Origin of the sequence: Weissella thailandensis (genome assembly GCF_001932615.1) — a bacterium.
Taxonomy (GTDB): Bacteria; Bacillota; Bacilli; order Lactobacillales; family Lactobacillaceae; genus Weissella; species Weissella thailandensis.
The window spans coordinates 1,611,435-1,726,777 of sequence record NZ_CP014332.1; the positions used below are offsets into that span (position 1 = coordinate 1,611,435).

Annotated in this window: 103 protein-coding genes, 2 tRNA genes, 1 pseudogene and 2 other annotated features (2 of these 108 cut by a window edge); of the genes and pseudogenes, 21 read left to right on the forward strand and 85 right to left on the reverse strand. The window is 38.7% G+C overall.

Translation table 11 applies throughout. The features are described 5' to 3' along the window. From FOL01_RS08045 to FOL01_RS08070, 7 genes are all read right to left on the reverse strand, one after another. Positions 1-61, reverse strand: the start of a protein-coding gene (locus tag FOL01_RS08045; protein WP_075269323.1) for an ISL3 family transposase. Its footprint begins 1,280 nt before the window's first position; only the first 61 of its 1,341 coding nucleotides appear in the window; its start codon is at positions 59-61; the stop codon falls past the left edge of the window. Between the two features lie 111 nt (positions 62-172). Then, on the reverse strand, positions 173-967 hold the full coding sequence (locus FOL01_RS08050) for an IS3 family transposase (protein WP_083603472.1): 795 nt from the start codon (positions 965-967) through the stop codon (positions 173-175). A 35-nt stretch (positions 968-1,002) separates the two neighbouring features. Continuing rightward, positions 1,003-1,488 carry a helix-turn-helix domain-containing protein gene (locus FOL01_RS08055; protein ID WP_075269074.1) on the reverse strand — a complete coding sequence of 162 codons (486 nt, stop codon included), beginning with the start codon at positions 1,486-1,488 and terminating at the stop codon, positions 1,003-1,005. Positions 1,489-1,571: 83 nt separating this feature from the next. Beyond that, positions 1,572-2,231 (reverse strand): ABC transporter ATP-binding protein, encoded by a 660-nt coding sequence (locus FOL01_RS08060; RefSeq protein WP_075270140.1) that lies wholly within the window; start codon positions 2,229-2,231, stop codon positions 1,572-1,574. Positions 2,232-2,253: 22 nt separating this feature from the next. Beyond that, positions 2,254-2,844, reverse strand: a complete 591-nt coding sequence (locus tag FOL01_RS11385) for an FtsX-like permease family protein (protein ID WP_237342623.1) — start codon at positions 2,842-2,844, stop codon at positions 2,254-2,256. A gap of 3 nt (positions 2,845-2,847) precedes the next feature. Continuing rightward, the gene (locus FOL01_RS11390; RefSeq protein WP_237342624.1) at positions 2,848-3,705 is read right to left on the reverse strand and encodes an ABC transporter permease family protein; all 858 of its coding nucleotides are present in this window, start codon (positions 3,703-3,705) and stop codon (positions 2,848-2,850) included. Between the two features lie 211 nt (positions 3,706-3,916). Further along, positions 3,917-5,251 (reverse strand): FAD-dependent oxidoreductase, encoded by a 1,335-nt coding sequence (locus FOL01_RS08070; protein WP_075270141.1) that lies wholly within the window; start codon positions 5,249-5,251, stop codon positions 3,917-3,919. Positions 5,252-5,357: 106 nt separating this feature from the next. Between FOL01_RS08070 and FOL01_RS08075 the strand changes: the two genes are divergently transcribed. Continuing rightward, entirely contained in the window at positions 5,358-5,711 is a 354-nt protein-coding gene (locus FOL01_RS08075; RefSeq protein WP_075270142.1) for a winged helix-turn-helix transcriptional regulator, read from the forward strand. Between the two features lie 572 nt (positions 5,712-6,283). Here FOL01_RS08075 and FOL01_RS08080 read toward each other — a convergent pair. Next, positions 6,284-8,884, reverse strand: coding sequence for an efflux RND transporter permease subunit (locus tag FOL01_RS08080; protein ID WP_075270143.1), 2,601 nt, complete (start codon positions 8,882-8,884; stop codon positions 6,284-6,286). Between the two features lie 113 nt (positions 8,885-8,997). Here FOL01_RS08080 and FOL01_RS08085 point away from each other — a divergent pair, with 113 nt between their 5' ends. Further along, the gene (locus FOL01_RS08085; RefSeq protein ID WP_075270144.1) at positions 8,998-9,525 is read left to right on the forward strand and encodes a TetR/AcrR family transcriptional regulator; all 528 of its coding nucleotides are present in this window, start codon (positions 8,998-9,000) and stop codon (positions 9,523-9,525) included. A gap of 132 nt (positions 9,526-9,657) precedes the next feature. Here FOL01_RS08085 and FOL01_RS08090 read toward each other — a convergent pair whose 3' ends face one another. The 3 genes from FOL01_RS08090 to FOL01_RS08100 all read right to left on the reverse strand — a co-directional run bounded on the left by FOL01_RS08090 (position 9,658) and on the right by FOL01_RS08100 (position 12,937). Then, positions 9,658-10,779, reverse strand: coding sequence for a tyrosine-type recombinase/integrase (locus tag FOL01_RS08090; protein WP_075270145.1), 1,122 nt, complete (start codon positions 10,777-10,779; stop codon positions 9,658-9,660). A gap of 14 nt (positions 10,780-10,793) precedes the next feature. After that, positions 10,794-10,994 (reverse strand): helix-turn-helix domain-containing protein, encoded by a 201-nt coding sequence (locus FOL01_RS08095; RefSeq protein ID WP_075270146.1) that lies wholly within the window; start codon positions 10,992-10,994, stop codon positions 10,794-10,796. Between the two features lie 164 nt (positions 10,995-11,158). Continuing rightward, positions 11,159-12,937 carry an oleate hydratase gene (locus FOL01_RS08100; protein WP_075270147.1) on the reverse strand — a complete coding sequence of 593 codons (1,779 nt, stop codon included), beginning with the start codon at positions 12,935-12,937 and terminating at the stop codon, positions 11,159-11,161. A 270-nt stretch (positions 12,938-13,207) separates the two neighbouring features. On the opposite strand from FOL01_RS08100, the gene adhP reads away from it, so the two are divergent. Beyond that, on the forward strand, positions 13,208-14,224 hold the full coding sequence (gene adhP, locus FOL01_RS08105) for an alcohol dehydrogenase AdhP (RefSeq protein ID WP_075270148.1): 1,017 nt from the start codon (positions 13,208-13,210) through the stop codon (positions 14,222-14,224). A gap of 228 nt (positions 14,225-14,452) precedes the next feature. Here the strand turns inward: adhP and FOL01_RS08110 are convergent, their stop codons facing one another. The 5 genes from FOL01_RS08110 to FOL01_RS08130 are packed head-to-tail and all read right to left on the reverse strand — an operon-like array spanning position 14,453 to position 18,979. Beyond that, positions 14,453-15,583, reverse strand: a complete 1,131-nt coding sequence (locus FOL01_RS08110; RefSeq protein WP_075270149.1) for a tyrosine-type recombinase/integrase — start codon at positions 15,581-15,583, stop codon at positions 14,453-14,455. Between the two features lie 13 nt (positions 15,584-15,596). Beyond that, positions 15,597-15,827 carry a helix-turn-helix domain-containing protein gene (locus tag FOL01_RS08115; RefSeq protein ID WP_075270150.1) on the reverse strand — a complete coding sequence of 77 codons (231 nt, stop codon included), beginning with the start codon at positions 15,825-15,827 and terminating at the stop codon, positions 15,597-15,599. 18 nt (positions 15,828-15,845) lie between these two features. Beyond that, positions 15,846-17,561, reverse strand: coding sequence for a hypothetical protein (locus FOL01_RS08120; protein ID WP_075270151.1), 1,716 nt, complete (start codon positions 17,559-17,561; stop codon positions 15,846-15,848). Beyond that, positions 17,554-18,006, reverse strand: a complete 453-nt coding sequence (locus tag FOL01_RS08125; RefSeq protein ID WP_075270152.1) for a hypothetical protein — start codon at positions 18,004-18,006, stop codon at positions 17,554-17,556. Before FOL01_RS08125 ends, FOL01_RS08120 begins: the two co-directional genes overlap by 8 nt. A gap of 1 nt (position 18,007) precedes the next feature. Then, positions 18,008-18,979 (reverse strand): hypothetical protein, encoded by a 972-nt coding sequence (locus FOL01_RS08130; RefSeq protein ID WP_075270153.1) that lies wholly within the window; start codon positions 18,977-18,979, stop codon positions 18,008-18,010. 181 nt (positions 18,980-19,160) lie between these two features. Between FOL01_RS08130 and FOL01_RS08135 the strand changes: the two genes are divergently transcribed. Further along, positions 19,161-20,672: a hypothetical protein gene (locus FOL01_RS08135; RefSeq protein WP_075270154.1), complete on the forward strand. Its 1,512-nt coding sequence runs from the start codon at positions 19,161-19,163 to the stop codon at positions 20,670-20,672. A 6-nt stretch (positions 20,673-20,678) separates the two neighbouring features. Here the strand turns inward: FOL01_RS08135 and FOL01_RS08140 are convergent, their stop codons facing one another. From FOL01_RS08140 to FOL01_RS08160, 5 genes are all read right to left on the reverse strand, one after another. Continuing rightward, a complete protein-coding gene (locus FOL01_RS08140) occupies positions 20,679-21,830 on the reverse strand; it encodes a tyrosine-type recombinase/integrase (RefSeq protein ID WP_075270155.1) in 1,152 nt (383 codons plus the stop codon). 188 nt (positions 21,831-22,018) lie between these two features. Further along, positions 22,019-22,351 carry a hypothetical protein gene (locus FOL01_RS08145; RefSeq protein ID WP_075270156.1) on the reverse strand — a complete coding sequence of 111 codons (333 nt, stop codon included), beginning with the start codon at positions 22,349-22,351 and terminating at the stop codon, positions 22,019-22,021. A 115-nt stretch (positions 22,352-22,466) separates the two neighbouring features. Beyond that, on the reverse strand, positions 22,467-22,847 hold the full coding sequence (locus FOL01_RS08150; RefSeq protein WP_075270157.1) for a hypothetical protein: 381 nt from the start codon (positions 22,845-22,847) through the stop codon (positions 22,467-22,469). Positions 22,848-23,319: 472 nt separating this feature from the next. Further along, a complete protein-coding gene (locus tag FOL01_RS08155; RefSeq protein ID WP_075270158.1) occupies positions 23,320-26,484 on the reverse strand; it encodes a type I restriction endonuclease subunit R in 3,165 nt (1,054 codons plus the stop codon). A gap of 131 nt (positions 26,485-26,615) precedes the next feature. Beyond that, positions 26,616-27,092 (reverse strand): restriction endonuclease subunit S, encoded by a 477-nt coding sequence (locus FOL01_RS08160; RefSeq protein WP_237342625.1) that lies wholly within the window; start codon positions 27,090-27,092, stop codon positions 26,616-26,618. A 150-nt stretch (positions 27,093-27,242) separates the two neighbouring features. Here FOL01_RS08160 and xerA point away from each other — a divergent pair, with 150 nt between their 5' ends. Together xerA and FOL01_RS11210 are read left to right on the forward strand one after the other, a co-directional pair. Next, positions 27,243-28,202, forward strand: a complete 960-nt coding sequence (xerA, locus tag FOL01_RS08165; protein ID WP_075270160.1) for a site-specific tyrosine recombinase/integron integrase — start codon at positions 27,243-27,245, stop codon at positions 28,200-28,202. Continuing rightward, positions 28,199-29,323, forward strand: a complete 1,125-nt coding sequence (locus FOL01_RS11210; protein ID WP_075270161.1) for a restriction endonuclease subunit S — start codon at positions 28,199-28,201, stop codon at positions 29,321-29,323. Before xerA ends, FOL01_RS11210 begins: the two co-directional genes overlap by 4 nt. 1 nt (position 29,324) lies before the next feature. Here FOL01_RS11210 and FOL01_RS08175 read toward each other — a convergent pair whose 3' ends face one another. The 12 genes from FOL01_RS08175 to FOL01_RS08230 all read right to left on the reverse strand — a co-directional run bounded on the left by FOL01_RS08175 (position 29,325) and on the right by FOL01_RS08230 (position 38,749). After that, complete coding sequence (locus FOL01_RS08175) at positions 29,325-29,858, reverse strand: restriction endonuclease subunit S (RefSeq protein WP_075270162.1); 534 nt, start codon at positions 29,856-29,858, stop codon at positions 29,325-29,327. Continuing rightward, positions 29,848-31,380 carry a class I SAM-dependent DNA methyltransferase gene (locus FOL01_RS08180; protein ID WP_075270163.1) on the reverse strand — a complete coding sequence of 511 codons (1,533 nt, stop codon included), beginning with the start codon at positions 31,378-31,380 and terminating at the stop codon, positions 29,848-29,850. The genes FOL01_RS08175 and FOL01_RS08180 overlap by 11 nt, the downstream gene beginning before the upstream one ends. 419 nt (positions 31,381-31,799) lie before the next feature. Beyond that, complete coding sequence (gene rpmA / locus FOL01_RS08185) at positions 31,800-32,111, reverse strand: 50S ribosomal protein L27 (protein ID WP_075270164.1); 312 nt, start codon at positions 32,109-32,111, stop codon at positions 31,800-31,802. Positions 32,112-32,136: 25 nt separating this feature from the next. After that, positions 32,137-32,439: a 50S ribosomal protein L21 gene (rplU, locus tag FOL01_RS08190; protein ID WP_075270165.1), complete on the reverse strand. Its 303-nt coding sequence runs from the start codon at positions 32,437-32,439 to the stop codon at positions 32,137-32,139. A gap of 29 nt (positions 32,440-32,468) precedes the next feature. After that, positions 32,469-32,544 (reverse strand) — a sequence feature (ribosomal protein L21 leader region). A gap of 145 nt (positions 32,545-32,689) precedes the next feature. Continuing rightward, positions 32,690-32,763: transfer RNA gene (locus FOL01_RS08195), tRNA-Arg, on the reverse strand. 64 nt (positions 32,764-32,827) lie between these two features. After that, entirely contained in the window at positions 32,828-33,343 is a 516-nt protein-coding gene (locus tag FOL01_RS08200) for a dUTPase (RefSeq protein ID WP_075270166.1), read from the reverse strand. Between the two features lie 4 nt (positions 33,344-33,347). Then, positions 33,348-34,370 (reverse strand): hypothetical protein, encoded by a 1,023-nt coding sequence (locus tag FOL01_RS08205; RefSeq protein ID WP_075270167.1) that lies wholly within the window; start codon positions 34,368-34,370, stop codon positions 33,348-33,350. Between the two features lies 1 nt (position 34,371). Next, complete coding sequence (locus FOL01_RS08210) at positions 34,372-35,250, reverse strand: hypothetical protein (protein ID WP_075270168.1); 879 nt, start codon at positions 35,248-35,250, stop codon at positions 34,372-34,374. 147 nt (positions 35,251-35,397) lie between these two features. After that, positions 35,398-36,744, reverse strand: coding sequence for a type I glutamate--ammonia ligase (gene glnA / locus FOL01_RS08215; RefSeq protein WP_075270169.1), 1,347 nt, complete (start codon positions 36,742-36,744; stop codon positions 35,398-35,400). Positions 36,745-36,777: 33 nt separating this feature from the next. After that, positions 36,778-37,122: a MerR family transcriptional regulator gene (locus FOL01_RS08220; protein ID WP_075270170.1), complete on the reverse strand. Its 345-nt coding sequence runs from the start codon at positions 37,120-37,122 to the stop codon at positions 36,778-36,780. A 65-nt stretch (positions 37,123-37,187) separates the two neighbouring features. After that, positions 37,188-38,111 carry a tRNA (adenosine(37)-N6)-dimethylallyltransferase MiaA gene (gene miaA / locus FOL01_RS08225; RefSeq protein ID WP_075270171.1) on the reverse strand — a complete coding sequence of 308 codons (924 nt, stop codon included), beginning with the start codon at positions 38,109-38,111 and terminating at the stop codon, positions 37,188-37,190. A gap of 8 nt (positions 38,112-38,119) precedes the next feature. Then, positions 38,120-38,749, reverse strand: a complete 630-nt coding sequence (locus FOL01_RS08230) for a glycerophosphodiester phosphodiesterase (protein ID WP_075270172.1) — start codon at positions 38,747-38,749, stop codon at positions 38,120-38,122. Positions 38,750-38,822: 73 nt separating this feature from the next. Here FOL01_RS08230 and FOL01_RS08235 point away from each other — a divergent pair, with 73 nt between their 5' ends. After that, a complete protein-coding gene (locus FOL01_RS08235; RefSeq protein WP_075270173.1) occupies positions 38,823-39,005 on the forward strand; it encodes a DUF3042 family protein in 183 nt (60 codons plus the stop codon). A gap of 85 nt (positions 39,006-39,090) precedes the next feature. Here FOL01_RS08235 and FOL01_RS08240 read toward each other — a convergent pair whose 3' ends face one another. From FOL01_RS08240 to FOL01_RS08270, 7 genes are all read right to left on the reverse strand, one after another. Continuing rightward, the gene (locus tag FOL01_RS08240) at positions 39,091-39,480 is read right to left on the reverse strand and encodes a rhodanese-like domain-containing protein (protein ID WP_075270174.1); all 390 of its coding nucleotides are present in this window, start codon (positions 39,478-39,480) and stop codon (positions 39,091-39,093) included. A 174-nt stretch (positions 39,481-39,654) separates the two neighbouring features. Continuing rightward, positions 39,655-40,527: a COG3942 and LysM peptidoglycan-binding domain-containing protein gene (locus FOL01_RS08245; RefSeq protein ID WP_237342626.1), complete on the reverse strand. Its 873-nt coding sequence runs from the start codon at positions 40,525-40,527 to the stop codon at positions 39,655-39,657. Positions 40,528-40,792: 265 nt separating this feature from the next. Then, on the reverse strand, positions 40,793-41,767 hold the full coding sequence (locus FOL01_RS08250; protein WP_075270176.1) for an ROK family glucokinase: 975 nt from the start codon (positions 41,765-41,767) through the stop codon (positions 40,793-40,795). Positions 41,768-41,876: 109 nt separating this feature from the next. Further along, on the reverse strand, positions 41,877-42,095 hold the full coding sequence (locus FOL01_RS08255) for a YqgQ family protein (RefSeq protein WP_075270177.1): 219 nt from the start codon (positions 42,093-42,095) through the stop codon (positions 41,877-41,879). Positions 42,096-42,112: 17 nt separating this feature from the next. After that, positions 42,113-42,790: a rhomboid family intramembrane serine protease gene (locus FOL01_RS08260; RefSeq protein ID WP_075270178.1), complete on the reverse strand. Its 678-nt coding sequence runs from the start codon at positions 42,788-42,790 to the stop codon at positions 42,113-42,115. Then, positions 42,787-43,344 (reverse strand): 5-formyltetrahydrofolate cyclo-ligase, encoded by a 558-nt coding sequence (locus tag FOL01_RS08265; RefSeq protein ID WP_075270179.1) that lies wholly within the window; start codon positions 43,342-43,344, stop codon positions 42,787-42,789. Before FOL01_RS08265 ends, FOL01_RS08260 begins: the two co-directional genes overlap by 4 nt. 77 nt (positions 43,345-43,421) lie before the next feature. Next, the gene (locus FOL01_RS08270) at positions 43,422-45,476 is read right to left on the reverse strand and encodes a peptidoglycan D,D-transpeptidase FtsI family protein (RefSeq protein WP_075270180.1); all 2,055 of its coding nucleotides are present in this window, start codon (positions 45,474-45,476) and stop codon (positions 43,422-43,424) included. A 180-nt stretch (positions 45,477-45,656) separates the two neighbouring features. Between FOL01_RS08270 and FOL01_RS08275 the strand changes: the two genes are divergently transcribed. Together FOL01_RS08275 and greA are read left to right on the forward strand one after the other, a co-directional pair. Further along, positions 45,657-48,299 (forward strand): YfhO family protein, encoded by a 2,643-nt coding sequence (locus tag FOL01_RS08275; RefSeq protein ID WP_075270181.1) that lies wholly within the window; start codon positions 45,657-45,659, stop codon positions 48,297-48,299. Positions 48,300-48,408: 109 nt separating this feature from the next. Beyond that, positions 48,409-48,894, forward strand: coding sequence for a transcription elongation factor GreA (greA, locus tag FOL01_RS08280; protein WP_075270182.1), 486 nt, complete (start codon positions 48,409-48,411; stop codon positions 48,892-48,894). A gap of 62 nt (positions 48,895-48,956) precedes the next feature. Here greA and recQ read toward each other — a convergent pair whose 3' ends face one another. The 5 genes from recQ to FOL01_RS08305 all read right to left on the reverse strand — a co-directional run bounded on the left by recQ (position 48,957) and on the right by FOL01_RS08305 (position 56,298). After that, the gene (gene recQ, locus FOL01_RS08285; protein WP_075270183.1) at positions 48,957-50,786 is read right to left on the reverse strand and encodes a DNA helicase RecQ; all 1,830 of its coding nucleotides are present in this window, start codon (positions 50,784-50,786) and stop codon (positions 48,957-48,959) included. A gap of 121 nt (positions 50,787-50,907) precedes the next feature. Continuing rightward, on the reverse strand, positions 50,908-52,059 hold the full coding sequence (gene mltG / locus FOL01_RS08290; RefSeq protein ID WP_075270184.1) for an endolytic transglycosylase MltG: 1,152 nt from the start codon (positions 52,057-52,059) through the stop codon (positions 50,908-50,910). A gap of 101 nt (positions 52,060-52,160) precedes the next feature. Further along, positions 52,161-54,584, reverse strand: coding sequence for a phenylalanine--tRNA ligase subunit beta (gene pheT / locus FOL01_RS08295; protein WP_075270185.1), 2,424 nt, complete (start codon positions 54,582-54,584; stop codon positions 52,161-52,163). A gap of 6 nt (positions 54,585-54,590) precedes the next feature. After that, entirely contained in the window at positions 54,591-55,631 is a 1,041-nt protein-coding gene (gene pheS, locus FOL01_RS08300; RefSeq protein ID WP_075270186.1) for a phenylalanine--tRNA ligase subunit alpha, read from the reverse strand. Between the two features lie 62 nt (positions 55,632-55,693). Continuing rightward, positions 55,694-55,902, reverse strand: a binding site (T-box leader). A 36-nt stretch (positions 55,903-55,938) separates the two neighbouring features. After that, a complete protein-coding gene (locus tag FOL01_RS08305; RefSeq protein WP_075270187.1) occupies positions 55,939-56,298 on the reverse strand; it encodes a winged helix-turn-helix transcriptional regulator in 360 nt (119 codons plus the stop codon). A 250-nt stretch (positions 56,299-56,548) separates the two neighbouring features. On the opposite strand from FOL01_RS08305, the gene FOL01_RS08310 reads away from it, so the two are divergent. Further along, complete coding sequence (locus FOL01_RS08310) at positions 56,549-57,670, forward strand: MFS transporter (RefSeq protein WP_257787102.1); 1,122 nt, start codon at positions 56,549-56,551, stop codon at positions 57,668-57,670. A gap of 128 nt (positions 57,671-57,798) precedes the next feature. Here FOL01_RS08310 and FOL01_RS08315 read toward each other — a convergent pair whose 3' ends face one another. Both FOL01_RS08315 and FOL01_RS08320 read right to left on the reverse strand, forming a co-directional pair. Next, positions 57,799-58,278: an HD domain-containing protein gene (locus tag FOL01_RS08315; protein WP_075270189.1), complete on the reverse strand. Its 480-nt coding sequence runs from the start codon at positions 58,276-58,278 to the stop codon at positions 57,799-57,801. A gap of 42 nt (positions 58,279-58,320) precedes the next feature. Further along, complete coding sequence (locus FOL01_RS08320) at positions 58,321-59,091, reverse strand: TrmH family RNA methyltransferase (RefSeq protein WP_075270190.1); 771 nt, start codon at positions 59,089-59,091, stop codon at positions 58,321-58,323. 93 nt (positions 59,092-59,184) lie between these two features. Here FOL01_RS08320 and femX point away from each other — a divergent pair, with 93 nt between their 5' ends. Further along, the gene (gene femX / locus FOL01_RS08325; protein ID WP_075270191.1) at positions 59,185-60,201 is read left to right on the forward strand and encodes a UDP-N-acetylmuramoylpentapeptide-lysine N(6)-alanyltransferase; all 1,017 of its coding nucleotides are present in this window, start codon (positions 59,185-59,187) and stop codon (positions 60,199-60,201) included. A gap of 114 nt (positions 60,202-60,315) precedes the next feature. Here the strand turns inward: femX and prfB are convergent, their stop codons facing one another. From prfB to FOL01_RS08415, 16 genes are all read right to left on the reverse strand, one after another. Next, positions 60,316-61,431 (reverse strand): peptide chain release factor 2, encoded by a 1,116-nt coding sequence (gene prfB, locus FOL01_RS08330; RefSeq protein WP_075270192.1) that lies wholly within the window; start codon positions 61,429-61,431, stop codon positions 60,316-60,318. A 180-nt stretch (positions 61,432-61,611) separates the two neighbouring features. Continuing rightward, positions 61,612-63,978: a preprotein translocase subunit SecA gene (secA, locus tag FOL01_RS08335; RefSeq protein WP_075270193.1), complete on the reverse strand. Its 2,367-nt coding sequence runs from the start codon at positions 63,976-63,978 to the stop codon at positions 61,612-61,614. 165 nt (positions 63,979-64,143) lie between these two features. Then, positions 64,144-65,640 carry a glutamate--tRNA ligase gene (gene gltX / locus FOL01_RS08340; RefSeq protein ID WP_075270194.1) on the reverse strand — a complete coding sequence of 499 codons (1,497 nt, stop codon included), beginning with the start codon at positions 65,638-65,640 and terminating at the stop codon, positions 64,144-64,146. Between the two features lie 122 nt (positions 65,641-65,762). Continuing rightward, the gene (locus tag FOL01_RS08345; RefSeq protein ID WP_075270195.1) at positions 65,763-66,869 is read right to left on the reverse strand and encodes a PIN/TRAM domain-containing protein; all 1,107 of its coding nucleotides are present in this window, start codon (positions 66,867-66,869) and stop codon (positions 65,763-65,765) included. An 18-nt stretch (positions 66,870-66,887) separates the two neighbouring features. Beyond that, entirely contained in the window at positions 66,888-68,261 is a 1,374-nt protein-coding gene (gene radA / locus FOL01_RS08350; protein WP_075270196.1) for a DNA repair protein RadA, read from the reverse strand. Positions 68,262-68,273: 12 nt separating this feature from the next. Beyond that, positions 68,274-68,816: a dCTP deaminase/dUTPase family protein gene (locus FOL01_RS08355; RefSeq protein ID WP_075270197.1), complete on the reverse strand. Its 543-nt coding sequence runs from the start codon at positions 68,814-68,816 to the stop codon at positions 68,274-68,276. 98 nt (positions 68,817-68,914) lie between these two features. Beyond that, a complete protein-coding gene (locus FOL01_RS08360) occupies positions 68,915-69,193 on the reverse strand; it encodes a GNAT family N-acetyltransferase (protein WP_075270198.1) in 279 nt (92 codons plus the stop codon). A gap of 54 nt (positions 69,194-69,247) precedes the next feature. Beyond that, entirely contained in the window at positions 69,248-69,790 is a 543-nt protein-coding gene (locus FOL01_RS08365) for an NlpC/P60 family protein (protein WP_075270199.1), read from the reverse strand. Positions 69,791-69,855: 65 nt separating this feature from the next. Continuing rightward, positions 69,856-71,517 (reverse strand): LysM peptidoglycan-binding domain-containing protein, encoded by a 1,662-nt coding sequence (locus tag FOL01_RS10905; protein WP_169823045.1) that lies wholly within the window; start codon positions 71,515-71,517, stop codon positions 69,856-69,858. Positions 71,518-71,802: 285 nt separating this feature from the next. Continuing rightward, positions 71,803-73,881 carry an ATP-dependent Clp protease ATP-binding subunit gene (locus FOL01_RS08385; protein WP_075270200.1) on the reverse strand — a complete coding sequence of 693 codons (2,079 nt, stop codon included), beginning with the start codon at positions 73,879-73,881 and terminating at the stop codon, positions 71,803-71,805. Positions 73,882-74,092: 211 nt separating this feature from the next. Beyond that, positions 74,093-75,100: a zinc-binding alcohol dehydrogenase family protein gene (locus FOL01_RS08390; protein WP_083603474.1), complete on the reverse strand. Its 1,008-nt coding sequence runs from the start codon at positions 75,098-75,100 to the stop codon at positions 74,093-74,095. 111 nt (positions 75,101-75,211) lie between these two features. Continuing rightward, positions 75,212-75,928: an acetolactate decarboxylase gene (budA, locus tag FOL01_RS08395; protein WP_075270201.1), complete on the reverse strand. Its 717-nt coding sequence runs from the start codon at positions 75,926-75,928 to the stop codon at positions 75,212-75,214. Between the two features lie 140 nt (positions 75,929-76,068). Beyond that, positions 76,069-77,757: an acetolactate synthase AlsS gene (gene alsS / locus FOL01_RS08400; RefSeq protein ID WP_075270202.1), complete on the reverse strand. Its 1,689-nt coding sequence runs from the start codon at positions 77,755-77,757 to the stop codon at positions 76,069-76,071. A gap of 253 nt (positions 77,758-78,010) precedes the next feature. Then, a tRNA-Gln gene (locus FOL01_RS08405) sits at positions 78,011-78,082 on the reverse strand. A gap of 134 nt (positions 78,083-78,216) precedes the next feature. Continuing rightward, complete coding sequence (locus FOL01_RS08410) at positions 78,217-78,645, reverse strand: MarR family winged helix-turn-helix transcriptional regulator (protein WP_075270203.1); 429 nt, start codon at positions 78,643-78,645, stop codon at positions 78,217-78,219. A gap of 129 nt (positions 78,646-78,774) precedes the next feature. Beyond that, entirely contained in the window at positions 78,775-79,212 is a 438-nt protein-coding gene (locus FOL01_RS08415; protein ID WP_075270204.1) for a universal stress protein, read from the reverse strand. 397 nt (positions 79,213-79,609) lie between these two features. On the opposite strand from FOL01_RS08415, the gene rpmF reads away from it, so the two are divergent. Beyond that, the gene (rpmF, locus tag FOL01_RS08420) at positions 79,610-79,783 is read left to right on the forward strand and encodes a 50S ribosomal protein L32 (protein WP_002827844.1); all 174 of its coding nucleotides are present in this window, start codon (positions 79,610-79,612) and stop codon (positions 79,781-79,783) included. A 308-nt stretch (positions 79,784-80,091) separates the two neighbouring features. Here rpmF and FOL01_RS08425 read toward each other — a convergent pair whose 3' ends face one another. The 9 genes from FOL01_RS08425 to uvrA form a co-directional block, all read right to left on the reverse strand. Continuing rightward, positions 80,092-81,240 carry a PTS sugar transporter subunit IIC gene (locus FOL01_RS08425; protein ID WP_075270205.1) on the reverse strand — a complete coding sequence of 383 codons (1,149 nt, stop codon included), beginning with the start codon at positions 81,238-81,240 and terminating at the stop codon, positions 80,092-80,094. Between the two features lie 94 nt (positions 81,241-81,334). Continuing rightward, positions 81,335-82,330 (reverse strand): D-2-hydroxyacid dehydrogenase, encoded by a 996-nt coding sequence (locus FOL01_RS08430; protein ID WP_075270206.1) that lies wholly within the window; start codon positions 82,328-82,330, stop codon positions 81,335-81,337. 410 nt (positions 82,331-82,740) lie between these two features. Then, on the reverse strand, positions 82,741-83,985 hold the full coding sequence (locus tag FOL01_RS08435; RefSeq protein WP_075270207.1) for an MFS transporter: 1,245 nt from the start codon (positions 83,983-83,985) through the stop codon (positions 82,741-82,743). A 254-nt stretch (positions 83,986-84,239) separates the two neighbouring features. Continuing rightward, complete coding sequence (locus FOL01_RS08440) at positions 84,240-84,833, reverse strand: ATP-dependent Clp protease proteolytic subunit (protein WP_075270208.1); 594 nt, start codon at positions 84,831-84,833, stop codon at positions 84,240-84,242. Positions 84,834-84,914: 81 nt separating this feature from the next. Continuing rightward, positions 84,915-85,886 carry a DNA-binding protein WhiA gene (whiA, locus tag FOL01_RS08445; RefSeq protein ID WP_075270209.1) on the reverse strand — a complete coding sequence of 324 codons (972 nt, stop codon included), beginning with the start codon at positions 85,884-85,886 and terminating at the stop codon, positions 84,915-84,917. A gap of 30 nt (positions 85,887-85,916) precedes the next feature. Then, a complete protein-coding gene (locus FOL01_RS08450; protein WP_075270210.1) occupies positions 85,917-86,912 on the reverse strand; it encodes a gluconeogenesis factor YvcK family protein in 996 nt (331 codons plus the stop codon). Next, positions 86,909-87,802 (reverse strand): RNase adapter RapZ, encoded by an 894-nt coding sequence (gene rapZ / locus FOL01_RS08455; RefSeq protein ID WP_075270211.1) that lies wholly within the window; start codon positions 87,800-87,802, stop codon positions 86,909-86,911. The genes FOL01_RS08450 and rapZ overlap by 4 nt, the downstream gene beginning before the upstream one ends. 172 nt (positions 87,803-87,974) lie before the next feature. Next, entirely contained in the window at positions 87,975-88,094 is a 120-nt protein-coding gene (locus FOL01_RS11215) for a putative metal homeostasis protein (protein ID WP_169823052.1), read from the reverse strand. Positions 88,095-88,173: 79 nt separating this feature from the next. Continuing rightward, a complete protein-coding gene (gene uvrA / locus FOL01_RS08460) occupies positions 88,174-91,029 on the reverse strand; it encodes an excinuclease ABC subunit UvrA (RefSeq protein WP_075270212.1) in 2,856 nt (951 codons plus the stop codon). A 208-nt stretch (positions 91,030-91,237) separates the two neighbouring features. Here uvrA and FOL01_RS08465 point away from each other — a divergent pair, with 208 nt between their 5' ends. Beyond that, the gene (locus FOL01_RS08465; protein WP_075270213.1) at positions 91,238-91,528 is read left to right on the forward strand and encodes a hypothetical protein; all 291 of its coding nucleotides are present in this window, start codon (positions 91,238-91,240) and stop codon (positions 91,526-91,528) included. A 56-nt stretch (positions 91,529-91,584) separates the two neighbouring features. Here the strand turns inward: FOL01_RS08465 and FOL01_RS08470 are convergent, their stop codons facing one another. Next, positions 91,585-92,763, reverse strand: a complete 1,179-nt coding sequence (locus FOL01_RS08470) for an ATP-binding protein (protein ID WP_075270214.1) — start codon at positions 92,761-92,763, stop codon at positions 91,585-91,587. 23 nt (positions 92,764-92,786) lie between these two features. Beyond that, complete coding sequence (locus FOL01_RS08475; protein WP_075270215.1) at positions 92,787-93,029, reverse strand: hypothetical protein; 243 nt, start codon at positions 93,027-93,029, stop codon at positions 92,787-92,789. A 128-nt stretch (positions 93,030-93,157) separates the two neighbouring features. Here FOL01_RS08475 and FOL01_RS08480 point away from each other — a divergent pair, with 128 nt between their 5' ends. Next, entirely contained in the window at positions 93,158-93,997 is an 840-nt protein-coding gene (locus FOL01_RS08480) for an aldo/keto reductase (RefSeq protein WP_075270216.1), read from the forward strand. A gap of 475 nt (positions 93,998-94,472) precedes the next feature. Here the strand turns inward: FOL01_RS08480 and FOL01_RS08485 are convergent, their stop codons facing one another. Together FOL01_RS08485 and FOL01_RS08490 are read right to left on the reverse strand one after the other, a co-directional pair. Further along, complete coding sequence (locus FOL01_RS08485) at positions 94,473-95,060, reverse strand: uracil-DNA glycosylase family protein (RefSeq protein ID WP_075270217.1); 588 nt, start codon at positions 95,058-95,060, stop codon at positions 94,473-94,475. A 4-nt stretch (positions 95,061-95,064) separates the two neighbouring features. Beyond that, entirely contained in the window at positions 95,065-96,756 is a 1,692-nt protein-coding gene (locus tag FOL01_RS08490; protein ID WP_075270218.1) for an alpha-glucosidase, read from the reverse strand. A 229-nt stretch (positions 96,757-96,985) separates the two neighbouring features. Between FOL01_RS08490 and FOL01_RS08495 the strand changes: the two genes are divergently transcribed. Beyond that, positions 96,986-97,483, forward strand: a complete 498-nt coding sequence (locus FOL01_RS08495) for a cupin domain-containing protein (protein WP_075270219.1) — start codon at positions 96,986-96,988, stop codon at positions 97,481-97,483. 52 nt (positions 97,484-97,535) lie between these two features. Here the strand turns inward: FOL01_RS08495 and FOL01_RS08500 are convergent, their stop codons facing one another. Genes FOL01_RS08500 through FOL01_RS08510 form a run of 3 tightly spaced genes read right to left on the reverse strand, consistent with a single transcriptional unit; the run spans position 97,536 to position 99,707 of the window. Then, positions 97,536-97,823, reverse strand: a complete 288-nt coding sequence (locus tag FOL01_RS08500; protein WP_075270220.1) for a PTS sugar transporter subunit IIB — start codon at positions 97,821-97,823, stop codon at positions 97,536-97,538. Between the two features lie 30 nt (positions 97,824-97,853). Continuing rightward, entirely contained in the window at positions 97,854-99,191 is a 1,338-nt protein-coding gene (locus FOL01_RS08505; RefSeq protein ID WP_075270221.1) for a PTS galactitol transporter subunit IIC, read from the reverse strand. A gap of 12 nt (positions 99,192-99,203) precedes the next feature. Beyond that, positions 99,204-99,707: a PTS sugar transporter subunit IIA gene (locus FOL01_RS08510; protein WP_237342628.1), complete on the reverse strand. Its 504-nt coding sequence runs from the start codon at positions 99,705-99,707 to the stop codon at positions 99,204-99,206. Between the two features lie 607 nt (positions 99,708-100,314). On the opposite strand from FOL01_RS08510, the gene trpD reads away from it, so the two are divergent. The 5 genes and pseudogenes from trpD to trpA all read left to right on the forward strand — a co-directional run bounded on the left by trpD (position 100,315) and on the right by trpA (position 104,711). Beyond that, the gene (gene trpD / locus FOL01_RS08515; RefSeq protein WP_075270223.1) at positions 100,315-101,340 is read left to right on the forward strand and encodes an anthranilate phosphoribosyltransferase; all 1,026 of its coding nucleotides are present in this window, start codon (positions 100,315-100,317) and stop codon (positions 101,338-101,340) included. Further along, positions 101,337-102,122, forward strand: a complete 786-nt coding sequence (trpC, locus tag FOL01_RS08520) for an indole-3-glycerol phosphate synthase TrpC (RefSeq protein ID WP_075270224.1) — start codon at positions 101,337-101,339, stop codon at positions 102,120-102,122. The genes trpD and trpC overlap by 4 nt, the downstream gene beginning before the upstream one ends. Further along, positions 102,119-102,721 carry a phosphoribosylanthranilate isomerase gene (locus FOL01_RS08525; protein ID WP_075270225.1) on the forward strand — a complete coding sequence of 201 codons (603 nt, stop codon included), beginning with the start codon at positions 102,119-102,121 and terminating at the stop codon, positions 102,719-102,721. The genes trpC and FOL01_RS08525 overlap by 4 nt, the downstream gene beginning before the upstream one ends. Beyond that, a complete protein-coding gene (gene trpB, locus FOL01_RS08530; protein ID WP_075270226.1) occupies positions 102,702-103,925 on the forward strand; it encodes a tryptophan synthase subunit beta in 1,224 nt (407 codons plus the stop codon). The genes FOL01_RS08525 and trpB overlap by 20 nt, the downstream gene beginning before the upstream one ends. Continuing rightward, a pseudogene (trpA, locus tag FOL01_RS08535) lies at positions 103,918-104,711 on the forward strand (tryptophan synthase subunit alpha). Before trpB ends, trpA begins: the two are co-directional and overlap by 8 nt. Positions 104,712-104,760: 49 nt before the next feature. Here the strand turns inward: trpA and xylB are convergent. From xylB to FOL01_RS08560, 5 genes are all read right to left on the reverse strand, one after another. Next, entirely contained in the window at positions 104,761-106,257 is a 1,497-nt protein-coding gene (xylB, locus tag FOL01_RS08540; protein WP_075270227.1) for a xylulokinase, read from the reverse strand. An 84-nt stretch (positions 106,258-106,341) separates the two neighbouring features. Further along, positions 106,342-107,724, reverse strand: a complete 1,383-nt coding sequence (xylA, locus tag FOL01_RS08545; protein WP_075270228.1) for a xylose isomerase — start codon at positions 107,722-107,724, stop codon at positions 106,342-106,344. Positions 107,725-107,924: 200 nt separating this feature from the next. After that, complete coding sequence (locus FOL01_RS08550) at positions 107,925-109,103, reverse strand: ROK family protein (RefSeq protein ID WP_075270229.1); 1,179 nt, start codon at positions 109,101-109,103, stop codon at positions 107,925-107,927. 110 nt (positions 109,104-109,213) lie between these two features. After that, the gene (locus FOL01_RS08555; protein ID WP_075270230.1) at positions 109,214-110,593 is read right to left on the reverse strand and encodes a sugar porter family MFS transporter; all 1,380 of its coding nucleotides are present in this window, start codon (positions 110,591-110,593) and stop codon (positions 109,214-109,216) included. Between the two features lie 253 nt (positions 110,594-110,846). Further along, a complete protein-coding gene (locus FOL01_RS08560) occupies positions 110,847-112,034 on the reverse strand; it encodes an iron-containing alcohol dehydrogenase (protein WP_075270231.1) in 1,188 nt (395 codons plus the stop codon). 241 nt (positions 112,035-112,275) lie between these two features. Between FOL01_RS08560 and FOL01_RS08565 the strand changes: the two genes are divergently transcribed. Beyond that, positions 112,276-112,767 carry a PASTA domain-containing protein gene (locus tag FOL01_RS08565; RefSeq protein ID WP_075270232.1) on the forward strand — a complete coding sequence of 164 codons (492 nt, stop codon included), beginning with the start codon at positions 112,276-112,278 and terminating at the stop codon, positions 112,765-112,767. Positions 112,768-113,095: 328 nt separating this feature from the next. Here FOL01_RS08565 and FOL01_RS08570 read toward each other — a convergent pair whose 3' ends face one another. Next, positions 113,096-115,343, reverse strand: the 3' portion of a protein-coding gene (locus FOL01_RS08570) for a beta-L-arabinofuranosidase domain-containing protein (RefSeq protein ID WP_075270233.1). 161 nt of this gene lie beyond the right edge of the window; 2,248 of the gene's 2,409 nt are visible here — the last part of the coding sequence; its start codon lies off the right edge, out of view; its stop codon occupies positions 113,096-113,098.

Genomic DNA, 115,343 nt, shown 5'->3' on the forward strand with positions numbered 1-115,343 from the left:
TAAATTTAATATTTTTGTCTGTTAAACCAACTGAATTTAGGATAGAATCATTAATGGACATCAATAAATACCTCGTATCTGTTTTTTTCGTCGATTACATTTTACGCCGGTATCTTATTGGTGTCTTTTTGTTTGTGAAAAAGGCGAAATAAAAAGCGTGAAATTTTTAGTTTCACGCTAGAAAGTATAGAGCCGTTTTAATCCGCTTATTGTTGTAGTAATAGATATAATTATTGACGGCAGACTTCAGCTCGTCATAGTTTTGATAATGGTTATTATGGACAGTTCCTACCTTCAAGATATGAAAGAAGCTCTCTGCCATAGCATTATCTAGACAGGTCGCTTTGCGACTCATACTTTGAAACACATGGTTGTTCTGCAAACGTGAGACATATTCATAATTTTGATACTGGAATCCCTGGTCAGAGTGAATCGTCAAACGGTAATTTAATTTGGGCCTAGTATTTAATAGTTCATCCAGTGGTTTCGTAACGAAATCAACGGTTGGATGAAGATCAATATTCCAAGTGAGAATCTCACCACTATAAACATCAATATAGGCCGTAAAATATGCTCGTTCAGATACTGTTCCAGAACCCCAACGCATTTCAGTAACATCTGTGAGCACTTTCTGATAAGGTCGGTCTGTTATAAATCGACGTTTAACACGATTTGGTGCAATACGACCAACTGTTCCGACATATGAATTGTACTTACGAGTTATTCGGTTAAATGCAGTACAAAGAATACCGTTCATTTTCATGATTTTCAATACAACCTTATGGTTGGTATTAAACCCTTGGTTATGCAATTCCTGAGTGACACGACGGTAACCATAATCGGGATTTTCATTACGAACTGCAGTAATGGCATTAATCAAATCACGAGGATATTCTTTATATGCTCGCTTGCAAGCATCATAGTAGCTACTACTAGACATTTCTGCTACTTGAAGAATTAATTTCAATTTACATTTCAATTCCTGCCTTAACACAGTAATTACTACCGCTTTGTCTTGGTTTGTAATTTCTTTTTCTCTTGTGCTAAGGCCTCGAGTTTTTCCAGATAGGCTACCTTAATACGCAGTAATTCATTCTCTTCTTCAAGTTTCTTAATTTTATTATCTTCTTGCTTAGTCATAATCTTTTTCCGCCTTTTCTTATTAGATTTCAGGCGCCCAGATTCCAGTGCTCTTTCCCATTGCCAAATGGTAGCTGGGGTACGAATATGAAATTTCTTAGCAGTTACCGGAAGCGAAGCTTTGTGCTCAAGGCGCCATTTAATTACCTTGATTTTAAAGGAATATTGATAATTTGTCTTACTTTGACTAGCGTTGTTTAACCCATAGATACCAAGCTCCTTGATGTTAGTAACCCAGTTACGAATGGTGTCTGTTCCTTTAATACCAAACTTTTTCCGTATTTTATAAGGCGGAATACCTTGTAGGTACATCGTGACTGCTTCAATTTGTACTTCTTTTGAAAACATAGTAAAACCCCGTAAGTTTTGGAAATTACTCCAACTTACGGGGTTCAGTTCATTTCAACCTTTTTGTGCTAAAGATGTATTCACTACAAGACTGTAAATTGACGATCTTTCAATTCTATTTGAACATCTGCTTCTTTGGCAATCTCGCGATCATGCGTAATTAAAATGACCGTTTTACCGTAATCATGGGCTAGCTCTTTAAACAAGTTAACAATGACTCTTGAATTCTCATGGTCTAAGTTTCCTGTCGCTTCATCAGCCGCAACAATTGGTGCATCAACAAGTAACGCCCGCACGATGGCAATACGTTGCTGTTCACCACCAGAAAGTTTATGAACATTTTTAAAGGCTTGCGCTTGGTTAATACCGACTCGAGCTAACTGCTCTAAAATATACTGGCGATCACCTTTATGTGACGAACGCGTTATTGCCAAAGCAGTTTCAATATTTTGGTAGGCTGTCATTGACGTTAATAAATTATACGATTGAAAAATCGTTGCCACATAACGTTGCCGGTATTTGGTTAAGCCAATTTTGTTAATTGATACCCCATCAATCGCTATTTCACCTGCGCGTGGGACATCTAAACCAGCTAAAAATGATAAAATCGTCGTCTTTCCTGAGCCAGACTCACCAATGATCGCATAAAACTTATTAGATCCAAATGTTAAATTGACATCACTGTAGAGCTTGCTGGACTCATCAGTATACCAATGCGCTAAATTTTTAGTGGTTAATATCATTTCATCTTCCTTCACTCTCTAGTTAATCAGCTTGTAAAATTTTCTTCGGTTTCAGTCGTAAAATGGTTATACCTGCACCACTAACTGATAACAAAGCAATCAAGATTGCGATACCACCTAACTCAGCGACTGCCATTGGCGTTAAGACAGTATTAATAGTCGTTGGTTTTGTCGTTGATTGGTCCATTGCACCATCAGTTATTTTGCCAGTAGCGGGCGCACCATTACCTTGGTGATCTGATTTATTTGTATTTCCACCGGGGGCACCTTGTTTCATCGCAGACTGTTGTGAATTTTGCTGTTGTGACACCAGACGATCGGAAATCGACCCAGAGACGGCAGTACCAGCAGCTGTCGCAATACCTAACGCCACAACCAAAACAATTAACAATTCAGTAAACAACTGAGCAACTACCTTAACCTTAGTCTCCCCCAACGCAACCAAAATACCAATTTCATGTCGACGTTCACGCGTCATTAAGAGAATAATCAAACCAAGTATCAACGCACCAGCAATCGCAACTACCCAAACAATCTTTGAAGCAAAGTTTGCAACATCTTTCATTTGCTTAGCTGCTGTCTTGTATGTCGCCGCATCACTTGTTAGCGTCATGTTTTAATCATTCAAAATCTGCTTAGCTACTTTGATGAAGGCTTTTGTCTTTGATGAATCGGCCATCGTGTAGGTCACATTTGAAACCTTTCCTTCAGTACCAGCCAATTCATTCGATAAAGTATACGAGGCATAAATCGTATTTAAGGGATCTTGGTGTGAAAAACCATTCGTAGTAGTTTTCGCGTTGTAAATACCGACAACCTTTACTGATGTTTTCTTTGATGCATCTGAAGTATTGGCAAACTTAATGCGATCGCCTACCTTTAAATTATTAGCACTGGCTAATTCCGATTCGATGACGACATTATTTTTATTTTCATCGCTTGCCTTGATACCTCGTCCGCTTATCATCTTAGCCGTACCAGCCGCAAAATTTGCTGAACCAGCTGTTGTACTAACACCATTAATTTGGATGCTCCCATTACTTGATGAGTTACCAAAGGGGCCGCCCATACCAGTTTGACTTGATGCAGACGAAGTCGAAACTGCATTGAAACCACTGGCGTTAACCGAGGCACTGGTTGATATATTGTATGATGCCACATTTGATAGTGCAGCAATCTTTTTAACTTTTGCAATTGTTGTTGTCGGCTGAGTGAAGGTTGGCTGCTGATCAGTTGTTGCCGAAGACGATGACATTTTTTTCTGCATCTTTTGCATCATCTTTTCTCGATTTTGTGACAAGGTAACGGTTGAACCAATTGAATTAGTAGCTGTTTTTGCCGACATTAAGGCGGCATTTTGAATAATTAATCCTGCCATCACAAACATCAAAACAACACTAGCAGTAATTACCAGCAAAACGGTCCGTCCTTTACGGGACCACAGGGTAATCCCTGCTCGTTTAATAAAATTCATGTCTATAACTCCACTTCCGAATAATTTATGAGGTTTGAATAATTTTATTCTATGTGGACGAACTTTCATAAATGTTAAACTAGGCTCAACTGAAACTTAAGTTGTGCGTTGTTATTTAATTTTAAAAATACCAAAAAAAGAACCCGACTAACTGAAATTAGTCAGGTTCTTTTTTATTATCAAATATTTTTATTCGCCAAATTTTGACAGATTACAGTTCAGCAAAAAGGTCATTCAACGCTTCAGTCATAGTGGGGTGCGTATAAATTTGATCTCGCAATGCTTCAGCTGGTAAATTGTTTTGCATAGCAAGACTGATAACATTGATTGTCTCATATGCTTCTTCCGCATAAATTGTTGCGCCAAGTACCTGGTGTGTTTTTTCATCTACAAGAACTTTATAACTACCACGTGGATTTCCAATGACTTGTGATTTGGGAACACCAGCAGTGAGCATCTTGAAAACTTGGTACGGACGCTCTTTCTTTTGCAACTGGGCTTCAGTTTGACCAACACTGCTAATTGCTGGATTTAAGAAAATCGTATTAGCAAAAACGGGGCGATTAGCACGTGTTCGCGTTTGGTCACCGAAAAATTGACTATTTAAAATACGCCAATCATCTAATGAGATATAAGTAAATTGTGGGCCACCTTTAACATCACCCATTGCAAAAATATTAGTGACATTGGTTTCTAATACGTCATTAACAAGAATTTCACCATGACTACCTGTTTGGATGTTAGTACGTTCAAGATGAAGGTCATCCGTGTTAGCACGCCGTCCTGTGGCAACCAACAAGGCATCGACATGTAAAGTTTGCCCGCCATTTGGCGTATTGACATCTAAGATAATGCCATTAGCCATATCAGTTACTTTTGTGAGTTGGCTGTTTAATAAAAATTGAACGCCATCTGTCGTCATATCTTCCTTGGCTGCATTGGCTATTTCTGGTTCAAGTTGATTTAGAATCATTTTATTTTGCCCAATTACCGTAACTTGGCTACCAAATCGGGCATACATTGCGGCAAATTCTAATCCAATTGGGCCATCACCTAAGATAGCAATATTTTTAGTTTGCTCTGTCTGGTCTAAAAGTGTCTTAGATGTAAAAACATGCTGACTATTTTTTAACCCTTGAACATCTGGCAAAACAGGAGTTGACCCTGTATTGATAAAAATTTTGTCGCCAATCACCGTCTCTTGTCCTGAATCATCACTAACTTCAATAGTGTAATCATCAATAAACGACACATCAGCCCTTAAAACTGTGGCATTTTCTTGATCAGCAACCTTATGATAGTTTTTATTTCTTAATTTATCAACCAGTCTATTTTTAGTGGCGATTGCTTCATCATAGTCCGTACCATGCTGTGCATTGATTATCATATTCTTAGAAGGTAGACAAGCAACATTAATACAAGTACCACCATACATTGCAGAATCTTTTTCAATCAGTAGAACTTCTTGCCCATTTTTTGTTAATGATCCCGCAAGTGTCTTACCGGCTTTACCGAAACCGATAATAATATTCTCAAAATGTTTCATAATCAATGACCCCTTGTCTTTTAGTAATTTTATCTATAGTATAATTACAGAGAGGAAAGTAAACAATTAGGAACTTTAAAGTAACTAGAGAAATAAGGTATTCTTCATGGTAAAAACATACTTAGCAAATCAACAATTATTTAGTTGTCCCGTCGAAACAACTACCAATTTGATTGGTAAAAAGTGGGTGCCAACTATCATGTTGACACTTGCTGATCATCCGTATCGTTTTGAAGAATTACACAAGACGATGTTAGCCAGCCGAAAAGTACTCAAGCAACAACTAGATAGATTAATTAGTAACGGTCTAGTATTTAATAATAAATATAGCAGTGATAACCAAGTGACCTCTTCATATTCCCTGACTGAAGAAGGTCGATCGCTCATGCCAATTATTTTTGCAATGAAAAAATGGGGAAATCAATATTTAGTCTGTGATTCTGACAGTAAATTAAATTGAGTGACACTTTAAATATAAAAACTAGTTTAAAAGCAGGTTATAGTAAGCTCACAAATTAAGAATAAGTTCTCTATAAAAACAAAATCCAGTTAAACATAAGCGTCAGAACGAAGAATCTTGCCTTCATTCTGATGCTTTTTAATTATAAAATGCTTGTGTTAACCTTTCTAAATCAACTTAAAAATATTGGTTCATACTCCAACACTTAGCATACAACTAATAATCATCCCCTCTATCAAACCAACAAAAAAGAACCCTACTAACCGAAATTAGTAAGGTTCTTTTAATTGCTAATTACTTAGCAATGATTTCTTTGTATTCTTCACGAGTTCTTTATCGGTGCTTATTAATTCAATGAAAACGTTGATAGCAAGCGACATACGAGCGACAAGTAGACTATTTCAAGTGCCATTTGTCGTCATTTTTGAAGTCAATTTTGAACAGTTTCCTACATATAATAGACCTATATTTTCAAAACCATAAAGTTGATCTATCATGAAACGTCACCCTAACAATCCTAACACCCCTTTTAATACAAATTTATAATTTTATCATTAACATTATTTCAGAATTCACATTAGTCCATGTCGTTTCATATGTTTGTCTTCTTTACCTTGAGTAATCACAGTCATTGCGGGTAACAATGTTAATGCTGCAATGAGAGCATATGCTGTATCCAAAACTGTAATTAGTCCAAACGAACTCAAAACTGGGAAACTAACAAAGATAATCGCAAAGAATCCACCAACAACGGTCAATCCAGAAACGGTAATCGCCGAACCAACAGACTTCACAGCGGTAATCATTGATTCCCTTACTGATAGACCATTAACAAGTTCCTCTCGATAACGTTCTAATATCAAAATTGTAAATTCGGTTCCAATACCCAAAACTAAGGCACTCAATCCTAGTGTTAGAGGATTATATGATTTTCCTAGTAAGAATAATGTCAACGGTGACATTCCCAACACAATGACGATAGGGAATGCTGGTAATAACGCATGACTTAAGCGATGGTAAATTAAGAATAATACAATAACTATTATTAGCACACCCGCAACCATCATCAATGTTCGATTAGAAGAAATATTATCCAATCCCACTAACATCATAACCTGTGCACCAGCTGGCGAAATCTTATAACTCTTACCTTTTGTTGCTTGTTTGATATCATGATTAATCTTTTTCATTAACTTGTTTTGATCAGCTGATGAAAGTTTATCATCAATTTTAAATTGAATGGTACTGTAATGATGATTCTTGCTTACCAGTTGTGCTCGCATAACATTTGGAATATTCTTTAAATCTGCATTAATTTTTGACTGTGATTTATCAGTAGATGCGCCACTCAACTGAGCAGATGATGATTCTAACGTTGTTACCGACAATACATCATCATACTTTTTATTAATTTGCTTAGCTAATTTATTAGTATCTACCAAAACCTGTTTATTTGTCACATCATCATCTTCAACCATATAATTTAGGTATGTTGTAGATCCCACTTGATCTTGAAGATAATTCGTGTTTTTTAGGCCCTGCATACTTTGTGGAATCATATGAGTCATATCTGTTTCGACTGGTACTTTACTTTCTACAGCAAAACCAGCAACACCTAACAGAATCCCAATAATGACAACGGGCCAAGCATGCTTTGTCACAAAGGTTGCATACCGACCTAAGAAACGGCCAATCATACTTTCTTTTTTAGCTGACTTTTTTAATTCAGGATTATGCCTATCAGCTATTGAAAGAGACGTAAACATCAACAATAGTTCAACAATATAGACCGCAAACACTCCGATTGCCAAAGTCAATCCAAATTGTTGCATCATTGGCGCCTTAGATAGGTACATTGTTAAGAATGCAAAGATCATGACAACTAACGCACTACCAACTGCTGGCCCCATTGCCATCAATGCATTGTGCACGGACAATTGATAATCTCTACTTTGTCGATATTCTTCTTCGTACCTATTTTGGAATTGGACTCCGAAATCTGTACCTAATCCAATGAGAATTGGCAAAGTTGCCATAGTTGCCAACGTTAATGAAATGTTCAACCATCCCATAATACCAAATGTCCAAACTAAACCAACCAAGACAAACAATAGTGAAAGTAGACGACGTCGAGCGGAAAAAACAATCGATAGGATAATAACCATCATTACGACAGCTAATCCAAGCATGATGGCCATGGTAGTCATAACCTCACCTGAAATTTCTCCCATAATTGCCGGTTGGCCGGCTAATCGCATTTTCACACCATCTATTTTATGATTTGATATCACTTTCTTCAAATCCTTTGAAACTGCGACATCGGTATCCATATCAGATTTATCAATCGTTAGATTAAGCATTAAATGACGCCCATTTTTAGGTAACAATGCTGAGAGTTGGCCAGTAACCTTACCATCTTTGAGTAACAAATCTTGCAATAGTGGGGTTGTCATTTTTTCAACACTTGGCAAAGCATTTAACATACTCTTAGCTAAATTTTGCTTTTGAGTTGTATCCAGTATTGTTTGCACATAACCCATAACTTGTTTTTGTTGATTTGCATTTAACAAACTATTCAAATTAGCCTGTGATCCTTGCGTGGCAAGTTGGCTCCTTTGTTCTGTTGTTAAAATAGCTTGTGTAAATTTTGAAACTTTACCCTTTTGCTCTGCTGACAAAGATGCCATTAATTGCTCTTGAATTTTCTGACTATCCTTCTTTGAAAGATTAGCCATTAAATCTTTTTGCAATTTTTCCTGTTTTTTCGCATCGGTATTGCTACTTTGATTCATTAATTGTTCAGCGCCTGAACTTTGTAATTCTTCATTTAGAAGTGATACAACGCTCGTTGTGCGAACGATATGATCCTTAGATTGCGCATCTTTTTCAATGGCAGCGACTTTAGCAAAGGTTTTATGATTAACTAACGAATCATTCTTATTATCCGCCGTTAATAAAAGGAAAGCATTATCACCACCGAATTGTTTTTGATAGGTTTCTGTATCTTTATAAATTGCTGAATTTGTATTAACAAAAACATCATTTCCCATTTTAATTTGAATATTGGGTAATCCAATAGCCAGGAATGCTGTTATAACTAGTACTAAAGCAATAATCCTTTTAGGTGCATGAATTACCTTATCTGATAACCAATTAAATGTTTTTCGAACCATACCTCTTCCTCTTCTCTACAATATGTTAGATATTCTAACAGGATTAACAACGCAAGAAAAGAAACAAAATGAGATGAATGTCTCATTTTTAAAAACTATGTTAAACTTTTAGTATGAAAAAATCGAAAATTACCCATCAAAAAATATTAACTGTCGCTGAAGAACTTTTTACCACTCATCAACTAAATAAAGTAACTGTCGAACAAATTTCGAAGTTATCTCACATCAATCGTAGTACCTTTTATCGCCATTTTCCGTCTTTTGAAGACTTAATTATTGAACTTGTGGAAGAAAAGATAACAACTATTAATAGGCCATTAAATATTAACCCTTATAATGAATTTCTTGTTTTGTTGCAAGTAATTGAAGACAATTTCTTACTTTTTCAACATATTATTACGCAATTAGATCAATTTCACTATCGTTTTCAACAATTGCTTAATGTACGATTACATGAAATTAAATTAACTGAATTTGCAAACATTGACATAAACAATCCGGCTAATGTAGAACTTTTTTATAATGTTGTTATTGCTATCTTTAGTAGTTGGCTTTTATCACCGAAAAAAATTAATAAACAGGACGTCAATAGCTTTGTAGTCAAGCATTTTTTTAATGTCTTTGAAAATAATAAAGACTAAAAACTTATTTTCTATAGATTATCAAAACTCTTTATTGATATTCATTAATTCAATGAAACGTCATCCTAACAACTCCTATATACAAAAAAACATGAAGCTTATCACTTCATGCTTTTTCATCATATTATATGACTACGCAATACCGTCTAATTGTTGAATCATGTTAGTAACTTCAGTATTAATAGTTTCTGGTATGACCTTGCGATAGAATTCATTGACCACTGCAATAGTGTCTCCCAAGATTTGGCTAACCACCTCCACACTCATGTTACCGAAATCTTTGGAAAGCATCACAGATGCAAATGTCCTTCGCAAACCGTGTGGGGCAATACAATCACTAGGATCCATTCCCAAAACGTCTTGTTGTATCTGTCGAAAATGGTAATTCAATGATGCCGAATCAGGTACACAACCATTGTCATTTCTAATGAGTAAGTGGTTATCATCATGAGTCTGATTATGGATATTATCCCAAGTCACTAACTTATTAAGTAGTGATTGTGGTATCTTGATTGTCCGATATGAATGCCTTGTTTTGGGCTCTTTTATCGAATGACTTGCCCGGGACCAGGCTTGTTTAACAGTTAGTGTCTGATTATCTAGGTCTAAGCAATCTGCAGTTAGAGCTTGTGCTTCCTGCGTACGTAGCCCCGTAGACAACATGACTAAAATCAGCATTTGCCAACAATCAAGTTTTGATACCTCTTTTTGATTAAGATAACTCACTAAACGCCTATATTGCGTAATTGATAGCACACTCATCTCTTTTGGCGGCCTATTTTTAGCAGCGCTTCGACAATCAACTAAGGCGACATAGTTTTTCAATAAGACACCATGTTGGACAAGCATGCTCAAAGCTGCGCTGATATTGCTCTTATGTTTCCGCAAACTACGATTTGATAGTCCAGATTTTCCTAATCTATTGAATAATTTTTGCATCATATCATGATTCAAATTACCCAACTTCAGATCCGGTACTTGTCTGGATAGCATTCGCAATGTACTCTCATACGACTTATACGTCGCTGCTGACAACCCAGGTCGCTTATACTTTAAGATAAATACTTCAAACGCTGAACAAAATGACACATTAGCATAGTTTATTGTGCGCGTTGTACTACGTAATAGCTGCATCTTACCTTCCCATGCTAACGCCTCCCTTTTAGTTGCAAAAGTCCGACTCTTTCTGACACGATTAGTACCACTACCTGAAGAAATGACAACCTTGTATTTGCCACTACTAATTTTTTGCATATCATCTATCCTTCTTATAATAGATCATCAAGTGGTAAAAACTCTTGATAGTTGGTTGCAACATAGTCTACCTTATCCAACAACCCCCGTTTTGGAAATTTAATAGCTCGACCTACCTTAATTCGTGGGAACTCATATAAGTCAGATAACTGTTTAAATGTTGCCCGTGATACTCCCAACATTTTGGCGGCTTGCGAGGCACTAATCAATGTCATACCGTCATCTTCCCTGATGATTTTTTTGACCCATAATCTCCTCCTTATCTTCTTGTTGCTTATTATAGCGCTTTCACATTATTCTATAAACCAAGCTTAAAATAAAAAGTTGGCACCTATTCGTTGGTCCCAACTTCATTTTCTAACGTTCTTTCAATATTCGATTAAAGCAACCCAGCTTCTTTCAACAACTCCGCTACCCAAGTATCATCAATTTTATGCAATGCTGTTTTTTGAACTAACTTTGGTATATGCAAGTCAATATCAGCTAGCTTCTTTTTATCATTCATATAGTAAATTGCACGCAGTAATGTTCGAATATCATATACTGAATTAAACACCTCCGGCACTGCCCGTTCAACATTTAGTAACGTATATACAGACTCCATTGCTGTTCGAATTGAGTACTCTGTTGTAAAGACCGTGTCACGTGTTGGTGATTCGGCAAAATTACCAATAAATGCCAAGTTCACTGATCCATCTGGTACAACTGCTGGTCGATCACCGGCAACTCTTGGCATAAAGTATGACGTAATAAATGGCATATAAACAGGAACTGTATTAATATTATCCTGTTTTGCCAGTGCTTTAATTTTTGTTTCCGGTACACCCAAATGATATAACCACTCCTGTGTAATTTCTTCACCTGTACTTTCAACAACTGTCTTATCAACAAAGTTTCCCTGTGTGTCGGAATACAAAGCATATAGCCAAACCACAATTTCATTTTCAGACTGTTGTTTAAAATGTGGTTGACGGTGGACTGCAAAGCTCATCAGCCAATTAGAGTCTGTAATCGTTACAATACCACCCGTATTGACTTTATGATCATGTAAATCACGATTCGTTAAACGCTCAATGTAAGGTTCCAGCTCACTATTCTTAATCGTTACTGTTGCTGCCACATGCCAGCTTTTTTCTGGTAAATTGTCATAAAATACTGCTGGATGACCAAATTCATTTGATTGTTCGGCAAGATTATTCCAAAGTGTCCAACTACCACCTAATTCATTGGTAACTGGTGCTGCTTCATAATGAGAACCATATGTGGTGCTCTCAGTAATCGAGCCATTTGTCACAAATATTAAATCATTCGGTGTTAATTGCTGCTCCTGTTGTTCACCATCTACATGCATGAATAACTTACGTGCCGTTTTCGTGCGATCATCATCATTAATATCAACATCAATATTGTCTACTGTCGTATTATATTGGAAGTCGACTCCAAATCCCTCAAGATACTTTATGATTGGTAAAACCATTGAATCATATTGATTGTATCGATTGAATTTCAATGCTTTAAAATCAGGTAACCCATCGATATGATGAATAAAACGCATTGTATAACGGCGCATTTCAATGGCTGAATGCCATTTTTCGAAAGCAAACATCGTTGCCCAATACATCCAGAAATTACTCTCAAAAAATTCAGGTGAGAAAAATTCTTCAATTGTTGTGCGCCCAAGTTTTGATTCCGGTGTCATGATTAACTTGATGAGCTCAACTGACTTCTCATCTAAGGTGTACTGACCATCAGTTGGCACGCGTTGTCCTCGTTTATAAATTAAACGCGTATTTGAAGAATTTGGATCATCTTTATCTAACCAATAAAATTCATCTAAATATGATGCCCCGGGAATCTCTAAAGATGGGATTGAACGATACATGTCCCACATCGTTTCAAAATGATTCTCCATTTCACGGCCACCCCGAGTGACCAACCCAATATTTGGTCGTTCAGTACCATCTAACGAACCACCAGGTACAGACAATTCTTCTAAAATATGAACTTGCTTACCTGGCATTTGACCATCACGAACCAAGAATACTGCTGCGGCCAAGCCTGCTAGACCACCACCGACAATATAAGCCGACTTTTGATCAACACCGACTGGCTTTCGTGGGTGTGCAAATGCTTCAAAATTACCACTACTGTAATTCATAAATTATTCCCCCCTCTTCAATGCAATAAACCATGGTCTTTCAAATCAAAATCTTTAAGAAATACTGCTTAATCCGTATTCCTTACCCCTAGAATACACATATTTAATTAAAATTACACTATACAGAAATGATGATTTTGTTTAACATATTGTTAAATAAAATAAGTAGTATTTTTGTGATTATTTGTATTGTTTTCACTTTACCTTTTTTGTCTTTTTTGATATGCTTTAAATGTTTAAATGTCAATAAATAATTTGGGGGAAATTACTATGAAAGCAGCCGTTGTCAGAGATAATTGTGATGGATATGTTGATATTAAAGATGTTCAACTACGGGATTTGAAATATGGTGAAGCACTTGTAAAAATGGAATATTGTGGTCTATGTCACACAGATTTACATGTCGCTGCTGGTGATTTTGGTAAAGTACCAGGTCGCATTATTGGTCACGAAGGCGTTGGTAAAGTAACTAAGATTGCTGACGGTGTAACCAGCTTAAAAATTGGTGATCGGGTATCAATTGCCTGGTTCTACAAAGGATGTGGTCATTGTGAGTATTGTACAACTGGCCGTGAAACCCTTTGTCGAAATGTAGAAAATTCAGGATTTAATGTTGATGGTGCCATGGCTGAAGAATGCATCGTCCCAGCGGACTATGCAGTTAAGGTTCCTGAGGGTCTTGATCCAATCGAAGCAACGTCATTGACCTGTGCTGGTGTGACCGTTTATAAAGGTCTGAAGACTGGTGATCTAAAGCCTGGCCAATGGGTTGAAGTTGTCGGTACTGGCGGTTTAGGTAATTTAGCGGTACAGTATGCTCATAATGTTTTTGGCGCTCACGTTGCTGCGGTAGATATTGATGATGCAAAACTAGCCGCTACTAAGGAATTAGGTGCTGATTTAACTATCAATTCTCGCAACGAAGATGCCTCACAACTGTTGCAAGATAAAGTTGGTGGTGTTCACAGTGCCATCATCACAGCAGTTAGTCCAGATTCATTTACAACAGCCGTTGACGCATTACGCCCTGATGGTACGTTGGTCGCTATCGCCTTACCTAAGGGAAATATGGGATTGAACATTTCAAAGACAGTGCTAGATGGTATTAAAGTTGCTGGATCACTAGTTGGTACTCGTCAAGATTTAGCAGAAACATTCCAATTTGGTGCTGAACATCGTGTGAAGCCAATGGTCCACACCCGTAAGCTATCTGAGATTAATGATATCATTGATGAAATGAAGAACAATCAAATTGTTGGTCGTATGGTCATTGATTTCACACACTAATTAACTAATTTATTTCTATCTATAACAGCAGAAGGCCGAGACGAAAATGTCCCGGCCTTCTGCTATCTATATCAATATATACCTTTCCTATTAATAGACAACAAACAATTTTTCTGATGCTAACACCCCTCGACCTAATCAAAAAGCTATGCCCAATGTACCCAATAACCCCAAATACAAAAAAATAAGCCGACCAGCAACATCACCATTTGCTGATCGACTTATTTGTTATTTGATTAGTTGGCTGAACTTACTCAATACTTGTTTAGTTTCGCGAATATTTGTCTCAGGCATTATCTCATGGTAAAAAGTTTCTACAACAGCTGGTGTATCACCAACAATTTTAGCAATACCATCAAGAGTCAATCCGCCAAAATCAGGTGAGAGCATCACACTAACGTAGGTTCTTCTGGCACCATGCGGTGAAATACATTCTCCCAGTGGAATGCCTAACACATCATGCAAAACTGCCTTGAAATGATAGTTATAAGTGGCCGAATCTGGCACCCTTTTTGCGTCATTCAAAATAACGTATGCCTCATTATCTGTGCCATTACTAATCTTGTGATAACGATGCCATTCCATCAGCTTAATAATAACCTTATGTGGGATTGGAACTACTCGATTTGAACGTTCCGTCTTAGTGACCTTCGTTGCATGCGATATACGGCAGTAAGCCTTGTTAACACGCACACAATTCTTTTCGAAGTCAATGTCACTAATTCTTATTTCTTGGGCCTCTTGCGTTCTAAGACCTGTTGTGAACATTAGCAACATCAAAGCGTGCCACCACCTCATCTCTGGTATTTTCAAATTACTTAGATACTCGATTAACTCTTGATATTGTTTGATGGAAAGTACTCGTGCCTTAGTATTCAGAGTGATTTTTCTGGGAATACGACAATCAACTAAATCAACATAATTATGTGCCAACATTTCTTCTTGCACAAGCATCGCAAAACATGCATGCAAATTGCTACGATGCTTCAACAGTGTTGGTTTTGATAAACCTTGCCGTTTCAGTTGATCAAATATCTTTTGTATTGTGCTATATGATACCTCACTCAACGTCAGATTAGGAATTGTTCTTTTCAGGAGTTTGCTTGTCGCTAAATATCCTTGATATGTCGCCGCTTCAACAGATTGAAATTTGTATTTCTCAATGTAAGCATCAAAGGCCACATGTACTAAAATATGATTAGCCTGCAATATCCTTGAATCACCCTTAATAAGTTTCATCTTTGATTCCCAATTTTGAGCATCAGTCAAAGTATCAAAGGTTTTACTTTTACGGCGTCTGAACTCACCACTTCCCACTGAAATCGTGGCCTTATACCGTCCATTAGCTAATTTCTGCATACCGCGCTCCTGATTATGCTAACAAATCTTCTAACGATAAATACTCTTGAAAATGAGTAGCGATGTGATTAATGCGCTCCAATAAAGCTTTTTTGGGATACTTAATTGCTTTATTTACTCGCAGTCTTGGCAAATCATATTGGTGGACCATATCCTTAAAAGTAGCTCTTGAGACTCCCAATAGCATCGCAGCCTCTGAAGCACTCAATAAAATTTCCATTTCATTATCGATCGTTTTAGTCATTTTTTAACCCCTATCATTTTATTCATTAACACTTGCATTTAATTCTTCAGTCGTTAAGACTGATAGCCCATCATATATACGAATACTATTGGACTTACGCGAAACGGGATTGTAACCCTTCTCACGCATTACCCGCTTAAATTCTTTCCAAAATAGTTGGTCAGAATGAAATTTACCCTTTTCAAGATTATTGACTTGAATATACTCATCAAAACAAGCCTTAATCTGCCTTGAATTAGCAAGCTTTCCAGCATCAATCGTGACCCGCTCATCAATAAATTCTGACACAATAGACATTGGACTATTACCATACTTATTAAAGAAGTCATTTTTCCAGGTCAACATACTTGCGGATTCAATTGGTTGAAAGCTCTTACGATCCCTCATCTTTCGAAGAATATGCAATAGCAATCCAGCCATATCATCCATTTCACCAATCATACGCTGTTCTATCGTGCTATCCTGTTCACTAGGTAAAATTCGCTTCGGAAAATATACCAATGCGAGTTTTCGAAAGGTACCGTAATTTGATTCACCGCCAATTCTCAAATCTAGAGAGTTAGTAGCAAAAGTCATTTTGATGGCTAGCGAACAGGTTATTGATTGACGATTTTTTATGTCAATTGTTAAATATGACGACGGATCAGCAACCTTTTTCAAGAAACTCATATCAAAGTCGTTAGGTGATTCATCAACCAAATTGGCGAGTTTCATGGTGTAGTCAGAACGCAGAAGCATGCTAGGACCAAAATTATGGCGAAATTTATCTGCAGTTACTGTCGCAACATTTTCCGGACCCAAAAGGCCATTCCTAACAACATTCATCCAAACTGTCTTACCACCCGAGCCATCATTATAAAATAGAACAAATTGACCTACCGATTGCGGTAGTATCTGCACAGCCGTCCATTCTAATAAGAAAATTTGTGTTTCAGCATCATCACCCCATTGTGTATTCAACCACTGCTGCCAAGCAGGTGTGATATTTATGTTCTTCTGATTAGGACTAACTGGCAAGCGATAAGTAATAAAATGTGAGGCTGAGCTAGCCACAATTTCAAATGAATCCAAGTCCAGATCCCCATTACCGACCCCAACAAAATTGCGATTAAACCGGCGAAAATCAAAACGTTCAGCAATTCTAACAAGCGAGGTTAAAATTTCATTTTCAATATTCTGATTAATATGAATGCCCAATATTCTTGTCATTAATACTGTCCAAAATGACCCAAAATGCTGTTCTAAAGGCTCATACAGCCCAGTATTTTCACAATAAATACGTGCATTATCAGTTGAAACAGTTTGGTTCGTATCAACGACAACTTGAACAATTGACCTGATGCCAAATGCAATTTTACTACCATCAGCAATGCTTCTTCGATTATTTTTTTGGATTGGTATACAGAGTTGGGCATACACAACCTTCTGTAAAAACAATCTGAGTTGTGCAACTAATTCATTTGAAACAACTTGTTCATTAGCGTCCACTAGCTCTACGTTTAACCCTTGCGAAAGGTATCTTTTTAGTAACAGCACCAGCTTAGGTCCATATGTTTCGGATAACTGCACTAAGCCATTGGATAGTTCTTGCGCGGCTAAATTAGTTATGAAACCAAGTTGTTGCTCTGACAAATGTAAATTCTCGAACTTTTGAATAGCTAGTATCTTATCTTGTGATAGGACTGGCGATACAAAATGTTCTATATCACTTTGCAGTGTCTGAGTTTTAATCATTGCCCGCCCCCATGAAACCAATACCATTAGTCCCGTTACTTTTATTTAATGCTGGAATTTCATTAATCTTGACCAACTCGAAGGAAGGTCGCAAATTTCGATCGTAGTTCACCTTCACAGTAAACTCTGCGTTAACCAAATACTTTGAATCATACCTATCTACACCATATTTCTTTAAAGCGAAGTTATTACACCTGTCAATAAATTGACGAAAATGCGGATTAATAGTTTGAAATGAATCATCCAAATTGTCAGTCAAATATTCCCTCACAGTAAAGGGTAAGATCATACCGTCCTTTGGTTTAAAGTCAAGTAAGTAGGCACGCCATCGGACCTCCCCATTGAACTCATTAAACTCCGTATGAGTATTAATACCTGTTAAAATTACATCTACCAGATCACCATTATTTGGTAGTCTCTTTGTAACACTTGTTCCAAGTTCCATTCTATGCACCTATCCCTTTCAAGGTTATTACCTTATCATCAAACGGAAAGCCTTCAAATTGGCAATCCGTAAGAGCCATCTTCAAACTTTTCCTTGCTATTACTAAAATATCTTCGTTTCTTTGCTGCTTTGGAACAGAAAGCCACAATGCATCCCGCGGAATTTCGTGAACCCACCAATCTGAGTGCATTTCGCTTAATCTGACTGCCCATCTTTTTACCAATGCGGCGACAATACTAGACGCGGCATACGATCTACGTTGGTTGCGGCGCTTATCAGACACATCAATATCTGTATACTGCCCCTGTAAGTATGCAAAATTTTTCAAGCTTACTGTCTGTAAAAACGTTGCCGACTTTGGAAATAACCCCTGAAGTTCTTGAAAAATTTGACGAGCACATCCAGCATCCAGCGAAATTTCTGCTAAAGTAGTAATAACCCCACCTAGGGACTGCCCGAAGAGGTATCCCATAAACAACCGCTTGACCATTTTACGAGGTAATTCAATGTCTGTATTTTTCAATAATGACATGCCAATGGACTCGTACAGGCCTTCAGAGATTGCGCTTCGCAATTTTTCATCATCAGCAACACCAGCTAACGCACGAGGCTCAGCAGAGCCAATGTCCAATGCAACAAATCGTCTTCCCGTAGGTGCAACTAAATAATCTCGGCACCATTTGGGGATAGCTTGCGTGTTTGGCGCACTACAATTTATCTGCATGGGAATATTCGCATATGCCTCGTGCCTACCAACAACATGTACAACTCCAGCAGTCTCGTCAATTACTCGACCCTGCATATTTAATAATCCAGTAGACCATCTTCGAAATTCAAATGTATCATCTATTATTAACTTGTCACTGAGATAATCCTGAATGATTTGATAATAATTAATGGTAAAACCTCTTGAATTAAGTTGAGGTAGTATAAGCTCATTAAACGATTCGTCCACTAAAAAATTTTTAACCATATTATCCTCCTGAATTTTTTTGTAAAATAAACATAACCCAGTGCTGATCAACAACTGTTCAATTTCTTGTACCTGGTACACTATTCAATATACAATCAGGTTGTGAAAGAATAAACGTTACGTATCTCCAGTAAAATCCTCAATACTTACAAATACTATAAATATATAAAAGGTAGCGAAAATGAATTTTATAACGTTTGAAAAGAAGCAAGTATTATTTTTAAGTCTTTATGTTGGTATGAAGGTAGATAGTCTTAACAATAAAAGTGGCTTAAAATCGGGCGACACTGAAAGCTTTGATAAGTACCAGCCTATAGTTAATATCTGTAATAATTCCAAAAAACATATGCCTCACGATATTAATCCCCACCTTTTTGCAAGTAACAGTGAAATACGCAATTATGTTCATGATGAACTAGATATTGGACATGATGATGATGATTCGTTTGAACTAAGTAGTATCTACAAGCGTGACTGGCATACCGCAATGAAAACACAAAAAAATTTTTACACTTTTTATGAACTAGATAAGAACAGTCCTGTCGATGCGCTATTAATTCCCTTATTCATATTTCACTCATTGCCTTCCCAATACGTTGAAGATATATTAGACAAGCGATTTTCTGAATGGAGGAAACTTTTGCCATCAAATCGTGAATCCATTCAAAGATTTAGGCGTGACTTTAATTATCATAACTTCAAGGAAACTACTTGGGATGATTTAAATGACTTGCATGCTCAAAAACAATTTGCAATCATAAACAATCAGCCGTTCTCTGAAGAAATTACGGATTTGCAGACCAAATTGAAAGAACCACTGTCATTATTAAACTCGATGGTTAAAATTTACAGCATGTTCTTATTGGCCTTGCCCTTGGACGTTTGCTTTAGCAGAGAGGATGCTGATAATGAGTTACATTTATCACAAATTTCAGTAACACAATCTAATCAATTTTTTATTACAAAAGCATTATTAGCTTTCTTGGACCTGTACCACCTGGACGTAACTGACCTACCAGAGCTAGCCTCTTTCAGTAACGATAAGCCAAATATCAATTCAATCAGTAAATTCAAATTTGCAGCAGCCACTATGTACCTGAATCATCAAATTAAAGCGGCCTCGATCCGTGATATTGAACAATTTTCTGCTATTTTAGATCAGTTGAATGACTTTATCCCTGGTGATTTGTCTGCGCTATTAGACCCATATAACTTTACTGATAATCACATAATTCAAGATTTCAACACTAAAATGCAGAATATTCGTTTGGGCATTAGAAAATTTAACTATACTTTTGACCTATTGCGTAATCAACCAGTACTTCTTAATTTGGCAAATGCTGATAGGTCAATTACCCGCGCCCCAATTGATACTTGGCTGCTTTACGCAACAACTAAAGAATGGTCATCCAAGCTGTTCATGTTCTTGCATGAATACAAGAACGTAAACTTTGGCATGCTTGCGAACTCTCGCGACCCGCTACTAACTGACCAAGATGGTATATTCCTTGAGCGTATGATGAATAGTCTTTTGAATACTGATGTTGTTATTACCGCCCAGGATATTTTAGATTTGATTGCACAAAAAAAAGAAAGCAATATGCTTTCTACTACTATTTCTTCAACTGAAGGCAATCCAAAGAAGCTGTCGGTTAAAAAAATTTACACAAAAGGTGATATGCACGACAATTAACCCATATTAAATAACTTCCAAAGCATCACGAACCACATTGGCTTGTGATGCTTTTTCTTCTGGCATCAAATGCGCATACACTTCTTGTACCATTGCTTGGGTATCACCTAATACATTAGCGACATACTGTAATGACTGATTACCACCCTCACGTGATAATAAATAACTTGCGTAAGTATGTCGAAGTGAATGCGTTGAGGTTGTTTGCCCCACTGGTATCTGGCAGATTGTATGTTCTAGCTTTTGCACATAGTAATTCACACTGCTTGCATCTGGCACATTACCAAACTTGGTGATGAATAAATGTTGCTCGTGATTTCGATGACCATTTAGCATTAACAAGCGATTCTGTTCAAACCGCCATTCTCTTAAGCGCTGCAATAAAAATTTGGGTATGGGTATGGTTCGATATGAATTTTTGGTCTTAGGTGCTTTACTATCGTGCACCGTTCGTGAATAACTTGAGTCAACGCGTAACGTCAGTTTGATTTCGTCAAGATCATCCTGTCGTAAGTCAATGGCCTCACTTACTCGCATACCGGTACACAAAATAACCAGTATAACCATCGTGTAAGGTGTCATCTGTGATATTGGTCGTTGTTTTAGTGTTTGCAACAATTGCTTGTACTGACCGATACTAATAAATTTTTGATTGGCATCCTTACCTAAGCGTGCGCCTCGAATGTCTATTTCTTGCATGGGATTTCGCTTGATAACCCCTTCTGTAACCAAACTACGACAATACTTTCCGACATGTACCTTGATTTTCTTAATTGTATTTTTGGTATAGTTATCAGCGATTAATTGATTGAACAACTTTTGGCAGTGCCGCCTATCTAACGTTTTCACTAACCAACCTTCACAATACTTGGCAAGGATCTTTCCTGTAAAATAATAGCCTTTTTCAGTTGCTGGACTGACCTTACTAGTCACAAAAGTAGCCACCCATTCATTATAAGCATCCGTAATTTTGGCATCATCGCCAACATAGGTTGTCCCTGAATGCATATCGGCATTCATTTCTTGCATCCATATTTTTGCTTCACTCACTGTTGTAAAACTTTTCGATTTACGCTTACGTGTGTTACCTGACCCAATACTAGCCGTCGCCTTATATTTGCCACTGGGCATTAAATCAATTCCCTTAGGTAATTTCATTCTTATGACCTCCTTCTATAAATGATAAAAAAATAAAGCATCCCCATTTTTAGGATGCTTTATCTAACCAATTTTTGCGTCATTGCATGAAAAGTATAACCAATTCACTTAACGTAAACTGGCACTTACTTCAATTAATGCTTTGCCAACTGCAATCATCATTTCTTTCACAATAATTGAGATAATATCTACTGCCATGTGTTTTCAACCACTTTCTTTTCAAAGGCAACGTCTCCATGATACAAAGCTGCTTTACCAATATAATTACCATCCAAATCACAATAAACGACTACCAACAACTCTTCTTTTTGATTGATCGTACCAGCTAACATAAAACAATTGACTGTCTGCTGAGATAATAAAAAAGATGGCACCATAGTTGGTTCCATCTCATCAATATCCAGTCTGACATTATCCAATCCTGAAAAATCTATTCGTTGCACATTTTGCATGTCTAGCAAACTCACGGCCAAATATACGATATCTAATTCTATTTCTGGCACTATACGTGTAACATCCATATCTTCCTCCTATGCAAAAAAGAACCAACCTCATCTGGCTAGTTCTCATTACTTATACATCATTGTTATACAATGTCAAAATATGTGTCTATAAAATTTAGTATCCGCATAATAATCACAGATTTGTCGACCATTTTGTAATAATTAGCTTTTTTTGTACTTCTTGTGCTTGTTCAGCTGTTAGTCCGCTTGTATGCCCCACATCATCTGTACCTAACACAACTAACCCTGTTCCTACCTGTGGTAGCAAAGCCATCCCAAAATATTCTTGACCAAATTGCACGCGATAGGCACTTGCAATACCGGTCGCTAAGGCATCATCACGAACCCAAGCGTCATATCCTATTTTGTCATCTGTCGTTGGACGTAACGCGATGACATCAACTGCCCCTTCAAATGTTTTATACAGTTGGTCATTGGTTCCATCACCTGCCCATTTTGTAATTGTTGGCACAACATACTGCCCAACCATATCATATACCACTGCATATTCCATTGTCTGTTTCTCCAATACAAATTTTTTAACAGGTTATCCTGTCATAAATAAAATATGTATTTGATGCTTCAAAACAGTTCGGTTTTTGAAACGATTTTATTGCTTTCTATTATGCAACTCTGGATGATTAGGTTACCTCAGTATAAATAGTCAGGTAATACATTCAGGAGGTGACCTTATGTCACAAAATACGTTAGATTAGGTACATTGTAAATAAATCATGCAAAAAAGTACCACAGTTGTTATTTGTAGCACTTCTTTACCAGATTCAATGTCTATTATCTAATTTGCTTACTTATATGAACCTCTTCCCATCTCTATCATCTACAAACTCTCTATAAAAAGATTTTCATAGATCACAATTCTTCCAATTGGCGTTAATTGTATAATCCCGGTTTTTAATTCTTCAATTCTAGTGTCCATAACATTAATTACTCACATATAAATTTTTTATTAATAATTTCCACAATAGTTATATTTCATTCATTGCCATCTTTTCAGCCTGGGTAACAACCGTCTCAATTGCTTCTGCAGCAAAATCAGGTGGATATCCAAATTGACGTAGCAACCTTTTAACTGCTACGCGCATTTGTGCACGTGCCGATTCACGTCTAATCCAATCAGTCCCTGTATTCTTACGAACCTCTTCAACTAATTTGGCTGCTAATTGATGTAACTTTTCTTCTCCCATCTCCTCACGAGCTTTATCATGATCAGATAATGCATCATAAAATGCAACTTCCTCTGGTGATAGTCCAAGATCTTCACCTTCTTTTTGAGCCTTATTAATATCTTTCGCCATTTCAATTAATTGTCTAATCACAATTTCAGTAGTTAGACCACGAGCATTATATAATTCAATGGAATCAGCTAGCATTTCATCAAACTTTCTAGCCTTAACTAAATTAGTACGCGTTAATGCTTTTACCTGACCCTTTAGTAATCGTTCTAGCAAATCTAACGCTACATTCTTCTGAGGCATACTTTGTACTTCAGCTAAAAATTCATCAGATAACAAATCCAGTTCTGGACGCTCTAAGCCAAGCTGCTTATACAAGTCAACAACCTCACCAGGAATAATAGACTTATCCAACAGTTGACGCATTCGATAATCTATAGATTGCTCACCGCCACCTTCACCAGTTACTTGCATTTTAATCATGGCATTTTTTAATGCAACAAAGAATGCTAATTCTTCGGAAATTGCTTGTGCTTCAGTTGTTGTAGCCACTAGCGCAAATGCACGTTGTAATTGGGTGACAGTATCTCTAAATCCCTTTTGACGGTTATTTAACTTCTCTGGATCAATTGGTTCAGCAGGATCATATTGGTTTGCATTAGTAGCAAATTCTTCATCTGAGAGTAGATCATCTAATACATTTCTAAACGTTTCTAGCTTCAAAGATCGGTCAGAAGAATTAAAGTCAGTATAATCAACTCCATATAAATAATCACGTGTAATGATATTATACTTTTCTTGCATCACACTAATAGCTTTCTCAATATTAATGCCAGCTTGTTCCTGATCGGATGGCGAATACTGTTGTAAAGCTGCTCTCAAATTATCGGCAATACCAATATAATCAACAACTAGGCCAGAATCCTTATCCTTAAACACCCGATTGACACGAGCAATAGCCTGCATTAAATTATGCCCCTTCATCGGCTTATCAATATACATCGTATTTGTAGACGGAGCGTCGAATCCTGTTAGCCACATATCAACAACGATCACAATTTTTAATTCATCATCGTTATCCTTCATACGACGCTGTAATTGCTCTCGTTCTTTCTTGTTTGTATGATGTTTAGTTAGATACTCATCATCTGAAGCATTAGCCGTAAAAATAATTTTGATTTTTCCTTTATTCAAATCATCTGAATGCCAATCAGGTCTAAGATTAACAATCGCATCATAAATAGCAACCGCATTTCGACGTGACATAGCGACAATCATGCTTTTACCATTTTCTGCTTTTTGTCGTGTTTCAAAATGCTGGACAAAATGTTCAGCAAGTTTTCTTACTCGAGAAGCTGATCCAGCTACTGCTTCCAAACGAGCGTACTTTGCTGCAGCTGGATTCTCTTCTAAATCATTGTCTAAGAAATCCACGACTTCTTCTGTTAGTTCACTCTTATCTAGCTCCAAAGAAATAACATGGCCTTCATAGTAAATTTTTACTGTTGCATGATCTTCTACTGCTCGAGTCATATCGTAAACATCAATATAGTCCCCAAATACTGCTTTAGTTGATTTATCTGACTGATCAATTGGTGTACCCGTAAAGCCAATATACGATGCATTCGGTAATGCATCACGTAAATATTTTGCATAACCATATTTTGTCTCACCATCTTTTGAATACTTAGCACCTAATCCATACTGCGTTCGGTGAGCTTCATCAGCCATGACAATAACATTCTCACGATTGGTCAACACAGGCATTTCTGTCTCACCATTATCAAATTCCGGTGAAAATTTTTGCATCGTAGTAAAAACAATACCACCAGAGTTAACACTTAATAAACGTCGCATTTCCTCACGTGACTCTGCTTGCTTAGGTTCCTGTCCCAGAAATTCACTTGCCGCAGCAAATGTACCCGAAAGTTGGTTATCAAGATCATTGCGATCGTTAATAACTACGATTGTAGGATTTCCCAAGTCACGACTAACAATTCCTGAGAAAAATACCATCGATAACGATTTACCTGATCCCTGTGTATGCCATACTACCCCTATTTGATTATCACCAGGTGTTGTAACTGCATGTTTTGCTGATGCTACCGCCTTATTAACCATATAATATTGATGATATGCTGCTAAAATTTTAATCGTTTTATCACCATCAGTTTCGAAAATAATAAAATTTTTAATTATATTCAGCAACGTTACTGGGTTCATCATTCCTCTGATAAGACTCTCAAGCTGAAATAATGGTTTAACACTCCCGTTAATTTCTTCAGGCAAACGCCACTGCATAAACCGCGATTCATTTGCCGTTAAAGATCCAGCACGTGCCTGCACCATATCAGCAGTCACCAAAATTTCGTTATATTGCATAAAATTAGAAATATCACGCTTATAAGTTTGAAATTGATTGTATGCATTTGAAATACCAGCATCAACATTTGATAAATTTTTTAGTTCAAATGTTACTAAAGGCAAGCCATTGATATACAGTACAATATCAGGTCGCCGTTCACGAGTGCCCTGTATAACAGTCACTTGATTAGTTACAATAAAGTCATTATTGCCAACATTCCCAAAATCAAGTGGTCGCAAAGTTAATGTTCTATTTTCACCATTTACAGAACGTGAAATTTTTACACCTTCAATTAAAAACTTATGCATTTGATGATTATTAATCATCATATCCGGACTATCAGCTAATCGCTGCATTTGTCGCACCGCTTCATTATAATCCTCTGCCAAACATCCCGGATTCAATCGCTCAAAGGAAGTACGTAGCCGATCCGTCAACAGCACGTTGTGTTCATCATTTTCACGTTCCAATAATATTCCTTCATTGTGGCTCCCATTGCTAGTTGCACGCATATCCTGATAGCCTTGTTCAACTAACCAATCAATCGCTTGTTGCTCAATATCATCTTCCAAAGTAAATGAACTTTTGCCCATGACCTCACCTTCCCCATGCTCTATGTATCATATTGCATATCAATATGAAAAACTATAACTCTTATATGTATTATACCTTTTAAGCGTCCCCATTTGGGGAAATTCCTAAGCATAAATGATAATTTGGCTATTTAACTTAGCATCTTTTTTAACAAAACATCTCTTATTGTTGATAAAGTTGAAATTTCTTCTAAATTATTGGCAATTGTATTAAAAAAAGGCGTAATTAAATGATTAAATTCCAAAATATCTTTTGTACTAATTTCACGAATAGGCATTATTCCAATGTGTTTTGGATAGATATGTGGTTGAGCCGATCCCGTTTGCATGTCGAAAATTTCTTGCTGCCGACTTTTTAATAATACATACCAGAAATATACATTTTCGATAATTGTTGAATCAATAAACGAAGAATCTGATGACCAAACTGGTTCCAACCAGATATTAATATAACCTGCATTTGCTCCAGATGCCGAAATTGTAACCACAGGTGCCTTGGTATTAGCTATATCATGTTTAGTTGCAGGAGAAAGACCACCTGCAATTACTGGTATATTTCCAGGGCGAGCGTCTTTTGCTAATAATCCTTTGCCTCGCTTAGGTAACAAATAATCCTTAACACTTTTTTGCCCTTTTTCTATATTTGGAAACTTTTGCTTAAATATTGCTTCTGCTATATAAAGTAAATTATCATTTATACCTTTATGTCTAAATAAATATGCTAATCTAGCTTCAAATACAAAAAAGCAGGAAAAATTATGAACACAGAATTAACTAATCAACTTACCGAACTTGTTGGTGATCATTTTAGTGATCAAATTTCAGAAATCTTAAAAAAATATGACATAACACGCAAACTATTACCATCTGTCAACAGCAACAGTAAACTTCTAGATTCATTCCTTTCTGCCAAAAAAGTAGAAGGAAAATCAGTAAAGACCCTTAAATACTACAAAAGCACTCTTTCTAAACTACTGACCACTATTAAAAAGACTCTGAAAAAAATAACTACAGATGATCTTCGAAACTACTTATCAGATTTTCAAAGCCAAAAAAATTCTAGTAACGTAACTATTGACAATATACGTCGAATATTTTCAAGTTTTTTTTCATGGCTTGAAGACGAAGATTTTATCGTAAAATCTCCAGTTAGAAGAATACATAAGGTAAAGACCACGAAAGTTGTCAAAGAAACTCTAACTGACGAGGAGCTTGAACGATTGCGTGAATCTGCTTTGTCATATAGAGATAGAGCTATTGTAGAATTTTTGACGTCAACAGGAGTTCGTGTCGGCGAAATAGTCAACCTAAATATAGATGATATAAAACTTTATGATCGATCTGCTATAGTTCTTGGGAAAGGAAGTGCTGAACGCGAGGTATATTTTGACGCAAGAACTAAGATTCACTTACAGCGATATTTATCTACAAGATCAGATAAAAATTGTGCACTATTTGTCGCAAATAAATTACCATATAATCGTCTGACTATTGGTACAATAGAATCAATCATTAAAAAACTCGGCAAAAAATCTTCTGTGCATCATGTACATCCTCATAAATTTAGACGAACGTTAGCAACTCGGGCAATTGACAAAGGAATGCCTGTTGAACAAGTTCAAAAACTTCTAGGACATGTACGAATTGATACAACGATGCACTATGCCATGGTAAATCAAGCTAATGTTAAAATTTCACATAGGAAGTACATAGGATGACACTTGTTAAGTTCAGTGACGTGGTCACTATAAACCCAAAAGAAAAGCTACCTAAAGGCTCTCTTGCCCATAAGGTAGCTATGGAAGGTATCCAACCTTATACAAAATTTATACCAAATTATATAATCTGTAAGTATACAGGTGGCACTAAATTTCGGAATGATGACACTTTATTTGCTCGCATTACACCTTCATTAGAAAATGGGAAAACATCATTTGTAACAAAAATCCCCAAAGATTCAATTGGCTTTGGATCTACAGAGTTCTTAGTTTTTCGCCCAACAGATAAAATACTTCCAGATTATCTTTATTACCTAGCAACAACAAACACTTTTAGAGAAATGGCTATTAAATCAATGACTGGTACGAGTGGACGTCAACGTGTTCAAACAGATGTTGTAGCTAATTATGTCTTTGACCTGCCATCAATTGAAAAACAACAAACTATAGTATCAAAACTTAACCCTTTAGATCATAAAATCAATCTAAATGGCAAGATAAATGATAATTTATTCGAATTATCAAAGATTTTATTCGAAGCAGTTCTTGAGGATGATCGTAGTGAATTGACCAACTTGGCAAATTTAACTGACATTCAGAACGGATTTGCGTTCAAGAGTAGGGAATATATTGGATTTAGTGATACACCTATTGTTAGAACCTTGAATATCGGTGCCGACAATCTGTTTGATATGCAAAATTTGAAATATATTTCTGATGAATCCCGCACTAAATATCAAAAATTTGAATTTAAAACATTCGATACGGCATTAGTAATGGTTGGGGCTTCTATTGGTAAAACAGGATTTGTAACATCTCGCACCAATGGTGGTCTCCAAAATCAAAACATGTGGCGATTCAGGCCGTTGAACAGCGAGATGCCTGGGTTATATATCTATAACTTAGTGACATACGCCAATTCACAAATGCAGGGGTATAAAACTGGCAGCGCCCGTGAGTTTTATACAAAAGATGCTTTTAAGAACTTTGAGGTTCCTGTTGGGAATGCAGATATATACAAAGCGTTTTTTGCAATTCAAGATTTGCTTGATAACAATGCCTCTCAAACAACGACTTTAACCGCAATGCGAGATGAAATTCTTACACAGGTGATGGCTTAAGTTAGGCAGCTAAATTATCATTTATCTGATTATTAACGAGCATCTTACCGTCCAAGGATTGAAAAATATTAACAATCCGACGCTGCGTCTCTAAGTCAGGAACTTCTACTTCAAGATTAAGAATATCTCCCGGCCTAATACTTGGGTAGGCTGACGTAGATCCGCTGCCTACACTTTGGAGCGTCTCAGTCACCCATTCTTGATTCATGATTAAATAAAAGTAGTAAGGCAAGACTTTTTCTGGGTTAGGATGTAGTACAGCAAAGCCCGTGCTATAAATACGATTCGCCAACTTATTGGTAATAAATCCAAAATGTCGCTGATTTGGGCGAACAGTTGAATACACCGTATCTCCTGCCATCGCTACTCTTCTCGCACGACTAGGCGCTTGACGAAGCGATTCAAAATATTCGGCCGGTCCGAAAATTCCAGCGGTAACGCTGCCGGTATCTGCATATTCGACATCGAACACATCGTCCTTTGCTTTCAGCGTCTCCATGTTAACGGCCACTAAATCGGAAATTTTAAATCTCATAACCAATCTCCTTCAGAGCGACACGAATTTGTTCTTCAAGTTCTGCGCTCTTTTTGAATTGGTCTGATAATTCTGAGGTTAGCCGAGACATTTTCTCCTCGTATGATTCACCATCATCTTCTTGCTCCGCAAGTCCAACATAACGTCCTGGCGTTAATACATAGTCATTTTCACGAATTTCAGCAATGGTAGCTGACTTACTAAAGCCTGCTACATCGAGATAGTTTTGGTCATTAGTTCCCCGATAAGCATGATAAGTGTCAGCAATTTTATCGATGTCCTCACGAGTGAATTCCTTATGGGTTCGGTCAGCCATGTGTCCAAGTTCACGAGCATCAATAAATAATGTCTCTCCATTATGCTTGCGTTCGCCACTTGAAGCTTTATTCATATCAACAAACCACAATGATACCGGAATACCTATTGAGTAGAACATCTGTCCAGGAAGAGCAACAATTGCATCTATTTTGTCATCTTCAAGAATGGCTTTTCGGATAGCATACTCTTCCTTTGCACTCGTTGATAAAGCACCATTTGCTAAAACAAAACCAGCTTTACCATCCGGTGCTAATTTACTAATCATATGCTCGATCCATGCATAATTAGCGTTTCCCTTTGGTGGAACACCGTATGACCAACGTGAGTCCTCTTGAAGCTTATCAGCCCCCCATTCTTTCAAGTTAAATGGTGGGTTTGCCAAGACATAATCAAAGCGCTTTCCTTTGTGCAAGTCATTGGTGAAGGTATCGCCTTGGTGTGGACCAAAATCATTATCAATACCACGGATTGCAAGATTCATCTTTGCCAATTTCCAAGTTGTTGGATTAGCTTCCTGACCATAAACTGATAAGTCCGAAATAACACCTTGATGTTCCCGAACAAACTCTTCTGATTGTACAAACATACCACCAGATCCTGCAGCTGGGTCATAAATGCGTCCTTTATACGGCTCAAGCATTTCAACTAGCGTACGAACAATGGAACGTGGCGTATAGAATTCACCACCATTTTTACCTTCCTGTGCAGCAAAGTTACTCAAAAAATACTCATATACTCTTCCAAGAACATCATTCTTACGAGATTCTTCATCACCTACCTGAATGTTTGAAATAAGATCAATTACGCCACCTAATCTAACCTTATCTAAGTCAGGGGATGCATAATTTTTAGGAAGAACACCTTTGATTTGATTATTTTCACGCTCAATTGCTGTCATCGCCTTATCAATCGTTTCACCAATTTCAGGTGTCTTAGCTGAAGCAGCAATCACATCCCAACGTGCTTCCTTTGGCAACCAAAATATATTTTCGGCTGTATACATATCGCGATCCTCAGCATCCTCAGGATAATCTGATTGAATCAGTGACTCATATTTTTCATTAAAGGAATCCGAAACATATTTCAAAAAAATTAATCCTAATACAACATTCCGATACTGTGAGGCGTCCATACTCCCACGTAACTGATCTGCTGCAGACCACAATGCATCCTCTATCTTCAATTCTGCTGTTTTCTTAGCCATTCCGTCTATTCTCCATTTACTTATGAAATAAACTCGCATAGTATATTCCATGCGAACAATCTACAATACTTATTATACCAAACAATTAATTTACCCCCTGGCTCTTTCTGCTAAAGAGCCGATCCTTTATACCAAAAGTGCATACTTTAACTTGGGGGTCATTGGGATGATTGGGGTGGTATATTTTATTGGCCAAGAAAATATTGGGACCAACAATCTTCCTTGAACAAAAGCGGTGACAAACAAGTGACATTTGGTGACATTTTTGGAGTCAATTAAGGTCAATTTTGAACAAATTCATCTTATCCGTAATCACCCCTACTCAATAACAATATTACATGTCAATGACCACAAACCCTATCATAACAACAAAAAATGACCCTACTAACCGAAATTAGTAAGGCCATTTTATTAGCTAATTACTTAGCGATGATTTCTTTGTATTCTTCACGAGATACAACTGATACTTGGCGCTTGTCACGGCCCATACGAGCGAACTTTACAACACCATCAGTCAGTGCAAACAATGTATCATCGTTACCGCGACCAACGTTAACACCTGGGTAGATGTGAGTACCACGTTGGCGGTAAATGATTGATCCAGCTTTGATTTCTTGTCCGTCGGCACGCTTTGTACCTAGACGACGACCAGCTGAGTCACGACCGTTGGCTGATGAACCACCACCTTTGTGGTGAGCAAGCATCGTCAAGTTATTCAAATTTAATTGCATGATTTAAATCCTCCTATCCGATGGCTTAGGCAATTGAGTCAATGACAACCTTAGAATAAGGTTGACGGTGACCTTGCTTAGCATGTGAGTGCTTCTTTGGCTTGTACTTGAAAGTAACAACCTTCTTTTCCTTACCTTGCTTCTCAACAGTTCCTGAAACAGTAACACCTTCAACGTAAGGTGCACCTACTTTGCCATCAGCGAAGACAACTTTGTCAAAGACAACCTTGTCACCTTCTGCGGCATCCAACTTTTCGACGTAAATTACGTCGCCGGCAGAAACTTTGTATTGCTTTCCACCGTTCTCAATGATTGCATATGCTGCCATGAGTCTGTAGACCTCCATAAAAAATTTTTGTAAAAACTTAGACTCACCAATGCCCGCGAACTCAAAGAATTGCTTAATACAGGCCATGAGTGGTTGCAGTTTGTGAGATTCCACAAACACAACGTAAACTATTATAACCTAGTCAACACACAAATTCAATGGTAATGCGTTAGTTCAAGTAAATAAGTATTACAAATACAAAAATGACCTTAGGAGCGTCGATTTATCAACATTCCTAAGGTCATATTGATGCAACTGGTGGGACTCGAACCCACAACCGCTCGGGTAGAAACCGAGTGCACTATCCAGTTGTGCTACAGTTGCATATCAAATAGATGGAACGAATATGCATCCGCCTCATCTATTGTACGTTTATTTGCATAATGAATCAAGCATAGTTGTCATTAAAATTATTCTGGATTGCTTTATGGAGATCAGCTTGCGAAATACCTAACTCCACTAAACCTAATTTCAAGAATGACCGCCAAGCATGCGAAAAATCTGCTTGACGTTTTTGATGATAACTGTTTAACAACATCGTCTTAATGCCCATAAATTGATGGGCTAAATGCCGTTGTGGAAAACGACCAAATTGTGCAATATCTTCATCAGTCATAACCATTAAATGCGTCCACTGTTGTCGCAAACTAATCGTCAAAAACTGAACAAATGCTTGACTATACAAAGCTAACACTTCTTGTTCATCTTGCCGTGGCTGCTTACCAGGGACATTTAATAATACCGATTGTGTTTTGAATGTCAACTCACTTAAACTGACATCTAAGTTAAGATAGTCATTCAATAAAATTTGTTTCGGACCAATCGGTGTTTCCCATTGTACACTGACTTCATGCATCATGTCCCTAGTTTGTCGCAAATATTTTGCAATATCCAACTCCGTCATATGACTACGACTCCTCTGCAGATGCTACTGAGTGTGGTGACAAAACTTCTGGCTGCACAGCCGCTTCTTTAGCTTCAGCCTCACGGGCTTCAACTTCTTGTAAGTTCTGATCAAAAACCAATGGTTCACTTTCAACCTCGATGAATTGTCGTTCAACAAGATACCAAGCACCAATAAAATCATAATCCAACAATACATCTAACCACGATACGCTATCATTGCCATCAATGACTTGGAAATGCCACCGTTGCGCATCCGTTGCCGTTGCATCATTAACATAAAAGACACGTACTTCAACATTATTTTCCAAAACTAATCCGGCACCATTAGGAATTGCTTGTAAGAAATAATCTGAATCAGCAGATAAGACGAATAGCCGATCCAATATACCTGCGGGCATTTCCTTTTGGCGTAACGGATATAGGAAGTCATCTGTCGTTTCCAAAATATTGTAGTCAACTTGATAACCAAACGTGGCTTCCATATAACGGCCAAACTTAGTTAACAACGTAACCAATGGTCGAATACGGGCAACGGTAGTCTTCTTTCGAAAATTCTCAACTAACAAATCTGTAATTGATTCTGCATTAAAAAAGATTTGCTTACGAGTTAGTGACCAATAGAATAACCGCTTATTAGTTCCTAATTCTTTAAAGTATGCCCCACCATTTTGATCATGGTTTACCTCAAATTGGAAAGTTGCTGGTATATCTAACTCTGGAAATACCAATGTTAATTCTTCCCGTTCTGCTGGCGTCAAAATATCATAATCAGTAACGGCAGCAAAACTCAAGAAACGATCAAGCGCTAGCATATACCAGTCTGCCTGTGAGTATTGGCGTGGCACAACGACCCAATCTGTATCTAGAGTTGCTGTGGTTAATTGTTGCGCTAGCAAATGAACTTTTTTTGGATCCGTCGCATTCGCTAGTTCATTAACTTGCGCCAACAATTGTTGAATTCGTCCGATATCATCTGCCAAAATTTTGACATATGAATCAACACGCTTTTGTAGGTGCTCAGTCATCTTAAACACCCCCTTCTTCAGCTGCTGCAGCTAAACTACCAACATAATTTTCGTATAAACTACCAACTGCTTGTTGGAATTCATCAAATGTACCAAATGTATCGGTAATGGCTCGTTGCTCATAAATTAAAATCGTATCTTCTTTAGAATAATTCAAAATCTGCGTATTATTTTCGGCAATCAAAGCTGGCACTTTTTGCGACTTAGCATCAGCTGAATCGAGCTGCTTTAAGCGTTCCTTCAAGACTTCACGTTGTTCAGATTGACCACGATTACCAAATAACCCACCACGTTCTTCAGATGACGACAATTGCGCCAAAAGTTGTGTACGTTCAGCATCACGTTGATTTTGTTCATCAACGACTTTTTGCAAGGTTTCATTTGCACGCGTTGTATCTTCAATTACTTGTGAATTATACCGTTGACCATGTGCTGATAGTTCAACTGCTTTTTCTAATTTTTCATACTCATCATCATTAAAAATAAATTTAACTGCCAAGGGATCTAGAATACCAAAATGGCGGCGATCCCACCAGTTTCCAAAGTACAGCTGAAAAACGCCCAATTGGGTTTCTTCATAATAAAAGAAAGGAAATGTTTCAGACAAATAGTTGATTAACTTTTGTCCTAGATGATGACTTAATTCATCTTTCATATCGTCCACCAAAACTGCCAATGGGCGATTTGTTTCTGTTTCAGACTTTTGACGTACTTTTAAATCATACTTTTGGCTATCTAATAACTCATATATCTGTCGGTCGTCCCCCGCAACAACCGCCGATTGAATACTAGTTAAATAATCTAGTTTCGTCTGCAACTTTTGTTGTAACACGGATTGATTCGACGGTAAATCTGTCTGAATGTATGGCGTACTTTCCATCTCAACCCCTCCTATTTTTATAATAATTGATAAATTGATTCAATTTAGCTATTAAAATAATAGCCTACTACTATCATACAACCTAAACTTAAAAAACAGCGTAACTTGTGTACAAGTTAGCGCTGTTTTTATAAGTTTTTAACAATTTTAGTACTGTTCTAGATAAGTATCAATCTCCCACTGTGAAACTTCACGACGGTAGGCTTGATACTCAAGACGTTTAGCATCAATGAATGTACGTCCCATATGCTTACCAAGAGCTGCCATAACAACTTCATCTTCTTCTAGCTTATTAACTGCTTCGAATAGCGTATCAGGTAGGTCGGTAATACCAGCCCGACGGCGTTCCGCTTCATCCATCAAATAGATGTTACGGTCCACTGCATGCTTTGGTTCTAACTTATGCTCAATACCATCTAACCCTGCTCCCAAGATAGCAGCGAAGGTCAAATATGGATTTGCTGTTGGATCAACAGAACGTAATTCTAGACGGGTAGAATTACCACGTGATGATGGCACGCGAACCATAGGCGAACGATTTGAACCTGACCAAGCAATATAAACAGGTGCTTCATAACCAGGCGTTAGACGCTTATATGAATTAACCGTTGGATTAGTGATAGCCGTATAGTTAGCCGCATGTGCCAAGATACCACCCAAGAAGTGGTATGCCGTATCAGATAATTGCAACTCACCGTTTTCATCATAGAAAACATTACCATCATCAGTGAACAAAGACATGTTAACGTGCATACCATTACCATTGATACCTGAAATTGGCTTTGGCAAGAAGGTTGCATATAACCCATGCTTACGTGCAATGGTCTTAACAATCATCTTAAATGTTTGAATATTATCAGCAGCATCTAATGCATCAGCATATTTGAAGTCAACCTCATGCTGGCCTGGTGCAACTTCGTGGTGTGCAGCTTCTACTTCAAAGCCCATCTTTTCCATTTCAAGCACGATTTCACGACGAGTGTTTTCTCCCATGTCTAATGGTGCCAAATCAAAATAGCCACCCTTATCATTTAGGTTCATCGTTGGCTTACCGTTTTGATCCATCTTCAACAAGAAAAACTCAGGCTCAGTACCCAGGTTAAACTTTGTATAACCATCAGCTTCCATTTGCTTCAAAACACGCTTTAAGTTATTACGTGGATCTCCTGCAAATGGCTCACGATCTGCTGTATAAATATCGGCAATTAGACGAGCAACTTTACCACCATGTTCGTCAGTTGCCCATGGGAAAATCATAAATGTGTCTAAGTCAGGATAAAGGTACATATCTGATTCTTCAATACGCACAAACCCTTCGATGGATGAGCCATCAAACATTAGTTTGTTAGCTAAAACCTTCTCTAATTGAGACACTGGCACCTCAACGTTCTTGATGTTGCCAAATACGTCTGAAAATTGTAAACGCAAAAACTCAACTTTTTCATCAGCAATTTTCTGTCGAATATCATCTTTTGTGTATGCTCTACGTACCATCGTTCAATTCTCCTTTATACTATAAAAACACTCTTAAAACTTTTGTTTTCCGTTAAGCCGTCCGATATTTAACAACTCATCAGCTAACATATGACGTAAACTTTCTTCCGAAGGTTCTTTCGTATGCTTTCTTTGTTGCTTTTGGTCAACTTCATGAATCTCAGCAACGGTATACCCAGCATCCAAATACTCAGCAATTTGGAGCAAACGATCGACATCGTCCAATGAAAAACGACGCTGTTTACCTGCACCTCTTTGAGGCTCAATCAACCCTTGCTGGTCATAATAACGTACTTGACGATCTGACAAACCTGTTAATTCTCGCACAACGCTCATTGGTAAGACAGCTAAATCACGTCGTAATTCTCGTTCACTCATATCACTGACCTCCCTATGACTAGCATATTACCACGCTCGTGCGCGTTGGTGATCATCAATGTCACCTATTCTAACATGAAGTCAGTTAATTGGTCTATGATTTGGTCTAACTGCGCTGGTTGTTGTACTAAGTCATACCAGTGGATATCATGAAATTGGTTGTTAAACCAAGTCATTTGACGTTTCGCATAACGACGCGAGGCCCGTTTTAATTTTACCACTGCCTCGTCATAAGTGGCAGTCTCATTAAGATATCCAAATAATTCTTTATAACCAATGGCACGTTTAGCCGTACTCTCATCAGGTAGTTGGTAAACTAATTTCGCTTCATCCAAAATACCTGACACCATCATGTCATCGACCCGTTGATTGATGCGTTCATACAACAATGGACGATCTGTTGTTAAGCCGACAATCAAAGCGTCATATTGACGTTTGGGTTCTGGTTGTAATGATGAAAAGGGCTGTCCAGTATGGGTACTAACTAATAACGTTCGTACTAAACGCCGAATTTGTCCTGGTAAAATGCGCGCTTCACTTACTGAATCAACTTTTTTTAGAGCATCTCGGAGAACCTGTTCCCCCTCCGTATGGGCAATCGTTGTCCAATGTTGCACAAAATCTGGATCATCAATATCTGGCGTCTGTGCTAAAGGCCGGTCTCCCAGTAAAGCTTGTACGTAAAACCCGGTTCCCCCAACTAATATTGGTAGTTTTCCGCGAGCACTAATAGCCGCAATTGCATCTTGCGCTGCAGTCACAAACTTTGCTGCCGAATAGTTTTCATCGGAATCAGCAATGTCGATTAAGTGATGTGGGGCTGCTGCTTGCTCAACAGGTGTTGCCTTAGCTGTCCCAATATTTAAGTCACGATAAATTTGCATTGAATCACCGGATACAATTTCGCCATCAAACTTTTGAGCTAATTTAATGGACAATGCTGTCTTACCAACAGCAGTCGGACCGACAATAACAACAATTTTTTGCATAATTAATTTTATTTCCTTTTTCGATACTTCAGTGCTTGTTTGATATCATCAGTAATAACGGCCGCAACATTGAGGTGCATTAATAATCCCGTCACACTTGGACGATTAATCGTCCACCAATAGGTTGGCAACCACCATGGTGATAATAGCCGTAAAGGAGCATAACGATAATCTAAGTTGACTTGCTGAATAATTTTATCTTTTGCCAATCGCCAGCAAAGTCGGTTGGGATAATGTCGCAAATAGCCAATTGGTATGCGCTTGTCTAACGCCCGCCATTCACGCAATGGTTGTTCCCAAAATGATTGCAGCATCAGCTGATTCGATAATCCAGCAGCTTGCAATTGCTTGTATAGCTCTTTTGCCCCGTCACGACCTTTTAATTCAATCAACAAAAAGCCGTCGTAATGTGATGCTTTGATTAAAGCCAGAAAATCCTTAAAGGTTGGTAAATTCTTGGTTTCTTCTGCGTTTATATCGTGTTTCACAACTAACCGGTGGTTAGCCAGTTGGACATCAAGTTCTAATCCCTCGGCATCCATGTCGATTGCTCGTTGAAAAGCGGCCAAAGAATTTTCTTTTGTACCACGATCATGGACACCACGATGGGCAATGATAGTTCTTTTTGGTAAATGCATTTTAACACCTCTATTTTTTAAATACTGTTAAATATGTTAAAATAATCTTAGTAAAAATTTGGAGGATCATCGTATGAAAAAATTTGGGGTTGGCGTTCTTACCGGCGTTGCAAGTACCGTTGCAGCCGCAGCAACAGCTGCTGTTACTTTCCATAAGGTTGCCGTTAAACCGGTTATCGATGAAGAAGAAAAATTCGAAGAAACTGAGCGTAAGTCTGCTCGCAAGGCTGCCCAATCACACGGTAGCCGCTTCTAATAACTACATGATAACAAAAAACCAGCTAAATGGTGTATTAACCTTTGATTGATAAGATTAATGCATCATCGAGCTGGTTTTATTTTTATTGATTAGACTTTACTTTACCCTTGTAATCAGCAAAGCCATTTTTCAAGACATACACTTGATCGTAGCCATCTTTTTTCAAGGTATTTGCCATACGCGCAGCAAATTGCATATTTTCATCATACAAAAAGACAGGCTTGTCTTTACGAAGAGCTGCATGATTTTCCTTCAACATCATATATTGAATATTACGTGCGCCAAAAACATGCTTTGACTTAAATTTGGCTGGTTCACGGATATCAACGATGTCATGGCCGTGGCTTTGTGACTCGAAGTCCTCAGATGAAAGTACAGTTGCAGATTTCTTTAACAAACTGTTCGTCCACAACTTGTTACCAACATACCACAAGAACCAAAGTAAAATAATCGTAAATAGCGTTATCCACATGCTATAATTCCCCATTTCTTAACTCATACTTATAATATCATATCAAAAATTCCATCAGAAATCTTTTCTAAAAATATAATTAATACATTTTTACACAAAAAGCCTGAGACATTTACTTTTGTCCCAGGCTTTTCTACTTTAAATTACTGCTCATTTATTATTTAAGGGTAATAATTAATGGATGAATGTCAAACCTGAAGCAGAAATTGTACGTGTATGGTAAGCCATACCTGCAAAATTACCTTCAGAAATTGTAATTGAATCACCATTAACTGAGTCAACCACAGCAACGTGTCCCAAAGCGCCAGCACCTTGAGAACCAGCACCAAAGACAACTACTGAACCAGTTGATGGTTGACCATCAACTGTACGTCCAGCAGCAGCGGCAGATGCGCCCCATCCAGAAGCATTTCCCCAGTTGTTACCAACCCATGACAAGGCGTTCTTAACAAACCATGTGCATTGTCCGGCTGGGTATGAATTACCTGCTGTACTGTAAGTTGGTACAGCGTGTGTTGCTGTTGACATAGTAGTTGGCTGTGCTGTTGATGTTGTAGCAGTCTTTTCTACTTTTTGAGTTTGTGTATCTGCTTGTTGAGCTTGTGTATCTGCTTGTTGAGCTTGAGTGTCCGCACTCTCAGCAGTGGCTTCAGCATTGACCTTAGTATCATCAGCCTTAGGTGCAACATTTGTGTTAGTTGCTTTGGCTGCTGAAGCGTCTAACTTCAAGGTTTCGCCAACATGGATTGAATTAACGTCTGACACACCATTAGCAGCTGCAATCTCATCAACTGATAGATCTGTTGCAGAAGCAATTGTTGACAATGTATCACCTGATTGAACAGTGTATTCCTTACCAGCTGTTAGCAAAACAGACTTAACATCATCAACAGTCTTTGCACGCCATGAAGCATGCGTATCATTACTATCACTTGTTTCATCAGCAGAAACAGTTGTTGTTTGTGTCATAGGTAAAATTGCAGCGGCAGCAGCAGTTGCAGCGGCAATAAGCCAACCCTTGTTTGAACGTTGTACATTTGAAGTCATTTGTTTATTCCCCTTGATTTGTGATTGCTCTCTCAGCGATGTTTTTATAGTAGCAAATTGATTTAACATCCGAGTTACATTGATATAACAGTATTTTAATAAAAATTTAGGGTTTTCCTGTTAGTCACAAATTTACTTATTCACAAAAAAGGTTGATATATCAAGGTTTCCAAACAAAATTTAAAGACTTTATTAAGAAAAATATGTCTCCTTTACAAAAAAATAATTTGTAACAAAATGTTACAAATTATCCAAAGTTTTATTTTTAATTCTCAGCTTGTGCCTGCAATGCCAAAGAAGCAGCACCATATGCACCAGCATCATTGCCCAATTCGGCTAGTTTCAATTCAGTCACATGACGTGTCATCTTGAAAGCAAAGTCATTGAAATTCTTTTGTACTCGAGTAAGTAGGAAATCACCTGCTGCTGAAACACCACCGCCAATAACGATTGCTGATGGGTTCAACAAATTAGCAATATTTGCCGTTGCCAGGCCAAGATAAAATGCCACCTTATCAACGACTTCATTAGCTAGGTAATCACCTTCCTTAGCTAGGTCGAACACGATTTTTGATGTTATTTCTTCACCATTTGACACCATTGCTTTTAACTTTGAATCACCAGCATAAGCATCAGCATAATCATGTGCTAAGTGGACGACCCCTGTGGCAGATGCATATTGCTCTAAGCAACCATAGTTACCACAAGTACACTGGTAACCACCAGGCTCAACGATCATATGTCCCACTTCACCAGCAGCTCCCTTAGCCCCATGAATCATTTTTCCTTCATTGACTAAGCCACCACCAACGCCTGTGCCAAGCGTTACAAAGACAACTTCCGGTTGATTGTTACCAGCACCACGCCATTGCTCGCCTAATGCGGCTGCATTGGCATCATTATCAACTGCGACCGGGAACCCTAAGCCAGCCTCTAAATCGGCCTTAACATTTTGTGATTCTTTCCAATTTAGGTTAAAGGCACCTTGGACGGTACCGTCTTTTTCATTAACAGTTCCTGGCGTTCCCATACCAACACCAATAATACGTTCTTTATCTAATTGATACAGATCAAGATGATAGTTAATTGAATCAATAATATCAGGAACAATGTGACTACCCTCATCAAGGATATTGGTTTGAATAGACCATTTTTGTTGAATATCACCAGTTGCAGTCATAATTGCAAACTTAATTGTGGTACCACCTAAATCAATCCCGATTAATTTATCTTTCGCCATGACTTAAAACCTCTTTTTCAAAAAAATATTATAAAATCTCCAACGCTTTCAAGACCATTATACCGGTAACGCAGACATTATACAATAGATTTGTGGAACCGTTTACAAATTATTTTGTTGATTCAATCCCTTGGCGTCGTTCTTCCATCTCATGCTCATGGGTTAATACTAATTTCACTTGCGCATATCTTTTGTTTTCTAGTAAGCCCGCCTTATATAAATTATCAACTTCAATGGCGGCCAATTCAATGTCCCACAAACGGTTACCCAAGTGAATGTAAATATCGTATTTTTTCAATAATTGTAAAACATCTAAAAAGGTTTTCATGTTTCTTACTCCTCAATTTAGCGAATGCTTAAACCGACTGTTAGTAGAACGCCAATATAAACGACCAGCGCCAACGCAGCTACTAACACTTGTTTGCTTGATGCCTGACCTTTTTTCAACAAAAGTGGTGCAAGTAAAAAACCACCAGCTAAACCACCAATATGGGCACTAATTGCAATATTTGATCCACCAATAACAGGTATTAAGGACAGGATAACAAACAGGCCTAAGGTCTTCGCTTGCGCTAACCAAAACCCTTGTTTGTCCAATAATCCCATTAGAAAGATCATTCCAAACAAGCCAAAAATACCACCGGAAGCACCTGCAGATATTGCATTAGCGGATCCAAAAGCTAGTGAATTCAAACTACCAAGACCAACAGCAGCAATGTAGCCAATAAAATATCTAACACTGCCAAAATATTGTTCTAATAACCGACCAACATAATACAGTGTAATCATATTAAGTACCAAATGCATTAGGGTCACATGAAGAAAGCCTGCGGTAATCATCCGCCACCATTGGCCCATGTACACAACTGACGGTTTAAACATTGCCCCTAGTTGATAGAGTGCTGGGGTTGATACTGTCATTTGACCACTGATGATTACTTCGCCAATAAAAATGACGACCATTAATATAATTAGTGAAACAGTTATTGGCGCTTGTTGCCAACTTATTTTAAAATTTCTCATTTGGATTCCTTATCTAATACAATTACCTGATCAACACGCTGATCAGTTGCTTCAATTGACCAAGTTGGTTGTTCATATAAATTTTTTGTAATGGTTGTGGCAACCTTGGTTGCGGTAGTATTTGGTAGCCAACGGTCATAATAGCCCCCACCAAACCCAATCCGATCACCATTTGGAGTGAATGCAAGTCCAGGTACCAAAACAAAATCAATTTCATCTGGTGAAACTATTCGACCACCAACCGGTTCCAGCATACCAAATTTATGTCGAGCATAGACTGTATCTTGGTCAATTGTCGTAAATTCCATCTGTCGTTTTGGTAGCACCCGCGGTAACACGACTGTTTTGTTTTGTAGTAGCGCAATTTGAATTAATAGTTCAGTGGATAGTTCATCGTCCTGTGACATCGTTAGCGCCACCACTTGTGCTTGTTCCCAAGTTGGCAAAGCGGTCACTTTTTTGACCATATTTTGCATCAGGTACGTTTGCATCATTTCAGTCATCCCCGCCAAGTTAGCTAAGGCCAGTTCGCGAATTACTAGTTTTGTTGTCATATTCCCTCCATACAATAAAAGCACCAAATGTTTTCCCGCTCTTAATGATTGGTGTCATTTGGTGCTTCCATTATAAACTATTTTTTAGCTGATCCTGAATCTTGCACATCTTTCCAATATGCTTTATAAATATCTTTCGCAATCTTTTGGTTAACATTTTCATCTTCCTGATTAACACCTGGCACAACAATTGCCAGAGCAACATCAGAATTAGGAACAAATGAAATTAGTGAACTAGTTAATGTTGATTGGCCATTTGTAAAGGTTTCAGCCGTACCAGTTTTAGCAGAAACTCCTGGCTTGATATCCTTTAGACCAGTTCCAGTGGCATACTTTGAACTACTATGAACAACATCATTCATACCATCCCAAATCATTTGACGCTGTGCAGACGTCCAGTTAACCGTTCCCATCACTTCCGATGGAACAGTTGTCGTGATTTTGTTCTTATCACGGTCACGCGTTGTAATCGACTGGACGATATGTGGACGAATACGGTACCCACCATTAGCAATCGTTGCAACATACTGGGCAAGTTGCATCGTGGTATACGTGTCATATTGTCCGAATGACTCATCTAACGCTTTACCAATATCCGAACGAGAGGTCTCACCACGAATTCCAGTAATTTCACCGGGCAAATCAATCCCCGTTTTTACACCAAGACCAAAGCGTGAGAAACCATCACGCATTGTCTGGAAGACATTGGTTGGTAATGATGACAATGACATACCGTCAGAATAGTTTAAACCACCTAATTTCAACATCACTTGCATGACATACGTATTGGATGACATCATCAAGGCTTGATCAGCTGTTAGCGGCATATTACCACTACCATTTTGGTTCCACCACGACGTCTTAGGAGATGTCCCCGCAACCTTAATTGGCTGGTCAGTCAATGTACTATTTTGCGGTGTAATAACATTATTCATAAAACCAGTTGTTATCGTAGCAGGCTTAACGACCGAACCGACAACATTAGCTTGATTAACCGTTGATAAAGCATCTGATGTCACTGAACCCGTTGACGAATCACGGTTTACACCAGCACTGGCATAAACACCACCCGTTTTCGGATTCAACACGACTGCATAAGCACCAGTCGTATTACCACCAGGAATCTTATCCTTCAACACTTGCTCGACATCATTTTGGAATTTATTATTGATTGTCAAATTCAGGTTACCACCAGCTTGACCCGAGTAAAGTGTTTCTTCATTGGTCTTATCGTTATTACCTGATGTTACCTTGACGCGTCCCTTAGACCCTTTCAACGTATCTTCGTATTGCTTCTCTAGATATGATGTTCCAACAATATCATCTCGTGAATACCCCTTCGTTAATAGTTCATTAACTGAGTCAGATGGTAAGCCACTCTTTGAGGTTGACGTACCACCAACCAATGACTTAATACCTTCGCCCTCCGGATAATCACGCGTGTAGTAAATACCAACCCGCACACCTGGCATCTTAGACTGTCGTTCACCGATGTTAGCAATCTCCGACTGCTTCACATCATCTTCCTTAAGATAAACCGTTGATAATGAATAGGCATTAGACATCTTTTGGAAAATCAATGCCCGATTCTTTTGCGCATCTGTTAATGTGAACTTATCCTGATGCTTTTCAATATAATTTGTTAATGCATCCACATACGGATCAGTCCCTGGTGCTGCATCCGTACCAGAAGCCTTCGCAACTGCTTTCGCGTGCTTTGGCGACTGAATATAATATTTAGCAAAATTAGCAGCCGATAATTCTTCAGAACTGGTATCAATCGTGACATATTTACCAACTTGATTAGCAACTTTGTACATCTGCTTATCAGTAATTGTACGTGGCTTTGTATACGTAATGGCCTGTGAACCTTTGTTCGTCACCAATACTTTACCAGTACTATCGTAGATTAGCCCACGTTGCACATTGGTTTTTTCAATGCTGGATTCAGCGCTAGTTACCTCTGTTTTATATTTGGCACTATCCGTGATTTGTAAATCAACCAATCGCCATCCTAATGCTACTAGCATTAAAATCACGATACCCATTAAAACATTTAGCCGAACTGGTATCCGCGACATTGAACCTTTTCTAGTTTTACGACGGCCACCACGGCGCTTAGGAGATCGCATAATCTAAACCCTTTCCTTCATTCTCTAGTCTACCCATTGTAGCATAAATCACGACGACCAAGCCTTAATCGAGTAACCGGATTTTCAAAAACCCTCTAACAATTGATTATAAATCATAGTCGAGTGCCTGTCATTTTTATGTTTTAATAGTAGTAATTGAAATTAACTTGGAGAACTACTATGTTTAAAAATATTAATCCCCTCAAATGGCGGACATCAACTAAAGCTCTTTGGATGAGTTTTCTGTTGCCGATGGTGATTATGCTAACTTATTTTGCTAGCCGCCATATGGCACCGTTCGGATCAAGTTCCATTCTGACCGTCGATCTCGGCCAACAATATATTGACTTTTATGCTGGCTTTCGGCAAACAATTTTACACGATCCTTTACGTATCTTTTATGATTTTTCCAAAGGATTAGGTGGTGAGACATACGGTGATTGGGCCTACTATTTATTAAGCCCAACCAATTTTTTATTATTGCCCTTTTCAAACGTCCACTTGCCAGCCGCTATCCTACTGCTGACCGTATTAAAATATGGTCTGGCCGGCTGGAGTTTCGCCTTTGCTATTCGTAAAATGCATTGGCAAATTGGTTGGCGCCTACCCTTATTTGCCATTTCTTATGCTTTTATGGGCTGGTTTGTTGCTAATGATTTGAACTTACTCTGGTTAGATGCTGCCATTCTATTGCCATTAATTGTCACTGGTTTAGAAAACTATCTCACACATGAAAAAGGCTGGCCTTTCGTGGTAGCCTTAACGGCTGTCATCATTGTTAATTACTATATGGCCTACATGATAGGTGTTTTCCTTATTCTGTACTTTATTTGGCGATTGACTTGGCAACCCTACCGTTTCAAACAACGGTTAATAATGTTACGTCGTTTCCTGCTAGGCGGTATTGTCAGTATCGGTTTAGCAACTATTGTTTGGTTACCGACTGCTTACACTCTAATGAATAGTAAAGGGCAACACATGTTGGCCAACCTAAGTTGGAAATTTGAGTATCAACCAGCCGATATCCTAGGCAAACTTTTCCTCGGAACATTTAATTTTGAACAGATGCCCAGCGGCTTACCAAATATTTTCATTGGTAGTCTTCCAATCATCATTCTTTGGTTCTTCTTCACACTCAGGAATATTCGCTGGCAAACGCGTGTTGTCGCATTTGTTATTACTGCCATCCTAGTTATTTCAATGATGTATGCGCCATTAAATCTCTTATGGCATGGTTTTCAATTTCCAGTTTGGTATCCTTATCGTTTTTCTTATCTATTTAGTTTTTGGATTTTATGGTTGGTCGCTTCAATCTGGTCACCTTATTTACGACTTTCTTGGTACCAATTTTTAACCTTACTAATTCTTGCTAGCGGTGTCTTTATCTATCTGTTCTCTCGTATTGGCGATTTGAACTTTATTACGGCTGCACAATTATACATTGGTGGTGGCTTCTTTATTGTCCTACTACTATTGCATATTTTACCTGCGAAAATTAAGTTTTGGCTACCAGCTGTAACCTTAATTGTTATTGGGGAAATGACGACTAGTACGGTCTGGACACTCAATAACTTCAGCTATCTCACAAATACAGAATATCAGACCTATATTCGCAGCCTTAATAACATAACAAAGAATTTACCCAAGAGTAGTACTGACTTTTATCGTGTTGCCCAATCTTTCCAACGAACAAAGGGTGATCCATTGCAAGGTAACTATCACGGTGCCTCAACTTTCAGTTCTGCGTTAGAGCACCAACAAAGTGATATCATGGCAGCCTTCGGACAACCTGAGGGTGACAATTACATTGCCTATTCAAGCGGTACGTTAATGACCGACTCATTATTGGGGATGCGTTATCTACTACAGCCCACTGGCAATCAGCCAACCGTTAGTGGTACGCCAACAAATATGCAAACATATTCACGCTCTGATACAAATGGTAATTATCAACTGGTCAATCAAACAAAACAAGCAATTTTGTCTCAAAACCCCAATGCATTACCACTAGGGTTTGCTGCCAGTGATAATGTCCGCAATGTTAAGTTCAAAGAAAATGATCCTTTGCGAAATCAAAATACTTTATGGGGAAGCTTGAACGGCTATAATCAACAAGATATTTTTACAAGTGCTAACTTTTCTAAATCAAGTGCAAGTAATTTGAATGCACCTGCAACCATTACTGGTGCTTACTTAACTAAGCAAAACAATAACGAAGGTGCCTCATTAACGTTAACTTATGTGCCCACATCAAATAACCCATACTATCTAACCCTTGGTAATGCTGTGACGAATGACAACTTAGAAATCCAATTGAATGGACAAACATTGCCAGCTATTCCAAGCCACCGTCATACGATTATTGTGCCACTACCGGCGCACGCCAAGGGACAGTCGCAAGAAGTAACTTTTTCACTGAAGAAGAAAGACGTTTGGTTACAAAATGTTTCGCTATATCAAGGTAATCAACAACAAATAAATAAACAGGCCAAAGCGTTGCAACAGCATCCGTATAAGATCAAAAAACAATCGCCAATTAAAATTAGCGGTGAAATTACGATGCCCAAAAAGGATAGCATGATGATGACAACCATTCCTAAGTCGTCTGGTTGGCAAGTTTATGTCGATGGCAAGAAAACAAGTACCGTCACGGTCGGAAAATTCTTTATCGGTGTTCCCCTTGAATCTGGTAAACACCAAGTAACTTTTAAATTCAAAACACCGTTTTTTAAAATTGGCGCTATTGTCTCGCTTGGTTTTCTACTGATTATCCTTGGCTTTAAGTGGTCTGAGAGCCAGAAAAGGCGACACACACTGCTTTAAAACCTTGAAAGCTCTTTACACACGCATGTCTACGTGGTAATGTAAATCTTGAAACTTTGGGGATACCATTAGTCTAAATAAATAATTTAATACACAGGAGAACACAGTCATGGCTGAAGAAAAAACATTTCCGATGACTATCGAAGGAAAAGCCAAAATCGAAGAGGAATTAAACACACTAATTACAGAAACACGTGCCGAGATTACTGGCCGTATTCAATTAGCGCGTAGTTTTGGTGACTTATCGGAAAATTCAGAATACGCATCAGCAAAGGATGAACAAGCCTTTGTTGAGGGTCGTATTAAAACATTACAAAACATGCTTGATAATGCTGAAATCATTGATTCATCAGAAATTGCTGACGATGAAGTTGCCGTTGGTAAGAAAGTAACTTTTAAAGAGTTACCTGACGAAGAACCAGAATCATACAGCATCGTTGGTGCGGTTGAAGCTAACCCATCAGAAGGTAAGATTTCAAATGAATCACCAATTGCTGCTGCCTTAATTGGTCATAAAGTTGGTGATAAGGTTGCAGTTACATTGCCTAACGGCTTTGATATGGATGTTGAAATCCTATCTGTTGAAATTGCATAGTTTTAAAAAAGACGAACATGAATTTTTTCAATTCATGTTCGTCTTTTTTTATTGCTTAAAATCTATTCATTTGTTGCTACTTGAGCGATAGCTTGCAAAACTTCTTGACCATACTTATCTGCTTTGGCTTGACCAATCCCCGAAATATTAAGTAGTTCAGTTAATGATTTAGGTTGTTGGCGCGCTAGTTCGACTAAAGTTCGATCATTAAAAATGATAAATGAAGGTACTGATGTTTTCTTGGATAATTCTAAACGCCACTTGCGTAGTTCAGTAAATACTGCTTTTTCAGATTCATCTAAATCATCTTGTGTCAATGGCGAACCAGTCGTAACCCGATCATCAATCATTTGTTTTGACTGACGTCGCATCACTTGAAGTTCACCTTGCAAAACTTGTAACCCAGTTTTTGAAACCATTAAGCCACTATATTCACCAGTTATTTGCAAATAGCCAGAGGCCAACAAAAAGTCAATCAATGAAGCAATCTTAACTCTTGGTATCCCCTTCATTAAGCCAAAGGTCGGTAATTGATCAAAATGTGCCCACTTAAATTTTTCTGGTACATGACCACGCAAAGTATCTGCAGTCACAATTTTTCCAAATGCATCCTTATTGTGTCGAGCATTTCGCATACGCACAATATGGCTTAAAACTTTTTGTGCATCGGTTGTCACATCAATCGCTGTTCGTGTATCTAAGCAATTTGTACAATGCCCGCAAGGTAATGTTTCTTCCCCAAAATAACGTGTAATGTACTGTTGCAAACAAACCGTTGTGGCTCCATAGTTGGCCATTTCTTGCAATTTATTCTTTTGCAAACGTTGATACTCCGGCGTTTGATTATCACTATTTTCAATAAAGAATCGTTGCCTTTGTAAATCAGCCGCTGCATATAGCAAGATAGCCTCTGCTGGTAAATGATCACGACCGGCACGACCGATTTCTTGATAGTATGCCTCGATTGATCCGGGCATACTGTAATGAATAACAAAGCGGACATTAGACTTGTTGATTCCCATACCAAAAGCATTAGTCGCTACAACAACATTAGCGCGATCAAACAAAAAATCATCTTGTGCCTGATTACGTTCCTCATCAGTCATCCCCGCATGATAGCCAACGACCGATAAATGTCGGCTAGTTAAAAATGCCGTCAAACTCGTTACTAGTTTACGCGTTGGTACATAAATAATCCCAGCCTCGTCGGCATGTTTTTGCACATAACGTTGGACATAATCATCCTTATCTTTCTTTTTTAACCCCGTTTCCATCCGAATCGTTAAATTATCACGGACCACACTGGTACGCACTGTATGGTCAATAGCCAAGCGTTCTTCTAAATCCTTTTGAACGCGTTGCGTGGCCGTTGCCGTTAACGCCATAACCCGAGGAGCTGACATCAAATTATTGATTAGATGAACAGCTTCAAGATAACTTGGTCGAAAATCATGCCCCCATTGTGATAGCACATGGACCTCATCGATCACCACCAATGAGATGTCTAAACGATTCAATAAGGCGTAAGTCCCTTCATTTTTTAACCTTTCAGGTGCTAAATACAATAATTTTGCTTGGCCGTTTAACAGATGGTTCATCGCATGGTGATAAGTTTCTTCATCTTGTGTTGAGTTTAAAGTCACTGCATCGATGCCATTCGCAATCAGTTCATCAACCTGATTTTTCATCAATGAAATCAACGGTGAAATAACCACTGTAATTCCTGGCAGCATTAATGCTGGCACTTGATAAGTAATTGATTTTCCACCACCAGTTGGCATAATTCCTAGTGTCCGTTTACCAGCTAGGACCGCATCAATAATTTCAGCCTGTCCTTCACGAAAATCATCATAACCAAATGATTGTTGTAATGTCTCTAATGCTGATTGCATAACCCGCTCCTTTGTTGATTAATAAAACGACAATGGAAAAGCCACATGTTAGGCTTGTCGACGAAACATGTGGCTTTATCCTTATTCTTAAAGACCCAATGCTGATATTAAGTCTGTCATTCTAATTATCTGCTGCGTCTCCTACAGCAGTATTTCCTTCTTCTAAGTCACCAGATTTACCTAAGTGGTCATCGTAATTTGCAGAATAGTATACCTTACCATTCTTCAAATTAGCAACGAAGTATAGATAGTTTTTATCACGATCCTTAGGATTTAGCACCGCTTCAATCGATGATGCTGAAGGGTTGTTAAATGGTCCCGGACCATAACCAGAATACTTGTACAAATTATAAGGATTTGAACTTTGCACATCCTTATTAGATAAGTTGGTTTTCTTCGTCTTAAGGGCATATTTTGTGGCAATATCAGACTGCAATGGCATATCTTTATCAATACGGTTCAAGAAAACACCCGCAATCGTCTGACGACTATCCTGGTCAATTCCTTCACGCTCAACCAATGATGCTAACGTCAATGTTTCATGAACCGTCAAACCAGCATCTTTGATTGTATCAAACTGATTCTTTAACTGCGTGTACGATTGTGCAACCATCTGGTTGACCAATTCACGAGCGTTATTAGAATCCTTCCAATTATAAGTAGCTGGGTACAAGTAACCCTCTAATCGATAACGGATATCCTTCGCATTTTTACTTGATGCTTCTGAGTCAAGCAAACCTGGGTATGCTTCTTTCAATCGATTAAAGAATGCCTTATTGTTCACGGCCTTTAAAAACTCTGCTTTGGTAAACTTTGTTTTTTGACCAACTTCAGCGGCAATATCTTCAATGGTTTCACCCTCACGTACCGTAATCGTTTCTTGATTATTTAATGGTGATGAAGCGCCACCGTGACGCAAAGTTTTAACCATTTCATTGATTGAATCCGATGGTGCAAATAGATAATACCCTGACTTCAAATTAGAAACATCATGGGACGATACATAATGCACGAAAGCTTTTTTTGAACGAATTAGCTTTGCTTTGTCCAACTTATTAGCAACGTCTTCTGCATCGTCGCCATCTTTGACTTTAACTTGCTTATTTTTCTTATCCTGGCTATTTAAAGCAGAATAATCACGTTCGTCTTGATAATTCAATACAAAGGCAATACCACCAGCAATAAGTGCTACCAATACCAAGAAGAGAATAATCAACCGCCATTTCCCTTGTCGGCTACGTTTCTTACCTTGCCTACGTTTACCGTTGTTCATAATACGTTCTCCTAAAATCATCTTTAATAAATAACGAAAATAGTCGCCATTACCCAAGTATATCAGTAATAGCGGCTATTTATATATTCTTTAATTAAACTTTAACGAATTTCAGCACCAAATTGTTCAGCTAAAGCACCGGCAATGTGATCAACTGTTTGGTTTGTTTCTTCATCAAGCATGGTTTGTTCAGCATTAATAAATGTTAGACCAAAGGCAACTGACTTCATGTCACTTGGGACATTACCACCAGTATAAACATCAAAGATAACAATATCGTGTAGATGTTTACCACCTGCCTGCTGAATAGCTTCTTCAATCCGTGAAGCAGGTACGTCACGGGCAACCAAGATGGCTAAGTCACGTGACACTGCTGGATAGCGTGAAATTGCTTCATAGCGACCTTGGTGCTTTGGTAATGCAATAATTTCATCTAGGTTCAACTCAAAGGCAAACGTTTCATTGATACGGTATTCTTTGGCCGTCATTGGATGGATTTGTCCCACAAAACCAATCAACGTATTACCAACATAAATATCAGCCGTGCGTCCTGGGTGCATGTCCTCACGCACTGTGTTGGCCACAAAGTGAACTGGTTCAACAAAGTCATAATTCTTTAGTAATTGCTCAACAATACCCTTTAGCACATAAAAATCAGCAGCTTGTGCTTTTTGTACCCAGGTACGTTCCGTGATATTACCACTCAAAACACCTGCAAGATGTTCAATTTCTTGTGGACGCTTTGTCAAATCACCATCCGAAACAAAGACACGTCCTTGTTCGTACAAAGCCACATCAGTTTGCTTACGGGCCACGTTATAAGCGACATCATCCAAAAGTCCAGTTAACAAACTACTACGAGTCTGTTGACGATCTTGTGACATTGGGTAATCCAATTGAATTGGTTCACCCTCATGTAGCTTAAACCGGTCAGCCTTTTCTGGTGTTGTCAATACATAAGAAATGGCTTGATTTAAGCCTAGTCCTTCCAAGGCATGACAACTAGCACGAACTAATTGTTGCTTAGGTGTTAACTTTCCTGGCGTCGTTTCTCCAGTTGGCAATGTTGCTGGCAAATTATCAAAGCCGTACAAACGGGCAATTTCTTCAATCAAATCTGCAGCAATCGTAATATCCCAACGACGAGCTGGAATAGTTACGGAAAAGACATTGTCATTTTCTTCATAATCAAAGAACAAGCGATCAAAGACTGCAGCAATTTCAGCTGCCGTAATTGTTGTTCCAAGGACATGGTTCACCCGATCAACACTAACGTCAACAACTGGTGCTTCATAGGTATAATCTTGTGCAACGACACGACCAGCAGTCACTTGCCCATCGGCTAATTCAGCAACCAACGCCGCGGCATGATCTAAGGCAGTAAAAGTATCTTCTACATTGACCCCACGCTCAAAGCGCATTGATGCTTCTGAATGTAAGCTTTGGTCACGAGCAGTATGGCGAATTGACTTTGGTTCAAAAATGGCACCTTCTAGAACAATATCCGTTGTTGCATGTGTCACTTCAGTTGATTCACCACCCATGACACCGGCAAACATCAAAGCTTCATCCCCTGAAGCAATGACAATATCATCAGCTGAGGCTTCACGTGCAACGCCATCTAACGTCTTAATCGCTTCCTTATCATGAGCGCGACGAACATGCACTTCTGCTTCAGGCAAAGCATTCAAATCAAATGCATGCATTGGTTGACCGTACATCAACAACATGTAATTGGTGATATCGACAATATTTGAAATAGGACGTATACCCATTGTCCACAAACGACGTTGTAACCAAAGTGGTGAATCTTTAACTGTCACATTTTTAACAACACGAACGGCATACTTAGATGCCAATTCAGCAGGTGCAGTTGCTTCAATAACATCACTAGTTTGCTCATCTGTCTCGTTTAACTCAAAGGCAGGTAAAGTTGGCTCTTCTGAAAGAATTGCCGCAACTTCCCACGCTGTCCCATTCATTGAAAATAGGTCTGCGCGATTGGGTGTAATGCCTGTTTCCAACACATCATCATCCAAACCAAGTACAGTTAAAGCATCTTCACCAGGTTGTAGGTCTGCTGCATCAATATCGTTGAATACCCAGATACCGTCTTCAAAGTCCTTTGGCGCAACTTTATCTTCAAAGCCAAGTTCTTGTAAGGCAGCTAACATACCATTTGATAATTCGCCACGTAACTTACCCTTGCGAATCTTCTTGTTATCACCAATAACTGAACCATGCTTAGCCAAAACAACGGTCTGTCCCTCAGCCACATTTGGTGCCCCAGTAACGACCTGAATTGGCTCATCTTCACCGGCATCTAATTGCGTAATTACTAGGTGATCTGAATCAGGATGTGGGACAACTGATAATACTTTAGCAATAACAACCTTTTTCATATTTCCTTTAGGTTGATATTGCCCTTCTACTTCAACCGCGGTACGAGAAATTTTTTCTGCTAACTCTGAGGCTGGTAATGCAATTGGTAAATAATCGCGCAACCAATTTACTGAAACTTTCATTTTGTCTTATCCTTTCTGATCAAATTGCGTTAAGAAACGAACATCATTCAAATAGAAGTTACGGATATCTTCTACCCCATACTTAAGCATTGCGAAACGATCAGGGCCAAGACCAAAGGCAAAGCCACCATAAACTTCTGGATCAATACCAGACTTACGCAAAACGTTTGGATGTACCATACCAGCACCAAGAACTTCAATCCATTCAATATCTTCCGGATTCATGTCTGGCGTAACTGCATTCCATGAAATATCAACCTCTACTGATGGCTCAGTAAATGGGAAGTATGATGGTCGCAACCGGATATCGTGGGCTTCACCAAACAAATTGTGTGCAACAGCGAGTAAGGTTCCCTTTAAATCACCCATCGTAATGTGCTTGTCGATCACAAGTCCTTCCATTTGATGGAATTGATGCGAGTGAGTGGCATCATCAGTATCACGGCGGTAAACTCGACCTGGAGAAACCATCTTCAAAGGTCCCTGATTAAAATCGTGAGCTTCCATTGTTCGTGCTTGAACTGGTGAAGTTTGCGTACGCATCAAAATTTCCGGTGTAATATAGAAAGTATCTTGCATATCACGTGCTGGATGATCCTTAGGCAAATTCATGCGTTCGAAATTATACTGATCTTCTTCAACTTCTGGTCCTTCAATAACTTGGTAGCCCATACCAATAAATTGATCTTCCAAGTTCTCAATAATTTGTTGTAACACATGAGGCTGTCCTTGTTTAACAGAACGTCCTGGTAAAGTCACATCGATGGTTTCAGATGCTAATTGTGCATCCAAAGCAATTGATTCTAAGTGTGTTTGACGCTCAGAAATAGCTGTTGTCAACGCATCGCGCACTTCATTCGCCAATGCACCAACGACTGGGCGTTCCTCTGGTGACAAGTTTTTCATGCCCCGTAATACTTCAGTCAAAGGACCTTTCTTTCCTAGCCAATGTACGCGTACCTGATTTAATGCCTTAACATCCGCTGCGTCATTAATTTGAAACAATGCTTCATCGCGTAATGTCGTGAGCTCATCTTGTAAACTCATATCTCTTCTCCTTAATATTCATAAATTTTTACAAATAAAAAATCCCTTCGATAATTACTTATCGAAGGGACGCTAATTAACGTGGTACCACCCAAAAAATTCAGTAGTCTCATCAAGACTACCCTCGGTTATCTGTTAACGGTGATAAACCGCACCAACTTTTCACTGATGAACTCCTGACTGAAATTCAGTGTTCCAAAAGACAGGCTCTCACCACTTCCTGCTCGCTGATACTTAAGAAGACACCTACTAGGTCATTCATTGTTTCTTGCTTTATTGTACAACTTTATTTTAACTTTTCAAGTTCCTATTTTTCAGAACATTGCCACTGATCTGACCACTCATGAATAGCCGTCATCATATCACGCATTGATTCACCACGTGGTGTCAACGCATATTCAATCAAAGCTGAATCATCATACGTACGACGTTCAACAATATCTGCAGTTTCCAATTCCTTCAGACGTTCCACTAAGACACGATCAGAACACTTTGATACTGACTGCGCTAAGTCCTTAAAACGGCGTGGACCATTGACTAACAATGTTTCAATAATCATACCATTCCATTTACGACCCAAAATTTCAAAAGTTGCGACAAACTTATCACAAAGCTTGTTTTCACATAATTGTGTTGCATCGGTCGTCTTATCGGTTACAACTACCATATTTTTTCTCCTTAACTAGCTTAATTTCTCTTCTCGTATATTCATTCTATGCTTTACTTACAAAAAATGCACGGAATAACTTCTAACTCCCACATGGTGTATTATATCGTCATTTGTTAAGCACGAAAAGAGTTGATTTGACAGATGGTGTATACTTATTTAGAAAAAATTTTAGAAAGATAGGTATAGTATTACGTCAAACAGTGACTCCCCTAGCATTTTTAATGCAACTTTTATTCAATTATTTATTATTCAAATTCTCAGTATGATGACGTTTTATAGTCTGTTTGTCATCATTGGTCCCTATTCGGTTAATACCTATCATGTTAGTACAACAATGGCTGGCTTGATTACCGGTATGACGATTATTGGTACCATGGTTGCTCGTTTTGGCGCTGGCATTATGACGGCAAAGTTTCGTGCTAAAAATTTAACTATTTTAAGCATGGTGATTCTCGTGCCAATCCTTCTCGCTTATCAATATGAAGGTGGTATCATCTATCTGCTGATTATCCGCTTTATTCAAGGATTAGCAGTTGGTTTAACTGGAACAGTTACCAATACCGCAGTCATCAACGTGATTCCAGCGGCCCGACGCGCTGAAGGAATTGCTTATTTCTCATTAGCGACGATTTTAGGAACTGCCTTTGGTCCCTTCTTTGCCTTACTAATTGAACAACATTATTCTTACACCGTCTTATTTTGGTTAGAATTTTTTACAGGAATTATCGCACTGATTGCTTCATTGCTAATTGATGCCAACAAAGTAACGATTCAAGCAACACCAACTAGTAAAAAATTTAGCTTACGTACCTTGATTGAACCAAAAGTTCTCGGTATCTCACTGACCCTTGGTTTTGTAACATTTGGTTATGCAGCGCTGCAATCTGAACTAGACTTTTATGCCAGTGACTTAAACTTAGTCACCTTTGCATCGTACTTTTTCTTAGTCTATGCATTGGCAATTCTAGTTTCACGTCCAGTCGTGGGCCGTCTAATGGATAAGAAAAACGAAAATTACGTTGTCTATCCCGCATTAGTGGTCTTAGCTATCGGCTTATTCATCCTTGGAAAAATGTCAAATGGTTGGCTGATGCTATTAGCGGCTATCCTAATTGGGTTTGGATTTGGAAATTTCCAATCTGCAATTCAAACAACGACCACCCAAATGGTTCCTGCTGAACGATTGACTCAAACAACTGCTACTTACTTCATTTGCTATGAATTTGCATTAGGATTTGGGCCTTCTGTGATTGGCTTTGTCCAACCATTCCTTGGTTACCAAAACTTATTTATCGTAATGGCAGTCATTGCCCTAATCGGTATTGTCTTATATTACTTTATTCATGGTCGGAAAGTTAGCTTGCGATAATCCACATTTAAATAAAAAGGAGGTTGAGACTCAAATAAGTCTCAACCTCCTTTTTTATTTAGCTTGTAAGTTTTATAGCATAAACGCGTTCCAAAAGTCTGAAGCCTTTTGACTCGCGCTCTTTTTTATTAGTTTGTGTGAAATAAACGCTTCATTCTAGCAGAAGCTGGCGAGAAGAATTCAGCAATTGCCAAATAATCATCAACCAAGTCAACTAATAGACTTTCACGATAATGTGGTAACTCACTTGTAGCTCCCCACATATGCTTTAAAATAATATCTTTTTCCATTGGAGAAAGATTTGTTATTTTCTCGGCATTACGCAAGGCAACTCGTGGATGAATAAACGCATGTGATCCTAGTTCAAACTTTGTTTCACGCCAATCATAGAAAAACAAATCATGTAAGATTCCTGCACGCGCAACTGCGGTAGCATTTAAGCCAAAGCGTAAAGCTAAACGATAACTAACATAAGAAACCGTAATACAGTGTGTTAATCGATCTGAGTGGTGATGTTGTGTATAATTTGCCATTTCCTGTACTTGTGGATGTGACAATAAATCTTTCACAATATCACTATATACTTTATCTTTTTGCCAATCTAACATTGCTCTTCCCCCTCGCACAAACTTAGATTACTTTAAAAAACTTTAACGAGCCTTTAATGCAAACATCGCAACCCCTGCTGCAACTGCCACATTTAATGATTCTGCCTGACCAGATATCGGAATATATAGATTCTGAGTGGTCATTTGGGCCAATTCCGGTTGCATACCTTGCCCTTCGTTCCCCATAATCAAAGCAAATTGTGTTTGTGCCGGTACCGTAAAGACATCGGCAGCTTCCGGATCTAACTGGGTACCATAGACATTCATACCATTCTGTGTAAATGAAGCAGTCCAGTCTGTTAAATCACCAGTTGTTGTTGTTAAGTGAAATTGTGATCCTTGCATAGCGCGTAGTGCTTTAGGTGAATATGGATCAACCGACCCATGTCCAAAGACAACCCCAGCAAAACCAGCAGCATCCGCTGTTCTAACCATCGTACCAACATTACCTGGATCTTGAATTGCATCCAAAAACAACCAAGCACCATCATGAATAAACTGCGGTTCACGCGTTGCATTAGGTAATGAAACCTCGGCAAAAATACCTTGGGGCGTCACCAAGTCAGATAGTTTTTTCGCAATTTCTTCTGTAATTTCAAAAACGGGTACACCTAGTGGTAATTCCTCCTGGTGTTCTGCTAGTTGTTCTGCCGTTCCCATAACTGCGTGTAACTTACCATCATGTGTAATTGCTTCTTGTACTAAATGCCAACCATCAAGTAAATACGTACCACTTGCTAGGCGACCTTTTTTAGTCTGTAACTTCTGCCATGTTTTGACACGGCTATTCTTTGTTGATTTAATAGTTTCCATATATCTCATTATACGCTAAAAACTATTTTATTGCCTATGTTATAATTCATAAGGAGATCTAAATTAGCTATTTACTGAAGAAAGAAGGATAACATGCCCGTTTTAGATTTAAATGACACGGCAGCTGTCAAAAAATATGAAGAGTTTGTGCAACATTCACCCTATGGTCAAGTCGGACAAGATTTAGGTTGGGCAAAAATTAAAAATAATTGGGAACCCCGCTATGCATATGTGACCGATGAATCTGATAATATCATTGCCGCAATTTCAATGTTATTGACCCAAACAAAATTAGGTAAAAAATTTGCTTATGCTTCAAAAGGTCCTGTAATGGATATTACTAACCTTGATTTATTGGAAAAATTAATGGTTGAAGCAAAAAAGGCCATCGCTGATGATGATGCCTATGTGATCCGAATGGACCCAGAGGTTGTCTATTCAGATGAACTAAACGAACAACTACAAGCCCGCGGATTTGAAACTCGTAATCGTAATGTTGCTGATGAAGGGATGCATGCAACAATTCAACCACGACTAAACATGGTCTTGGACTTAAAGGCAAAGCCAGATGCCAAAGAAACTTTTGATTTGTATCCCTCAAAAACAAAATCAAAGTTAAAACGACCAATGCGTGATGGCGTAACCGTTCGTTATGGTAGTGATACCGCTGCAATGGATGCTTTTTATGAAACTTACGTCAACATGGCCAACCGTCATGGCATTACATATCGTCCAAAAGATTACTTTGAACGAATGCGCGATGCTTTTGGCGATAGCGATATCATGCGTGTTTATATTGCTGAACGTGAAGGTGAATTATTATCAACTGGTATCGGCTTTAAATACGGCCGTAAAATCTGGTATATGTATGCAGGATCAAATGATGGTCCTACTTACTACGCCCCTTACGCTGTACAAACTGCCATGATTCAATGGGCGCTTGATGAGGGCGTTGAATTATATGATATGGGTGGTATTGAATCACAATCAACCGATGACGGCCTTTATGTCTTTAAGCACACCTTTATTAAAGCTGATCCACTAGAATACATTGGTGAAATCGACTTGGTGCTTGATGAAGGTGCCTATACTGAATTAGTACGTAAATAAAAAATACGACAAAAAACGTTTATAATGTAAAAGTTACAAGCGTATACTTAAACTACTTTAAACATAAATAGACCGGGACACTTCATTGTCCCGGTCTATTTATGTTTTATGATATTATTCTGGATTTTGTTCTGCTAAACGCCAGCGTAAATAAGCATTAATAAATGGGTCTAAATCACCATCCATGACTCCTTGCGGGTTCCCCGACTCAAAACCATCGCGATGATCTTTAACCATCCGATATGGCTGGAAAACATACGAACGAATCTGTGATCCCCATCCATTTTCTAAATGGTCACCAGCAATTGCAGCGCGTTCTTGTTCCTTTTTATCCATTTCTAACTGATACAATTTTGCCCGCAACATGGCATACGCTGTATCTTTGTTTTGAAATTGCGAACGCTGTTGCTGCGAGGCAACCACAATTCCCGTTGGTATATGAGTTAAACGAACAGCTGAAGATGTCTTGTTAATGTGCTGACCACCTGCACCTGATGCTCGATAAACATCCATTTTTACGTCCGCTGGATTTATATCAACTTCGACTGAATCATCTAATTCTGGCATCACATCGATTGAAACGAATGATGTATGACGCCGACCAGCTGAATCAAATGGTGAAATACGTACAAAACGATGAACACCACGTTCAGAACGAAGATATCCATAGGCATTATGACCAGTAATCATTAAGGTTACCGAATCGACACCAGCGACATCCCCCGGATGATAATCCATAATATCAACTTTAAAACCATGCTGCTCAGCCCAACGTGTATACATACGTTGTAGATTAGCTCCCCAATCCGCTGACTCCGTACCACCTGAACCGGGATGAATTTCCAAAATCGCATTATTTTTATCATAAGGCTCATTGAGTAATTGCGTTAAACGATAGGCAGACAAATCGTCACTTAACTTTTCTAAATCATCTGCCATTTCTGTTGCCATATCCTCATCATAGCTTTCACTTAATAAGTCTATCGCCGCCTCGACATTTTCAGCACTGTTTGCAAGCTTTAAATAATTGTCGCGACGTCCTTTTAACACGTTATTCTCGTCAATAACTTTTTGTGCAGCAACATTATCTTGCCAAAAGTCAGGTTCAACCATTTTCGCTTCATTAGCCGCAATTTCATCATTCAATGCCTCTAAATCTAGCGAGTCACCAAACTTATCTATCTCTGCTGACATGTCAGTTAATCGGCGACGTGCTTCAGATATTTCCATTATTTCCTCCCTGCAAGAATTCACAAATGAATGTCAGGCCTACTTGGGGCAGAATTTAACGTCTGCCAACACATCAAAAGCCCGCAATCCAACAATTACTACCGTCAGATTCCGGGCTCGCCCAACCAAGACATTATTCATCAATCTTGATTGTAAGATTTTGTTTCAATAAATGTCTGCTTACCGCACATTTTGTCGGATTTCTGACTTCATAAATAGTCGCGTAACATCATATTCAACGCCCGCAATCATCTCATCGAACATACGGAAACCTTCGTTTTGGTACTCGATCAATGGGTTCAACTGTCCATAACCACGTAGCTGAATAGAATCACGTAATTGATTCATTGCTTCCATATGATCCGTCCATTGCGAATCAACCACACGTAAAATAACGACACGGGTAAATTGCAATAACCGTTCCTCATCATCCCCCAGGGCGTGACGCTTCTCGTCATACATTTCCTTGGCACGACGATAGATTTCATTCTCAATTTCCTGTGCTGACTTACCTTGTAAATCAGCAACTGTGATTGAATCAACAGGGACAATCGTTGATTGAGCAAATTCAACAATTGCATCAAGATGCCAGTCTTTTGGCTTACCATTTGTTTGGTTCTTAACTACCCGATGTATCGTACGCTCAACCATTGGTAATAGGACATCACGTAATGATGTTTCTTCGTCGATAACCTGGTTTCGGTTTGAATAGAAAGCGTTACGTTGTTGTGACATCACATCATCGTACTGCAACACGTGCTTACGAGAGTCATAGTTATTTCCCTCAACACGCTTTTGAGCAGATTCAACAGAACGAGTAATTAGACCGTTACGGATAACTGCATCCTCATCACCCATATTCATGCTTTCCATCAAATTCTTAATACGCTCACCACCAAAACGAATCATCAAATCATCTTCTAGTGACAAGAAGAATTGTGAGTATCCTCTGTCTCCTTGACGTCCAGAACGACCACGCAATTGGTTATCAATTCGACGAGATTCATGTCGTTCAGTACCAATAACTGCTAGTCCACCCATATCAGCAACACCAGGGCCTAATTTAATATCGGTACCACGACCAGCCATGTTGGTAGCAATTGTCACGGCGCCACGTTGGCCGGCATTTGCAATAATCTCAGCTTCACGCGCATGGTTCTTGGCATTCAACACATTATGTGGAATACCTGCTTTATCCAATAATTGCGATAACAATTCTGATGTTTCAACAGCCACTGTACCAATCAAAATAGGTTGGCCTTTTTCATGTAATTTAATCACCAAATCTAGTACCGCATTAAACTTTGAACGCAAGTTAGGGTACAACAAATCTGGTTCGTCAACACGTTGAATTGGCTCGTTAGTTGGAATCGTTGTGATTTCCATATTGTAAATCTCACGGAATTCGTCCGCCTCAGTCTTAGCGGTACCAGTCATACCAGATAACTTACTGTATTGACGGAACAAGTTTTGATAAGTAATTGATGCCATGGCACGATTATCTTCTTGAATTTGTACTTGCTCTTTAGCCTCCAAAGCCTGGTGCAAACCATCAGAAAAACGACGTCCTTCTTGAATACGACCAGAGAAAGCATCAACTAAGACAACTTCACCGTCACGGACAACGTAATCCTTGTTATTAAACATGGTGTAATTAGCACGCAAAGCTTGATCAATATGATGAGTCAACGCCACATTTCCTGTGCCGTAAAGGTTTTCTAGATTGAAGTACTTTTCACCTTTAGCAATTCCTGAATCATTCAACAAAACTGACTTTGATTCGTGGTCAACTTTAAAATCTTCATCTTCAGTTAATGACTTTGCAAAACGGTCGGCACGAATATACAATTGGGTACTCGTTTGGGCTGGTGCCCCAGAAATAATCAATGGTGTACGCGCCTCATCAATCAAAATTGAATCAGTCTCATCGACTAAGGCAAAATTCAAACCACGCTGCACACGATCTTCCTTACGTGCAACCATATTGTCACGTAGATAATCGAACCCAATCTCTGAATTTGTTGTATACGTAATATCAGAAAGATAAGCTGCTCGTTTTTCATCTGGTGATAACTCAGTTAAATTAACACCAACAGTAAGACCGAGCCACTTGTATAGTTGACCCATTTCTTCACCATCTCGTTGTGTTAGGTATTCGTTAACCGTCACAACATGAACACCCTTTTCAGGTAAGGCGTTCAAATAAACGGCCATGGTCGCAGTCAATGTCTTTCCTTCACCGGTCTTCATTTCGGCGATATTACCACCGTGTAGGACTGCAGAACCCATAATTTGGACACGGAATGGGTATAACCCCAAAACACGTTTTGCACCTTCACGTACAACCGCAAAGGCTTCTGGTAAAATATCGTCTAACGTTTGACCCTGCTTTAATAGGTCACGAAAATATGGCGTTTTTGCTTGTAATTCTTCATCAGATAAGGCTGCCATTTCGTCAGCATGGGCTTCCACTTTATCAGCCAAGCGACCCAAGCGACGTAATTTTCCTTTATCACTTTCAATAATTGTACGTAATGGATTAGCCATTTTTATCTTCCCTCTCATCGGTCATTATTAGCTATTTATCGCTAATTATACTAAGTAACATTCTAACATACTGACGAACATAGTTACATGACTTTTAAGCAAAAAGAGAGTGAGCCAAAAAGGGTTGGAACAATCATTTTGTCCCAACCCCTTTCAAAATTTTTATTATAAGAACTCACGAATATTTGCTAAGGTTCGTTCACGACCTAACAACTCAAGCAATTCTCCTAGATTAGGACCTTGCTCTTCACGAGTTGTCGCAATACGTAATGGATTCCATAGTGCGCGACCCTTAACATCCATTTCATGTTGAATTTCACGAACTGCATGTAAGATAGCAGTTGCTGTAAATACTGGCATCTTTTCAATCTTATCAATGAATAGTTTCAACATATCATCAACATTATCTGCCTTCATCCATTCCTTTGCTGAATCAGGAATATCATTAGCTGCTGGCATCTCAAAGAATACCGGTTTGATCAATGGCACGATTTGAGCAGTATAAGAAACACCATCCATATAGATGTTCATAACTGAACGTAACCATTGTAGTCTCTCAGCCGTCAACTCTGCTGGATCAACAAGCTTTGAGTAAACCAATTGTTCAACTAGCTTATCAAATACCATGTTTTGATCGGCAGTCTTAATCCATTGATTGTTGACCCACTCCAACTTTTTATTATCAAATTTAGCTGGTGACTTTGATAGACGGTTTTCATCGAAAATCTTAACCAATTGTTTTCTGTTAAAGATTTCCTTTTCACCAACTGGTGACCAACCAAGTAGAACGATAAAGTTCAACAAAGCTTCTGGTAAGTAACCTAATGCGCGATATTGTTCGATAAATTGCAAAACAGTTTCATCACGCTTTGACAACTTCTTACCAGTATCTGCATTGATGATCAAAGTCATGTGACCAAAGACTGGTGCTTCCCAATCAAATGCATCATAAATCATCAATTGCTTAGGTGTGTTTGACACATGATCATCCCCACGTAATACGTGAGAAATTTCCATCATGTGGTCATCAACAACAACGGCAAAGTTGTATGTTGGCATACCATCAGCCTTTTGAATGACCCAGTCACCACCAACAGTCGATGAATTAATCGAAATAGGTCCCTTAACAATGTCATCCCAAGCATAATCTTTATTCTCAGGAACACGGAAACGAACGACATATGGTAGTCCTTTAGCTTCGGCATCAGCTTGGAAGGCAGCAACTTCTTCATCAGTCATGCCTTCGTACTCATATACATAGTGTGGTGCTTCTTTGGCAGCAACTTGTGCTTCGCGTTCAGCAGCTAATTCTTCTGAGGTTTTAAATGAACGGTATGCTAAACCACGATCCAACAAATCTTGAATAAGTGGCTTGTAAATTGATAGACGCTCAGATTGACGATAAGGACCATACTTTCCTGGATTGGCTGGAGATTCATCCCAGTCCAAACCAAGCCAAGTCAAATTATCCAACTGTGACTTTTCACCATCTGCAATATTACGAGTCTGATCTGTATCCTCAATACGGATAATAAATTCACCATTGTGGTGACGGGCAAATAGCCAGTTAAATAATGCAGTACGGGCATTTCCAATATGTAAATGTCCAGTTGGTGACGGTGCGTAACGCACTCGAATTTTTTTCTCGGTAGTCTCAGCCATGCTAATCGACACTCCTCTTTATCTTGTATTTCTAAATATATACCGACTACTAATATACCGCGCTTTACCGTGCGTTTCAACGTGTTCTACGTAATAAATGACTAATTTTTGAAAATCGTCGGTTATTTTTCGATAACCGTCCCAAAAATCATCCGACCAGCATCAGTCTGCAAAGCCGATGTGACTTCAATAGTAACTGTTTGTTGTAGATACTTACGTCCCTCTTCGGCTACGACCATTGTACCATCATCCAAGTAACCAACAGCTTGTTGACGTTCGGTACCTTTCTTGACCAATAACACAGATAAGTTATCACCAACTGCAACGCGTGGTCGTAATGCACCCGCCAGTTCATTAATATTCAAAACTTGCACATTTTGAAACTTAGTGACCTTATTCAAGTTATAGTCGTTTGTTACCAAAATACCATTGATATCTTCTGCCAATCGAATCAGCTTTTCGTCGACCTCGGAAATATCCTCGTAATCACCTTCCCACATTTCAACCGGTACATAATTGCTTTCACGAAGTTCATTTAAGACATCGAGTCCACGCCGACCACGGACACGTTTCAACGATTCTCCGGCATCGGCAATATATTGTAATTCGTAAAGCACGAAATTAGGCACTAACAAAGTCCCCTCAACAAATCCGGTTTTAACAAGATCAAGAATACGACCATCGATCAAAATATTCGTATCTAAAATTTTATAATGGTGATAATTAGTCTCAGCGTCCGTTAAAACATCGCCGTGACCAGCTTCATCTGGACGAACTTTTTTCATACGTCCGGTCAGTGTTGGTAATAGCTTACGCCACTCGTCAATTCTGGTCGTTCCCAATCGGAATCCGAAATAGCCTAACAATGCCATAACAATAACTGGCACCACACCATTTAGGAAAAAGTTATCCATATGTTGTAGAGGAACTGTAATCACAACTGCAATGACTAACCCAATCAAAGTTGTCAATGAGCCAATTAATAATAGCAATGGTGATTGCTTGTTTAAATAATTTTCAATGCGGTGAATCATCTGATCAATTGGTCGCCATAGTGGCAAACTTAATAAATAAAAAATAATAGCACCTAGAATAAAATTGACAATAACATTATTAATCCATACCTGTTCCGCTAAATTAAAAATATCCCAGATTACTGGCAATAATGTGATTGCGATTGCCCCACCAGCAAGTAAGAAAACACCTTGAATAATTCGCTTTCGTAACATTTAGTTCTCCTTTCTGCATTATTCTAATGCGGTTTTTAATGCCCCCGACAAAGTCTTAGTGGCGATAATTTGAATTCCCTCAATGTCCGCTAATTGTTCTGCAACATGTTTAGGGACAAAGACGCGTTTGAAACCAAGTTTTTTAGCTTCGTTAACTCGTTCAACAACGTTAGGGACGCGTCTGATTTCACCCGTTAACCCAATTTCACCAATAAAAGCATCTGTTGATCGTGTTTGTATATCATTATAACTTGATGCAATCGCAATCGCGACTGCTAAGTCAATTGCTGGCTCATCAAGTCGGACACCCCCAGCAGCACGTACGTACGCATCTTGATTTTGTAGGAGCAAATTAGCTCGTTTTTCTAGTACTGCCATTAACAATGACACTCGATTTCGGTCAATACCGGAAGCCGTCCGCTGAGCATTACCAAATACAGTCGGCGTCACTAACGCCTGCACCTCAACTAAAATAGGTCGTGTTCCTTCCATGGCAACAACTACAGCTGAACCACTTGCGTCAGCTAATCGCTCTTCTAAAAATAAATCTGACGGGTTCGCAACTTCAACTAACCCACCATGTTGCATATCAAAAACGCCCAATTCATTTGTTGAACCAAAACGATTCTTTACAGCGCGGAGTAATCTGAAGCTCCGCTGGTTATCCCCTTCAAAATACAAAACGGTATCAACCATATGCTCAAGAATTTTAGGACCAGCAATGGCCCCTTCTTTAGTAACATGTCCAACAATGAAAATTGTAATATTATTGGTTTTAGCAATCTGCAATAGCTCTGCGGTAGTTTCGCGAATTTGTGAAACCGAACCAACTGATGAACTAATGTCAGGTTCCTGCATTGTTTGGATGGAATCGATCACAACAAATTCTGGTTGCGCCTCATCGATGGCTTGTCTAATTTGCTTCATATCCGTTTCTGGAAATAGCAAAAAGTCTGAATCGCCACGTACCCCTAATCTTTCGGCACGTAATTTTATTTGCGATGCGCTTTCCTCACCAGCAATATACAAAATTTTCTTACCTAGATTGGCTAACTGTCCCGAAATTTGTAGCAATAAAGTAGATTTACCAATTCCTGGGTCACCACCTATCAATACCATGGAACCCGGTACGATTCCACCACCAAGGACGCGATTAAACTCCTCATTGTCTGTTTTAATGCGTGGTGTCTCTTCAATGTTGACTTCATCTAAGCGTTCAACCTTCGCCACTTGGCCAGCTAAATTAACACGTGACTTGCGGTCAACCTTTTCTGGTTGCATGACCTCTTCAACAAATGTTCCCCAAGCACCACAATTGGCACACCGTCCCATATAACGTTGCGAGACAAAACCACAATTTGAGCAAACGAATTGGGTTTTCGTTTTTGCCATAATTCACCTCCTCTATTTAATCCCAGAGCTACCGAAACCACCCTGACGTGTTTTTTTTATTTGTTTCTGATCATCATCAGTTACTAGGAAAGGCATAAAAATCCCCTGGCCAATCCGTTCACCCTTTTTAATCGTCATATCATGAAGTCCCAAGTTGATCATTTGGATAAAAATCTCACCTTCATTTTTAGGATTATCAACGTAATCAGCATCAATAATCCCTACACCATTCGGCAAAATCAAATGGCGCTTTAATGGATTTGACGAACGATTAGCAATCATCAAATATTCGTCATCACCCATATAGGCTTTAATACCGGTTGGTATCAACAATGGCTTGATTATTTTTGATGCTTGTTCATCATCGGTAGTTGCTATGACATCATTATGTCTGATTTGCCATAAAACTTTCAAAAATGGCAAGCGCCAAATAGATGGCAACGTAAAATCCTCAGCTGCCTGGAAATCATAGCCAGCAGCGTGTTCTGTACTTCGACTTGGCAAACTTAAATTGGCGTTTGCATACTTCTTAACAACAGCAAATCCTCGTTTCATTTCAATCCCTCTCAAATAAATTCTCAAAACTAAGTATAACTTAATTTTAAGGAAATTAAAAAGCACTCGTCAAAATAACGGGTGCTTTCAAAACAAATTTAATCTTTATAAGCTATTTTTTTATATTCTGGGTTTCTGAAAAATGCTTGTCGCGCATAAGTACAGACTGGCTTTAGTTGTACACCTGCTTTCTCAGCACGCGCAACGACCTCTGCTAACAGTTGTCCAGCAATACCTTGTCCACGTAACTCTGGATCGACATACGTATGATCAATTGACCAGACCGCACCTCCTAGAATTTCGGGGAACAATATTTCTGCATCTACAATACCACCTGTTTCATGAAATAAGCGTCCGGGTTCATAAGTAAATTCCATATTGAAACCTCCTGACTCTATTATAACTAAATTACAACACCATTGTTGTTTAAACTACCTGATGGCACCCACAAAGTCTGGCAACCATTTTTGTGAAATAGTCTTAACGGTCACTTTTTCTGTAAATACATCAACCGTGACATATCTGCCGCCACCAATATAAATACCAGCGGTCGTTGGTAATAGTGCACTTCCCCAGACCAATAAATCACCCGGAATGGTTTCTGAAACATCGAATTGCGTGACAGTTTTCATTTGCTCACTAATTTCATGTGGAAAACCAACACCAGCAATTTTGTTGAACATATACTGAATCAAGCCACCCGTATCAAAACCGGTTTCTATGCTTTGACCATCCTTTAAATAAGGTACACCCACGACATCATCTAAAACTACTGTTAAACGCTCACAAATATCTTCCATTAGCATTTGTAACATCGTTCTTTGAATACGTGCCCCGGTTGTTTTACGAGCAAAATTTGATGCGGTAATTTGTACTGGTTTTTCCGCAAGTGGCGGTTCAAATAAAATTTCTGCATCTGCTTGATCGAAATCATTGAAATGCACAACACGCCCCGGTTCAATCTTAAATGGCATCCGTCAATCACTCCTTTTATTATACAAAAAAAGACCCGCTAGCGAGTCCTTCAAATAATTGCGTTTTATTGGTGAATAAATTGTACACCAGAAGTTGAAATAGTACGCTCGTTGAATGCTTTCCCTGCATAGTTTGCTTCTGAGATAGTAATTGTACCATCAGGGTTTACAGAATCAACAACAGCAACGTGACCGTATGAGCTAGCTCCACCAACACCTGGTGCAAATAATGCAACAGCTCCAACAGATGCTGAAGAATTTACAGTGTGACCTGCAGCAGTGGCTGATGCGCCCCATGCTGAAGCGTTACCCCAGTGATTACCAACCCAGCTCAAATCACCCTTAACAAACCATGTGCATTGTCCTGAAGGGTATGTGTTGCCGGCAGTATCTGCTGAAACAACTGACTTGTTTGCTGTAGAAGCTGTTGTGGCAAGCTTTTGTGGCTGAGCAGTTGCTTGTGATGCTTGCGCAGCTGATTGTGCGGCTGCTGAACTTGCTGCTGCAGCTGAGCTTGCAGCAGCTTGTGATGCTTGTGCTGCTGAGCTTGCTGCGGCTTCTGAGGCATTAGCAGCTGACGTTGCAGCTGATTGTGCGGCTGCTGACTTTGCTGCAGCTTCTGAAGCGTTAGCAGCTGATTGTGCGGCTGCTGACTTTGCTGCAGCTTCTGAAGCATTAGCAGCTGATGTTGCAGCTGATTGTGCGGCTGCTGACTTTGCTACAGCTTCTGAAGCGTTAGCAGTTGATGTTGCAGCTGATTGTGCGGCTGCTGACTTTGCTACAGCTTCTGAAGCGTTAGCAGTTGATGTTGCAGCTGATTGTGCGGCTGCTGACTTTGCTGCAGCTTCTGAAGCATTAGCAGCTGATGTTGCAGCTGATTGTGCGGCTGCTGACTTTGCTACAACTTCTGAAGCGTTAGCAGTTGATGTTGCAGCTGATTGTGCGGCTGCTGACTTTGCTGCAGCTTCTGAAGCATTAGCAGCTGATGTTGCAGCTGATTGTGCGGCTGCTGACTTTGCTGCAGCTTCTGAAGCGTTAGCAGTTGATGTTGCAGCTGATTGTGCGGCTGCTGACTTTGCTGCAGCTTCTGAGGCATTAGCAGTTGATGTTGCAGCTGATTGTGCGGCTGCTGACTTTGCTGCAGCTTCTGAGGCATTAGCAGTTGATGTTGCAACTGATTGTGCAGCTGCTGAACTTGCTGTTGCTTGTGAAGCGTTAGCAGTTGACGTTGCGGCTGGCTTTGCTGCAGCTGAACTTGCAGCTGGGGCACTACCAGTTGCCTTAGTTGCTGAAGCTGTAAGGTTAAGTGAATCACCAACAAAGATAGTTGATGAAGCTTGCAAACCTTCGTTAGCTGACAACAATTCTGACAAAGTCATACCATTAGCATTAGCGATTGCCCATAAAGTATCACCAGACTTTACAGTGTATGATGATCCCTTTGCAGCTTGCTTTTTTGGTGCTGCTGAAGATGCTGTTGATTCTGCTGATGTTGATGATGAACCTGGTAATTCAACCTTGTCACCAGTAATAATCATATTAGCGTCGGCAATTTTGTTTGCTGAAACTAATTCGTCAACAGATACATGATGAGCTGCTGCGATAGCATACAATGTATCTCCAGATTTAACAGTAACAGAATCGGCAGAAGCTACGACTGAGCTTCCAGCCAAGGCAGCTGCTGCTCCGGCAGTTGCTAATAGCGTATTTTTTACAGATGCGTGCATATTAAGTACCCCTTCGAACTTATTGTTTATATAAATTAGAAATTGCCCACCAGAACATTTCTTAAGATTTTCTTTATTTTTACTACAAGCACTATTGTACGTTAGAGACTTTTCAAAGAGTTTCATTTAATGTTTCATTTATGTTACACAGCACAAAAAACTTAATTTTTGCTTTATTTTATCCACATTTTGCTTAATTGAAAAATTCAACGACCTGATTATTGTACAAAAAAAGACAGCAATTGTAGTTGCTGTCTCGCTGATATTTATATTTTTTTAAACTTATTATGAATTTTGTACAGTACTCTTCATTTCTTCGATCACAATATCGTCATCTACTAACTTAGTGGTCAACTGTTTAACGTCCGGATTATCAAGATAAAAGTCTGCAATTTGATCTTCGAGTCGCTCTTGGATAACTCGACGCAATGGTCGTGCCCCCATTTCTGGATTATAACCCAGGTCAACAATCTTCTGCTTGACATCATCAGTAACAGTAAGATGTAGGTCTTTTTCTGCAATGGCGACATTCATATCAGCAATCATTAAGTCAACGATCTTTAACAAGTTATCCTTAGATAATGCATTGAATTCAACGATACCATCAAAACGATTCAAAAATTCAGGTTTGAAATATGGGGCCAAACGCTCTAGTAATCGTGAGGTACCACGTTCATGCTCTGGGTCAAAACCAACCTTCGTATCCTTGACACCAGTACCCGCATTTGAGGTCATAATAATAATTGTATCCTTAAATGAAACAATGTGACCTTGCGCATCGGTTAAACGCCCATCGTCAAGAATCTGCAGGAACATATTCATAACATCTGGATGGGCCTTTTCAACCTCATCTAGCAAAATTAGCGAATATGGGCGACGACGAACTGCTTCGGTTAATTGACCAGCTTCTTCATAACCAACATAACCTGCTGGGGCACCAATCAACTTTGAAACCGAATGCTTCTCCATGTATTCAGACATATCGAAACGTACCATGCTATCGGTTGTACCAAATAATTCTTTAGCTAATTGCTTAGCGGTCTCCGTCTTACCAACACCAGTTGGTCCTACAAATAAGAAACTTCCAATTGGACGTCCCGTTTTATTAAAACCAACTCGGTTACGACGAATTGCTCGGGCAATCTTTTCCGTAGCTTCATCTTGACCAATAACATGTTCAGCCAAATTGTCACCTAAATTGCGTAATTGCGTTTGCTCTGACTCAGCTAATTCTCCAACTGGAATACCAGTCTTTTCTTCAACAATCTTTTGGATGTCTTCAACTGTAACAGTTTGCGCCGCTTCATTCTGAGGTGCTTGTTGTTTAACAGCCTGTAATTGTAGTTCTAGATTATTAACCTGGTCACGTAGCTTGCTAGCCTTTTCATAATCCTCTTGCTCGATCGCCGATTGTTTTTGTGCTTCCGTTGAGTGAATCTTATTTTCCAGTTCCTTTGGGTCAGCAATTTTTACTGACAAGTTCTTTTTTGAACCGGCTTCATCAATTAAATCAATTGCCTTATCAGGTAAAAAGCGATCCGAAATGTATCGATTTGAAAGATTTACGGCAGCCTCCAAAGCTTCATCGGCATACTTGACCTTATGATAATCTTCATATCGTGAACGAATTCCCTGAATAATTTGTAGTGCTTCTTCAGTTGATGGCTCGTTAACCTGCACTGTTTGGAAACGACGGGCAATTGCTGCATCCTTTTCAATCTTACGATATTCATTAAGCGTTGTTGCTCCAATTAACTGAAACTCACCACGCGCTAGGGCAGGCTTCAAAATGTTACCGGCATCCATTGAACCTTCGCCAGCAGTTCCGGCTCCCATAATTTCATGAATTTCATCAATAAACAGGATAACGTCGTCCCGCTTTGAAACTTCGTCCATCAATTTCTGCATACGCTCTTCAAATTGACCACGGACACCTGTCCCTTGGACAAGAGAAACAACATCTAGACGAATAACTTCCTTACCTTGTAACTTTCCAGGTACTTTCGCGTTGACAATTGCTTGCGCTAATCCTTCGACAACGGCTGTTTTTCCAACACCGGCCTCACCAATCAACACTGGATTATTCTTCGTACGACGGTTAAGCACTTCAATAACACGTGCGATTTCATCGTCTCGTCCAATCACTGGATCAAACTTACCCTTGCGTGCCATTTCCGTCAGGTTAATACCATATTGATCAAGTAAACCATTTCCTTGACCACTATTATCATTCCCGCCACCTTGGCCCATCCGCGTACGTGGTCCTTGTTGTGAACGCTGTGCTTGTTGTGTCCTTGCAGCTTCATTATTCATCATACGAAAGATATCATCAAAACTTGAAAAACCAAATGGATCTTGTGCCATAATACGGCCTCCTTACATTCTTTTTTATATTCATTATTCCCAGTAGATTCAATATCCAGTCTTCTCTGACCTTTATTGACCTTGCTTACATTATCTATATTAGCACTCTACCATCGAGAGTGCAAATATTATTTCGTGCTTTTTTAGACAAAAAAAGAATGAATTTTAGTTTACATAAAAATCCATTCTCTATCATTCTTTTATTCATTAATTAATATTTAATTACTAGTTTTCCTAACATGTCACCAACAGAAACTTTTTGTTGCGCCTCCAATACCGCGGCGGCCGAGAAACCATCAACGGTTTGTGTAATCGTTGATTGCACATCCCCTGCACTCACTAATTCTGTAAGTAACGCTAAGGCCTCTCCTTGACTAGCAATATTCTGCCCAGCATTGGTCTTTGCAAACATAAATTCCCAATCTAATGAGGCTGCTTTGTTTTTAATAAGACCAACTGGCAACGGTTGTGTTGATTGCACGATTGCGCCGATATGACCATAGCTTCCTACTAACTTTGCTACCGCTTCAAAATGTTGGTCTAATGAATGTAGGACAGCAATATAAGGAATCTCAGAAAAACCAAGCTGCTTGACCTCAGACACATAATCTTCTCGGTGATTAACAACAAAATCAGCGCCTAATTGTTTGACCCATTCAATTGTTTCATCACGCGAAGCAGTGGCAATCACTGTCATACCCAGCCATTTTGCTAATTGGATCATAATCGATCCAACACCACCAGCACCATTAATAATCAACAAAGTCTTCCCTGACGCTGCACCAGCGGCCATTGAAATGCCAAATTTATCAGCAAGCATCTCATAAGCTGTTAAAAATGTTAACGGCAATGCTGCCGCTTCAACATCTGATAAATTATCAGGGGCCTTAGCAACTAAGTCTTCATTGACTGCTTCATACTCAGCGTTAGATCCTGTACGACCTAATTCGCCAGAGAAAAAGACGCGATCACCAACCTGATATTTTTTTACATCAGTACCAATTGAAACTACTTCACCAACACCATCAAAACCAAGGATACGTTCTTCCTTTGCCGCCACAGCTAATTCAAGCTGCTTAACATCCACAGGATTCATACCAGATGCAGTAATTTTTACAAGCACATCATGACTATCAACATTTGGCAACGGAATTTCTTTTTCTAACAACGGGTTGTCTTCATCAAGCGTCGTAACGACCGCTTTCATTAATTTTGTCATAATTCACTCCCTCAAATAATAGATACCAAGATTTCCTTACCTACATGATACTATGGTGGTAAAAAAATAGCGATAACAACACACTCAGGTGTTATTATCGCTAATTCATGATTAGTCTTGTGAACCTTCTGCTGCAGCAACGCCTTCTTTTAGGCCGTCCATATCAACATGATGCTCACGGAATTCTTGATTATCAATTGGCAAATGCAATTCATAATTATCGAAAATAGTTAAGTCCCCTTCAAGCTGATCAGCATCAAAGCCAAGGACATGTCCACCAAACGTCCGATCATCACTCAAGAAATGTACATGCCAACCAGCAGCGACAGTTCCTTGATACAACTCTGGTGAATAATAACCAACTAGTGTTCCAGTAACATCAGTCTGTTCAAACTCACGTTGTGTTTTCGTAATTTCAGACAATGATGGATATGGTCGTTCAGACTTTGGCGCAGACCTAACCTTCATAGATGAAAAGCTCCCGCGTAAGATAACACCAGAAAATGTGTTCTCTAATTCACGGTCGTCAATCAATGAAACCATTTCCGTCATATTGCCGGCACTAAACTTCACTGTTTCTGAAGGATCGTCTGCATGATGTACGGTTGCAAATGGTACCATTTTGCCCATATCGGTCACATGATGAATAACACCTTCACCATCCATATAGTAAACCTCACCATCAACCATGATCATCTCACCGTCAAGCCCATCGAACGTACCAATTCCTGTATCACCATGCTCTTTTAATTCAGCTAAAGTAGCTGATCCGCCAAGCACTTTGCCCATTAAAGCCGCTAATGTACTATGTTGATATACTGTTGACATATTTACTCTCCCTTTCCTTAACGCAAGAGGCTGAGACAAAAGAAAATGTTCCAGCCTCCTTGTACCTATAATTCGTCAATTTTTATTTGATAAATATTAGGCATAACCGTGATTCAAAACGTCTTTTGCCTCACAATTTTCTATTCACCATCATCTATTAATTGTGACATTAATTCATAATTATGTGAATAATCTACCGGAATCTCAACAACAACTGGTCCCTCGGTTGCAAAGGCCTCATCCAATACAGCATTCAATTGCTCAGGCTTATCAACACGCAATCCCTTAGCGCCAGCTGATTCAGCAAACTTCACAATATCAATATCAGAGAACTTTACCCCGGCTGACTCACCGTTGTACTTAACTTCTTCTTGGAATTTAACCATATCATAGTGATAATTATCTTGCCAAACGATGTGGACAGTATTCAAGTGCAATTGCACTGCAGTTGCTAACTCCATTCCTGAGAAGAAGAAACCACCATCACCTGAAACAGACACGGCTTTAGCATTTGGACGGACCATTGCGGCTGCCATAGCCCATGGCAAACCAACACCTAATGTTTGCATACCGTTTGAGATCAAGAAATGACGAGGAACGTATGACTTAAAGTGACGACCTAACCACAAGTAGTGAGAACCAATATCAGATGTTAACGTCATTTCATCTGTCATATGTGCTTGTAATGCTTTAATGATACTCAATGGGTGGTTCAAATCTGGTTGAGCAGGTGTATACGTTGGCTCAGCCGCCGCATGCAAATCAGCCTTCAATGCGGCTAATTTAGCTTGTGATTCGGAAGGCAACTCATAGCCGTTGATTTGCTCTTTCAAAGCGCTCAAAGTATCAGCCAATGTACCAACTAATTGACGTTCTGGCGTAAAGTGATTGTCGATTTGAACAGCCTGCGTATCCATTGCAACAATACGCAAATCGGCATTCTTGTTCCAATTACGTGGTTCATATTCGATTGCATCGTAGCCCACTGTAATCACTAAGTCAGATTGTGCCAATAGACGGTCACCAACTTGGTTACGGAAGAACCCAATTCGACCAAAGAATGTTTGCTCTTCTAGCTCACGTGAAATAACTCCCGCACCTTGATAAGTTTCAACCACCGGTAAAGTTGTTTGCTCTAGCAATGTATGCAATGCATCTGTTGTTGCATCATCTGAACCACGAGCACCAACCAACAAAACTGGTAACTTAGCGGCTTTAACTTGCTCAGCTAACCAATCAATATCGTCTGCAGCTGCTGCACCATACGTAGCTGGTTTAACAACTGGTAATGCGTCCATGTCAACTTCTGCTTCATCAACATCTTGTGGTAATGAAACAAAAGCAGCACCTGGTTTAGGTCCATTTGCGGCTGCAAACGCATTAGAAATAATTTCTGAAATATTATTTTGATCTTGAATTTCAACTGAATAATTTGTAATTGGCGCAAACAAAGTTGCCGATGGCGTACTTTGATGTGTCAAGCGATACAAATCCTTACGTTGTACCTGACCACCAATTGCCAAAACAGGATCATTTTCAGCAGTTGCTGTCATCAATCCTGAGGCCAAGTTACCCACACCTGGGCCTGAAGTAACAGCAACAACTCCGGTTTTACCAGTGATACGCGCGAATGCTTGGGCCATAAACACAGCGTTCTGTTCATGACGAGTAACAATTAACTTAGGTGCTTTTGTTCCTTCTGCTGGATGTTCAAGCTTTTCAAATAAGCGATCAATCTTAGCACCAGGAATTCCAAACACCAAATCAACACCATGGTTGTTTAGGCTGTCGACTACTAAGTCGGCACCGGTCTTCTTCTCTTCAGACATGTACTCTACCTCTTTAAAATATATTGCAAATAAGCGTCAATGCTTACATTGTAGCGCGTTCACACCCTATTTTGTAGTAAAAAGCAACGGGGCTTCTGGTTTAAAACATAGTACATTTTTTCACAAAGCTTATAATGTTCAGCACTATAACGCTTACACAATTTGTGAAATTTTATTTGAATTTTTTTATAACATGCAAAAAAGCGTTAGCTATTTCTCATCAAAATAACTAACGCTTTCCGCATCTGTAAAACTGGGCATACTGGATTCGAACCAGTGCATGATGGCACCAGAAACCATTGCCTTACCGCTTGGCTAATGCCCAAAAAACAACTATTCAATCATACAACATACCTTGGACAAATACAAGGGCAATAATATTAAAAAATATTTTTTAAATATAAATCATCTGATTGTTAGTCGTGTCATTTGCAACACCTTGCCAAGGATACCACGAATTTAGTGATCAGTCAGCACCTTATCATCAAATTTAAGCATGTATTTGAGAATTTCAGTTGCCCGTTCTTCACCCAAAGCAACTAACCAACCATCAAAGCGCAATTCAATATGTTGGGTCAACTCTCGTTCTACTTCTTGACCACGTTTCGTTAAGTGCAGCAACATCCGGCGACGGTCAGTCACATCTGCTTCCTGCCAGATATATTTTTTCCGCAATAGCATGCGAATTTGCCGTGATACGGCTGCCCGAGTGACTTGACGTTTGGCCACAATATCTGTCAATGTTAGGCCATCATGTTGTACCACGCCTTGCATAATCAAATATTGTTCAAATGATAAATCATACAATGACGCTGGTTCATCAACCATCTCATTCAAATACTTTATCGTCGATAGGTAAGCGTTGATATATTTCGCAACTAAATTCATTTTTCTTCTCCAAAAGAATATTTTCCTACTATAAAAACTATTTTATAAAATAAGCAATATTCTTTCAGACTAATTTTTTTAAAAAAAGAGATTAGCACGCTAATTGCTAAACTCTCATGGTATTTATCATTAACGAACAATCATAACTGTTACTGGCGCATTGTTTGCGACATAACTTGATTGCGAACCAAAGTACTTTTCCGTCCCTTGTTGTGAATGTGATCCAATAACGACCATATCTGGCTTAACGGCTGGAATAACATCCTTCACAATAACTTCTCCTGGCTCACCTTCAGCAATACGTGTATCAACATCAGATACACCATTTTCAATAGCCATTTCACGATAACGTTCTAACGCACGTTGCACATCCTCCTCAGCGGCACTACTACGTTCTTTTGAAAAGAAGTCAAAAACGTTTAACTGTTCTTTTTCAAAAATAGAAATAATTGTTAACTTAGCATTGTCCTCTTTTGCCTGATGAATCCCATTAACCAAGGCCATTTGTCCAAGGTTTGAATCATCAACTGCTACAAGAATATGTTTGAATTGTTTTCCTATTGCCATTTTTACTCTCCTCTACGTATATAGTCGTCATAACAATCAAGCATATTGACTATTATTACATTTACCGATAAATTCCCCGATTATCAACTTGTTTAATCCACCCAAATTACTAGCTGATACAACCGCCAAACTTGGACCATCACTTTGCTGTAACGGATCCTCTACTGAAAAAGTAACCTCAGTAAATATGCCTCCTTGTTTTTTGGTATACCTAATTATCTATCTAGCCTCATAAAAAGTAAAGTTATTACCAGACTTTTATTGCCTTAATAATTCTTTATAAAAAGGCGATAACTTGACAAAAAGCAAAAAATAATGTAATTTAGAACAGTTGAAAAAATAAGATTATTAAACACTGCCTTCTTTCTAACACGGCGGTGTAAGGGAGGATATTACTATGGCAGTTCCTGCACGTAAAGTTTCAAAGCACGCAAAGCGCACTCGTCGCGGCGGTCAAGGCGGATTGAAGACGCCAGCTATTCACATGAACGAAAATGGTGTGTACGTACGTAACCACCACGTTGCTGCTGATGGCACTTACAACGGTAAGCAAGTTGTTTCACCTAAGTAAGCTCATTTATTAATCTATTTTTGGATAGATAAAAATAAACGATTATTAAGACAGGGAATGGATTTGACCATTCCCTGTTTTTTTTATTTTACTGTGTTTTTAGCCCTTTTCACACCTTATTGTAAAATAATACCATCCTGATTCTAAAAGTGCTTAGAACGTGACTACAAGCCAGCTGTCAATGGTATTTAGAATAGATAGCGCCACGCAAATTAAACATCATTTCCAGGCTAGTAGATCACATATACTTGCAATATCTTTATAATAAAAAGACCGGAACAATTATTATGTTCCGGTCTTTTATCATATTAAATTTCTTGCTTAAAGTCTTCTGGCTTGTAAAGCTTGAATACCTTTGTAAATAATAGGTCAACAACAATTCCAGCGATAATTGGTACGATTGCCCAAACTAAGATAGCTGGCATAACACCAATTACATTTGATTGGAATACCTTATCAGCAGCATCACGTACAACTGACTGAATTGGTGATACAAATCCAATCCAACCAAATCCGGCTGAAGTTGGTGTTCCTTGAACGTTCAAGAAACTAATTGGCAATGCTGAAAGTGCAGCAGCAGCCATGAATGAGAATAACATGATTGGCTTCTTAAACACTGAAGGCATCATTCCCTTCATAGCTCCTAAGAAGATAGCAATTGTCGTTCCAACCTTGTTAACTCTAAGCGAGTTAATCAATAGGACAACTGTCGTTGCAACGATACCAACACCAGCAGCTGCTGATCCCAGTCCAGATAATGTAATTGCCAAAGCAATACCAACAGTTGAAACAGGTGTGACGATAATAACGGCGAATGCCATGGCAATAATAATTGTCATTGGCAATGGTTGCAAATCAGTTGCTAATTGCACCATCTTTCCAAGCCAAGTGGTTACTTCACCAACATAAGGTGCGATTTCTTTACCAATTAATCCAACACCCCCACCTACAACGATAGGACTTAGGATAATTGCTAATGAACCGAATCCCCATAGATATTTAGCAATCAACCAAATAACAAGGACACCGATTGCCGCAACAATCATGGCATTGATAACATCTCCAGCTCCAGATGCCATGTACACCGTACTAGGCGAGGTCGTTGTCACACCAGTAATTGGATTCTTAAATCCTGCTGGCACTGAAGCCCAATTAATCGAACCACAGGCAACTCCAACCGCAATGGCCATAACTCCAACATCTAGAGACTTCATGTTAAATTGCATGGCAATTGCCAAACCAATCAACATTGGGATAAATGACGAGAATAACGTCAAAATTGCACTTAGATCAACTGCCCAACCCATGCCGCTTTGTACAAACGGACGAATAACGTACTTCAAAACAGCAGATGGTAAAACACCAATCAAAATACCTTGAGCAGAACCAGACAATACTTTAAAGAAAAAATCTTTAAACTTTAGTTCGTAAGAACCGTCAAAAACTGCGCTAGCCATAATATTCAATTACCTTTCTAATCTAATGTGACAATGTCACATACCTACTCACAGTAATAAAATCCCACAATCATTACTGTAAAAAAATTAACTTTTAATACTTAACTTCGTTTGGTGTCTCTTCACCCTTAATAAAGGCTAATGAGGCATCCATTGATTGCGTAACCATCTCATAAACAGCCTTAGTTGTATAGAAAGCTGTGTGAGGTGTTACCAAAACGTTCTCACGAGCAATCAAGTCTGCAATCTTAGCATCTGGGAATTCTTTGTCTGACCAGTCACTGTTGAACAAGCCAACTTCCTTCTCGTAAACGTCCATTGCAAGACCAAAGATTTTACCTGAATCTAAACCATCGACAATGGCGTCAATATCCATCAAGTCACCACGAGAAACATTGATTAATACAACATCATCCTTCATCTTTGCAATTGATTCTGCATTAATCATGTGGTAATTTTCTGGCAAACTTGGGACGTGAAGTGAAATCACATCAGCTTGGGCGTACAATTCATCCAATGTGTCAACGTAAATACCTTCTGCTTCAAGCTCAGGGTTACGGTAAACATCATAAGCAACGATCTTAGCACCGAAGCCCTTCAAAATATTGATCAACACACGTCCAATGTGTCCTGTACCAATAATTCCGAATGTTTGCATGCGAACTTCACGACCAATTGTTGGTGCCCAACGCAAATCATGGTTAGCAATTTTGTTATCTAATGGCTTTGTCTGACGTAGCACACGTGCCCCTTGAATAGCTGCGTGCTCAGCAATTGCATTAGGTGAATAAACTGCAACATTTGAAATTGAAAAGTCGAAACGACGAGCTGTATCAAAATCAATGTTATCTGTACCAACGTTACGTAATGACATTTTGTTAATGCCTAATTCGTGCAAAGCGGTCAACGTTTCAGGTGTGTATGATAATTGTTGGTAAACATCAACTGCATCTGCGCCCTTAGCTAACTTAGCAGTTTCTGGATCCAATAACTTATCAGTAAAGTCTACTTCTACTTCTGGGTGGTTTGATTCCCACTCACGTAGTGCGGCTTGTTCATCTTGTCGAATACCATATGCAAAAATTTTCATTGTTCTATTTCCTCCAAAGCATGTCTTAACACTTTTAATTATAAATACATTTGTGAAATATTCAACACAATAACCACAAATAAACAAAACGTGTCGTTTCAATATGGGACAAATCACGTTACTTATAGCTAAAATAGAATATATATATTTATTTTAAAGCGCTTACACAATGTGTATAGATTCACAATAGGGAAGTATTAAATTTTATCTCCAAAGCACCTCCTCCACATAATGATAAGATGTAAACACCTATTCTGTCAACAAAGAAAGCGGTTACCGAAAAGTTTGTGAACATTCCATGCGCTGCAAGAAAAAAATTTACTTATTAATAAAAAACGACCATGAACTGACATTAGTTTGTCAGGCTCATCAGTCGCTTTCAAAAAACTTATTAAGTAATTGCTATTTGATTAATCTGCATTCTTTGTACTAATGTTTCGAATAGCTGGGAGGCTATACGCGAAAATAGCTAGTGCTACTTCAGCAATGCCACCCCACATAAACATTGGTAAAATGCCATACTGCTCTGCTAATGGCCCGATAAAAGCAAGGCCAACCGGTCCTGCTGCTGCTTGCAAAGGCATTGTAACTCCCATAACACGACCTAAATATTCTAGCGGATATGATTTTTGGATAATAGTCATTAAAAAGCTATTCATAATTGGAATAGCTAACCCAACAACAATATTAAAACCAAAGAATGACCAAAAGCCTAATTCATTGCCAGGCAATACACCAGAAAACATAAACATTGCGCCCATAAAAATTATCGCAATAAGCACAGGATGAATCAGCCGTGTAACTTTACTAAATAATCCAAGTATCAATCCACCGACCACCATGCCAACTGAAAAAATCGTTTCCACTAAATTGGCATGAAATAGACTCATTTTGAAATATTCGGTCGTAAAAAGCGGATACATTGAAGATATTGGCACAAAAGCCACCATTACCAGAGAAACAATAATGATTAATTGCAGTACACCACGCTGCCCAATCATCACCTTCCAACCAGCAATTAAATCACGAGATACTGTAATTTTTCCTTGTGACAGCTGATTAAAACTTGGTATCACAGATAACAATACTGTTGTTGAGCCAATAACCGCACCAACAATATCAATCCACATCACACCCACGAGTGGTAGATTACTGTATGTCAGAAACCCAAGGGTGGGTGCTAGTACCGTGCTAATAGCATTAAAACTGCCAATTTGCCCATTCGCTTTTACCAAAAAATCATCTGGCACTAATGTTGGTACAGTTGATTGAATAGTTGGTTGCTGAAGCGTTTGGGCAACTGAACGAATGAAAACGGCAGTATAGACAATATACAACGGCAATGTGCCTTCTCTATTACTAAATATTATTAGTAATGCAGCGGCAGCAACAATCAAGTCGCCACCAATAAGTAGCACCTTTTTATTTAATCGATCTACCAATGGCCCAACAATTGGTGCCAAAACAATTCCTGGAATTGTTGATAGCATTGTCGCAAAAGCTAAAACACTAGGAGACTTATAAGTCATGGTCATGAACCAAATAAGCGCGTACTGGACTGTCCAACTCGTTATCCCAGAAAGTAATTGACCGCCAAAAAGCCGATAAAAATTAAATTGCCAATTCTGTGGTAGTGATATTTTTTTGTTTTCCATTATTAATAAACCTCATTTTTTTAATGTTTGGGGTAAATCAATTTTGGTTATCTACTACAGCTATTTTGGTCATAATAAGCTCCTTATTTCATATGTATTTGGCGAAATAAAACGCGCTAACTAGCTTATCATACGTTAACAATGATTGCCATAATACTTATAACAAACAATCACAAAAAAAGTACCAATAACTAATTTTTTGAAATTAGCTATTGGTACCAAATATTAACGAATTTTATATTACAAAATCACTTTTATGACTTATCCTTAGCACTAGTCATAATCTTATCAATCAAGCCATACTCAAGTGATTCTTCAGCATCTAGCCAGTGATCACGCTCAGTATCCTTTTCAACTTCTTCAAATGGTCGACCAGTATTGTCTGCCAAAATTTGGTTCAACTTCTTACGAGTCTTCAAAATTTCTTTAGCAGCAATGGCAATTTCAGTTTGTTGTCCTTGAGCACCACCTGATGGTTGGTGAATCATGAACTGTGAATTAGGCAAAATGAATCGCTTACCCTTAGCACCTGAAGATGCTAAGACAGATGCCATTGATGCTGCCAGTCCAATTGTAATTGTTTGAACGTCAGCACTAATGAAATTCATCGTGTCATAAATAGCCATACCAGCATTAACTTCTCCACCTGGAGAGTTAATGTACATATAAATGTCCTTGTCTGGATCTTGGGCATCTAAGAATAGCAACTGTGCAATAATTGCTGTTGCCATTTGTGATTCAATTTCACCATTAACCATAATTATACGGTCAATTAATAAACGTGAAAAAATATCATATGAACGCTCACCATGTGATGATTGTTCAATAACATATGGAATTGGTGTCATTTTTTATTTCCTCCTAGTGTTCAAAATCAAGAACATATTACCATTTTATCATTTCGTCAAGAATGGTCAAACCCTATTTAACTAATTATCATTTCCTCGTTGCAGCTCTTTTGGGATTTGTCCTGTGTCTCTGATTTCATCAGCCATTTTTGTTAATTTTCGTAAACGATGATTAACACCGGATTTCGAAATTTCACCTGATGGCACATACCTTCCGAGTGCTGACAACGGATCCTCACGATGCGCTAAGCGAACTTCAGCAATTTCACGTAATTTTTCTGGAAAGCGTCCCAAACCAATTTCTTCGTCTAAAAACAAAATATCATCGATTTGTTTTTGGCTCGCATTAACGGTCTTATCTAAATTAGCATTTTCAGCATTGACCAACCGATTAACGGAATTACGCATATCACGAATAATGCGTATATCTTCCATACGAAACATTGCATTTGTTGCACCGATAACTTTCATCATGTCACCAATTTTTTCAGCTTCCTTCAAGTACACGATGAATCCTGAACGGCGTTCAACCACTTTAGCATTCAAATCAAATCGGTTCATTAAATTTGATAACTGCGTAGCTTGTTCTTCATATAAAGAATATATCTCTAAATGATAACGGCTAGTTTCTGGGTTATTCACCGAACCAGCAGCCAAAAAAGCCCCACGTAGATAAGAACGTGCTTTGCCTTCTGGCTCTAGCCACTCATCAGGAACAGTCGGTAGTAATTCGAATCCTTCAAAGATATGCAAATCATCAAGTAATTCGTTAACACCTTTCGTAATACGAACGACATACAAATTATTTTTCTTCAATTTCATTTGACGACGAACAGAAATTTCTGATGGCAAACGATAGAATTTTTGCAATAACCCTAAAATCCGTCGTGCCGTTGCCGCATTTTCGGTTTGCACATTAAGGGTGAAATGCTGATTCTTCAATCCCAATGAGCCATTCATCCGTAGCAAAGCAGATAATTCAGCCTTCGCATTATCTGGATTACTAATTTCTAAGGTGGTTAATTCTTTTTTAACATCACTCGCAAATGACATTAGTGCCACCTCCCACTATATTTATTTCAATTAATTTGTCGCCAATTGCATAATTAGTTGTGCGACGGCATCCCCATCATGGAACGCACCTTCATCTCGTAAGGCTAATAGGTCGCCCAAAACCGGTTCAGCTCCTAATTCTTGCACAGACTCTGGATCTGAATGTACTTGGTATGAAATTTCATTCCAACGTTGCCAATCAATATAATCGTCAGGCACCTTACCAGTATTCATAATCACAGCATCTACGATTCGCTCACCAACATGCTTATTGATTGCATTCACATGATCCGCATCCGTAAAATTGTCTGTTTCCCCTTTTTGGGTCATGATATTGGCAATATACACGACTTTAGCACGGGTTGAACGTAACGCCTCTGCTACATTGGGCACCATTAAATTAGGTAAAACACTCGTAAACAAGCTACCTGGGCCAAGGACAACCACATCTGCTTCTAAAATGGCGTTGATAACTTGGCTAGGTGACTGCACAATATGCGTAGCCGGTTGTTCTTGGGCAGTGACCCAGATATGATCAATAGTTTTATGAGCGGCCGTGATCTCAGCTTCGCCCGCTAATTCTGTCCCATCCGAGAAACTTGCATGCAATACCAGTGGTTCATTTGCCACCGGATAAACATGGCCACGAACTTGCATAATTTTCGTTAGTAATTGTATCCCATCAAAAATATCATGTTCTTTTTCTGCCATTGCCGCAATAATCAAATTTCCTAAAGAATGATGGGCAAGCATGTCATCTTCGGGTTTAAAACGATACTGGAAAATATCCAACAAACTGGTTGGTAACTCCGATAACGTTGCCACCACATTACGGATATCTCCAGGTGGTACCATTTTTAGATAATGGCGTAGTGTTCCCGAGGAACCCCCATCATCAGCGACCGTAATAATTGCTGTTAAATCGTTTTCATATTTTTTTAAGCCATTTAACACGACGGGTTGACCAGAGCCACCACCAATCACAACTATTTTCGGTACACGCTTAACTGTATATTTTTCTGTCATGACCGGTTAGTGCTCTCCTTTCGGCGTTCAATATCACGATGATTCTCATTGACCACCCAGTCTTCGGACAAGTCATGATGTAAACGATGGGCAAACGCAACCGAACGATGTTGACCACCTGTACAACCAAAAGCAATCGTCAAGGTACTTTTGCCCTCAGCCTTATACTTTGGTAATAGCCATTTAATTTGCTCACTAACTCGTTGATAGAACTCATTTGCATCATCGGTTTGCCAAACATAGTTAGCCACAGATTCATCCAACCCGGTTAGTTGGCGTAAATCTTCCTTGTAATATGGGTTAGGTAAGAAACGAACATCGAATACTAAATCAGCATCAACCGCAATACCATACTTAAACCCAAAACTCATGACCTGAATCGTAAACGTACCAGCTTGATCTTTATTTGAACCAAAATGTGCTTGAATATAATTTCGCAATTGTCTTGGTGCATAATCATCCGTATGAATAATCTCACTTGCTAAGTCACGAATCCCGGCTAGTTGTTCTCTTTCTAATTGAATACCATATAAAGTACCACCTTCACCAGCTAAAGGATGCGAACGTCGTGTTTCTTTATAACGGGCCACTAATTCACCATCAGAAGCATCAATGTAGACAATCTTCATATCGTACTTATCATAACTATTTTTTCTTAAGCGGCGCACCTCATGATCCAGGTCCTCAAAAAAACTTTGTGAACGTAGATCAATCATAACCGCTGCACGTTGAATCGTGTCTTCATCTGAAATCATTTGCCAAAACTTAGGTAACATGGCAGGTGGTAGATTCTGCACTGTGAAATACCCAAGGTCTTCAAATGCCTGAATGGCAACCGTTTTACCAGCGCCACTCATACCAGTGACAATAATTAATTCTTTTTTGCTCATCTGGCTGCCCTCCTCTTAATTTGTCTTATCCATTGTATCATCTTTAAGATACACCCGGGTATCTCATGAATGAAAAAGCGAATGTTATAGAATCCAGTATGCCCACCCATGCACATACCACTTTTAGCAAAAAGGCTGGAACATTTTCTCTTGTTCCAGCCTGCTAATATATTTACTTTTTAATTGTTTGGTGACTTGCTTCATGCAAAACTTTCAACGCACGCTTACGAGTCTTAATATTAGGACTCTTCATTTTACGTCGAGCTGATGCAACATCTAATTTTTCTGCCATCATTGTTACCTCTCAATACGCCAAATTCAACTTACAAAACATAAGTATACGCAACCTACTTTAAATTTGCAAACATACACTACTTTGTATCATTGGCGCGTTGTCGATCTCGTGCCATAATTGGTCCTAAATATTGGCCCGTATATGAACCTGACGTTGCAGCAATTTGTTCGGGTGTCCCAGTTACTAGGATGTTACCACCACCTTCACCACCTTCTGGTCCCATATCGATTAACCAGTCAGCAGTTTTGATAACGTCCAGATTGTGTTCAATAATCAAGACAGAGTTACCACCATCAACCAATCGCTGCAAGACCTCCAACAGTCTTGAAATATCAGCAACGTGTAACCCCGTCGTTGGCTCATCTAGGATATAAAATGTTTTACCAGTTGAACGACGTTGTAATTCAGAAGCTAACTTCATTCGTTGGGCTTCACCACCTGACAAAGTCGTCGCTGATTGTCCTAACTTCACATACCCTAAACCAACATCGACCATCGTTTGTAACTTACGACGAATCTTTGGAATTGCTGCGAAAAAATCAACCGCTTGTTCAGCTGTGAGATTTAAGACATCGGCAATGGTCAAACCACGATAAGTAACTTCAAGGGTTTCCGAATTATAACGTGTACCACCACACACTTCACAAGTGACGTACACATCAGGCAAAAAGTTCATTTCAATCTTAATGACCCCATCACCTTTACATGCTTCACAACGGCCACCCTTAGTATTGAACGAGAAGCGTCCCTTCTTATAACCACGCATTTTTGCTTCATTAGTCTGAGCAAACAGCGCCCGAATATCATCAAACACCCCTGTATAAGTGGCTGGATTTGAACGTGGTGTCCGGCCAATTGGGCTTTGGTCAATATCAACAATCTTATCAATATTTTCATAACCCGTTATACGGCGATACTTTCCTGGCTTTTCAGAATTGTGATTTAGCTCCATTTTCAGAGCACGTTTAAGAATTGTATTAACTAACGTTGACTTACCTGATCCTGAAACACCAGTCACTACGGTAAATTTACCGAGGGGAAAATCAACTTTGATATTCTTTAGATTGTTTTCTGCGGCCCCTGAAACTGTTATTTTTTGACCATTACCTTTACGACGAGTATCAGGAACGGGAATAAACTTTTTACCCGCAAGATATTGTCCGGTTAGTGATTGTGCATTTCCTTCAATTTCAGCTGGGGTACCTGTGGCCATGATTTCACCACCATGTTCACCAGCGCCTGGTCCAACATCAATAATATAATCAGCTGCCCGCATCGTATCTTCATCGTGTTCGACAACAATCAATGTGTTCCCTAAATCACGCATTTGCTGCAAAGAATGAATCAAACGGTCATTATCACGTTGGTGTAACCCAATCGATGGCTCATCTAACACATACATTACCCCAGACAGATTTGAACCAATCTGAGTTGCCAAACGAATTCGCTGCGCTTCACCACCAGACAACGTTCTAGCCGAACGTGATAGGGTCAAATACTCTAAGCCGACATTTTTCAAGAAACGTAGCCGATCTTTAATCTCCTTAACTATCGGCGCGGCAACTTCTTGATCTTGTTGCCCAAATGAAAGTTGTTCAAAGAATGTCAATTCATGGTCAATTGATTGTTCAGAAATCTGACCAATATTTTGGCCACCAACTTTAACGGACAAGGCCCCTTCATTTAAACGGTAACCATGACAAGCTTGGCAAGTTAACTCATCCATATAACTACGCATTTGTTCACGAGTAAAGTCAGAATTTGATTCTCGATAACGACGATTGATATTGTTCATAACACCTTCAAAGACAACATCAACATCACGTACACCACCAAAATCATTTTCATAGTGGAAATGGAAAGTCTTATCCCCAGAACCATACAGGATAGTTTCACGTTGCTCATCCGTTAGTTCTTCAAAAGGAACGTCCATCGGAATATCGACTGACTCTGCGAACTGTCGTAACATCTCTGGATAATATGACGATGAAATCGGATTCCAAGCGTCGATAGCACCTTCAGCCAATGTTTTCCTTTGGTCCGGCACGACACGGTCAATATCCACCTCTAATGTGATTCCTAACCCACCACAGACTGGACAAGCACCAAGTGGCGCATTAAATGAAAACAGTTGGGGTTCAAGCTTACCAACTGCAAAGTTTTTTAGCGGACCAGTATAGTGATCTGAATAAGTCAATTGTTGCCCTTCGCCTCTCACAACGTCGACTGTCACAAGTCCTTCCGCCAAACGCATGGCAGATTCAAAAGACTCAAAGAGACGTGCACGCGAACTATCGCGTAAGATAATGCGATCAACAACAATGGCAATATCATGATATTTATTTTTATTTAGTTCAATATCATCAGTAACCTCATGCATCTCACCATCAACAATGAAACGAACAAAACCTTCTTTTTGAATTCGCTCAAATGCCGTTGCATGTGAACCACGTTTATGGCGAATAATTGGTGCCAGGATTTGCAATCGACTACCTTCAGGCAAACGTTCTGACAGATCATTCAACATTTGATCAATAGATTTTTTAACAATCGTACCATCTGCAGCAGAATCCGGCTGACCAACACGGGCAAACAACAGACGGTAGTAATCATTAATTTCTGTAACCGTCCCCACCGTTGACCGCGGATTCTTGGAAGTCGTCTTTTGATCAATTGAAATAGCTGGACTCAAACCATCGATGGCATCAACATCTGGTTTATCCATTTGCCCTAAAAATTGACGAGCATACGCTGATAAACTTTCAACGTAACGTCTTTGTCCCTCGGCGTATAATGTATCGAATGCTAGTGAACTCTTCCCAGAACCCGATAGCCCTGTCATGACAATAAATTTGTCCCTTGGAATGTCTACATCTACGTTCTTTAAATTGTGAGCGCGCGCGCCATGAATTTTTATCCAATCATTGACCATAAAACGTCTCCTTTAATCTCAATTATGCTAATTGTATTATAACCCTTTTGACAACCACATTGTTAGTTAAAACTTAACGGAATGACAGAACATTAATTTTAACAAGATTTATCTTATAATTCAGCTTATTTTTTACCTTTTTTTGGTCACCTAATCTAATTTCACGTATAATGGAGCATAGTATTTAACTATTGGAGGTTGTCAACTCATGAATCACAAAGCTGCCAAAGCTTGGTCTTTACGCTGGATTGCGCAACACCTTGCATCACTCGTGTTATTGATTGGTGCTGTATTGGCTGCTGCAGCTGCTTTAACAATGCTAGTTATTGCGGTTGAGGAAGTTATCGCACTTGTTTTTGCACAACGATTCATCAACACTTATACCAATGTGTATGGTAATGCCTGGAAAACAATTGCCTGGCACTTTGTTATCGTATTTTCACTGGTCACTTTCTGGTCAGCTGTTGATACGTTTATTCCAGAACCGACAAAAAAATAATAACAAAGGAACGTGCGAAAAAAGCCTTAGTCTTCTCTCGCACGTTCTTTTTGTTATTAAAAAAATTGTGGTGTCGTTGTATGATGATTCATTTCAGAAATAAACAGCATATCAATCGCCTTTGGTGGTACAAAATTATTTCCTGCCAACAATGCCTGACCAACATTCTGGTGGGCAATTTGTTGACCATAATCTTGTAATACCGGCAACTGTGCCAGTTCACTGCTCGTATTTAATTGATGTACCAAGTAATGACCAAACTGCCCTAATAATGATGCTGGTAAATCAAGTGGGCTTTGCGTTGTTAACATTAAAAACAAGCCCGACTTGCGACCTTCACGAGCAATTCTAAAAATACCATTAGTTGTCAATTTATCAGCCATCACATAACGATGGGCTTCATCAATCAACAAAGTAACTGGGACACTATGCTTTAGTTGTTGTTTTTCACGTAACAAAGCCGTCGTTAATAATGACACAATGACTTTTCCCATCGCCAAATTATCCGCAAATAACGAGCAATCAATCACCAAAATCTTATGATCACTGCGATGACCAGCAAACAATCGCAATAAATACATCACATCCGTTTGCATATTGGCTGGTGCTGGTTCATCTTCCGGTAAAGGCATATGGTAGAGCTGCTGAAAACGCTGCTGGCTAGTCAAACGCTTAATACGTCGAATTAATGGCAGACATTTTGCAAAGCCACTTTCATCAATCTTCTGACCGATGACGTCAAAGTTATCAACTGGCATAGCATATTCTTGCCGGAGTTGTTCTGGCAACAAGCCTAGGTCAACTGGTTGTGGGTAGTGATACAGTTGGTGCATATCTTTTTCAAAATCATCCCATGTACGATTAATTTTCGTATAGACCCCTGGTTGTTTCACAATGTTTTTTTGAATTTTTAAACTATCGAGTGCATCTGATAATTTTTCCTGTACTTCAGAATCATCCACCCCAAACAGTAAGTTCAAATCCTGACCAGTTAACTTCTCATAATCAATGTAAGCATTGTAGCCTAACTTGGCAACAACGGCATTTGGTAGGTGTGTATATTCACCAGTTGGATCAACAATCATCGTTGTTTGATTTTGAGCCATCAAGCCATGCAAAATCGTCATGGCACTTGTCGATTTACCACTGCCAGTTGCTCCCACAATCAATAGATGTTGTTGCAACAGTTTATCTGCTGATACCGTTAGTTCTTCTGATAATGGTATTGAAATCATACTTTCCACCCCTCTTTGTCAACTTAAAATAAACGAATTAAGTCCCAACTAACATTGATCAGCCAAATGACTGCTGTTGTTAAATACAACCATCTTTCCTTTGTGCGGCTAATAAATCCAATGATGAGAAATAAAACAAGTAACGCCAAATGATACCAAATAACCTGATCGATAAACACATCAAATAATGAATAGATACCCAGGAATAGCATCATAATGGCAAATACAATTAATACCCACTTACCAAAGTGAAATCCTTTTTTCACGATCTTTGTTCCTCCAATAAAATCACTAATACTATGTTACCGTTAGTTATGAAATAATGCGATAGCCACCACTTGCAAATTATCATTTTAAATGCGAAAGTAAACTTAGATTAATAAGGAGGCTTTTTATGTCAATTCCAAGTATTACATTGAATGATGGTCATCAACTACCTAATTTAGGTCTTGGTACTTATCAACTTAAAGGTGGCGCAGGATTCCAACAAATTCTGGCAGCGATTAAAAGCGGTTATCGTCTCATTGATTCAGCTACTAATTACGACAATGAAGGAATTGTTGGTAAAGCAATCCGTTATTCTGGCGTTCCACGTTCAGAATTTTACATTACCTCAAAATTGCCTGGTAAATATCATGACTATGAAAGTGCCCGTAATGCTATCCAAGAATCATTAGCCCGTATGGGAATTGATTACTTTGATTTGTATATCATTCACTGGCCATTGCCAAAGCGCGGCTTATATGTTGAAGCTTGGCAAGCTTTAGTTGATGCACAAAAGCAAGGTTTGATCCGCTCAATTGGTGTATCTAACTTCGAGCCCGAACATCTAGATCGTATTATTGAAGAAACTGGTGTTAAGCCAGCAGTTAACCAAATTGAAATTCACCCTTACTGGGTACAAGAAGACAATGTCTTAGAAAATATGCGCCGTGGTATCAAGGTTGAAGCCTGGAGCCCACTTGGCCGTGGTAGTTCAGCACTAAAGGAGCCAGTTGTCAAAAAGATTGCCGATAAGTATGGCAAGTCAACAAGTCAAATTATTACACGTTGGCATATTGACCGTGGTATTGTGCCAGTTCTACGTTCAGCTAACCCTGCTCACCAACGTGAAAATCTTGATGTCTTCGATTTCGCATTAGAAAACAACGAAATCGCAGCAATCAATGAACTAAATCAAGAAGACGGTCGTATCGATGGCCAAGATCCAAATGAATACGAAGAGTTTGAGTAAAAGAGAGAGCTGATAAGTTACCGTTTTGAAATCCAAAATAAGTGATAAATTTGGCGCACCGCCGGAGCAACTGCGTAGGTGTGTGACATATTTATCGCTTATTTTTGATGGACTGGTAACTTATCGCGTTTATGAAAAAAGAGCTGATTAATTTTCGTTTTGGAGGTTAATATAACGCCACCTGTATCTGCTTCGCCGTAGCGACTGCGTAGGCATGCAGGTACAGGTGGCGTTATATTGGCCGGACTGAAAATTAATCGCGTTTATGAAAGAGTGTGATAACAAGCGTTTAGCATTCCGGTATAAGGCCTGTTTTGTGCCCTGACGCTACAAAGCGGCTGGGTCAAAATTGGACTTATATAAGGAATGCTGCTTGTTGGAGCACGTTTAAAGAGAGCTGAAAAGTTACTGTTTTGGACTCTAAAATCAACAAAAGCACAGATGCTTCGCGCATCTGTGCTTTTACTTTATAATTTTACTTTTCGTTCATTAACTCACGCACGCGTGCCTGTAGTCTAGGCACGACATCTGCCTCAAACCACGGATTCTTCCGTAACCAAATATTATTTCTTGGTGATGGATGTACGATAGGCATAAACTTTGGCTCAAATTCTTGTGAGCGTTTAATAACCGCTGTCATTGTCTCGGATTTTTTGATTGGCAAATAGTAACGTTGTGCATAAGCGCCAACCAAAATAATCAGCGATACTTTTGGCATATCAGCTAGCATTTTAGGATGCCATTTATCAGCAAATCCTTTACGTGGTGGTATATCACCACTCTTTCCTTTACCTGGAAAATAGAAATCTAATGGTAGATTACCAACTTTACCGCTATTGTAAAACTCATCAGCGGTAATCCCCATCCATTCTCGCAAACGATCACCACTTTTATCATTAAATGGTATCCCGGTTTGTTCTACTTTTGCACCAGGTGCCTGACCAATAATTAATATACGAACATCAGGGCCAACTTGATAAACTGGTCCAATGCCACGCGCAGTATATGCCTGATTCTGTTCATCAGCCATAATGGCTTGCTTGATATCCAAAAAATCACTCATTCATTTAACCTTCTTCTGGTTTATTTCCCAAAACAATTGCACTATATGCGCTCATTTTAACACGTTGCTTAGTTAGTTGCACTTCACCTACTTGTTCCAGAACACCCCCCGTCTGAACAAGACTAAAGCGTGCTGATTTTGGACTCAAATTAACTAGAACAGTCAGTACCTTTTGACCTAACCGACGTTGGTAGCCAACAACTGTTTCAGGTAATGACCGCATTGGCTGGAAATCACCGTTGACGATAACAGGCTCCCATTCGGCATCATGATGTAATTCACCTAATGCTTGGTAATAGTTTAGAACTGATTGTGAGTCATTTTCTTCAGCAGCAACATTGATACCTTCGCGATCAGTTCCCATAGCTAACCATGGCGTTGCATCTGAAAAGCCACCACACTCACTATCATCCCACTGCATTGGTGTACGGGCATTATCACGTGATTTCTGATTAACTGCAAGTAAGGCATCTTCAGATGAGTAACCATCTTGCAAGGCTGTTTCATAATTATTTATCGATGACACATCATTAAACTCATCGATACTCTTACGCTCAAAGTTCTTCATACCAATTTCTTGCCCTTGGTAAATAAATGGTACCCCTGGTAAGAAATAATACATCGTGCCTAATGCCTTAGCTGCTTGTGGTGTCTGGTACTGTGGATCAGTCACTAACTTTGATAATACTCTAGGTTGATCATGATTTTCCAAGACATTTGCTAGCGAACCATGGGCAGCTGCTGTTGCCTCCTGTGCATTAAAGAAAGCATTCCGTAAATCGACTGGTGTCCAGTCAGCACGACCACGATACCACTCATCACCGTTTTTTACCTCAATATTCATGTATGAAAAGTCAAATACCATTGAGAAGTAGCCGTCTTTGCCAACAAATTTTTCTAACTCAGAATCTGCTAGACCGTATGCTTCACCAACTGTAACTGCATCATATTTATCAAAGGTTTCTTGTTTTAATTCGGTCAAGAATTCTCCGACACCTGGACGATTACGCCCCTTCTTGACGACTGAAGCTAACCCATCCACATCATCGGCAGGAATACTTGCCCAATCCAAGTCCTTCTTAATATGCGTAATTGCATCAACTCGGAAACCGGCCACGCCAAGTTCTAACCACCAATTAATCATGTCATAAATAGCACGACGTAATTTTGGATTCTCCCAATTTAAATCGGGTTGTTGCTTAGCGAATGTATGGAAATAGTAGGTACCATCTTCGCCTGGTACTGGCTCCCATGTTGAGCCACCAAAAATACCACGCCAATTGTTGGGTGCTTCACCATTATTGGTCTTTTTAAAAATATAGAAATCACGGTATGGACTATCCGGATTAGCTAACGCATCTTGGAACCATTCATGTTGATCTGATGTGTGGTTCACAACCAAATCCATGATGATTTTAATATCTCTTTTTTTCGCCTCAGCTAACAATGTTTTGAAATCATCCAATGTACCGAATTGTGGATCAATTGCTTGATAATCAGCAATGTCATACCCCATATCAACCATTGGTGATTTATTGATTGGTGAAATCCAAATCATTGTGACACCCAGACTTTTAATATAATCTAACCGTGAAATAATTCCAGGAATATCCCCAATGCCATCATGATTGCTATCCTGAAATGATCTTGGATAAACTTGATAAACGACATCATTTTGCCACCATTTCGTTGCCATGAATTAATTTCCCCCGTTAATAATTGTTGTGATTTGTCATTAATTAAAAACTTCCTAACACTGTCATGATAACAATTATCGTAAACGTTTACAATGCCTATGGAACGGCATTTGTACCGAATTCCTAATAAAAAACATTTCCAAATATACTATAGGTTACAACGCCGCTAATTTCAGCGTATTTGTTATAATAAAGAACAAAATAATCGAAAGTAGGAAAGGTGCTATTATGACTGAGACAATGAATGATTGGATTGAAAAACTTCAGCTGGAACCACATTCTGAAGGTGGCTATTTTGTCGAAACATCTCGTAGCGATGAAACCATATCCTTACCAAGAGGGCGTCGTGCTCTTTTTACGTCAATCATTTTCTTATTAAATGCTGATAATCCATCGCACTTTCATCGGCTATCTTCCGATGAAACTTGGTTTTACCATGCTGGTTCAACACTCACTGTCCATTGCATTTTCCCAGATGGTCACTATGAAGCGATTAAAATTGGCCCAAATATTGCAAATGGTGAACGTCTCTCATACACGGTCCCAAAAAATACTATCTTTGGTTCAAGTGTCACTAATGATTTTAGTGTTGTTAGTTGTGTTGTAACGCCTGGTTTTGATTATCACGATTTTGAACTTTTCACACAAGCAACATTAATCGCGCAATACCCCGAACACGCATCTATTATTGAACAATTGGCCTATAGAGAATTACCGGAAAAATAAAAAAACAATCAGTAGTCCGATTGGATCACTGATTGTTTTTCATTATAAAGCATCACAACTTCGCTTCAATTGCTTCAAACACTTTCTGTGCCCCCATACCAGTTAATAAAGGAACACCATTAATGACCTTATCTTTAATTGCACTTGGTACCATCGTTGTCGAAACAATAATATCATAATCATCATTTTCAATGGCACTAACTTCATCAGCAATTTTAGATTGTAAGAACTTCACTTGATCAGTTTTTCCGACTGAAGCTAAGTACTCCTTCACTTTACCAGTTGCAATTGTTGATGTTGCAATACCCGTCCCACAAACGACCATTAATGACTTTGTCATGATTATATCTCCCCTTTTACTACAATTAATTTATTGTTGCTCTACTTTTTCTGTTTTCTTAAACTTATTTAGCCAAATCATTAGGCCAAGAACAATGACAAAGACAATCGCCATACCGCTCCACGACATGAGTTTTCCTAAGCCCACGATCAGTAAGGTTGTCCATGCACCACCATCTATCAAAACTGAAATTGATGTTGCGCCATCCATCGCAAAATTAGCTGATTTTGCTGCTGAGGTCAGTAATGGTGCAATCCATGACGCAATATACAATGACACAGCAATATCAATCACACCACCAATAACAATTCTGAATACATTACCACCAAATACAGCTGCCATCACGGCTATCATAAATGGTATCGTTGCTAAATCACCAAATGGTAAAACATGGTTTCCTGGTAGAATAACCGCGATTAGTAATGAAACCGGCACTAAAATCAATGAAGCAGAAAGAACCGCTTCTTGACCAACAGCCAAAGCTGAATCCATCCCAATATATAAGTTACGTCCTGGAAAGTGCTTTTGTACCATGGCGTTAGCCGCTTCAGATATCGGTGACAAACCTTCCATCAAAATGGCGACCATCCGTGGCATCAAAATCAAAACTGCTGCTGTAGTAATGCCTAAATTCAAAATTTTCGTCAAATCATATTGCGCCAAGCCACCAATGATAATTCCGATAATCAATCCCATCACAGCTGGATCACCAAAGATTCCTAACTTCTTTTGAATGGTTTCTGGTGTCCAATGGATATTCCTTATGCCGGGAATACGATCCAATAACCAGTTAATCGGCAAGGCAAGCACAAAACCGGGTGCTGAAATGCCATGTGGAAACGAAATGCCTTCTAAACCATAATGTTTCTGAATTGTCGGTGCAGATAAATCCGCTAAAAAGTAAAGCAACATCGCATGCACGATCATTGTGAACAGACCTAAACCAAAGTTATCGGTTGCTGCATAGACTAACGATCCTGAAAACGCAATGTGCCAATAGTTCCACAAATCAACATCCAACGTCTTAGTCAAACCAATCAGTAACAATATAACGTTCAAAGCTACACCAATTGGGATGGCTAAACTGCCTAGCGTTGTCCCATATGAGATGGCTGATGCGGCTGGCCAACCAACATCAATGACATCTAATGATAATCCAAAGTTTTTAACCATTGCCTGGGCAGCTGGCCCTAAGTTATCAGTTAACAAACCAAGAATTAAGTTCAAACCAGTGAATCCAATACCAATCATCAACGCAGACTTGAAAGCCTTACCTGGTTTAATTCGTAATACAATCCCAAAAATAAATAGTAATAACGGCAAGAACACTGTTGGACCAGCATCTAATAGCCATTTAATTACCCCCATAGTTTTCCCTCTCTACTCAATTCCCACATTATTTAACGTCTCAACAATCTCATCTGTTTTTTCAGCTAATAATAATTGCCGAATGCTTGCTTTATCTTGAATTAACGCAATTAACTTCTGTAACATTGCCAACTGTGTATGTGTTTCCTTTAATGCCAACATAAATACAAACTTTACTTGAATCCTTTCACCATCCCCCATTTGCAAAAATGATACCGGCTCACGTAAACGCAATACGCCAAGTTGATCATAATTAACATGTTCTGCATCTGTATGTGGCATGGCGATACCAATATTAACGGTTGCTAGACCAGTCGGAAAATCAATCTCACGTTTTAAAACTGCTGATTTATAAGAATCTTTAACTGCCCCGCTCCTAGTCATTTGATCAGCAATTTGTCCAAGTGCTTCTTGATTATCCGACGCAGCTTCATCTAGTAAAATAATTTTGTCTGATAGCACCTTATTCTCATCCCCACTAAAAATTTCTATAGCTGTTTCTGAAAACGTTCTCACTTTAGTTTAGCTAAATTATGGCACTTTAACAACTCAATTAATATTTTTATCAGTTGATTTACTTTACTCTGTCAATTATAAGTATTGTATCAAGATATTATTACTAATAATATTCCCAAAAATTAAAATAATTGACATGATTATTAAAATGTTCTAATATACAAAACAACAATTAATAATTCGTCCAAAATAAACCGATGATGTGGAGATCAAGATTATTGTGCACGCAAAGAGAATTGCTGTTGGTGAGAGTGCAATCGAACGCAGATAATTAAATGGACCACTGAGGGTTCTCCCGAAAGAATCTTTCAAGTACAGAGAAACGTGTTGGCATACGTCAGTTGCCGGAAGGATGTTGGTCCTTCGCTAAGCGTAATTAGTTGGGTATCGTCAATGACAAACACCTTTTTTTGGTGACCCAATTAATTAAATTAAGGTGGCACCGCGGAAAAATCCGTCCTTAACTTTTAGTAGTTATGGGCGGATTTTTTTATGTGTTATTGGAGGCTAATTATGTTAAGAACCCTTGAATTCAAACGATGGCAGGACAGCTATTTTAATTTCGCAATTAAAGATACTTAGTACACATTACTCGGAGGAAATTATTATGATCAAAGAAGCTGTCCAAAAAATTATGAATCACCAAAATCTGTCTTTTGAAGAAAGTCAGACTGTTTTAGATGAAATTATGAGTGGCCAAACTTCAGAAATCGAGACAACTAGTTTATTAACCGCGCTGTCTGCGAAAGGATCAACGATTGAAGAAATTGCCGGCGCTGCGACTGCTATGCAACACCATGCCAAACAATTTCCAGAGGTACAAAACGTTTTGGAAATCGTTGGTACCGGTGGTGACCATGCGAATACCTTTAACATTTCAACAACCAGTGCCATTATTGTCGCTGCAACGGGAACAAAAGTCGCTAAACATGGCAATCGTGCCGCCTCTTCAAAGAGTGGGGCAGCCGATGTTATTGAAGCGTTAGGACTAGACATTAATGAAAGTCCCGCCAAAAGTTTTGAAAGCCTTAACGAACACAATCTTGCCTTTCTCTTTGCACAAGAATATCACCAATCAATGAAATATGTTGCCAATGTCCGAAAACAATTAGGATTCCACACAATTTTTAATATTCTCGGTCCACTGTTAAATCCTGCCCACCCGACTTTTCAATTACTAGGTGTTTATGATGAAAAATTATTGGAACCATTAGCCAATGTCCTTCTAAAACTTGGTGTAAAAAATGCCATGGTTATTCACGGCAGAGATGGCTTAGACGAAATGACAACTGCCAATGAAACGGCCGTTATTGAACTCCAAGATGGTCAGTTAACCCATTATGTTTTAACACCTGAACAATTTGGCATGCCACGTAGTCAATCTGCAGACTTAGTTGGTGGCACGCCTGCAGAAAACGCTGAAATTACCCGTGACATTCTGACAGGAAAAACGGGCCCACAGCGTGACATCGTGCTTCTAAATGCTGGATCAGCCTTACATTTAGCCCATCCAGAGCTAAGCATTCAAGAGGGTATTACGCTCGCTGCTCAAACCATTGACAATGGTCAAGCCAACAAAGAGCTCGAACAACTAATTGCCTTCTCAAAAAAGAGTCAGGAAGTCGTCGCATGATTTTAGATGATTTAGTAACCGTCACCAAAAAACGTTTATTACGACATCAACAGGTACTATCTTTGGATGAATTAAAACAAACCGTTGCACAGCTCCCCAAAGATACGCAGCCTAATTTTCTTGCCATTTTAAAACAACCTGGTTTACACATTATTGCTGAAGTTAAACAAGCATCCCCTTCAAAGGGTACTATCGTGACAGATTTCCCCTATATGGAGATTGCAACCTCTTATGAAAAGGCTGGTGCCGATGCAATTTCAGTATTAACAGAACCTGATTATTTCAATGGTCATCTGCCCTACTTGAAGCATATAAATGATCACGTTTCAGTCCCCACACTTCGTAAAGACTTTACGATCGATCCTTATATGATCTATGAGGCCAAGGCAAATGGCGCTGGTATTATTCTGTTAATTGTTGCTATTTTAGATGATCAGCAGTTAATAAACTATCGTGAATTAGCTGAATCACTAGGGATGCAAGCAATTGTCGAAGTTCATACCGCACAAGAAGTTCAGCGTGCCCTAAAATCAGGTGCCAATATTATCGGTATCAATAACCGTAACTTGAAAACTTTTCAGGTCGATTTCAATAACAGCCTACGCTTACGTCATATGATACCGACAACAATTCCGGTTGTTGCTGAAAGTGGTATCAAAACCCAAGAAGATGTGGCAATTTTAGTAGATGCTGGATTCAATGCTATTTTAATGGGTGAAACTTTGATGCGTTCACAACAAAAAGCTACCCTAATAAAAGGATTTAAGGAGGCAGCATTATAACTCAAGTTAAAATTTGTGGTTTGATGACCCCCGACGATATCACCGCAGTTAATGTGGCGCAGCCTGATTTTGTGGGCTTTGTATTCGCACCAGGCCGTCATCAAATTGATCCACAGACTGCAAGAAATTTAAAAAGCTTGTTACAGTCATCTATTAAGACCGTCGGCGTTTTTGTCGAAGAATCAGTTACTGACATTTTAGAAATTTATAAAGCCGGTAGTATTGATATCGCCCAACTGCATCGACCAAGTACTGGCACTGAAATCAAACAACTTCAAAGAGCAGGACTCAAAGTCATCCAGGTTTTTGAACAGCGACCAATTGATAGTCAGTCACCCGCCGACTATCTCATGGCTGATAGTGGAAAAGGCAGTGGTCGGTTGCTGAGTTTAAACGATGTTCCCCATCTCAAGCGGCCTTTCATACTTGCTGGTGGCCTAAATCCTGATAATGTACAACAGGCAATTCAAACAGTACAACCAACCATTGTTGATGTTTCTAGTGGTGTCGAAACTAATCAGAAAAAAGACGTCCAAAAAATAATTCAATTCGTTAAACATGCAAAAGAGGAAACTTATAATGAAAACTTTATTAAATGAAGAAAAAATCGACACGCAACAAACTGGCCGCTATGGTAATAATTTTGGTGGCCAATATATCCCCGAAATTTTAATGTCAGAGCTTGAAAAAGTTAACCAATCTTTTCAAACTTTAAAAAATGATCCAACATTCAAAATGGAATTACAAGATTTACTGATTAATTATGCGAACCGTCCTTCCTTGTTATACTACGCAAAAAATATGACAGCGGATCTTGGTGGTGCAAAAATTTATCTCAAACGTGAAGACTTAAATCATACTGGTGCTCACAAAATTAACAATGTCATTGGCCAAGCCTTACTTGCAAAACACTTGGGTAAACAACGTCTGATTGCTGAGACTGGTGCTGGTCAGCATGGGGTGGCTACTGCGACGATTGCTGCTTTGTTGGGGATGTCTTGTGAGATTTTCATGGGTAAAGAAGACACTGAACGACAAAAATTAAATGTCTATCGAATGGAACTATTAGGCGCAAAGGTCCATGCTGTGACAAGTGGTTCAAAGGTATTAAAAGATGCTGTGAATGCTGCCTTACAAGAGTGGGCTAGTCGTAGTGACGACACATTCTACGTGCTAGGTTCAGCAGTTGGGCCGGCACCATTTCCAGAAATGGTCAAGTATTTCCAAAGTGTTATTTCACAAGAATCAAAGCAACAATTACAAGATCAAGAAAACCAGTTACCTGATATGGTCGTAGCCTGTGTAGGTGGCGGTAGCAATGCCATCGGTAGTTTTGCTAATTATCTTGATGATACTAACGTAAAATTAGTGGGAGTTGAAGCAGCAGGTAAAGGTATCGATACAGACCAGACAGCTGCAACGATCGAACGTGGTTCCGTCGGTGTCTTTCATGGTATGAAGTCATTATTTATGCAAAATAGTGATGGTCAAATCGATCCGGTCTATTCTATTTCAGCTGGATTAGACTATCCGGGTGTTGGTCCTGAGCACGCTGCCTTAGCAGAAGCCAAACGTGCTGAATATGTGGGTATCACAGATGATGAAGCGGTCCAAGCATTTGAATACATTGCTAAACAAGAAGGTATCGTGGCTGCTATTGAAAGTTGTCACGCGATTGCTTACGTTGAAAAGATTGCACCAACAATGTCTAAAGATCAAATTATTGTCTGCACCCTTTCAGGTCGTGGTGACAAAGACGTTGCCAGCATCGCAAAGTACAAAGGAGTTAACATTGATGAATAAATTAAGTGACGTATTTAAAGATCATAAGGCTTTTGTCCCCTTCGTCGTGGCTAATGATCCCGATTTTGATACAACGGTACAAAATATCATTGCTCTGGCCAAAAACGGTGCGGATATTGTTGAACTGGGCGTCCCTTTTTCGGACCCCGTTGCTGATGGTCCGGTTATTCAAGCAGCTGATTTACGAGCTTTTAAAGCAAATGTGCAGACGAAAACGATTTTTGAAATTGTATCGGCAGCCCGACAAGAAACTGATGTCCCCATCGTTCTGTTAACTTATCTAAACATCCCCTTCAAGTATGGCTATGATGCATTTTTAAAGAAATGTGCTGATCTAGATATTGGTGGTCTAGTTATACCAGATTTACCTTATGAAAGTCGTGATGAAATCGTGCCAACCGCAACGAAATACGATGTTGCCATTGTGCCTCTAATTTCTCCAACATCAGGTGATCGGATTGAAAAAATTGCTAGCGATGCAACTGGTTTTATTTATGTCGTTTCTTCAGTCGGCATTACCGGTGAACGAGATGATTTCTACCATGGTTTAGCGGAGTTGGTCAAAACTATCCGACAATATACTGACGTTCCTACTGCAATTGGTTTTGGTGTTCACACACCTGAACAAGCACAAAAATTAGCAGAAGTTGCCGACGGTGTCATTATCGGTAGTGCGATTGTTAATATTGTAGCAACAGAAAAACAAGATGACCCGCTGCAATTGCATCATTCACGAAAAGTATTCGGCAAAGTATTGATGCTGCGCAACAAGTTGTTCTTAAGTAAATCAAAAAAGATGTCTGACATAACTTGATAGTGTCAGACATCTTTTTTATTATTTTCTCCGCAAAGCTAACAAATCATGCGATAGCTCGGCTGTTTGTCCATAAATTTTCTTGTATAATTCGTAATATTCACGATATTGCGCAACATTTTCTGGTACTGGTTCATAAGTTTCACCAAAACTGGTAAATTTATTTGCGGCTTCTTGTACACTATCAAACCAGCCAAGACCAACAGCCGCTAAGATAGCTGCGCCCATACCGGGACCTTGTTCATTTTGAAGTGCTACCACTTTTGTATTAAAAATATCTGCCTGAATTTGTAACCATAACGATGACTTGGCACCACCACCAATGGCGACAACTGTATCAAAACTTGTACCAGCCGCTTCATAAATTTCAAACAAATCTTTAAATGAATAGATAATCCCTTCTAGAACCGATCGCACAAAGTCTGCACGGGTCTGTGTACCATCAACGCCAATAAATGCACCACGAATGTCTCCATCTCCTCGTTCACCAACAATGTATGGCGTAAATAGTAGACCATTAGCACCAATTGTTGACGACTTTGCAGAATCAACCATTTCATCAAACGATATCTCACTGGCAAAATTTTTCTTAAACCAAGACAATGAATAACCAGCTGCTAACGTCACACCCATTGAGTAAAATTTATTAGGAATGGCATGATTGAAGAACGTTACTTTACCCTGATAATTAACATCGGCTGTGTCCTCATACTTTAAGACAACTCCTGAAGTTCCTATCGATGACATGACCATATTTGGCTGCAAAATAGCTGAACCAACTGCTCCAGCCGCATTATCAGCTGCTCCACCAATAACCTGTGTCTCAGTGGTTAAACCTGAAAATTCGGCATAAGCATCTGAAATTGATCCAACGTTATCGATTGATTGAATAATCTCAGGAAACATATTTGCAGGTAAATCAAATACTTCCTGCACCCGTTTTGACCAAGTACCTGCTGCAACGTCTAAGGCGACTGTCCCTGCTGCATCAGATATCTCCATTTGTAATTTACCGGTCATACGATAGCGTAAATAATCCTTTGGTGTCACAATTTTATCAATTCGCGAAAATGTCTCTGGCTCATTTTCTTTTAGCCACAAAATAGCTGGGAGTGTGAAACCTTCTTGTGCACGGTTACGTGTAATATTAATGAACTCATCACCCATTTGCTCATTAATTTTACGAGTCTGTTTAGATACACGCGTATCATTCCATAAAATTGCTGGACGAATAATCTTACCTGCTTTATCCAATGTCACTAGTCCATGCATTTGTCCAGAAAATGAAATACCCTTAATTTGTTCCGCCTTTAAGTGGTCATTTAATATCAATCGTACGATAGCGACCGTTGTCCCACTAACCCATTCTTCTGGATTTTGTTCACTATATCCCGGTGCGGGTTGTGACAAGGGATAATCATATGCCTCCTGTGCAACGATTGTTCCTTGTCGATCAACAGCTGATACTTTAACTGCCGATGTTCCTAAATCGACGCCTAATACAACTTCTTTTGTCATAATTATTTCCTATCTTTTTTATATAAACAAAACGCTCCAATCAGTAATTAGATTGAGGCGTCTTGTGCTTGTATCCTGTCAAATTTAGTTAAAAGTTGGACCTAAAACAGAATAAATATAATTATTTAACGTTGCCTTAATTGCCTCAAGGTGTTGTGATTCAACTTTATCAAAGATTTCATCATTCGTCTTATGAAGAATATAATCTTCAAACGTCTTCAAAGAACCTTCACCATTTTCGAAATCTGCAAAGATACCTTTGTCAAATGATGCATAACGATCATGCTTAATCTTCTCTAAGAAGCCATCTTCATACATCTTCATCGCAACACGGAAACCAGCCGCATACGTATCCATTCCTGCCATGTGCGCATAGAACAAATCTTCTGGCTTAAATGATGCTCGACGTACTTTAGCGTCAAAGTTCAACCCACCCTTAGGTAGACCACCATTCAAAATAAATTCATACATAACCAGGCTTGATTCATAAATATCGTTAGGGAATTCATCGATATCCCAACCAGTTTGCTTATCACCCATGTTTGCATCAAGTGAACCTAACAATCCTGCTTCACGAGCAAAACGTGCTTCGTGCTCATACTTATGGCCAGCCAAGTATGCGTGGTTACCTTCAATATTTAACTTGAAATCCTTTTCCAAACCATATGTTTGTAGGAATGAAATAGTTGTTTGAACATCTGTATCATATTGGTGATCAGTTGGCTCCTTAGGCTTTGGTTCCAATAACAATTGACCAGTATAACCAATTTCCTTAGCATAATCACGTGCCATCTTAAAGAATGCGGCAATATGATCTAGTTCACGCTTTGTATCTGTATTTAATAGTGACTCATAACCTTCACGGCCACCCCAGAAGACATATGATTGTGACCCCAAGCGCTTGGCGATTTCTAGTGAATGCTTGATTTGAGCAGCTGAATAAGCAAAGACATCAGCGAATGGTGTGGTTGCACCACCAGCTAAGAAACGCTTATCCGTGAATAATGATGATGTGTTCCAAAGTAATTTCTTACCGGTTTCTTTCATCTTTTGTTCAATCTTATCAACCACTTTATCCAAATTAGCATTTGTTTCAGCTAATGTCCTTCCTTGTGGTGCCAAATCACGGTCATGGAAGGCAAAGTATTCTAGTCCTAACTTATCCATAAACTCAAATAAGTAGTCAACTTTTGCTAAAGCATGGTCCATGTCTTCCATGTCATCAACACCATCAACATCCCATGGACGAACAGCAGTACCTTCCCCAAACGGATCGACTAAACGCTGGTCCATGGTGTGCCAATAAGCAACTGAGAATTTCAGCCAATCCTTCATTGGTTTTGTTTCACCATTGATTGTAAATTCTTCATCAGGATTGTAATAGTTATATCCCTTAGTATCTAAGAAATCCAATCCTTTCTTTCCCCCAACATAATCTACTTTTGGAAAATCAAATAATTCAGTCATTTTTTTCACCCCTATAATGAATATCTAACTCTCGTTTGAGTTAGTCTGTTTTATGTACCAACCAACTTACAAGGACTATTTTAGACTGAAATATTAAATTTATCAACTGTTTTCTGTCAAAACAACAAACTTTTCTATCATTTAACGACCATGAAAAAATAACAATTGCTATAACCACAGGCTATAACAATTGTTATTTCTTATTTATTTTCTTGAGATGCAAATACCAAATTATATTCATCCAACCCCAGTACATGGTGGGTAATAATTGAACAAGCACCCAGTAACGTTGCACAATTTGATCGTTTTGTCATATACAGTTCTGGCACCATGTCTAAACTCTTTGTTGTTGTTTGAATGGCCGTAAAAATTCCAGGGATATCTTCCATCAATTTCGAATTAATAAATATTTTTTCTGGTGAAAATGACACTGATGCGTTGTAAATAACTCGCGAAATAGCGGCGATAAACAAGTCAACAACCCTTTGCGCATCCTTATCTTTTTCATGTAATAATTTTTCCAAGCCTTCACGATCCAAACCCGAAATTTTCTTTTGTTTTTGAATTCTTTCAATAATGGCATCTTCAGAGCAAAAGTTTTCAACTTTTTCAAAATTATATTGATTTTGTTCATCAATATTAGTAAACATCAACGAACTACCAATTTCACCGGCCGCTCCTTTCAATCCATGATATAAATTGCGGTTTAAAATAATTCCGGCTCCAATTCCTTTATGAATACTAATACTTAAAATATTATCATCACTTTGCGCCGCATTGAAATCTCGTTCGTATACAGCAGATAAATTAGCTTCATTTTCCAAGACAACTGGTACATGGTATTCGTCTTCAAATATTTGTTTCAAGTCAACATCTTTTATATCCCAGAATGGTGATTTCACAATTCTATTATCGTGTACCACACCATGTATAGAAAACGCAATGCCTAACAACCCCTTTTCTGTATCCATCTCCGCACCAATTGTCTGGATTTGCTTCTTAATAATATCAATAGTCTTATAAATATCACGATTGTTAATTTCAATTCGTTCATAGCTAACACTTTTGCCGTTAAGCAAATTAGACATAATATGTAAATGACGGTAACCTAAATCAACACTTACTGTATAACCAAAATTATCATTTATGGTTACCAAAGTTGGCTTACGTCCACCCATTTTAGATGCTTCACCACTACCAATTTCTTTTAAATAGCCCATCTCATCTACTTCATTATACAAGGTCGTAATAGATGATTTATTCATACCCAAATTTCTAGCAATCTCAATCCGTGAAATTGGTGCATTATTAATAACCTGTTGGAGCACCAATCTTAAATTTCCTTGGTGGAAAGACTCTTTTTTTGTTCCTTCATTCATTATATTTTCTCGTTTCTAACTATTTTAGTTCGCTTTATTATATAACTTTATCATATTTCCTAAAATGATAAGGCATCAAAAAAGCCAGTCACAGACTGGCCATAAATTTTTTAAATTTCTGATTGATGTCCCTGTTGAACCTTAGGAGTATTTATATGTGCACGCATTGACTCTTCAATATCTTCAAGACTACGGTTACGTGTTTCAAATACATACCTTTTCACGAACCAAATAGCTATGAAGCAAAGGATACCATAAATTAAGAATAGACTTCCGGTTCCAAAAAAGTCTAGCAATGATGGGAATGTTAGTGAAACCACTGTATTTGCTGTCCAATTGATAACACTGGCAAAAGAGTTTCCCAATCCACGGATATTTAATGGGAAAACCTCACCAATCATAACCCACATAACGGGTCCCCAAGTTCCTGAGAAAAATGCAATATAAATCGTTAGTGCAATAACACAAATGACTGCAGCAGTTTGTGATTCACCGGAAAACTTCATTGCAATACTCATAACAATTAATGAAATTCCCATTCCTATGGAACCCACATTCAACATTTTTTTACGATCAAACTTATCCATAATAGCCACGGCAACAGCGGTTACTATAACATTAAAAATTCCAATACCAATATGCGCTATTAAGGCTGCTGATACACCAAAACCAACGTCAGTGAAAATAGTAGGTGCATAATATAACACAGTGTTGCATCCCATTACTTGTTGGAAAATAGCTAATCCGATTCCAATAACCAAAGCTGGTCTGGTCATCTTACCAAACAGTTCTGACCAACCACCACTTTTAATATTAGCCGCCTCATGAATGTTTACAAGTTCCTTATCGACAGCTTTTTGATTCCCCTTATTCATATTTAGCAGAACGTCTTCAGCCTTATCAGCTTGGTTAATCTTAACCAAAAAACGAGGACTTTCAGGCAATAATAGTCCACCAAAGAAAAGAATCACCGCTGGAATTGCTGCAAATCCAAGCATCCAACGCCAACCTGTATAGAATCCAGAGAAACCATAGTTGGTTACGTATGCCACAAAAATACCAGTCATAACCATTAACTGGAACAAACTAGAAACTGTACCACGCTTATCAGCGGGTGCCAGCTCTGCCAGATACGTTGGAATCAATGCTGATGCCGCACCAACAGCCATTCCTAAAATAATTCTGGAAATAACTAGTGTCCAAAATTCTGGTGAGAATGCGGATCCAAGTGCTCCAACAAAGAAAATTATTGATGATAGAATCAACAATTTTTTTCGACCAAATTTATCTGAAGATGGTCCAATTATGGCTGCCCCAAGAATTGCACCGATCAATACAGCACTAACAACCCAACCTTGTTGCCAAGAATTTAATTCCATCTGCTTTTGAATAAATAAAATAGCTCCAGAAATAACTCCAGTATCATATCCAAACAATAGACCACCTAAGGCCCCAAAGAAATAGATAAAACCTGTAGAAATACGTCTCATATTTCTTTCCCCTCTTTTTACTACTAGCTAGCAACGTTTTATTTAATTTTTAAGTAAGTTGGTTTTGTATACCAACTATTATAACACAACAAAATATGGTTGCAAAAAACGTTTACAATAAGGAATCATTTTTATAAAACAAATTTCTTGTCACAGAGCTATGCTAAAAAGCAGCCGAATTTACAATAAATTCAGCTGCTTAATATACAAATTATTTAATTAGCAATAGTCTCGCTTTATAACACTATATCTTTTAAATTGAAAATGCCAAATCACCATCATAGGCAGCTTGGAATATTTTAACAATATCTTCTTTCGTACCAACGCGTGGATTTGATGCGGCATTACCATCCTTCAATGCATTTTCAGCCATTAGTTCAAAGTCATTTGGATCAGCACCAATTTCCTGAATGGTTTCTGGAATACCAACATCATCTGAGAGCTGCTTCATCCCCTTGATAGCAAGCTCTGCTGCATCACGTGTTGACAGTCCTTCTGTATTTTCTCCCATAAATTCAGCCAACTCTGCAAACCGCTGTGGGTCAGCAATGAGATTATATTTTTCAACGTAAGGTAGCAATAACGCACAGCATACACCATGAGGGGCATCATACTGGCCACCCAATTGATGCGCCATGGCATGGACGTAACCCAAGTTCGCATTATTAAATGCCATTCCTGCCAACATCTCTGCCTCTACCATCTTTGTTCGAGCATCTAAGTTGTGACCATTTGCAACGGCTTCTCGTAATGATGATTCAACCAGTTCAATTGCTTCAATACATTGTGAGTCAGTAATTGGATTGTGATCAACTGAGACATATGGTTCGATTGCCTGCACAAACGCATCCATTCCAGTAGCTGCTGTCAGACCTTTAGGAACATCTAACATTAACGTTGGATCATTAAATGAAACCAGTGGAATATTACGCCATGACACAACCACAAACTTCAAATGTGTTTCTTCGTTTGTAATAACCGCATGACGAGTCAATTCAGAACCAGTTCCGGCAGTTGTATTAACCGCAATTAATGGTGGCAAAGCGTTATCAAGCGTTTCTATACCAGCCAACTTCGTAATGTCGGAACCATTAGTTAAAATAATTCCGGCTCCCTTACCAGTATCATGAGCTGAACCACCACCAACCGTGATGATTGAATCAGCATGCTCCTTTTCATACAAAGCCTTCACAGCCTGAATGTTACGAATCTTTGGGTTGGGCTCAACTCCGTTATAAATAACGTAGTCCACGCCTGCTTCTTCTAATGATGCAATAGTTTGTTGCACTGCACCGCCTTCTAAGCCTTCCAAAAACTTATCCGTGACTAATACTGGCTTTTTCATTCCCAGAATTTTAGCACGTTCCCCAATTTTCCCAATAACATTGGGTCCAAAGAAGTTAACACTTGGCATTAAAAAATCATAACTATGCTCAGTCATTATAAAATTTCCCCCTTTTAATTTTACCTGACTTGAAAAAATTAATTCAACTCACCGTGGAAATATAGCTAATGTCCCCCAAAGATATCGCTAAATAAAAAATCCCACATACTAATTGTATCATGTATATATATTCATCTTCATTTTGACATACCTAAAATCAGCTATTAATTACTAATGAATAGTGTAGAATAGTCCTAACAACAATTGTTATAAATTGACGAAAGGCATAAGGTGTATCATGGGAAAATTACAAATTATTGGTAGATTAGCAAGAGTCGCAGCATCTGCAGTAACTCCTATGGCGCTAGATGAAGCAACTAAAATTATCAATAACCAGCTAGATAAAAGAAAACATTACGTCAAAATACCCGATGTCACATCACTACCTCTAGATGAAGCGGCCAAAGTTCTTGAACAATATGAATTTAACTATGCCCTAGTAAAGCTACCAGCCGATATTAAATATGCCGACAATGATAGCAACACTGTATTACGTATCTTGCCAAAAGGTGGCACAAGTGTTGATCCAACAACTTTCGTAAAGGTTTACTATGCAGATGCTGACACAATCGACAAGAGTAATACCTTATTTAAAGATATGGTTGATCAAAAAATTGATAAGCAAGAAAAGCACAGGCAAACCGTAAGAGAAGTTGCCAATAAGTCTAAGCAAGTTGCAGCTGATGTTGGTAATAAAATAACACCACGTAAAAGGAATTCTGATAAGTAATTTAATATCATTCGTGGGGTTGGAACAAAATAATTGTTCCAACCTTTTTTGTATATTATCTCTTGCAAACTAATTAACTTTATCTTGCTTAGTTATTTTCCTTAATGCTTGAGCTGGTTTTAAACTAAATAAAAAATAGTTGAAGGAACTGAACCAATGACATGCTCACGAATTAATCAGCTTCTTCAACTATTTCACGATTAAACTTTTTAAAATTAAATAACTCGCCAATTTTTTTAGATACTCTGCTGGTATTTCAACTTACTTTCTACAAAAGTTTTGTTGTAAATCTATCATTCACTAGTCAAAAACGGCGAACAAGCGGTACCTATTTTCTCATTATTTTAATTTCAAATATTCGTGGACTATCCTGACCATCCGAAAGAAAATCAAGCTTTAGTTGCGGTTCCTTCGGATTAATATGGAACTTCTTTGTATAAAAGCCAACTTCATCTACGGTTTCATCTGATGAAACAGATAAAATTTTATCGTCAGCTGGATTGTCATTTACCCTAAACTTTAACTGTTTACCAGCGTCTTCATTATTTAATAAGAATGATAATTCTAGGTTACTATCTTCTTTACCTTGTAAGTCAAATATATATCCAAACGAACCATTTTTATGTGCCATACGATACGTATGACCCCAGTGGTCGCCAACCTCGGAATTATCTTTTACCAACTGATATGTAAATTCAGCGTTATTATTATCAAAGTTAATCAAATCGGCAATCGTATTTTCTTTAATAACTCTTGCTTGCTCAAGTTTCATACGACGCCGTTTTGCTTCCCTTGAACCTGCCTTTTGCCATTCAAAATAAACGCCGTAACGAGATTTATACACTTGATAATATGGAATAAAATCATAATCTTCGGCTATATGAGGTAGTGTCACCTTAATCAGGTTATCAGAAGCAAAATCAATCTGTGCTTCATTTTCAACTTGCCTTTGCCAACTTGAAAAGTCCACTTCTGATGTGATAGTTCGTGGAAAGGTATCATCCCTAATTGCCATTCTAACTAGGACACCACCTGGATGATCCAAGTTTTGTTGCTCAATTTTCGAGTTCGCACGACCCGCTAATACATATGGTCCATACTGTAGCGCAACATATTTCTTATTATCTGGAGCATTCACAACATTCAAATTCATCGCAAAATTAATTTTCACTTCATCACCAGGTGCCAAATCAGAAATTTGCCAAAATCCATCAGTATTAACAGAACTCTCTAACTTTTGTCCATTGTGTAAGAGTGCCGAATCACTGCCAGCCCAATTTGGTTTTCTTAAGTATAATTGAATTGGGTTAGCGGGCTTATGGCTATCAAGTTTTGATACAGTTAAGTCGAACTGATTTCGTTGCTTATTTCCACGTAATTTGATGACCAAATTATTTTCTGTAATCTGTAATTCATTTGAGAAGTACAAATTAACATAGAGTTGATCATTTTTCTTAAAATAGCAACTATCACTTAGTTTTGTAAAGTTCTCAATACCTGTTCCCGTACAGCACCAAAATTCTGTAAATGGACGGTTATAGACTTTTGTATAACCTGCAGCCATCGGTTGAAAGTATGTCATCATACCAGTTTCTGGATTTTGTGAAGCCAAAATAGTATTAATATATGTTTTTTCATAATAATCCAAATATTTTTTATCACCCGAAATTGTAAACAACAACCTCGTTAGCTTCAACATATTATATGCATTACATGTTTCACAGGTTTGTCCGCCATCTAATTCTTCGGCATCATGATATAGCGCAGACGGTTCTCTAAAATGCTCCTCTTGGCTATTATCACCATTGATATAAGTATGATTATTAACGACAATGTCCCAAAAATTCTTTGCTGCTTGATAATACATCATAAGCTTTGTCTGTTGTTTAGTATCCAAAAACTTATTTTGTAATTCTTGATCTGTAAAAATAACATATCGGTGTAATGCACCAATCAATTTTGGAATAGTCGTATTAGCATGTTTACCCGACAAGATATCTTTATTTTCCGCTAATGATTCAAATAATGTCACTTCATCAAAATATTCTGCAGCCGTTAGGAAATGTGCATTCAAAGTTATTTCAAATAGTTGATACAAGGCATCATTCATACCACCATATTCGATTTTTAACATGTAATCACTATAGGTCAGTTGAATTAGTCGATTGTAAACATACTCACCAAACCTTTTAGCAATCGTTAGCGCTTTGCTACTAATTTCTGGGAGTTGTTCTTTTAAATTAGTATACGTTGCAAGTAATCCAGCTAAAATTTTATGGAGATCATACCATGGTACTAAAACATTTTCCTTATCCTCATCAGCAATATTTTTTCCTTCAACTTCATCAAGTGCAATTTCTTTAAAGGCTGATACATATCCTGCACTTTCTGGGTGTAATTTAGCATAATTTGTCTGAGCATCATATAATCCATTAACACTATCTTCCAATTTGCTTACCAATTTCTCACGTACAACTTTGTCATCAACCATTAAAATTGCTTGAGACAGTGCCAGAACATAATGTCCAAAAAAATGTCCTCTAAAATTAACCTTATCGCTGCGTTCCCAACCCGCA

Bases quoted from the DNA above. Each gene is read 5' to 3' on its own strand.
- FOL01_RS08055 (WP_075269074.1), bottom strand. From the start codon at position 1,488: ATGTTTTCAAAAGAAGTACAAATTGAAGCAGTCACGATGTACCTACAA.
- FOL01_RS08060 (WP_075270140.1), bottom strand. From the start codon at position 2,231: ATGATATTAACCACTAAAAATTTAGCGCATTGGTATACTGATGAGTCC.
- FOL01_RS11385 (WP_237342623.1), bottom strand. From the start codon at position 2,844: ATGACGCTAACAAGTGATGCGGCGACATACAAGACAGCAGCTAAGCAA.
- FOL01_RS11390 (WP_237342624.1), bottom strand. From the start codon at position 3,705: ATGAATTTTATTAAACGAGCAGGGATTACCCTGTGGTCCCGTAAAGGA.
- FOL01_RS08070 (WP_075270141.1), bottom strand. From the start codon at position 5,251: ATGAAACATTTTGAGAATATTATTATCGGTTTCGGTAAAGCCGGTAAG.
- FOL01_RS08075 (WP_075270142.1), top strand. From the start codon at position 5,358: ATGGTAAAAACATACTTAGCAAATCAACAATTATTTAGTTGTCCCGTC.
- FOL01_RS08080 (WP_075270143.1), bottom strand. From the start codon at position 8,884: ATGGTTCGAAAAACATTTAATTGGTTATCAGATAAGGTAATTCATGCA.
- FOL01_RS08085 (WP_075270144.1), top strand. From the start codon at position 8,998: ATGAAAAAATCGAAAATTACCCATCAAAAAATATTAACTGTCGCTGAA.
- FOL01_RS08090 (WP_075270145.1), bottom strand. From the start codon at position 10,779: ATGCAAAAAATTAGTAGTGGCAAATACAAGGTTGTCATTTCTTCAGGT.
- FOL01_RS08095 (WP_075270146.1), bottom strand. From the start codon at position 10,994: ATGACATTGATTAGTGCCTCGCAAGCCGCCAAAATGTTGGGAGTATCA.
- FOL01_RS08100 (WP_075270147.1), bottom strand. From the start codon at position 12,937: ATGAATTACAGTAGTGGTAATTTTGAAGCATTTGCACACCCACGAAAG.
- adhP (WP_075270148.1), top strand. From the start codon at position 13,208: ATGAAAGCAGCCGTTGTCAGAGATAATTGTGATGGATATGTTGATATT.
- FOL01_RS08110 (WP_075270149.1), bottom strand. From the start codon at position 15,583: ATGCAGAAATTAGCTAATGGACGGTATAAGGCCACGATTTCAGTGGGA.
- FOL01_RS08115 (WP_075270150.1), bottom strand. From the start codon at position 15,827: ATGACTAAAACGATCGATAATGAAATGGAAATTTTATTGAGTGCTTCA.
- FOL01_RS08120 (WP_075270151.1), bottom strand. From the start codon at position 17,561: ATGATTAAAACTCAGACACTGCAAAGTGATATAGAACATTTTGTATCG.
- FOL01_RS08125 (WP_075270152.1), bottom strand. From the start codon at position 18,006: ATGGAACTTGGAACAAGTGTTACAAAGAGACTACCAAATAATGGTGAT.
- FOL01_RS08130 (WP_075270153.1), bottom strand. From the start codon at position 18,979: ATGGTTAAAAATTTTTTAGTGGACGAATCGTTTAATGAGCTTATACTA.
- FOL01_RS08135 (WP_075270154.1), top strand. From the start codon at position 19,161: ATGAATTTTATAACGTTTGAAAAGAAGCAAGTATTATTTTTAAGTCTT.
- FOL01_RS08140 (WP_075270155.1), bottom strand. From the start codon at position 21,830: ATGAAATTACCTAAGGGAATTGATTTAATGCCCAGTGGCAAATATAAG.
- FOL01_RS08145 (WP_075270156.1), bottom strand. From the start codon at position 22,351: ATGGATGTTACACGTATAGTGCCAGAAATAGAATTAGATATCGTATAT.
- FOL01_RS08150 (WP_075270157.1), bottom strand. From the start codon at position 22,847: ATGGAATATGCAGTGGTATATGATATGGTTGGGCAGTATGTTGTGCCA.
- FOL01_RS08155 (WP_075270158.1), bottom strand. From the start codon at position 26,484: ATGGGCAAAAGTTCATTTACTTTGGAAGATGATATTGAGCAACAAGCG.
- xerA (WP_075270160.1), top strand. From the start codon at position 27,243: ATGAACACAGAATTAACTAATCAACTTACCGAACTTGTTGGTGATCAT.
- FOL01_RS11210 (WP_075270161.1), top strand. From the start codon at position 28,199: ATGACACTTGTTAAGTTCAGTGACGTGGTCACTATAAACCCAAAAGAA.
- FOL01_RS08175 (WP_075270162.1), bottom strand. From the start codon at position 29,858: ATGAGATTTAAAATTTCCGATTTAGTGGCCGTTAACATGGAGACGCTG.
- FOL01_RS08180 (WP_075270163.1), bottom strand. From the start codon at position 31,380: ATGGCTAAGAAAACAGCAGAATTGAAGATAGAGGATGCATTGTGGTCT.
- rpmA (WP_075270164.1), bottom strand. From the start codon at position 32,111: ATGCAATTAAATTTGAATAACTTGACGATGCTTGCTCACCACAAAGGT.
- rplU (WP_075270165.1), bottom strand. From the start codon at position 32,439: ATGGCAGCATATGCAATCATTGAGAACGGTGGAAAGCAATACAAAGTT.
- FOL01_RS08200 (WP_075270166.1), bottom strand. From the start codon at position 33,343: ATGACGGAGTTGGATATTGCAAAATATTTGCGACAAACTAGGGACATG.
- FOL01_RS08205 (WP_075270167.1), bottom strand. From the start codon at position 34,370: ATGACTGAGCACCTACAAAAGCGTGTTGATTCATATGTCAAAATTTTG.
- FOL01_RS08210 (WP_075270168.1), bottom strand. From the start codon at position 35,250: ATGGAAAGTACGCCATACATTCAGACAGATTTACCGTCGAATCAATCC.
- glnA (WP_075270169.1), bottom strand. From the start codon at position 36,744: ATGGTACGTAGAGCATACACAAAAGATGATATTCGACAGAAAATTGCT.
- FOL01_RS08220 (WP_075270170.1), bottom strand. From the start codon at position 37,122: ATGAGTGAACGAGAATTACGACGTGATTTAGCTGTCTTACCAATGAGC.
- miaA (WP_075270171.1), bottom strand. From the start codon at position 38,111: ATGCAAAAAATTGTTGTTATTGTCGGTCCGACTGCTGTTGGTAAGACA.
- FOL01_RS08230 (WP_075270172.1), bottom strand. From the start codon at position 38,749: ATGCATTTACCAAAAAGAACTATCATTGCCCATCGTGGTGTCCATGAT.
- FOL01_RS08235 (WP_075270173.1), top strand. From the start codon at position 38,823: ATGAAAAAATTTGGGGTTGGCGTTCTTACCGGCGTTGCAAGTACCGTT.
- FOL01_RS08240 (WP_075270174.1), bottom strand. From the start codon at position 39,480: ATGTGGATAACGCTATTTACGATTATTTTACTTTGGTTCTTGTGGTAT.
- FOL01_RS08245 (WP_237342626.1), bottom strand. From the start codon at position 40,527: ATGACTTCAAATGTACAACGTTCAAACAAGGGTTGGCTTATTGCCGCT.
- FOL01_RS08250 (WP_075270176.1), bottom strand. From the start codon at position 41,767: ATGGCGAAAGATAAATTAATCGGGATTGATTTAGGTGGTACCACAATT.
- FOL01_RS08255 (WP_075270177.1), bottom strand. From the start codon at position 42,095: ATGAAAACCTTTTTAGATGTTTTACAATTATTGAAAAAATACGATATT.
- FOL01_RS08260 (WP_075270178.1), bottom strand. From the start codon at position 42,790: ATGAGAAATTTTAAAATAAGTTGGCAACAAGCGCCAATAACTGTTTCA.
- FOL01_RS08265 (WP_075270179.1), bottom strand. From the start codon at position 43,344: ATGACAACAAAACTAGTAATTCGCGAACTGGCCTTAGCTAACTTGGCG.
- FOL01_RS08270 (WP_075270180.1), bottom strand. From the start codon at position 45,476: ATGCGATCTCCTAAGCGCCGTGGTGGCCGTCGTAAAACTAGAAAAGGT.
- FOL01_RS08275 (WP_075270181.1), top strand. From the start codon at position 45,657: ATGTTTAAAAATATTAATCCCCTCAAATGGCGGACATCAACTAAAGCT.
- greA (WP_075270182.1), top strand. From the start codon at position 48,409: ATGGCTGAAGAAAAAACATTTCCGATGACTATCGAAGGAAAAGCCAAA.
- recQ (WP_075270183.1), bottom strand. From the start codon at position 50,786: ATGCAATCAGCATTAGAGACATTACAACAATCATTTGGTTATGATGAT.
- mltG (WP_075270184.1), bottom strand. From the start codon at position 52,059: ATGAACAACGGTAAACGTAGGCAAGGTAAGAAACGTAGCCGACAAGGG.
- pheT (WP_075270185.1), bottom strand. From the start codon at position 54,584: ATGAAAGTTTCAGTAAATTGGTTGCGCGATTATTTACCAATTGCATTA.
- pheS (WP_075270186.1), bottom strand. From the start codon at position 55,631: ATGAGTTTACAAGATGAGCTCACGACATTACGCGATGAAGCATTGTTT.
- FOL01_RS08305 (WP_075270187.1), bottom strand. From the start codon at position 56,298: ATGGTAGTTGTAACCGATAAGACGACCGATGCAACACAATTATGTGAA.
- FOL01_RS08315 (WP_075270189.1), bottom strand. From the start codon at position 58,278: ATGTTAGATTGGCAAAAAGATAAAGTATATAGTGATATTGTGAAAGAT.
- FOL01_RS08320 (WP_075270190.1), bottom strand. From the start codon at position 59,091: ATGGAAACTATTAAATCAACAAAGAATAGCCGTGTCAAAACATGGCAG.
- femX (WP_075270191.1), top strand. From the start codon at position 59,185: ATGCCCGTTTTAGATTTAAATGACACGGCAGCTGTCAAAAAATATGAA.
- prfB (WP_075270192.1), bottom strand. From the start codon at position 61,431: ATGGAAATATCTGAAGCACGTCGCCGATTAACTGACATGTCAGCAGAG.
- secA (WP_075270193.1), bottom strand. From the start codon at position 63,978: ATGGCTAATCCATTACGTACAATTATTGAAAGTGATAAAGGAAAATTA.
- gltX (WP_075270194.1), bottom strand. From the start codon at position 65,640: ATGGCTGAGACTACCGAGAAAAAAATTCGAGTGCGTTACGCACCGTCA.
- FOL01_RS08345 (WP_075270195.1), bottom strand. From the start codon at position 66,869: ATGTTACGAAAGCGAATTATTCAAGGTGTTTTCTTACTTGCTGGTGGG.
- radA (WP_075270196.1), bottom strand. From the start codon at position 68,261: ATGGCAAAAACGAAAACCCAATTCGTTTGCTCAAATTGTGGTTTTGTC.
- FOL01_RS08355 (WP_075270197.1), bottom strand. From the start codon at position 68,816: ATGAAACGAGGATTTGCTGTTGTTAAGAAGTATGCAAACGCCAATTTA.
- FOL01_RS08360 (WP_075270198.1), bottom strand. From the start codon at position 69,193: ATGGAATTTACTTATGAACCCGGACGCTTATTTCATGAAACAGGTGGT.
- FOL01_RS08365 (WP_075270199.1), bottom strand. From the start codon at position 69,790: ATGCCATTTAAGATTGAACCGGGGCGTGTTGTGCATTTCAATGATTTC.
- FOL01_RS10905 (WP_169823045.1), bottom strand. From the start codon at position 71,517: ATGCACGCATCTGTAAAAAATACGCTATTAGCAACTGCCGGAGCAGCA.
- FOL01_RS08385 (WP_075270200.1), bottom strand. From the start codon at position 73,881: ATGGCACAAGATCCATTTGGTTTTTCAAGTTTTGATGATATCTTTCGT.
- FOL01_RS08390 (WP_083603474.1), bottom strand. From the start codon at position 75,100: ATGACAAAATTAATGAAAGCGGTCGTTACGACGCTTGATGAAGACAAC.
- budA (WP_075270201.1), bottom strand. From the start codon at position 75,928: ATGTCAACAGTATATCAACATAGTACATTAGCGGCTTTAATGGGCAAA.
- alsS (WP_075270202.1), bottom strand. From the start codon at position 77,757: ATGTCTGAAGAGAAGAAGACCGGTGCCGACTTAGTAGTCGACAGCCTA.
- FOL01_RS08410 (WP_075270203.1), bottom strand. From the start codon at position 78,645: ATGAATTTAGTTGCGAAATATATCAACGCTTACCTATCGACGATAAAG.
- FOL01_RS08415 (WP_075270204.1), bottom strand. From the start codon at position 79,212: ATGGCAATAGGAAAACAATTCAAACATATTCTTGTAGCAGTTGATGAT.
- rpmF (WP_002827844.1), top strand. From the start codon at position 79,610: ATGGCAGTTCCTGCACGTAAAGTTTCAAAGCACGCAAAGCGCACTCGT.
- FOL01_RS08425 (WP_075270205.1), bottom strand. From the start codon at position 81,240: ATGGCTAGCGCAGTTTTTGACGGTTCTTACGAACTAAAGTTTAAAGAT.
- FOL01_RS08430 (WP_075270206.1), bottom strand. From the start codon at position 82,330: ATGAAAATTTTTGCATATGGTATTCGACAAGATGAACAAGCCGCACTA.
- FOL01_RS08435 (WP_075270207.1), bottom strand. From the start codon at position 83,985: ATGGAAAACAAAAAAATATCACTACCACAGAATTGGCAATTTAATTTT.
- FOL01_RS08440 (WP_075270208.1), bottom strand. From the start codon at position 84,833: ATGACACCAATTCCATATGTTATTGAACAATCATCACATGGTGAGCGT.
- whiA (WP_075270209.1), bottom strand. From the start codon at position 85,886: ATGTCATTTGCGAGTGATGTTAAAAAAGAATTAACCACCTTAGAAATT.
- FOL01_RS08450 (WP_075270210.1), bottom strand. From the start codon at position 86,912: ATGACAGAAAAATATACAGTTAAGCGTGTACCGAAAATAGTTGTGATT.
- rapZ (WP_075270211.1), bottom strand. From the start codon at position 87,802: ATGAGCAAAAAAGAATTAATTATTGTCACTGGTATGAGTGGCGCTGGT.
- FOL01_RS11215 (WP_169823052.1), bottom strand. From the start codon at position 88,094: ATGGCAGAAAAATTAGATGTTGCATCAGCTCGACGTAAAATGAAGAGT.
- uvrA (WP_075270212.1), bottom strand. From the start codon at position 91,029: ATGGTCAATGATTGGATAAAAATTCATGGCGCGCGCGCTCACAATTTA.
- FOL01_RS08465 (WP_075270213.1), top strand. From the start codon at position 91,238: ATGAATCACAAAGCTGCCAAAGCTTGGTCTTTACGCTGGATTGCGCAA.
- FOL01_RS08470 (WP_075270214.1), bottom strand. From the start codon at position 92,763: ATGATTTCAATACCATTATCAGAAGAACTAACGGTATCAGCAGATAAA.
- FOL01_RS08480 (WP_075270216.1), top strand. From the start codon at position 93,158: ATGTCAATTCCAAGTATTACATTGAATGATGGTCATCAACTACCTAAT.
- FOL01_RS08485 (WP_075270217.1), bottom strand. From the start codon at position 95,060: ATGAGTGATTTTTTGGATATCAAGCAAGCCATTATGGCTGATGAACAG.
- FOL01_RS08490 (WP_075270218.1), bottom strand. From the start codon at position 96,756: ATGGCAACGAAATGGTGGCAAAATGATGTCGTTTATCAAGTTTATCCA.
- FOL01_RS08495 (WP_075270219.1), top strand. From the start codon at position 96,986: ATGACTGAGACAATGAATGATTGGATTGAAAAACTTCAGCTGGAACCA.
- FOL01_RS08500 (WP_075270220.1), bottom strand. From the start codon at position 97,823: ATGACAAAGTCATTAATGGTCGTTTGTGGGACGGGTATTGCAACATCA.
- FOL01_RS08505 (WP_075270221.1), bottom strand. From the start codon at position 99,191: ATGGGGGTAATTAAATGGCTATTAGATGCTGGTCCAACAGTGTTCTTG.
- trpD (WP_075270223.1), top strand. From the start codon at position 100,315: ATGATCAAAGAAGCTGTCCAAAAAATTATGAATCACCAAAATCTGTCT.
- trpC (WP_075270224.1), top strand. From the start codon at position 101,337: ATGATTTTAGATGATTTAGTAACCGTCACCAAAAAACGTTTATTACGA.
- trpB (WP_075270226.1), top strand. From the start codon at position 102,702: ATGAAAACTTTATTAAATGAAGAAAAAATCGACACGCAACAAACTGGC.
- xylB (WP_075270227.1), bottom strand. From the start codon at position 106,257: ATGACAAAAGAAGTTGTATTAGGCGTCGATTTAGGAACATCGGCAGTT.
- xylA (WP_075270228.1), bottom strand. From the start codon at position 107,724: ATGACTGAATTATTTGATTTTCCAAAAGTAGATTATGTTGGGGGAAAG.
- FOL01_RS08550 (WP_075270229.1), bottom strand. From the start codon at position 109,103: ATGAATGAAGGAACAAAAAAAGAGTCTTTCCACCAAGGAAATTTAAGA.
- FOL01_RS08555 (WP_075270230.1), bottom strand. From the start codon at position 110,593: ATGAGACGTATTTCTACAGGTTTTATCTATTTCTTTGGGGCCTTAGGT.
- FOL01_RS08560 (WP_075270231.1), bottom strand. From the start codon at position 112,034: ATGACTGAGCATAGTTATGATTTTTTAATGCCAAGTGTTAACTTCTTT.
- FOL01_RS08565 (WP_075270232.1), top strand. From the start codon at position 112,276: ATGGGAAAATTACAAATTATTGGTAGATTAGCAAGAGTCGCAGCATCT.